Origin of the sequence: Pantoea sp. CFSAN033090, assembly GCF_001264395.1 — a bacterium.
GTDB lineage: Bacteria > Pseudomonadota > Gammaproteobacteria > Enterobacterales > Enterobacteriaceae > Pantoea > Pantoea agglomerans.
The window spans coordinates 57672-171840 of sequence record NZ_LGYX01000013.1 but is presented as its reverse complement, the minus strand read 5'-3'; the positions used below and the strand labels follow the sequence as shown (position 1 = coordinate 171840).

Below are 114169 nucleotides of genomic sequence, written 5' to 3'. Positions count from 1 at the left end.
CACCGCCCCGAAGTGCCGGTCGGATAACCGCCTGTAACAGCTCCGCTTCATATAACGGCACCGACTCTTCGTATTGAACGCCATCACCCGCGTTCACCACCATCACGCGTTTTGCAGAGAGCTGGGTACGTTCGCCATTACTGTCCTGATGCTGCATCGAACCACGCCACAGGTAGGTGAAAACTTCTTCATCCTGATGCTGCTGCATCGGAATACGGGCATCGAGTTTTAGCGACATCAGATCAACACTGATCAGCGGGCTTAACGCCTCGCCAGGACGCTGGCGACGGACGGTAAAAGGACCGTACTCAAACAGTTGTTCAGGATTAGCTCGCACAATGTTCATGATTTGCTCTCAAATAAAGTGACTCATAACAACGATCATAGACCTCAGGCGGAGAATGAGAAGCCGGGAGTTTTGCCCGGCTTCGTCAGTTATTTTGAATAATAGAATGTTCGGCGTCTTGCCAGCTTACTTGCCCTGTTCGTCGCTCTCACCGAGGAAGAAATACCAGAGTGGAATCGACAACAGCCCGGTAAAGACCGTGGAGTAGAGCAGGATCATCATCGCCTGGGTGATATACATGGTCAGCGACCAGTGACTGAAGGGGATCTGATACTGATCAATCACTCCGCCAATCATCGCATTCGCCATCACCGTAATGACAATCAGCGCCAGCACCGTCACGCTGCGCAGAAAATAGCGCATCTCTTTGCGCTTCCCGGCAAAACGCGACTGGACGATGGCCAGCGGTGACTGCTTGTCCGGAGCGACATCCACGCGGACGACCGCGGCGCGCTGTGCGCTGCGCCAGCGCTGAATATCCAGCAGCACCAGCACCACCAGGCTGATTCCCATAACGGGCAGGGCATATCCCAGCGCCAGCATCACTATCAGGCTGGTGCCCTGCGCATAGCGCGGCAGCGCCAGCCAGGCGGATAACAGCGTCTGTGAGGGGTTGAGCTGCGGAACAGCCGGGCGACGAATCCACCACATGCGGTAGCCCAGCACAATCATTGTGCAGAGTCCAAAGCCAGACAGCGCCAGAATTAGCTGATTAGGCAGGCCAAACAGCACGCCCATATGCGCATCCACGCCCCAGCGGGTCAGTTTCGCCACCAGCGGGAAGCTGGCAAACTCAACGCGGTCGACCACGCTAAAATCAGTCGGATTAATTGAAACCGCATCGACCTGGCTTGGCCAGCTGCGGTCAATCTCCGAAACCGTCCACGCCTGTTCAGCGTTCTTAGGCTGACGTAGTTCCAGTTTCGCCGCGTGCAGTCCGGCCTGACGCGCCGCTGCCAGCGCCTGATCCCAGCTGGCATCCGGCTGATTGAGAATCACAGGCGCAGCGGTTTTGGCCGGCATGGTCATTCCGGACATCGTCATCCCTTCCATCGCACCGCGATGGTCAGCATGGGGATCGGCGGCTTCAGCGGGCGCGTTACCGTTTAGCGCGGTATTAACCTGCGGCGTTTTCCAGCCAAAGTCGCTGCGCATCTTTTCAATATTATTGCCCGCCCACTGTGACCAGGTCAGCCCGGTTACTGAAAAGAACACCAGTCCGATTGCCAGAAGCAGCCCCAGAGTGACATGCCAGTGACGGGTTGCCGCGAAGCCGCTCCGTGCTTTACTGCGGGTGCGCGGCGGCCGGGTGCCGGACCATAAGACAATCCCACCCAGCGCAGCGACCCACAGCCAGGAGGCTGCCAGTTCACTGTAGTTTCGGCCAAAATCACCCAGCAACAGGCCGCGATGCAGCTGATCCAGCCACATGCGCAGCGGCAGCACACCGCTGGTGCCATACACCGTCATATCGCCTTTCACCTGCAGGGTGTAGGGATCAATAAACAGCGATCGTGATTCCGATGGGCCAAGCTGTGGCTCGGCAAACTGCACGCGGGTCGTATCCTGCCGGCCGGGTGCCGGACGCACAGCGTAAATGCGTGCTGATTCACCGGCACGGGCTCGCGCAGCGGCAATCTGGGCGGACAACGGTTGGGCCTCACCCTGGGCATCGGTGGTCAGGGCATCATGGTAGATAGCCTGTTCCAGTTGCGGCGTCAGAACGTAGAGCGTGCCGGTGAGTGCCGCGACAAAAATAAACGGCGCAATAAACAGGCCGATATAAAAATGCAGGCGGCGAAAGAGATTAAACACCGTGCCGCGCGGTGCAGGGGACATTTCCTGAGAAGAGGACATAGCATTCCACACTTTTCAAAAGACAAAGACGATCAGGTGACGTTGTCACGCAATCGGATTAGTAAGCAGTGAGTGTGACGCGATAAAGGGTGGCGCGCGCGGTCGATGAAGACGCAACAGCCGTTGCCATTGGGGTGGATTGATAGCCGCTGGCGGCGGGGCGCGGCTGATCAGGCACATCCACCAGATAAACGGGATAAAAACCCAGAGCATCAGCGGAACATGCACCAGCAGATCGCAGTAGCCACAGGCAAAGCCCGGGCCCATCATCATCCCGTGATCAGCCATCGACATCTCGCTGTGATGATCCATCATCGGCATCTCTGCGCTCATGATCGAAGCGCCTTGCATCCTGGCATGATGTTCAGCGAGATTCTTTGAGATCATCGGTGCAACAAACAACAGCAGCACGGCCAGTATCGCAATACCGGCGGTGAGTCGTTGTCTGAGTGAAGATCCCGGCATGATTTCAACGGTCGTATGAGGTCAGAATTCAGGGCGGCAGTGTAACGCGAAGGGAATAAAAGAGTTAAATAAAGTGGCATTTGTTCCGAAAAATTTCGCACTCTTTGAACATTTTCACTTTAATTTCAGCATCATTTAACTTAGTTGTTACTCGCGGTGCACATACAAATAACATTAATCATTCGCCTGCGGTTTAACCAAACCTGATGAAGGAATAAAAAATGAAAATTGTAATGCTGGATGGTGACACGCTGCCGGTACCCCTGCCGACCGGTCAACAGCAGGCTGACTGGGAGATGCGCGTGCAGACTCCGGCTGAAGGCATTGTGTCTTCGCTGGCGGGCGCAACGGTCGCTATAACCAATAAGGTGCCGTTGCGGGCTGACACACTGCAACAACTGCCTGAACTGCGTTTTATCTGTGTCGCAGCGACGGGCTATGACTGTATCGATCTTGATGCCTGCCGCGCACGCGGCATCGTGGTCAGTAATGTTCCAGGCTATTCAACTCAGAGCGTTTCAGAGGCGGTGATAGCCGCGATTTTTGCCCTGCGCCGTCAGCTGATGGCTTATGCCAGCAATACCCGCATCGACTGGCCCCAGGCTAAGCACTTTTGTGTGCATCATCAGCCGATAGGGGATATTGGCGGTGCCACGCTGGGCATCGCGGGTAAAGGCGACATCGGCCAGGCGGTCGGCAGGCTGGCCCAGGCGCTGGGAATGCAGGTGCAGTACGCCGAGCGAAAAGGCAGTGAAAGGGTGCGTGACGGTTATGTCAGCTTTGAGCAGATGCTGGCGACCAGCGACATCATTTCGCTGCACTGCCCGCTGAGTGACAGCACCCGCCAGATGATTGATCGCGAGGCGCTGGATAAAATGCAGCCACAGGCGCTGCTGATAAACACGGCTCGTGGCGGACTGATTAACGAAGCCGATCTTGCTGCCGCGTTAAAGCAGGGGCAGATTGGTGGTGCGGCGCTGGATGTGCTGAGCAGCGAGCCGCCCGCTCCGGATAATCCGCTGCTGGCGGATCTGCCAACGCTGCTGCTGACACCGCACATCGCCTGGGCAAGTCGCAGCGGCGTGGAGAATCTGGTGGCTGGCATGATGGCCAATATCGCGGCCTTTATTCAGGGCGAGCCAATTAATGTGGTGAGCTGAGTCAGATGGAATAGTTTTTAATGCCCGACAGGGGTTGATATTCAGAGCAACCTCGTAGATTTCAGGAAAAGCCTTTTACGCGGTTTAGTCATCAGGGTATTAATTTCGTTATTTCCATCAGGACTTTAAACGTTCGTGCGCTACAGGAATTAGCGCCTTTTACTGGCTGAATCAGCCGATGTAAGCGCTTCAGGAACAGAAAGGATTCTGGCCAGTGAAAAAGAAGAACAGCACGCCTGTGCCTCATGATGCCACATTCCGGCTATTTCTGACTCAGCCGGATATTGCCCGGGATTTCATGGAGCTGCATTTGCCGCCAGAGCTGCGCATATGCTGTGATCTCAGCACGCTGAAACTGGAGTCGGGGTCGTTTGTCGAGGATGACCTCCGGCAGTACTTCAGCGACGTGCTTTACAGTCTTAAAACAACCGCTGGCGATGGATATATCCATGTACTCATTGAGCATCAGTCTGTGCCAGACAAACATATGGCATTTCGGCTGATGCGTTATGCAGTGGCTGCCATGCAACGCCATCTTGAAGCAGGGCATAAGCGGTTGCCGCTGGTAATTCCCGTACTGTTTTACACTGGCAGACGCACTCCCTATCCCTATTCGACCCGGTGGCTGGATGAGTTCGACGACCCGGCGCTGGCGGACAGGCTTTACAGCCGCAGTTTTCCGCTGGTCGATGTCACGGTGATTCCTGACGATGAGATCATGCAACATCGCAGCATGGCGGCTCTGACCCTGTTGCAGAAGCATATCCGGCAGCGTGATCTGGCTGAAATGATGGACCGGCTGGTAACCATTTTGCAGGCTGGTTATCACTCTTCATCACAGGTGATAACGCTGGTACACTACATTGTACAGGCGGGTGAAACATCGGACGCCAAAGCCTTTGTACGGGAGCTGGCACAGCGTGTGCCCCAACACGAGAACGCACTTATGACTATCGCACAACAGCTTGAGCAGATAGGGCTTGAGAAAGGCATTGAACAGGGTATTGAACAGGGACGGACAGAAGGTAGTCGTGGAGCAAGCCTCAGAATTGCCCGAACCATGCTGAAGAGTGGCATGGATCGCAATACCGTTATGCGGATGACTGGTCTGAATGAAGACGATCTGGCGCAGATTTCGCACTAATTAGTTTTTTGAGTTCTGATTATCGCTGACGACTCAAATCGCCAGCGGACTACACGGAAAATGCAAAATCAGCTTCCCGAAATCATGGGAATCCCGCCGCATTTCACCACAGCGAGCCTGTCACTTGCGCGCTCAGACTCAGAATATCGATCGCCCCAGCTTCTCGGTCAGCAATTCCAGCACAGCGGTACCGGCCAGAGAATTGCCCGCGCTATCCAGCCCAGGCGACCAGACGGCAATGCTCATCTCACCTGGGATGATGGCAATAATCCCGCCACCCACGCCCGATTTTGCGGGCATCCCGACTCTCCACGCGAATTCGCCAGCGCCGTCGTACATCCCGCTGGTGATCATCAGTGCGTTAATTTGCCGCGCCTGACGTGGAGTAATCATCTGGCTGCCATCCAGCGTTTTGCCCTGATTCGCCAGATAGATAAACGTGCGGGCCAGCTCAACGCAGTTCATCGACAGGGAACAGTAGTGGAAATAGGTCTGCATCACGCTGGTGACATCGTTGTCGAAATTTCCAAACGACTTCATCAGCCAGGCGATCGCTGCATTGCGGGCCGAATGTTCGAACTCAGAGCGGGCAACGTGGCGATCATAATTGATATCGGACTGCTGACTCAGCTGGCGCACAATTTCCAGCATTCGCTGACGCGGGGCGGTCAGTCGGGTTTCCAGCAGATCGCAAATCACCAGCGCACCGGCATTAATAAACGGATTACGCGGCTTGCCCTGTTCCAGCTCCAGCTGAACCAATGAATTAAATGGCTGGCCAGAAGGCTCTTTGCCGACCCGCTGCCAGATTTCGCTGTCCTCATAGCGGGTCAGTGCTACGGTCAGAGAAAGCGCCTTGGAGATCGACTGAATCGAAAAGCGCGTCTCAGCATCGCCCGCCTGAAAGAGGGTGCCATCACGCAGGCAAACCGCTATTGCCAGATGATCGGCAGCCACATCCGCCAGCGCAGGGATATAGTCAGCCACCTTTCCCTGATGGATCAGCGGACGCACCTGATCCAGGATCTCCTGCAGCAGAGCATTATTCAGTTCAGACACGCACATTCTCCCGTCGATTCCCGCCGACCCGTGATGCTAAGCATCCGCGATCGGCGAGTCATTTATTGTTAACGGCTCCGCCGCATTTTCAGCTAATGGGTTTTGACTGCGCTGCCAGCGGAGCCAGCAGCATCTGTAACAGGCTCAGCATTGCCAGCAGGCTGAAGGGCAGCGTCCAGTTACCGCTCTGCTCATGGAGCACGCCAAAGAACAAAGGGCCGAGTGCCGCCAGCGCATATCCGACACACTGTGCCATGCCCGACAGCTGTGAAGCCTGACGGTGATGAGTGGCTCGCAGATTAAACAGTGAGAGGCAGAGCACCAGTGATGCGCCTGCGCCCAGTCCGGCCAGTGTCAGCCAGATGACGGCCCACTGCGGATTGAGCAATAGGCCCAGCATGCCGAGGAAAATGCCTGATGAAGCAATAAACGCGGTAAGCCGGGCATCTTTTACCCGCTTCAGCGCCACCATGCAGCCCAGGTTAGCGACGATCGCAATTGCCTGATACCAGAACAGCAGCCAGCCTGCGTGGGCCTGACTGAAGCCGTTATCCTGGGCAAACAGCGTAAACCAGTCAATCAGGGTATAAAACGCCAGCGATTGCAGCGCCATAAACAGTGCAATTTGCCAGCCGCCTGCCGTTCGCCACGGATGGCGATATGCAACGGGCGCATCTGCGGGCGCTACGGTTGAACGCCGTTGACGTAACAGCGGCAGCCAGACGAGTAGCGCAATCAGCCCCGGTAGCGCCCAGACAACCAGCGAGAGTCGCCAGCCTGCCGCTGAAAGCTGGCTCAGCGGAACGGCAATGCCAGATGCCAGGCTGGCAGTAATCGACATGGTGGCGGCATAAAGGCCAATATATTTAGCGGTGTGGGCGGTGAAATCGCGTTTAATCAGTGGCGGCAGCAGCACGTTGGCGGCGGCAATACCTGCGCTGAGCAACAGCGTTCCGCTCCACAACGCCGCTTCAGCAGGCAGCCAGCGCAACAGCGAACCGGCAGTGATCAGGCATAGCGCGCCCCATAAACTGCGCTCAAGCCCGACGCGATTTCCCAGCCAGGCGGCCAGTGGGGCGAGCAGGGCAAACAGCATCAGTGGAATAAAGTTAAACAGACCTGCTTCACCGACACTCAGGCCAAAGGTCTGGCGGATATCCTGTAGTACCGGGCCGATGACAGTAATGGGCGCACGAAGATTAGCCGCGGTCAGCAGCAGGACGAACAAAAAAAATGTGGCGCTGGAATACGCAGCGAGAGGTTTAGCTGGGTGTTGTACAGGCATCATGGCAGGGATCATCACATGCAGCAGTGCTGCGGGGGCGTTGGTTGACGTTAACGCTTACGCATCAGAATTGATGTCTGGGCGCTACTTTACTGACCGGTTAGCAGCGTGTAAAGCCTTGTTATGCGATGAAATAGCGTAATTGAGATCTCACAGCAGCGATCGCCTTGTGACAGGATCAATGGAATTCAGGTTCAGGGAAATGACCGCAGTCGTTCTGGCTGGGATTGGAGCCTGGCTGGCAGGTCTGCTGGCGGGTTTCGGCCGCCGGAACCGGTTTTTCAGCGTGCCATGGGGCACTACAGGCACTGAGAAGAGAAACCAGAATCATCACACTGATAACGCGCATATCCGCTCCTTATTAACCGTCATGAACAAGGCCACGTCGGTGATCGGCGGTTTGCAGGTCAGGGACGTCTTACCTGAGTGTGGTATCTAAGGGGATAATGTCAATTAAAACAGAGCAAACATCAGCGCGACAGGAAAACTCATCGGCCAGGTGGCCCCCACCAGAAAGGCGCTCAGCAGTTTGATGCTCAGCTTATCTTTGGCGATGAAGAACGTGATCAGCGTAGCGATCAATGCAACAACGGCATAGAAAATTAGCATACCCTGGTACAGTGTCATTGATATCTCCGCAGCGTCATTAAGGTTTTCGCTGCGCATGATGCGGATTTTTGTGATCCAGATCAAGTGAATCAGGGTTTAGCATCTAAAGAAATCATGGGTAGGGGCAGTTGGTTCGCTCGCTGAACTTCATCGTAACAGCGGGCGATTTCAGGCTGAAACCAGGCGGGAAAAACGCAGCTAAAACCTTGGCTGATGCCGTAAGCCAGACTGAACAACCTCTGGCGAAGGCTCCCGGATTAACCGTTGCCATGACGCAAAAAAAGCCCGCCAGCGAGGACGGGCCTGTTATCGGCACTGCATCACTACAGGATATGCGCTTTAACTCTGGCGGTATAACGCCATCACGTCCTCCAGGTCCGGCGTACGTGGATTGCCGCCGGTACAGACATCATCCAGCGCGGCCTGTGCCAGTGCAGGGATATCCGCCTCTTTTAAGCCCACTTCACGCAGCGAGCGGGGAATACCCACATCGCGACAGAGCTGACGCACCGCGGCGACCGCCGCTTCCCGCGCCTGATCCAGCGACAATGACTCAACCTGTTTCACACCCATTGCGCGGGCAATGTCGCGATATTTTTCGCCAGTGCTTGAGGCATTCCACGCCATCACCTGCGGCAGCAAAATGGCATTGGCTACGCCGTGCGGGACATTGTAAAAGGCGCCCAGCGGGTGTGCCATGCCATGCACCAGACCAAGGCCGACATTAGAGAAACCCATACCGGCCACATATTGTCCCAGCGCCATCTGCTCAACTGCCTCAATATTTCCTGCCACCGATTCACGCAGTGACTGGCTGATAATCTCAATGGCTTTGAGGTGTAGCATATCGGTCAGGGTCCAGGCTCCGCGCGTGATGTAGCCTTCAATGGCATGAGTAAGGGCATCAATACCGGTCGCAGCCTTCAGCGACGCTGGCATGCTCGCCATCATCTCCGCATCAATGATCGCCACTTTCGGTATGTCATGGGGATCGACACAGACAAACTTACGGCGATTCTCTTCATCGGTAATGACGTAATTAATCGTCACTTCTGCGGCGGTGCCTGCCGTGGTCGGGATAGCGATGATCGGCACGCACGGATGACGGGTGGGGCTGACGCCTTCCAGGCTGCGGACATCTTCAAACTCAGGGTTATTAATAATAATGCCGATCGCCTTGCTGGTATCCTGTGGTGAGCCCCCGCCAATGGCGATCAGGTAGTCGGCACCTGACTCTCTGAACACCGCAACACCCTGCTGCACAACCCGAATGGTAGGATTCGGCACCACCTCATCATACACCGCCCAGTCAAGCTGATGTTGCGCCAGCAGATCGGTCACCCGCTTCAGCGCACCCGCCGCGACCAGCGCTTTGTCAGTGACGATCAGTGCTTTTCGCATCCCGCGACGTTGTACCTCTTCCGGCAAATGGCGCAAAGCACCAGCACCAAACCAGGCGGTTTCATTGAGAATCATACGTTGGGTCATTAAAACATCCTCTGTTAACAAATGAATTTTTACCATCCGTGATCCCCGGTTCATGTTCTGCGCAGAACCTCTCACTTTCAGGTAAAGACATTTGATAAAAATCAATCAATTAGTAAAAATCACTGCGCCTGTGTCAGCTGGTTTTCGTGCGGTATGTCTGAAATCAGGCTACAGACCTGTTGATGGATTTCTCACTGTCGTCAGTGATATGTAACACTGGGTCATCAGCAAACCCGCATGCCTATGAGGAAAGAAGACATGACCCGATTCGTAATGAATAAAAAGGATGATCTCGTCGACAGCGCGTTAGATGGCATGATTTACGCCAGCCCGTGGCGCAATCTGGTCCGGTTGCAGGTCGATCCGCGCATTCGCATCGTGATGCGTAATGACTGGCAAAAACAGCAGGTCGCGCTGATTTCCGGTGGCGGTTCAGGCCATGAACCGGCCCATGTCGGCTTTATCGGCAAAGGGATGCTGACGGCTGCCGTCTGTGGCGATGTTTTTGCTTCCCCCAGCGTTGACGCGGTTTACAACGCCATCATCAATATTACCGGTGAGGCGGGGTGTCTGCTGATTGTGAAAAACTACACCGGAGATCGACTCAACTTCGGTCTGGCGGCAGAAAAAGCGCGCAAAGCGGGATTCAGCGTCAATATGGTGATTGTCGGTGATGATGTTGCGTTGCCCGATAACCCTCAGCCACGCGGCGTCGCGGGCACGTTGCTGGTGCATAAAGTGGCGGGCTTCGTCGCAGAGCGGGGTGATGACCTGACGGCGGTGACCGAGGCAGCAGAGGCAGCCAGTCGTGCTATCGCCACCATGGGCGTTGCGCTCTCAAGCTGCCATCTGCCGGATGAACAGACCGGCCAGCGAGTGCCAGACGGCAGCGTTGAAATGGGGCTGGGGATTCACGGCGAACCGGGTGTTGACGTCATGCAGACGCAAAACAGTCAGCAGATTGTGCAGCATCTGCTGGAGAAAGTGATGCCGGACAACGATCAGCCACGCGCGCTGTTAGTCAATAATCTTGGCGGCATGTCCGCGCTGGAGATGAGTCTGGTCACGCGGGATCTGATTGAGTCGCCGCTCAGCCGGGGTAGTGATTATCTGATTGGTCCGGCTCCGCTAATGACCGCGCTGGACATGAAGGGCTTTTCCGTCACCTCCATGACGCTGACGCCGTTGTTCGAAGAGGCGATCTGCGCGCCGGTTGAGGTCACCGGCTGGGTTCAGGCGGTTAAAATCGCGCCGCTGCAGCCGGTAAACGCGACAAAAGAGGCAACATCGCATCCGGCGCAACCCTCAGATAACCCGACCGTCGCTGCGTTTGTTAACAGCATCTGTGAAACCCTGATCGCCAGCGAAAGCGAGCTGAACAAACTGGATGCGCAGGTCGGTGATGGCGATACCGGTTCGACCTTTGCTGCTGGCGCACGCCAGATCCAGCGCGAATGTGCAGATAATCAGCTGCCGTTAAATGCCTTGCCCGATCTGCTCGCGGTGACGGGTGAGCGACTGGCGACCGTGATGGGCGGCTCCAGCGGCGTACTGATGGCGATCTTTTTCACCGCTGCTGCGCAGCAGCTGGCCGAAGGGGATGCGCTGCCCGCGGCCCTGCAGCAGGGTCTGGAGAAGATGAAGCAGTATGGCGGGGCACAACCAGGAGATCGCACGCTGATTGATGCGCTGCAACCGGCAATCGAGGCGTTGGTGGCGGGTAAATCGCTGGCAGAGGCGGCTGATGCGGCACAGCAGGGCAGTGATGCAACCGCCAGCATGGGGAAAGCAAAAGCGGGCCGATCATCTTATCTCAACAGTGCTAACCTCAACGGCGTGTCTGATCCGGGTGCCGTTGCTGTCGCCAGGGTCTTTGCGGCATTAAAAAAACTTTAATCCTGTCACGACGCTAAACGCGCCTGGAGAAAGGCCAGTAACTGGCGGTTTACTTCGCTGCGCTGACGGTGCTGCGGGTAAACCGCATTCAGAGAGAGTGCGGGCGGCAGATAGTCGTCCAGCACGGTCACCAGCTCACCGCGTTGCAGGGCTGTCTCAACGATAAAGGCGGGTAACAATACCAGTCCTAAGCCTGCCAGTGCGGCATCACGCAGGACCTCGCCATTGTTACTCACCATCGGTCCCTGAACCGCCAGCCACTTGGGTTTACCATTGACCTGCAGTTCCCAGCCATTCTGACCTTCACGTCCGTAGCGCAGACAGGCATGTTGCAGCAAGGCTTCTGGCTGCTGCGGCACGCCTGCCCGTTCCAGATAGCGGGGGCTGCAGCAGATAACCCGCTTCAGCTCGCCGAGCGGACGGGCAATCAGTGTGGAATCAGCCAGCGTACCGATGCGAATCGCCATATCAACGCCTTCGCCAATCACATCGGCATAGCGGTCAGCCAGCTCAATATGAAACTGCAATGACGGATGGTGGCTCAGAAATTCGGCAATCAGGGGGGAGAGGTGGCTCATGCCAAAGGACATCGGCAGATTGATTCGGAAGGTGCCGCGCAGCGCCTGCTGCTGCTCTGACACCGCCAGTTGCGCTTCCTGAATCTCATCCAGAATGCGCTGAGCATGTTGCGCGAACAGTAAACCTGCATCCGTTACAGACAGCTTACGGGTGTTACGGATCAGCAGTCGTACCCCTAATGATGCCTCCAGCGCAGCCATGCGGCGGCTGACATACTGTTTCGATAGCATCAGATGCTCAGCTGCTGCAGTAAAGTTGCCAGCATGCATTACCGCAACGTAAATCCGGAGATCTTCAATCTGCATAGTGTCCACTTATCGGTGACAATGACGATGATTCAGGCGAAACTTCAGCCAGACGCGTTAACTTATATCGGGTAATGCGTCACAGGGCAACGCGTCAGCTCTCTCAGCCAGCGCGACGGAGATCATAGATTTGCCGTTTCCTTACCCCTGAACAGGCGGTCAGTCGGGTCAATCGCGTTAAAGCCGTTATAGTAATCAGGCAGTGACGCAATCCATACGGAACATAATCTCTTGAGTAATCTGATAAGGAGTGGCTGGTGAAAAAATTACTCTGCGCGACGGTGCTGGCCGTTTTGCCAATGACCACGCTGGCGGCGTCGGTATTTACGCTGCAATCACAAGACTTCAGCGATAATGCGCTACTGGATAAAAAGTTTGCCGGTGCCAATAAAAGTAATCCTGCCTGTACAGGTGAGAATATCTCTCCCGAATTGAACTGGTCTGCGATTCCGGCGGGCACCCGCAGTCTGGCTCTTCTGATGACCGATCCGGTCGGGGCCAAAGGGCTCGGCGTTACCCACATGGTGGCCTATAACATTCCCGCCAGCCGCTCGTCATTTGCGCAGGGTGCTCTGACAAAAGGCAAGGACTACACCGGCGGAAAAAATACCCCAGGGACGCTGCACTATTATGGCCCTTGCCCGTCTGCAGGCAGTGGTCTGCATCACTATAACTTTGTGCTGATCGCCACCGATTTGCCGGTAGGTCAGTTGAAAGCGGGGTTAACCCAGGCAGAGCTGGTTGCACAGCTGAAAGGCCATGCGCTGGGCGCGGCCAGCACCGTTGGCCGCTTTAGCAATGAGTGACCTGCACGCTTGCAGAGGCAGCGCTGAACAGCCTGCCTCTGCGCGCAGCGGGTCAGTCGCCACTGAACATCTCGCGGATGCGCGACGCAATGTGATGCGTGTGCGTCTCCAGCGCGAAGTGGCCGCTATCCAGCATCTCGACCACCGCCTGTGGATTATCCCGCTGCCAGGCCACTGCGCCCGGTGGAATAAAGAACGGATCGTGCTTGCCCCAGATCACCAGCGTTGGCACCTGCTGCTGGCGAAAGAACGCCTGAAATTCCGGATAACGTTTCAGATTACTGGCGTAATTGAGAAACAGGGCCTGCTGAATATCTTTGTTACCGGGGCGCTCCATCAGCAGAGTATCCAGGGTATAGGTTTCCGGGGCGATCTGCTGCGGATCGCTCACCCCATGCAGATACTGCCACTTCACCCCTTCCAGCGTCAGGATGGCGTCACGGATAACCTGACCATTTGCTTCGCTGGGATCGTCCCAGTAGGCGCGGACCGGCGCCCAGGCCTCTCCTAATCCCTCCAGATAGGCGTTACCGTTTTGTGATATCAGTCCGCTGACGCGATCGGGGTAAGCCAGTGCCAGTCGCAGACCGGCAGGTGCGCCATAGTCGAAAACATACATCGCATAACGTTCCAGCCCCAGTGCATCGACAAAGGCGGTCAGCGTCTGGCCAAGCGCGTCGAAGGTCCAGGAATAGTTGCGCTCAGCAGGCACTTCAGTGAAGCCAAAGCCCGGCATATCGGGTGCGATGAGATGAAATTTATCGGCCAGAAGCGGGATCAGATTGCGGAACTGATGTGAAGAGGTGGGAAAGCCATGCAACAGCAGCAGTACCGGCAGGGAAGGATCGCCCGCTTCGCGATAGAAAATATTGACGCCATCGGCCTGCTGGTAACGATACGAAATGGATTGATCACGCATGCTGAACTCCTGTAACTGGTTAAATGATGTTTATGGGGTTACTAAGAGTCATTATGCAGCCAGAATGTAACCTGTCAAATCAATTTATAATGGTTACAAAAGGTGCGGTGTAACTATTCAAATAGTACTTTGTCGGTTACAGTGGCATCAGCAGAGTTAACAAGGGAGGCAATATCATGGCGGAAACGCAATCACACACCGCCCAGGGACCGTGGTTTCTGGCTGATCATCCGGCGCTGGATTTCATCAATACCCTGGCCATCGTGGAAGGCCAGCCGCACGACTTCTGGCAAACCGATCAGGATGTTGAAGCCTGGCTACACCAGGCAGGACTGACACCAGATGCCCCGGCTCCGCAGCATGAACCGGGTGCACTGTTGGAAGCAGCGCGTCACTTACGTCAGATCATTCGTGATAACGTGCAGCAGCACAAAGCGGGAGAGGGCGTTGATATTCAGGCGCTGAACGCCTGGCTGGGTGAAGCGACCAGCCATCTGCAAATGACCGGGGAGCCGGGTGCCTTAAAAATCAGGCGGGTCTATGCGGGCCAGAGTGTGATGCAGCGGCTGGGACAGGTTGCGGAACAGGCTGCGATGTTGCTGGCGCAGGAGGATTTCAGCAGAGTCCGTGGCTGTGAACATCCCGCCTGTACACTGTGGTTTTACGATCGCACCAAAGCGCATCGCCGCCGCTGGTGCAGCATGGCGCTGTGTGGCAATCGGGCGAAAGTGGCGCGTTTCAGGGCAGTTAAATCAGCTGGGTAAACAGATCGGATGGCAGATAAAAAAACACCCTGCAGAGCAGGGTGTCAGAACAGTTATTTCGCAGTGGTCGCTGATGGCTTGTGCCGCTTGCGCAGCTTGTCGATCAGGCGATGCGCTTCCGCTTTGGTCGCTACCGCAGGGGATGAACCGGTCAGCGGTTGACGGGCTGTTTCACGTACCGTCAGAATGGTGAGCAGGCCAATCACGCCCGCGCCCATCATGTAGTAAGCTGGCATCATATTGTTTTTAGTGGTATCCACCAGCCACGCAGTAATCAGCGGTGTCGTACCCCCAAACAGCGAAACCGACAGGTTGAAGCCGATGGCCAGCGCACTGTAACGGATATCGGTAGTAAACAGCGCAGGTAGCGTCGAAGGCATAGTGCCGCTGAAGCAGGTGTGCAGTACACCCAGAATCATCAGGCCGCCAAATACCGCCCACATATTACCCGACCCGATCAGCATAAAGCTCGGGATGGCGAGCAGGATCAGACCCACCGCACCAAAGGCAATCACCGGACGACGACCAATGCGGTCGGTCCAGCGACCCCACAGCAGCGTCAGCGGCATCATCACGAACATCGCCACCATCACCAGCAGCAGGCCACTTAACTCTGGCAGACCCAGCACGCCGGTCAGATAGCTCGGCATGTACGAGGTCAGCATGTAGTTAGAGACGTTAAACAGCAGTACCAGACCGATACATTTCATCATCGGTGCGCGGTATTTGCTCAGCATCTGCATCAGCGTCAGACGCGGCTTGCTTTGCTCCAGCGCTTCCTGTTTTTCCATGTGCTGCTGGAAGGCCGGAGTCTCTTCCAGCTTCAGTCGCACATAGAGACCAAACAGGCCCAGCGGCGCGGCGATAAAGAACGGCACGCGCCAGCCCCAGGACATCATCGCCTCATTCGACATCACGGTGGTCATCACCGTGACCAGGCTGGCACCCAGCAGGTAACCACCGATGGTGCCGAATTCCAGGAAGCTGCCCATAAAGCCCCGGCGTTTATCGGTAGAGTACTCCGCGATAAAGGTCGCTGCGCCACCATATTCACCGCCGGTTGAGAAGCCCTGGATCAGACGTGCCACCAGCAGCAGAATCGGTGCCATGATGCCTATTGAAGAGTAAGCCGGGATCAGACCGATACAGAACGTACCAATCGACATCATGATCATCGTCATCGCCAGCACTTTCTGCCGTCCGATGCGGTCACCAAGCGGGCCAAACACCAGGCCGCCAATCGGACGGACCAGGAAGGCCGCGGCAAACGTACCAAAGGTGGCGATTAGCTGCACCGCGTTGTTGGCATCCGGGAAGAAGACTTTGCCGATGATCACGGCGAGATAGCTGTATACGCCAAAGTCGAACCATTCCATCGCATTACCTAACGCAGCTGCGCCAACTGCACGCTTCAGCATGTCGTTGTCGATTACGGTAATGTCGTCAACAGTCAGCTCTTTTGGCTTCCTGTTCCAGAAATGTTTCTTTGGGTGTTCAGACGATGAGTTTCTGGTGTCCATATTCTCCTCAGGTGCATCAATGAAGGAGTCTTATAGCTTTCGCAGCCGCAAACAATGTTCAGAAGAAACCGTGGAAATGAAAGCTATAAGAAGCCGAATAAGTTTTAAGTGAAGCGGCAGAAACCGCAGCCGGTAAACTCTAGACTACGATTGTAAGTTTTTGCAAGTTTTCAGCCGAAATAACTGCATTTACTGACAAACCCAGCATAGTGAACTTATTCACGCCTGCTTACGGGTCTGAACATTTGGTAATAGCTTGCGGCTGGTGCTCTGGTTATATCTGGAACTGATTTTCCCGATACTGATGCGCTACTTAAACAGTTTCAGTTCGTCGATGCGATCCAGCGCCTGCAGTAATTGCTCCGTCCCGGTTGTCAGGCTGATGCGAATATAATCACGGCCCGCTGCGCCAAACCCGTTACCCGGTGCCACCAGCAGATGACACTGGGCCAGTAGCAGGGCGGCGAACTGCTCCCCGGTGAAACCAGCTGGCGCTGCCAGCCAGAGGAAAAAGGTGCCCTGACGGGCGCGAACCGGCCAGTGCATCGCTGCCAGCCTGGCTAAAATCACTCTGCGGCGCTGATGGTAATGCTCTGCCAGCAAGCTGAGTTGTTCAGCGGGCAGCGACAACGCGGTGATAGCGGCATCCTGCACCGCGCCATACACCGTGCTGTAGCTATGAGTATGAAGTTTTTTAAATGCCGCAATCATCGAGGCGTTTCCCACCGCAAATCCCACCCGCCAGCCTGCCATGAGTGCGCTTTTTGACAGCGTGTAGATTTCCACGCCCCAGGCTTTGCCATCGGGCTGTGCCAGCAGACTCAGCGGCTGTTCGCCCGACTCACTGCCCAGCGTGGCATAGGCGAAGTCATGAATCAGCGGAACATGATGCTGGCGGGCGAAGGCCAGCGCGTCGGCGAACAGCGCGGCTGTCGCCAGTGCGCCGGTGGGGTTATGGGGATAATTGAGCAGCAGCAGACCGGCACGCGCCGCGATCTCGTCTGGCACCTGGGTGAAATCGGGCAGGAAATCATTGCGCGCCTCCAGCGGAATGCCATAAAAATCGGCACCTGCCTGACGGGCCGCTGAGCGGTAGAGCGGATAGCAGGGATCGGTAGAGATCAACACCTGACCCGGATTGAGCAGGGCGCGGGGAAAACCATTGACGCCAATGTGTGCGCCCTGGAACAGCGCCACTTCAGTTTCAGGATCAAGCGTAACGCCGTAGTGACGCTGGTAAAAGGCTGCGATAGCACGGCGCAGCGCGGGTTTGCCCCAGAACGAGGGATACTCATGGTTCTCCGGTTTCGCTGCCGCAGCCTGTAATGAAGCGATTACCGCGGGCGGCGTCGGCTGACGCGGACTGCCGGAAGAGAGATCGATCAGCGGTAACAGCGCATCATTCAGTTGTGCTGCCTGCTTTTCCAGCATGCTGAAGAGGTTCTCTTCGAGCCCTGCGACCATCTCTGAAGCTGCAAACTCCTCCATATCTCTCCCGCAATAAACAGTGTTAAGCGAGGAAGAATGACACAGCTGACATTAAAATCTTTAGCAGAAATAACGCTGTTCTTTGCAAGGATTCGAATATCCAGCATGTGACTATCGTTAGCATAAATAAGCCAAAGTCGGGGCTGGGTTTTGCCTGTTCCTCTCCGCGATGGCTGTGATTAAATCGATCGCTCTCACAATAATGAATCAGGGCAAACAATGCAGATCACATCCCGGGGAATTATTCTGGCACTGACCACCGCCAGCCTTTTTATTTCTGCCGCTCAGGCAGCCGACCAGAAGAAAATACGGATTGGATTTAATCCAGGGCCTTATAAAGAGCAGTTTGAAAAAGGCGTTGCGCCCTTATTAATCAGGCAGGGGTATACTCTGGAGTATAAAGATTTCAGTGATGGAATTCAGGTTAATGATGCTGTTCATCGCGGGACGATTGACGCCAATATCATGCAGCATCCCGTCTATCTTAAGTCGGTTAATGAGCGGCTTGGCATTGATAACGTTGGGATTGTGCAGGTGCCGACCCCGCCAATGGGGCTCTACTCTGGGCGCGTGAAAACGCTGACTCAACCCGCGCCGGGCAGCACGGTCTCTGTGCCCAATCAGCCCTCAAATGAGTACCGGGCGGCGCTGTTACTCCAGAGCATCGGCTGGCTCAAAATCAGCCCCGATAGCGATGCTGCCACTTTTTCGCAGAAAAATATCACGGAAAATCCCTACAAAATCGTGCTTAAAGAGATGGATAACGCTCAGCAGGTGCGTGCACTCCCCGATGTTGACTATGGAGTCATTCAGGGCAACTTCGCGGTATCCAGTGGCATGAAACTCAATTCGGCACTGAAACTGGAAGCGGCAACCAGCCAGTTTATTAACGTGGTGACGGTAGCCGATAAAAATAAGCAGGCTCAGTTTGCCCGTGACATTATTGCCGGCTACCACTCAGCAGAATTTAAAACCTATATCACCGGTAATGCGCAGTATGCGGGCTATCTGCTGCCAGATTATTTCAAATGAGTCAGGTAGCCATTGCGTTTCGCCATGTCAGCAAAACGTTTGCGCGTAACGGTGCAGAAGTGCAGGCGCTGAAGGAGATTAATCTGCGTATCAACCAGGGTGACATCTTTGGCGTCATCGGCACCAGTGGAGCCGGAAAAAGTACGCTGCTGCGCCTGATTAATCACCTGGAGACCCCCACAACCGGCTCGGTTGAGGTGCAGGGTGAAGCGTTACAAGGGATCAGCAAAAAGCGCTTAATTCAGGTCAAAAAGCAGATTGGCATGATCTTCCAGCACTTCAATCTGCTCAATGCCAGAACGGTGTTTCACAACGTCGCCATCCCACTGATTTTACAGGGCCGGGATAAAGATTTTATCGCCACCCGTGTAGCGGAGCTGCTGGCGTTTGTTAACCTCAGCGACAAAGCCCACAGCTACCCGGATGAACTCTCCGGCGGACAAAAACAGCGCGTCGGAATTGCCCGCGCGCTGGCAACCAATCCCGCGATTCTGTTGTGTGATGAGGCGACCTCCGCGCTGGATCCCCAGACCACGGTACAGATTCTGCTGCTGTTACAGGAGATTAATCAGCGTTACGGCATCACCATTGTCCTGATCACCCATGAGATGTCGGTGGTCCAGAAGATCTGCAACCGGATGGCGGTGATGGAGCAGGGCCGTATCGTTGAACAGGGCGATGTCCTGTCGCTGTTTGCTGAACCGCAACAGTCGGTGAGCGCCAGCTTTGTGCAGTCCGTCATCCACGATCGTCTGCCACAGCAGACCCTTGCGCTGTTAAGCCAGCATCCGGCTGTCGACGTGTTGCGGCTGGAGTTTGTCGGCAGCACGGCACAACAGCCGATCATCAATCGCCTGATCCGTGAACATGAGGTTGAAGTGAATATCCTGTTCGCCAGCATGACGGAAGTACAGCGTACCATTCTGGGTTTCATGATTGTGCAGATCAAAGGCGAGCCCGCAAGACGCGAGGCGGCCATCCAGTTTCTCATCGCGACCGGAGTGAAAATCAGTGATGTCAGAACTCTTTGAAACCGCCGTTACCGGCGATCAGTTCCTGACGGCGATGCAGGACACGCTGATTATGGTGGCGATGTCGCTGGGCTTTGGTTCGCTGCTGGGCCTGCCGCTTGGCATTGTGCTGGTGATCTGTCGTCCGGGTGGGATACAGCCGAATCGACTGGTACATCAGTTGCTGAACCCGATCGTGAATATCATCCGTTCACTGCCGTTTATTATTCTGCTGATCTCTATTCTGCCGCTGACGCGCCTGCTGGTGAACACCACCATCGGTACGGCGGGGGCCATTGTGCCACTGGTGATATTTATCGCGCCCTATATTTCACGGCTGGTGGAGAATGCCCTGCTGGAGGTGGATGAGGGCATTCTGGAGTCAGCCAATGCGATGGGTGCCACCACGCTGCAGACCATCTGGTATTTCATGATACCGGAAGCCGCCTCGTCGCTGGTGTTAGCCCTGACCACCGCCACTATCGGCCTGCTGGGTGCGACGGCGATGGCGGGCACGGTGGGCGGCGGCGGCATTGGCGACCTCGCCATCACTTACGGCTATCAGCGCTTTGATGCCTTTGCCACGATTTCGACTGCGCTGGTGCTGATTGTCATTGTCCAGCTACTGCAAACCCTGGGTACGCGTCTCTCGCGCCGTATCCGACGCGAGTGAGCCATGAAAAAGAATGATTTAGCTGTTATGCACTGGGGCACGTATCACGTCACCACCGAAGGGGACACGCTGACGTCGGTCAGGCCGGTGGCGTGGGACCGTAATCCCTCTGCGATCGGGCAGTCGTTACCGGGCGCGGTGCAAAGCGAAACCCGGGTCAAAAATCCGGCCGTCAGGCTCGGTTATCTCCAGAACAGAAGCGCATCCCGCAACGGGCGCGGCAAAGAGCCGTTTGTGGAAGTGAGTTGGGATGTTGCGTTGCAACTGGTGGCGGAGGAGCTGGGGCGTGTCAAAACAGAGCACGGCAATCAGGCGATCTACGCCGGCTCTTACGGCTGGTCGAGTGCCGGACGTTTCCATCATGCCCAGAGCCAGCTTCATCGTTTCTTTAACCACTATGGCGGCTATATCGCCAGCACCAACACCTACAGCATTGCGGCCGGTGAACGCACGCTGCCGCACATCATCGGCAACCTCGATGAGTTACAACGTCACCATACCCACTGGCCGGTTCTTGCAGAGCATTGCGAACTGTTTGTGGCTATCGGGGGTTTGCCGCTGCGCAATGCGCAGGTCAATGGCGGCGGGGCTAACGACCATGCGCTTTCCCATTGGTTAACCACGCTACGGCAGAATGGCACCCGGTTTATCAACATCAGTCCGGTCAGAAACGATCTTGCTGGGGTGGCGGATGCGGAGTGGCTGGCGATACAGCCCGGCTCCGATACGGCGCTGTTACTGGCAATCGGGCAGGTGTTAATTACTGAATCTCTCTATGACGCGCCATTCACAGAACGTTACACGGTGGGCTTTGACCACTATGCCGCCTACCTGCTGGGTGAACGCGACGGGATAGCTAAAACGCCAGAATGGGCCGCTCCGCTGACCGGGCTGGCGGCCGCGGAGATCCGTGCGTTGGCACGGCAGATGGCGGCGCATAAAACGATGGTGAATATTGCCTGGTCAGTGCAGCGGGCGCGGCAGGGCGAGCAGGCTTTCTGGGCCACCGTTGCGACCACCGCTCTGCTGGGTCAGATTGGCACACCCGGCGGCGGGCTGGGCTTTGGTTACGCCTCAACCAATCTGGCCGGTGCCGCCCGGCGACAGTTTTCCGGGCCTCGTCTGCCCGCCGGTCATAATCCGGTGCAGCAGACGATTCCGGTGGCACGCATCGCCGACATGTTGCTCAATCCCGGAGGGCACTATGAGTTTGATGGACAACAGCGGGTCTATCCCGACATCCGGCTGGTCTACTGGGCGGGCGGCAATGTCTTTCATCATCATCAGGATATCAACAAGCTGATACGCGCCTGGCAGCGGCCGGACACCGTAATTGTGCATGAGCAGTTCTGGACGGCGCAGGCAAAATTTGCCGACATCGTGCTGCCTGCGACCACGTCGCTGGAGCGTGAGGATATCGGCAGCGCCAGCAACGACGGTTTTATCATCGCCATGCCGCAGCATCTGCCGCCGTTTGGCGAGGCAAAATCGGATTACGCAATTTTTGCCGCCCTGGCGCAGCGGCTCGGTTTTGCTGACGCCTTTACGCAGGGGCGTGATGAGCGCCAGTGGCTTCAGACACTCTATGAAGATTCCCGGCCGCGCGCGGCAGCGCAGGGCATCGAACTGCCGCCATTTGAGGCGTTCTGGTCACAGGGAGTGGTGGAGTATCCCGCGCCGGAGACGCCGCAGATTCTGCTAAAAGCGTTTCGTGATAACCCGGAGTCAGCCCCGCTCAGCACGCCGTCGGGGAAAATCGAGCTTTTTTCTCAGCAGGTGGCCGATTTCGGGTATGACGAAGCGCCCGGATTTGCCTGCTGGTATGCGCCGGAATACCAGGCGCAACAGCAGGAAAAGCAGCAGTGGCCGTTGCATCTGCTCTCCAGCCAGCCACGGACCCGGTTGCATAGTCAGTACGATCATGGACGGGTCAGCCGGGCCACCAAAATTGCCGGGCGTGAGCCACTCTGGATGCATCCTGAAGATGCTGCTGCGCGCGGCATTGAGGAGAACAGCATCGTAAAAGTCTTTAACGGACGCGGCGCGCTGCTGGCGGGCGTGCATCTGACGCAGGATATCCTGCCGGGTGTCGTACAGATGTCGACCGGCGCCTGGTATGACCCGCTCGATCAGCAGGAGGGCCAGCCGCTGGATAAACACGGCAATCCCAATGTGCTGACCCAGGATAGCGGCAGTTCGCGACTCGGCCAGGGGTGCAGCGCGCAGACCTGTTTTGTCGAGATTACGCTTTTTCAGCAGCCTTTGCCTGAGATTACGGCATGGTTACCGCCGGCATTCGTGGCGTGGAGCGCAGAGTAATCTGCGGGTTTAAAGCCCGCGGCGTGGTGGGATATTCCCATCCGTCGCATATACATAGCAGGATTAGTTGGTAGTTAACGCATAAATGAAATGGCAGTGTAAAGCGATTCCATGCCAACAGAGTGTCAATCATGAGCGCGTTAACCACAGCAGAATTGCCGGTAATTGATTTCGCATTATTGTCAGGTAATCAACAGCAGCAGCAACAGGTCCTGGAAAAATTAAGCCAGGCCGCGCGTGATGTCGGTTTCTTCTATTTAATCAATCACGGCATCGACCGTGAATTATTAGATGAGGTTCAGCACGTCGCGCGGAAATTTTTTGCCCTGCCACAGGCGGATAAATCCGCAGTGGCGATGGCGAACTCGCCGCATTTTCGCGGCTATAACCTGGCGGGGGTTGAAATAACCCGCAGCCAGCCTGACTATCGCGAGCAGTTTGATATTGGTGCGGAACGGGAAGCGCTGCCCGTTACCGCCGATTCACCCACCTGGCAACGGATGCAGGGGCCGAATCAGTGGCCTGAAGCTTTACCTGAACTGCAAACGGTGGTCACCCGCTGGCAGCAGCAGATGACAGCGGTGGCGCTGGAGCTGCTGCGCGCCTTTGCCGGGGCACTGAATCTGCCGCGCAACGCCTTCGATAACCTCTATGGCGACTATCCCAACGAACATATCAAACTGATCCGTTATCCGGGCCGCACGGAGGGCGAATCACGCCAGGGTGTTGGTGCGCACAAAGATTCAGGCTTCCTGACGATGTTACTGCAGGACGATCAGCCGGGCTTACAGGTGGAAGTGACGCCGGACAACTGGATCGATGCCTCACCACTGCCGGGCGCGTTTGTGGTGAACATTGGCGAGCTGCTGGAGCTGGCAACCAACGGTTATCTTCGCGCAACGGTGCACCGTGTGGTGTCGCCACCGCAAAGCAGCGAGCGCTTATCCATCGCCTTTTTCCTTGGCGCGCAACTCGACGCCGTGGTGCCGATCTATCAACTGCCTCCTCAGCTGGCTGAACTGGCACAGGGACCGAGCAGCGATCCGCTTAATCCGCTGCTGCGCGAAGTGGGCTGGAACTACCTTAAAGGCCGGCTGCGTTCGCATCCGGAAGTTGCCCAGCGTTTCTACCCCGAACACAACACCCACTGATAACGATAAGAGATAAATGATGATGATTAAAAAGCGCTTTCTGGCCCTTGCCGGTCTTTCACTGCTGATTGCCCAGAGTTTACAGGCCGCGCCGCTGCGCGTAGCGGCCGATCCGCTGCCACATGCGGAAATCCTGGAGTATGTCAAAACCCTGGATCCGAAACTGGATCTCAAAATTGTTGAGCTGAGCGGGGGCGTGAATGCCAATGAGCTGCTGGCCGCCGGGGATGTGGATGCCAACTACTTCCAGCATCTGCCTTACCTGAAAGATCAGGAGAAGGCGCTGGGGAAAACCTTTGCCGTGGCCGCCAGTGTTCACATCGAGCCGCTGGGTATCTATTCGCGGAAAGTGAAAAGTTTAGCGGCGCTACCTGAAGGGGCCAGCATTGCGGTACCGAACAATACCACTAACCTGAGCCGCGCACTCTGGCTGTTGCAGGACAAAGGGGTGATAAAACTCAACGCGCAGGGTGAAACGGGTTCGACGCTGGTGACGCCAAAAGATATCAGTGATAACCCGAAGAAAATTAAGATCGTTGAGATTGAGTCGCCGCAACTGCCACGCTCGCTGGATGATGTGGATGCCGCAATTATCAACGGCAACTACGCGCTGGAAGCAGGTCTGACCCCATCGAAAGATGCGCTGGGACTGGAGTCTGCAGCACATAATCCCTACGCCAACCTGCTGGTAACGACGCCAGAACTGGCGAAAGATCCCCGCGTGTTACAGCTGGCGAAAGATCTGCGCTCGCCGCAGGTAGCGGAGTTTATCCGTAAAAATTATCAGGGCTCAGTGATTCCGGTTGCGGACCAGCAGCATGATTAAACTCAGTCATCTCAGCAAACAGTATCCTGGCGCATCTGCGCCAGCGTTAGACGACATCTCACTCACCATCGAAGAAGGGACCATCTTTGGCATCCTCGGTCGGAGCGGAGCGGGAAAAAGTACACTATTGCGCTGCCTCAATCGGCTGGAGAGTCCCACCAGCGGCCTGATTGAAATTGACGGGCAGGATCTCGCCGCGATGAGCCTGGCGCAACTGCGTCAGCAGCGACAGCAGATGGGGATGATCTTCCAGCACTTCAATCTGCTGCATTCGCGCAACGTGCAGGACAACGTCGATCTGGCGCTGGAGATTGCCGGTGTGCCTGCGGCTGAACGTCGCGAGCGGGTCGCATCGCTGCTGAAACTGGTGGGGCTGGCCTCCTTTGCGGCGGCCTGGCCGTCGCAGCTCTCCGGTGGACAGAAACAGCGCGTCGGCATCGCCCGCGCGCTGGCCGCCCGACCCCGTTATCTGTTGTGCGATGAGGCGACCAGCGCGCTGGATCCCGAAACCACCACTTCGATTCTCGATCTGCTGGCCGATATTCAGCAGCAGCTCAATATCACCATTGTATTGATCACCCATGAAATGGCGGTGGTGAAGCGGATTTGTGACGGGGCGGCGCTGCTTGAGAATGGCCAGCTGGTTGAGAGCGGCAGCCTGAGCCAGATCATGGGACGTGAAGAGGGACGCCTGCGCAAAATGCTGCTGAAGGATGGCGAAGCAGACCGGGCGTTTATCGAAAAATATCAGCGTGAGGCGTTAACCCGATGCGTAGCATGAGTAGTGAGCGGTTTCAGGAACTGCTGCTGAACGCCACTGGCGAAACACTGTATATGGTGTTGCTGGCGGCCCTTTTCACGGTCGCGATAGGGCTGCCGGTAGGCGTGCTGCTATTTCTGACCCGGCCAAAAGGCATTCTGCCCAATCGCGCGATTTCACTGCTGCTGAATACGCTGGTAAATACCGGACGCGCCTTGCCATTTGTGGTGCTGCTGATTGCGCTGATCCCCTTTACCCGTCTGCTGGTCGGCACCACGCTGGGCAGCACTGCCGCCATTGTGCCGATTACGCTGGGGGCATTTCCCTTCTTTGCCCGCATCGTGGAGAACGCGCTGGATGAGGTCGACCGCGGCCGCATAGAAGCGGTGGTATCAATGGGCGGTACCCTGTGGCATATCGTCAGCCGTGTGCTGCTGCCGGAAGCGCTTCCCGCGCTGGTGGCGGGCGTTACCCTGACGATTGTGATGCTGATTGGCTTCTCGGCGATGGCGGGCGTGGTTGGCGGTGGCGGGCTGGGCGATCTGGCGATTCGCTACGGTTATCAGCGTTTCGATAACCAAATCATGGCGGCCACCATTGTGGTGCTGCTGGCGCTTGTGATGCTTATTCAGAAACTCGGCGACCGGCTGGTACGCTCGCTGGCTTATCGTCGATAAGGAGCAACCATGTTTCGCGTGATGTCGCCGAAAGGCTATCTGCAACGGCCAGGGCTGCGGGCCGGGGTGGGAGAAATTATCCGGCCGCTTGCCTCGCATATTCACATCTTCACCTCGCCGCGGGCCTGGCAGGCGGTGAATCCTGACATGAGCATAAGTCTGGAACAGGCGGGGATCCGCTGGCAGCTCGATACGCTGACCGGTGAGTGTACCGATGCGGCGATTGCTGCGCTGCAACAGCAGTTGCAGACGCATGGCGCTACCCTGATTCTGGCTGTGGGTGGCGGGCGGGTGCTGGACTGTGCCAAAGCGGTCAACGACGCGTTGCCGGATATCCGGCTGGTTAACTTCGCCACGCTGGCCGCCACCTGTGCCGCCTGGTCTCCGCTGGCGATTATCTATGATGAGCGCGGCGGCCATCTGCGCAGCCAGCCACTGAATGCCATGCCTGAGCGGATTCTGGTGGACAGCGAGGTCATCGCCCGCAGCGAGGTACGCTATCTGCGGGCCGGAATCGTCGATGCGCTGGCCAAATGGTTTGAATTTGAGCCTTATCAGCGACAGATGCCGCACCAGCTGGCGCTGGATCTTAAAGTCGCAGCCGCCTGGCAGGCGGTAACGGTGCTGAAACGCTGGGGAGACACGGCGGTGGCCGATAACATCAGGCAGCAGGTCACCCCGGCGCTGGAGAAAGTGATTGAAGCCAACATTGTGCTGGCGGGGCTGGCTAACAGTATTCAGGATGAGATGGCAACCCCCGGCTTTGCCCACATCATCCACGATCGCCTGACTCACCAGCCGGAGCTGCATCACTGGCTGCATGGTGAAAAGGTCGGTTTCAGCTTGCTGGTACAATCCTGGATTGAACAGCAGGGTAAGCAGGTGGAGCCAGAACTGCTGGCGCTGCTGCGCCGTTTCCACTCGCCTCTGACGCTGCCTGCGGCGATTAACGCGGACAGGGTAAGAGAGATTGCGCAGCAGATCCATTTCCCCTCCGCCAGCCTGGCGCACCTTCCCTTTACGTTCGATCACCCTCTGCTGGAGCAGGCCTTGCTGGCGACATCTGCGTTTAAACAGTAAGTGCGGTCAGCGAATCGATCAACGGTCGCCGCTTGCTAACCTACCAATAGTAACATACCTTTAGTAGCTTAATGACTAATCAGGTAAGGTGACGACGATGCATGCATTAATAGTGACTTCCCATCCCAATCAGGACGCTCACACCCACCGCGTGGCGGACCAGCTGGCGCAGGGCATTATCGCGACAGGCCACCATACGGCTGAAAAGGCCGATCTGGCGGCAGAAGGGTTTGATCCACGTTTTACGCTCAGCGATCACAGACATTTCAACGGTCTGGCGCCGACGCCGCCCGATGTGCTGACAGAACAGCAGCGGCTGGATCGTGCCGATGCGCTGGTGCTGGTCTATCCGGTCTACTGGTGGTCATTTCCGGCACAGCTTAAAGGCTGGATAGACCGCGTCTTCATCGCGGGCTGGGCCTTTGATGAGCAGGATGGCCATATCGTAAAACGCCTCGGCCATCTTCCCGTGCATCTGGTTGCGCTTGGCGCGGCGGATACCCGAACCTTTCTGCGGCGCGGCTATTTCGCCAGCATGCGGAATCAGATTGATCACGGCATCTTTGACTATTGCGGTGCGCCGGTGGTGACCAGTGAACTGTTGCTGAGCGGCGATGAAGGTTATCCTGAGTCACACTATCAGCTGGCGCATCAACTGGGCCAGCGTCTGTTCGCCCATCAGGAAAAACATGACCGTTGAAAAAACACCCCGTAAGCGTCTGTCACGCGAAGCACGACGCAGGCAGTTGTCAGACGTCGCGTGGCAGATAATGCAAACCGAAGGCAGCGAGGCACTGACGCTGGCCAGAGTCGGCGACGCGGCGGGGGTCAGTAAACCGGTGGTTTATGACCACTTCACCACCCGTCATGGATTGCTGGCGGCATTGTATGACGATTTTGATCGTCGCCAGACCGAAAAGATGGAAGCGGCGATGAATGCCGCACCGATGGTGATGCAACAAAAAGCGGAAGTGCTTGCGGCCTGTTATGTGGATTGTGTGATGACGGAGGGGCGTGAGATTCCGGAGTTGCTGTCAGCGCTCAGCACCTCACCGGAACTGGCTGCCGTCAAACGCCACTATCAGCTCGACTTTATCGCCCGCTGTCAGCGCTGGTTTGCCCCTCTGGCAGGCAGCAGCGGTATTCCGGAAGCAGGCATGTGGGGCTTGCTGGGGGGCGCGGATGCCATCGCAGGCGCGGTGGCACGCGGCGATGTCAGCAAACGGGAAGGAGAACAGGCGATCACTGCCATGGTCGTGGCGCTGGTGGCAGGCAGCCGTGCGTCGGAATCGGATTAGCATAAAAAAGGCGGCCCGCAGGCCGCCGAATCCTTCAACCACAACAGGCGTTGTGTAAGTAGTGGCAACGTACAATGATGATCGTTTTAGCCTTTCACCCCGCCTGCGGTTAAACCGCTCACCAGCCAGCGCTGCGCCAGCAGGAAAACCAGGGTGATCGGAATCGCGGAGAGCACCGCCGCGGCGGCGAAATCGCCCCACAGATAGTTCTGCGGATTGAGGTACTGCTGCATTCCGACCGCCAGGGTGTAGCTGTTTACATCGCGCAGCAGCAGCGAGGCGACCGGCACTTCAGTCACCGCGGCGATAAACGCCAGAATAAACACCACCGCCAGAATCGGCACCGACAGCGGCAGCAGCACCAGCCGGAACGCCTGCCACGGCGTTGCGCCATCCAGCGCGGCGGCCTCTTCCAGTGACCCGTCGATAGTTTCGAAATAGCCTTTGATAGTCCAGACATGCAGCGCGATACCGCCCAGATAGGCGAAGATCACCCCACCGTGGGTGTTCAGCCCGATAAAGGGCAGATACTGGCCGAGACGATCAAACAGGGCATAGAGCGCCACCAGCGACAGCACCGCCGGGAACATCTGGAATATCAGCATCCCTTTCAGCAGGCTGGCACGGCCGGTAAAGCGCATACGGGCAAAGGCATAGGCGCAGGTGGTAGAGAGCGCCACGATGCCCAGCGCACTGATTGCCGCAATCTTGATCGAGTTCCATAACCAGAGCAGCACCGGGAAGGGCGGCGGTGTCACCCGGCCATCCGCATGTTCCACGCTGAAACCCAGCGCCAGACGCCAGTGCTCCCACGAGATCTGCTCCGGGATCAGGCTGCCGGTGGCGAAGTTCCCGGCACGCAGCGAAATCGCAATCACCATCAGCAGGGGAAAGAGAATCGCCGCGATAAATAACAGCAGCAGCAGATGCGTGGTGAACAGACGCAGCCGTTGCGATTTCGGTTGTACCATAGCCATAACAACTCCTCAGAGCCTGGTCCATCAGGCTATTTTATTTGTCAGTCTGACCCCGGGCAGTGCTCACAATCCTCACCTCCCAGGTTCCGGTTGTTCCACGCTCTTCGCGTCCGGACTGCCTGCAACCATGACGCCTGTCGGGCCAGACGCTTAGTCGAATTTCATCCGCGAGGCTTTCAGGTTAATCACCGCCAGCGCACCCACCAGCAGGAAGATCAGCGTGGCGATAGCGGCGGCCAGCCCAAAGTCCTGCCCGCCGCCGCCTTCAAAGGCGATGCGCCAGGTGTAGTTCACCAGCAAATCGGTGTAACCGGCTGGCGTGGTGGTGCCGAGGCGATCCGGCCCGCCGTTGGTGAGTAACTGCACCAGCACAAAGTTATTAAAGTTAAAGGCAAAGCTGGCGATCATCAGCGGCATCAGTGGTTTCAGCAGCAGCGGCAGAGTTATCAGGAAGAAGTTCTGCAGCGGTCCTGCACCGTCCATCGCCGAGGCTTCATAGAGATCGTCCGGAATCGCCTTCAGCAGGCCCATGCAGAGGATCATCATGTACGGGTAGCCGAGCCAGGTATTGACGATAATTAGCATGGTGCGCGCCAGCGTCGGGTCACTGAACCAGGCGGGCTTCACGCCAAACAGCGCGCTGAGCATCACGTTGATTTCACCAAAGCTCTGGTTGAACAACCCCTTGAAAATCAGGATCGAGATAAACGCCGGCACGGCATAGGGCAGAATCAGCATCACCCGATAGACCGCTTTGCCGCGCAACGCCTCCCACTGCACCAGACACGCCAGCACCATACCCACCGCGACGGTCAGCACCACGGTGATCAGCGAGAAGAGTAGCGTCCAGCCAAATATCGCCAGGAACGGCTTCTGAATCCCTTCGTCAGTAAACACCCGCACGAAGTTTTTCCAGCCGGTATTCACGGTAAAGCCGGGACTCAGGGTTTCGTTCGCCCAACTGCCGTCGGCGTTAATCGCCTGATAGAAACCAGTCTGCGGATTAGCGCGATAGCGCGCGTTGCTCTGCTGGTTGATCAGCTCATCCTGCACACCTACCCGATAGAGCGGCTGGGTGCCGGAGAACTGGCGCAGCGAACTCATCCGCAACTGACGACCATCCGGCATTTCCGCCCGGATCTGGCTCAGTGCCTGACGATGGGTCGTGATCGCTCTGAAGTTCGCCCGTTCACCTGACGGTGGTGCGGCAGGGGCCATTTTCAGTATCTGTTCAGCGCCAAACTGAAACGGCGGCGAAACATAGTCTTTGCCATCATTCAGCACCAGCTGCCAGCGATCGCCGGCCGGGAACAGAGAAAAACTGACTGCTTCACCCGACTGGAAGGTGCGGCCCAGCAAAACCTGCTGCGCCCGTTCAAAGGTGAGCTGGTTGCTGCTGCTGTAGTTGGTAAAGGCAATGGCAATCGTGCAGGCCAGAGGGAACAGCACAAACAGCGCCATTCCCGCTACGCCGGGATAGACATAACGCCACGCATAGGCGCGACGGTTAGCAAAAATCCACAGTCCGGTCGCACTGAGGATCAGCGTCAGCAGCGCAAACAGATATTCGCCCTGCGCGTACATCAGCACCAGCAGATAGCCGACCAGCAGACAGCAGATCCCGATGAGAACGCTTTTCAACAGCACACTGCGCGTTTTCGGTTTTCCTGACATGATGCGGTTTTCCTTAACGGTCACTCAAGCCGGGTTGCCCCGGCTGCAAGGGGATAATTACTTCTTCAGACGGGCCTGAGCATCTTTCAGTGCGGCGTCGACGCTCTGACGACCGCCCAGCGCGTTCAGGGTAGCGGTGCGCATCGCATACCAGAATGCCGCCATCTGCGGGATATTCGGCATGATGTCACCCTGACGGGCATTGTTCATGGTGGCGGCGATACGCGAATCTTTTTCCAGCGTCTGCTGGAAAGATTTCAGCGCCACAGCACCCAGCGGCTTATCTTTGTTGACCGCATCCAGACCGGTGTCAGTCAGCAGATAATTCTCCAGGAACTCTTTCGCCAGCTCTTTGTTAGGACTGGCGGCGTTGATCCCGGCACTCAGCACGCCGACAAAAGCTTTTGACGGTTTACCGTTCAGGGTTGGCAATTCGGTGACGCCATAGTCGATGCCGCTTTTGTCGAGGTTGCCCCACGCCCACGGACCATTAATGGTCATGGCGGTTTCGCCCTTGTTAAAGGCGGCCTCAGCAATCGAATAATCGGTGTCCGCATTCAGGGTTTTGGCTTTAACCTGATCGACCAGGAACTGCATGCCCGCTTTAGCACCGGCGTTATCGACGCCGACATCCTTCACGTCATAATGTCCGTCGGTGAGCTTAAAGGCGTAAGCACCGCCTGCGGCCAGCAGCGGCCAGGTGAAGTAGGGCTCCTGCAGGTTAAACATGATGGCGCTTTTGCCTTTGGCGCGCAGTTGCTTGTCGAGACCGGCGATCTCTTCCCAGGTTTTTGGCGGGTTCGGCAGCAGCTTCTTGTTGTAGATCAGTGACAGCGACTCAACGGAAATCGGGTAGCCAATCAGCTTGCCGTCAAAGCGCACCGCGTCCCAGGTGAACGGGAAAATCTTCTCGCGGAAGCTGGCATCCGGCGTGATCTCAGCCAGCAGGCCGGACTGCGCGTAGCCGCCGAAACGGTCATGTGCCCAGAAGATAATATCCGGGCCATCGCCGGTCGCCGCGACCTGCGGATACTTCTCTTCCATTTTGTCAGGATGTTCGACCGTGACTTTGATGCCGGTCTCCTGCTCAAATTTCTTACCCACTTCGGCAAGGCCGTTGTAGCCCTTGTCACCGTTGATCCAGATGACCAGTTTACCTTCCTCAATTTTTGCCATCGCGCTGGCCGAAAAGAGCACGGCAGAGAGGGCAGAAAGGGCCAGAATTCTTGCTCCGGTTTTCATCGTCATAAATCCATCCTGTTAGCGGAAGTGGTGAATGCTTTACCGGCATCATTGTGCTTATCCGCCACGGCTTCTCATCCTCCTCTGCTCTACGCCCCTCGGCCTGCCGCTGTGATCGCGCTGGCAAAAAGCCCCTTAAGCGGGCGCTTACGCGACAAAAATTCCTGCGGGTCTGCGTTAGCGATCACAAAAAAGCGCGGCAGCGTGCGGGCGGCGGCGTCAGCCCGCGTTTCTCCTCCTCCCGCCTCCTCCCCCAGCGGATTGCATTGCGGTGGAGGATGTTACCGCCAGTTTCCTCTCGCATAGTGAGCCCCGGAACCCGTCTGCCGCTGGGCAGACACGACTATGCAGCTAAGAGGGAAGGGATCATGGCGAGCGTTGTGTTACGCAATGTCACGAAAGCCTGGGGCGATACGGTGGTGTCGAAAGATATCGATCTCACTATTCGTGAAGGGGAATTTGTTGTTTTCGTCGGCCCATCAGGCTGTGGCAAATCGACGCTGCTGCGCATGATTGCCGGACTGGAGACTATCACCAGCGGCGAGCTGTTAATCGGCGACCGGCGCATGAATGAAGTGCCACCCGCCGAACGCGGCATCGGCATGGTGTTTCAGTCCTATGCGCTCTATCCCCATCTGTCGGTGGCGGAAAACATGTCTTTTGGCCTCAAACTGGCCGGGGTGAAAAAAGCGGAGATCCAGCAGCGGGTTAATCAGGTGGCGGAGATTCTGCAACTGGCGCATCTGCTCGATCGCCGTCCTAAAGCCCTCTCTGGCGGGCAGCGTCAGCGCGTGGCGATTGGCCGCACGCTGGTGGCGGAACCGCGCGTCTTCCTGCTGGATGAACCGCTGTCGAACCTTGACGCCGCGCTGCGCGTTCAGATGCGCATTGAGATCTCCCGTCTGCATAAGCGCCTGAAGCGCACCATGATTTACGTGACCCACGATCAGATCGAAGCGATGACGCTGGCCGACAAAATCGTGGTGCTGGATGCCGGACGCATTGCGCAGGTCGGTAAGCCGCTTGAGCTCTACCACTACCCCGCCAACCGTTTTGTCGCCGGATTTATCGGCTCACCAAAAATGAATTTCCTGCCGGTCAAAGTGACCGCCACCGCCATCGATCAGGTTCAGGTGCGGCTGCCGAATCAGCAGCTGGTCTGGCTGCCGGTTGACAGCGCCGGTGTGCAGGTCGGCAGCAACATGTCACTGGGTATTCGCCCGGAACATCTGCTCTCCAGCGATATCGCCGACGTCACCCTGGAAGGGGAAGTGCAGGTGGTGGAACAGCTGGGGCATGAAACACAGATCCACATTGAGATTCCCGCTATCCGTCAGAACCTGGTTTACCGCCAGGAGGACGTCGTGCTGGTAAAAGAGGGCGCCATCCTCGGTATTGGCCTGCCGCCCGAGCGTTGTCACCTGTTCCGCGAGGACGGGAGCGCGTGCCGCAGGCTGTATCAGGAGCCGGGTGTATAGCCCTGCCAAAAACAATAAAAGCAATGACCTCAGGAGATAGAAAATGTTAACTCTGCGCAAACTTCCCATCGCCGTTGCCGTCGCGGTGGGAACCCTCTCCGCCCCGACGATGGCGGTTGATTTTACCGGTTACGCCCGTTCCGGCATTGGCTGGACCGGCAGCGGTGGTGAACAGCAATGTTTCCAGGCCACCGGTGCCCAAAGTAAATACCGTCTGGGCAACGAATGTGAAACCTATGCCGAACTGAAATTAGGCCAGGAAGTGTGGAAAGAGGGCGACAAAAGCTTCTATTTCGACACCAACGTGGCTTACTCCGTGGCACAGCAGAATGACTGGGAAGCCACATCGCCCGCCTTCCGTGAAGCCAACGTAAAAGGTAAAAACCTGATCGACGCGCTGCCAGGATCTACCATCTGGGCCGGTAAGCGTTTCTATCAGCGTCATGACGTCCATATGATCGACTTCTACTACTGGGATATTTCCGGTCCGGGTGCCGGTCTGGAAGATGTCGATCTCGGCTTCGGTAAACTCTCTTTCGCCGCAACCCGTTCGTCTGAAGCAGGCGGCTCTTACACCTTCTCCAGCGATCGTATCCGTGACTTCGCCACCAGCACTGCCAACGACGTGTTTGATGTGCGTCTGGCCGGCCTGGAAACCAACACCAACGGCGTGCTGGAGCTGGGTGTCGACTACGGTCGCGCTAATGCCCGTGACGACTACCGTCTGGAAGAGGGGGCCTCTAAAGATGGCTGGATGTTCACTGCTGAACATACCCAGAGCATGCTGAAGGGCTATAACAAATTCGTACTGCAGTATGCCACCGATGCGCTGACCTCTCAGGGCAAAGGCGTGCCGCAGGGCACCAGCCTCAACAACAATGGTGACATGTACCGCATCCTCGACCACGGTGCGATCTCACTGGCCGAACGCTGGGATCTGATGTACGTCGCCATGTACCAGAATATCGATCTGGACAATAACCGCGGCACCGAGTGGTACACCGTGGGTGTGCGCCCGATGTACAAATGGACGCCGATTATGAGCACGTTGCTGGAACTGGGCTACGACAACGTCAAATCGCAGCAGGCTAACGAACGCAACGGCCAGTACAAAGTGACGCTGGCGCAGCAGTGGCAGGCGGGCGACAGCATCTGGTCACGTCCGGCTCTGCGTCTGTTCGCGACCTACGCCAAATGGGATGAAAAATGGGGCTACAACAAAGATAACTCAGGCGATCTCACCACCTTCGCCTCTGCGGACACCAGCGGCAACGGCATCCTGACTAACAGCCGTGGTAAAGACGATGAAGTGACCTTCGGCGCGCAGATGGAAATCTGGTGGTAAGCCAGCACCTTTTCTGACAGGTGCGCCTGCGCCTGATGGATCTCTTTGGTCGCGGTGTGCCATTGCCTGGTTCACGCCGCGACCTGCAATAAGGTAGACATAATGAAAATGAAAAAACTGGCTGCACTCTGCCTGAGTGCCGCGTTACTGACAGGACACGTGCTTCCCGCCCTGGCGGATGTCAATCTGGTGCCGCAGGATCTCTCGTCCGCACCAGTCGTGGCACCCGAAACACTGCAACGCCTGAGCTGGCAACCGCTGGCTGCTTCTCAGACACAGACCACAAAAATCGCTAACAGCGGACAGACGCTGAATGCGCCACACATTGCCGGTCCGGTCGCGGCCTATAGTCTGCCCGCCAATATCGGCGAACTGACGCTGACGCTGAGCAGTGAAGTGGCGAACGGTCAGGTTTTCGCACCGAACGTGCTGGTGCTGGATGAAAACCTGCGTCCCGCGGCCTGGTTTCCCAGCCGCTACTTTACCTATCAGAAGCCGGGCGTGATGGCGGCAGATCGACTGGAAGGGGTGATGAAATTAACCCCGGCGCTGGGTCAGCAAAAAATCTACCTGCTGGTGTTCACCACCGACAGCGATCTGACACAAACCACCACGCTGCTTGACCCGGCCAAGGCCTACGCCCAGGGCACCGGTCATGCGGTACCGGATATTCCCGATCCCGTCGCCCGCCACAGCCGGGAAGGGACAATCAAGCTGAAGATGCAGACCAGTTCCGGCTCATCCATTCTGGTCGGGCCGCTGTTTGGTTCATCCGGCCCGAGCGCGGTGACCGTCGGCAATACCGCACCTGCGGCAGCGTACAGCGCAGCACCGGCGCCTGCACCCGCCGCAGCGCCCGCGCCAAAAGCCCGTGCGGAACCGATCATGAGCGACACCGAGAGTTACTTTAACCAGAAGATCAGACAGGCGGTGAACAGCGGCCATATCGATAAGGCGCTGAAACTGCTGGATGAAGCCGAGCGGCTGGGTTCCACCTCTGCACGGCAGACCTTTATCAGTAGTGTTAAAGGCAAGGGGTGAAGCTGCCCCGACAATACTGATGTTGTTCCATCTGGTGCGCTGCGGCGCACCTTTTTTTGTTGCAGAGATCCTGATTGCATGATTTTTTTGCGTGGTTTTACGCATTGCGTAAGTCATGCTGTGGGCAATAGCGTTTGATGAATATAGGCTAACTAAGCTGTTTCAGGGATGACTTTTCTGGAGGCTATATGCGAAGTTACACGACAACACAGGCCCGAAAATATCTTGCTGAAATCATGGATATCGTGATGGCGGGTGAGCCTGTGATTATCACCCGCCGGGGCGGCTCTGCTGCTGTGCTTATTAGTCGCGAAGAGTTTGATATCTGGCAGGAAATAAAACAGGGCGCCAATTTTTCAGGCGATACGGAAAAGCATAATCAGAAACTTTTAATGAAGACTTAGTAACAAAACATTCGCTCTTATCGCGATCAATGCATTTGCATTACCAATGCACTTGCATTACTGTTGCGCTATCTTGTTTTTTCTAGTGAGAATCCGCAATGGGAACTCTGACTCATGCAAACATCTCTCTGCGTGCTTCATCAAAACTGACAGCCCGCAGCCAGACCACTATCCCTGCCGCAGTTCGTGATGCGATGAATCTGCAACCTGGTGAGAATATCGAATACGCTGTTCTGCCGGGCGGCAAAGTCCTTATTACCCGTCAGGAAACGGCGACTGATGATGATCCAGTGATGGCGAGCTTTCTGAGTTTTCTTGCTGCTGACATACGCAACACACCTGCAAATATTAAAACGCTGGATCGAGGATTATTAACTCGCATTACATCGTTGACCGAAGGTATGGACGTTGATTTGGATGCTCCACTCATGGACGATGAGTAATTAAGTATGGAAGACAGCACGGTTATAAATGGATGGCACGTTTATGTTCATCCCTGTTTTGAATCGCAGCTGATTGCGCTGACCAATGAAGTGGAGTTACTCAGGGCTAAATATCCTGAAAGTTACCAGCGAAAAGCGACGACTAAGCTTTTAGCCGCTGTGTTTAAAGTTATCAATAGTGAGATTTGCGCCGATCCACATCAGGCAAAGTTTCGCCAGGGCGATACGCTGGGAGAACAAAATAAGCATTGGTTCCGTGCAAAGTTTTTGATGCAGTATCGTTTGTTCTTTAGATTCAGCGAGCAACATAAAACCATCATCCTTGCATGGATGAATGACGCTGAGACCAAACGTGCTTATGGCAGTAAGCGTGACGCCTATAAAGTATTTTCAGGAATGTTGCATAACGGCTATCCACCTGACGACTGGGCATTGCTGTTAAAGCAATCTCAGGATTGGGCGAATACAAATTCTTAAGTTCATTAAATCCTGAACAGAATCTGGTTTGTTTTTCAGACGCTCGTGCTCAGGGTGATCTTATCACTGTTGAGAGGCGCTGATTACAGTAGCAGCGTGCGAGCCGTTGCCGTCCCGCACGCTGTAATAACTGAAAATTATGTAAAACAGGCTGCGTCAGACACGAGTCTGAGTCGCGTGTTAACCTTCAGTCGCGCAGTAGTCGCTTCCGGCGTGCCGTCAGATCACGCAGCAGCGTGTCAGTGGCAGGATCGCTGAACAGCGTTTCCAGCGTGGCGCTGAGCTTGCGTCGCCAGTTCGGATATTCATCGCTGGTGCCCGGAATATTGACCGGCGCCGCCATATCCAGCCAGTCCTCCGGTTGCAGTCCCAGCAGGGCGCTGTGGCTATCAGCCAGATAGCGCTGCATCGCCCGGTTTAATGCCTTGCTCATGCCGGTGCGACGTGCATCGCGTCCGGCACGTTTCGGCAGGGCACCAACGCGATGCAGACTCTGCAGCAGCGCCTGCTTTGCCCGCAACCGATCCTGATATAGCCCGGCCAGCACCACCTTGTCGGGATAGAGGCCGAGTTGTGCGCCGGTGGTCAAATCATCGCTCTGCCACCAGCCACGCAGCGTCGGAAGATCGTGAGTAGTCGCGACCGCCATTGCCTGCCGTGGCCATTCGGCGGGCGGACGGAAACGCTGGGCTGACTCCTGCTCAAAATAGAGCACCTTATAGGAGTAGACCCCGCCATCACGCAGCTTATGGACAATCGCTTCCGGCACCGTACCGAGATCTTCGCCAATTACCATGCAGCGATGACGCTGACTTTCCAGCGCCAGAATCGCCAGCAGATCGTCGATGGGATAGTGCACGTAGGCACCGTGCATCGCGCTATCACCGGCCGGAATCCACCACAGCCGCATTAGCGCCATCACATGGTCAATGCGCAGTGCGCCGCAGTGGCGCATGTTGGCGCGCAGCAGGGCGATCCACGGCTCCCAGGCGCGCTGACGCATCACCTGCGGATCCATGGGCGGCAATCCCCAGTCCTGGCCGCGCGGGCCGAGAATATCGGGCGGCGCACCGATGCTGGCCTCCATGCAGTAGAGATCGCGCTCGCTCCAGGTCTCTGCGCCACCCTGCGCAACACCCACCGCCAGATCGCGGTAAAGTCCAATCGGCATCTGCTGCTGCTGGCAGATGTCCCAGCAGTCGGCAAACTGCTTCGCGGCCAGCCACTGCAGCCAGAGCCAGAAGCGCACCTGATCGGCGTGCTGTTGCAGGAAGGTCTGCACGGCCGGACTGCCGGGATCCTGCAACGCCTCCGGCCACACCGGCCAGCCCCAGCGATCACTATCCTGTGCTATCTGATCGGCGTGCAGCGCGTCAAACAGCGCCTGATGCTGAAGACTCTCGCCTCCTTCACGTATAAATCCATTAAACGCCTGCACCTCGGGATCGCTGGCGTCACGCTGAGTAAACTGCGGCCACGCCAGTCTCAGCGCGTCAATTTTCAGCCGGGTCACCGCCGCATAATCCACCCAATCTGCTGCACGAGCCTGTTCCAGCGCCTGTTCTGTTTCCGGACGTTGCCACCAGGCCTGAGCGGCAGTGCTCTGCCGGAAATCAGCGACTGCGCCCACATCGATGTAGAGCACATTGAGCCAGCGCCGGGACGAGGGGCTGTAAGGGCTGGCACTCTCCGGGCTGGAGGGAAACAGCGCATGGATAGGGTTAAGACCGATAAACGCGCCGCCGCGTGCGGCTACCTCCGGCAGCATCCGGCGCAGATCGCCAAAGTCGCCGATTCCCCAGTTCTCCGCCGAGCGCAGGGTATAGAGCTGCACGCAGGCGCCCCATATTGACTCACCTGCCAGCAGGGCCGGGGGTTCATAACAGCGGGCCGGGGCAATTATTATCCGGCACGACCACTGCTGCGCACCCTGTTGCAGCGTCAGCTCATGATAGCCTTCAGGCAGCGGCGGCAGATGCAGCGGCTGAGAGGGCTGGCAGCGACCTGAGCTGATTTCACCCGCTTCACTGGTGAGATGCCAGTGGGCATCGTCAGCGAGCTGTGGCGACAGGCTCAGAAGATCGCCGCTGCGAAAAATCACCACCGGTGGCAGCGGCGTGCTCAGCGGATGGGAAGGCTGCATCACCGCCAGCAAACGCTGGCGGGTCAGGGGCGGGATCGCCTGTGGCTTGCCGTGAGCATTGATATACTCAGCGGCGATGCCCGCCCGGGAGAAATCGTCTATAACCGGATCTGTTTTCATGGCGTTCCTTAGCGTTTCGCTTGCCAGATGCGCTGCTGGTAATCGCGGATAGCGCGATCGGAGCTGAACATGCCACAGCGTGCGGTATTGAGGATGGTGGCACGTGTCCAGGCCTCCTGATCGCTCCACAGCGCTTCTACCTGCGCCTGTGCGTCAAGGTAGGGCTGGAAGTCAGCCAGTACCAGATAAGGATCACCGCCTTCCGGGCCGAGACTCTGCAACATCGCATCAAAGGCGTGGCAGTCGCCCTGGCTGAAGGTGCCATCTTCCAGCGCCTGTAAGACCTGATGGAGCTGCGGATCTTTCTTGCGCCACTGCGCCGGGGCATAACCGTCTGCTTTTAAAGCCACCACCTGTTCCACGGTATGCCCGAAGATAAAGATGTTCTCGCTGCCAACCTGCTCAGCGATCTCAACGTTCGCTCCATCCAGTGTGCCGATGGTCAGAGCGCCATTCAGCGCCAGTTTCATATTTCCGGTGCCGGACGCTTCTTTACCGGCGGTGGAGATCTGCTCAGAAAGGTCGGCAGCCGGAATCAGCCGCTCGGCGACGGAGACGTTGTAATCGGGAATAAACACGACTTTCAGACGGTCACCAATGCGGGGATCCTGATTGATCACCTCGGCCACTTTGTTGATGGCATAGATGATGTTTTTCGCCAGTGCATAGCCGGGCGCGGCTTTGGCACCAAACAGCACCACGCGCGGCGTCCGGTTAGCCTGCGGATCGGTGACCAGCGTCTGCCACAGTGCAATGATGTGCAGCAGGCTCAGATGCTGGCGTTTGTACTCATGCAGTCGTTTGATCTGTACGTCAAACAGCGCAGTGGGGTTAATCTCAATGCCGGTCCGCTGTTTCACCCAGTGCGCCAGCGAGACTTTGTTCTGCTGCTTGATGGCGCGATATTCCGCGCAGAAGGCGGCGTCATCCGCAAAGGCTTCCAGCCCCTGCAAGGCATCGAGATCGTTCAGCCAGGGTTTTTGCAATGTCCGGGTGATCAGGGCACTCAGCGCCGGGTTGCACTGATTGATCCAGCGGCGCGGCGTAATGCCGTTGGTCACGTTGTGAAATTTCTCTGGCCACATCTGGTGATATTCCGGGAAGAGATCCTGCACCACCAGTTTCGAGTGCAGCGCCGCCACACCGTTGACCGCGAACCCGCTGGTCACGCAGAGGTTCGCCATCCGCAGCTGGTTATTATGCACCAGTGCCAGTCTGGCCCACTTCGCTTCATCGTCCGGCCAGCGCGCGGTGACAGCCGTTTTTAGCTGCGCGTTCAGGGTATTGATGATCATCATATGGCGCGGCAGCAGACTGCGCACCAGACGCACATCCCAGCACTCCAGCGCTTCCGGCATCAGGGTGTGGTTGGTGTAGGCAAAAGTGTGCTGTGTGATCTGCCAGGCGCGATCCCAGCTTAGCTGATGCTCATCCAGCAGCAGACGCATTAGCTCCGGGATGGCCAGCGTCGGATGGGTGTCATTAAGCTGGATCACTTCATGATCGGCCAGGGTTTCGATGCTGCGGCCGGCCCGATGATGGCGACGCAGAATGTCAGCCAGCGCGCAGGCGCACTGAAAATATTGCTGCATCAGACGCAGTTTTTTACCGTTCTGATGATTGTCATTGGGGTAGAGGACCTTGGTCAGTTTTTCAGCATCAATACCCTGTTGCTCCGCGCGCAGAAAGTCGCCGTCGTTGAAGCGACTCAGGTTAAACGGCTGGGCATGTTTCGCCTGCCATAGACGCAGTGGCTGGCTGATACCATTCTGATAACCCACCACCGGCAGATCCCAGGCTTCGCCGAGCAGTTCAAACGCCGGTTGCCACTGTGGCTGACCCGCAACCGTCACCACTTTACCGCCCAGCCCGACCCGCACGTTAAGCGCGGCGTTGTGGTTAAACCACGGATAGCGGTCGCGCTGCCAGTCATCCGGGCCTTCAATCTGCGCGCCCTGTTCGAAGCGCTGCCGGAACAGACCGTACTGGTAGTTCAGACCGTAGCCCGTAGCGGGCTGACCCACATTCGCCATGGAATCCAGGAAACAGGCTGCCAGACGACCCAGGCCGCCATTACCCAGCGCCGGATCCGTTTCGGTTTCCAGCACATCAGTGAGTGAGATATTCCAGGCGGCCAGGGCCTCGTTGACCGCGTCATACCAGCCCAGGTTCAGCAGGTTGTTGCCGGTCAGGCGACCGATCAAAAACTCCATCGACAGATAGTTAACATGGCGCAGTTCTGTCGGGGCCGGGGGAGCAGGCTGCGCGGCCAGCATATCGGCCAGCGCACCGCTGAGTGCCTGCCACCACTGTGTCGTGGTCATCTCCTGCGCATCGCGCAGGCCAAAACGCTGCCACTGACGGGTCAGGGCAGCATTGAACTGAATCGGGTTGAAATCAGGCTGTGTCATGGTTGATGTCCTGTGAAAACGGAAAATGGATCAATGTGGCGACAGTCTGCCCGCGCGGAAACCCTCGCTCATCCTCCTGCAAAGAATTAGCGGAGGAGGATGGGGAGGGTGGAGAGGATGAGGCTAATCTGAAATCGTTGAAGGAGTGTGATTGCGCACGCTTTTGTAAAGTTTAATTAATGGGTTTGCTTGCATTCATCTGACGAAATGCTGAACCTGTGTAAGGAATAATTACGAAGCGTAAAATAATGATGCGCTCGACAAATGGAGAAACGCGCGCCCATGTTAATACCCGCTAAACTCAGCCGCCCGGTGCGTCTTGAAGGCACTGTGATTCGGGAGAGATTGCTGCAAAAACTCACCGCTGCCGGTAACTATCGGCTGGTGCTGGTCACCAGTCCGGCGGGCTACGGTAAAACCACACTGGTGTCGCAGTGGGCGGCAGGGAAAAGCGATCTGGGGTGGGTTTCTTTAGATGAGGGCGATAATCAGCCGGAGCGCTTTGCCGATTACCTGATTGCTGCACTGCAACAGGCCACTCACGGTGGCTGTCCGCGCAGTGAACTGCTGGCGCAGAAGCGGCAGTATGTGAATCTCAACGCCCTGTTTTCTCAGCTCTTTATCGAGCTGGTGGAGTGGCAGCAGCCGCTATGGCTGATTGTTGATGACTACCATCTGATTACCAATCCGGTGATCCACGACGCGATGCGCTTTTTCCTGCGCCATCAGCCTGAAAATCTGACGCTGATTCTGATGTCACGTAATCTGCCGCAGCTCGGTATCGCCAACCTTCGGGTGCGTGAGCAACTGATTGAGCTGGGCAGCCAGCAGCTGGCTTTTACTCACCAGGAGGCACGACAGTTTTTTGACTGCCGACTGGCGGCCCCGCTGGAAAGCGAAGAGAGCAGCCGACTCTGTGATGATGTAGCGGGCTGGGCTACGGCGCTGCAACTGATCGTACTGTCGGCGCGACAGGGGGCCAGTTCGGCTCAGCATTCCGCCCGGCGTCTCTCTGGCATTAATGCCAGCCACCTCTCCGATTATCTGGTTGAAGAAGTCCTGGATAACGTCGATCTGCCTACCCGCCATTTCTTACTGAAAACCGCGTTGCTGCGTTCAATGAACGATGAACTGATCGCCTGTGTCACCCGCGAAGAGAACGGCCAGATGCGGCTGGAAGAGATTGAGCGTCAGGGTCTGTTTCTGCAGCGCATGGACGATTCCGGCTGCTGGTTCAGCTACCATCCGCTGTTTGGTAACTTCCTGCGTCAGCGCTGCCAGTGGGAACTGGCGGCGGAACTGCCTGCGCTGCATCGGGCTGCGGCAGAGAGCTGGATGGCGCAGGGCTTTCCCGGCGAGGCGATTCATCATGCGCTCGCCTCTGGCGACGCCACCATGCTGCGGGACGTGCTGCTGAAGCACGCCTGGACGCTGTTTAATCAGAGCGAGCTGCCACTGCTGGAGAACTCCCTGAAAGCACTGCCGTGGGAGATGATGCTGGAAAATCCAATGCTGGTGCTGCTGCAGGCGTGGCTGATGCAGAGTCAGCATCGTTTCTCCGAAGTCGACAGTCTGCTGGCGCGTTTTGAACAGGCCAGCCGCTGCGAGATCGACGCAGCACTGCGCGGTGAATTTAATGCATTGCGCGCCCAGGTGGCGATTAACGATGGCAATACCGATGAAGCGGAGCGGCTGGCGAAAGTGGCGCTCGACACTCTGCCAGCCAGCCGTCACTACAGCCGCATTGTGGCAACCTCGGTACATGGTGAAGTGATGCACTGCAAAGGTGAGCTGGATGATTCACTCAAACTGATGCGGCAGACCGAACAGATGGCGCGGCGCGATGAAGTGTGGCACTACGCCCTCTGGAGCCTGATTCAGCAGAGCGAGATTCTGTTTGCTCAGGGCTTTTTGCAGGCAGCCTATGAGATCCAGAGCCGCGCCTTTGTGCTGGTCGACGAACAGCACCTGGCGCAGTTCCCGCTGCACGAGTTTCTGCTGCGCATCCGCGCTCAGTTGCTGTGGGCCTGGGGACGACTGGAAGAGGCGGAGCAGGCGGCCCGGGAAGGCATCAAAGTACTGAACGGTTTCCAGCCGCAGCAGCAGATTCAGTGTCTGGGATTGCTGGTGCAGTGCTCACTGGCACGTGGCAATCTGGATAACGCCCGCAGCTATCTGAACCGGCTGGAAAACCTGCTGAACAATGGCAACTGGCACAGCGACTGGATAGCCAATGCCGACAAAGTCCGGGTCATTTACTGGCAGTTGACCGGCGACAGCCAGAACGCCCGCGACTGGATGCGGCAGACGCCTAAACCTGCCTTTGCCAATAACCATTTTCTGCAGGGACAATGGCGGAACATCGCCCGCGCGCAGATCCTGCTGGGTGATGTGAGCCAGGCGGAAGTGGTGCTGGAGGAGCTGAATGAGAATGCCCGTGCCCTGCGCCTGATGAGCGATTTAAACCGCAATCTGTTGCTGCTGAATCAGATCTACTGGCAGACCGACCGCAAAGCGGAGGCGCAGCGTGTCCTGATTGAGGCGCTGAAACTGGCGCGCAGCACCGGTTTTATCAGCCATTTTGTGATTGAAGGCGAGATGATGGCGCAGCAGTTGCGGCAATTGATTCAGCTGAATACCCTGAATGAACTGGACAGCCACCGTGCCCGGCGCATCCTGCTGGAGATCAACAAATATCACCGTCACAAATTCGCCCATTTCGATGAAGGCTTTGTCAGCCGGTTGCTTAACCATCCTGACGTGCCGGAGCTGATCCGAACCAGTCCGCTGACGCAGCGTGAATGGCAGGTGCTGGGATTGATCTATTCGGGCTACAGCAACGATCAAATCGCCGGTGAGCTGGCGGTGGCCTCCACCACCATCAAAACTCATATCCGCAATCTCTATCAGAAGCTGGGCGTCACCCATCGCAGCGAAGCGATGAATCAGGTGCAGTCGCTGCTGAAAATGATGGGCTATGTCTGACGACAGGCGTATTCAGGGGCGGGCTTCAGCCCGCTCTGCCGCATGTCAGCACACCATCGAAACAGGCGGTCTTTATCAATGGGAAGCGGGGCAGTTACTTTACTGCGCAACATGCAGCTCTGATTTGCCGGATTTCGGGCCCTGATTTCTTCCAGCCGGTGCATAAATATCGCATGCATCAGCGCGTTACGGGCTTCACCTTTATTCAGCCCCGCGAGGTCCCGCCTGCAGCAGTTAGGGTAGTGCTTCCTGAAATTACGGATTTCTGAGGTTCAGGAAAATTAATTCTGAGTGGTTAAACAGTGTCCCCTTACCATACCTCTTAAAAGTCAGATGAATTATAGAAAATGATATATGCTTTTGCTTTTTTTTGAGTTCAGGATTGTCATTCCCTGCTTATGAAAAAAGTGCCTTAATAAAAATGCAATATGTATTATTTCATGAAAAGAGTAAATTGTTAGCAGGGTAATTATTAGCCTTTAATGTCATTAGCTATTAACTAGTTAGTTAAAAAATAGCATCCCCAAAAATTTTTTTTAAAATTAAACGAAAACATTATAAAACAACGAAAAACGTTTCATTACACTCCATAGTTTTTATTTTTTAGATAATTTACTTTTAATGAAATAGCTCATTAGCTATGGGGTGGGCCAGCGATTATCTCATGTATTTATTATCTTTAAGGATGGATTATGAGACATAAAAAATTAACGCTTGCTTTGGCTGTTTTTGTCCTCTCTGCGGCGCGACTTGCAGTCGCTGCACCGTTACATAACCAACCGTTTACGAATCACTCCCCACAGACCTTCTTACTTGTCGGCGATGCTAATGGAGGTGACGGCGGCAACGGGGGTTCTGGTTCTAATTCTCCTGGTGGCCCTGGCGGCGATGGAGGAAATAACAGCGCCAGCGGTAACGGGAATGGCAGCGGTAATGATAACGGCACTGGCAACGGCTCCGCTAACGGTAATGGTTCCGGAGACGGTGACGGCGGCGGTGATGGTGGTGACAGCGGTGGCGATGGTGGTGGTGGTGATGGCGGCGGTGCGTAATCAGGCTGCAGAATCTAACTAAAAATGGTCGCCTCATGAAGGCGGCCATTAATTAAAGGATGAAACTTCTATGTCAAAGCTACACAACAAGCTGATTTTTTTTCCACTATCTGCAGGGCTGCTCCTTTCCCTGCCGGTATTCAGTCAGACACTCCCGCAGGACACTATTCAGCTGTCTGCCTGTGAGAGCCTGAACGGACAAGATGGGAACGGCAGTTCGCCTGATGGAGAAAGTGGTAAAGACGGCGTGCCCGGTACAGGCTGTCTGAACGGAGGTAACGGCGGTAACGGTTCTGCTACAGGTGGTAACGGCGGAAATGGGGGAAATGGGGCAGGCGCCGCGACTGAACCCTACCATAAACACCACAAACATCATAAAAATGGACAGGGTAGCGCCAATGGTGGCAACGGGGGTGATGGTGGTTCAACTGACAATGCGCCCGGAGGTGCTGGCGGTGATGGAGGTAACAATGACCAGTCAGAACATCTGTAAACGATACCGTACCCTACTAAGGTGCTCCACTCTGATACTGGTGATTTTTACACACTGCGGTTATGCCTCTCCGGCCTCCCCGATTCCTTTTCCTGATTCCTTATCACTGATTTCTGATGGTGGAAACGGCGGGGACGGTGGTCCGGGCGAAAACGGAGGGGATGGCGGTAACGGCGGTAATGCTGGTACAGGCTCCAACTCAAATGGCGGAGATGGCGGAAATGGCGGCACTAACGGAGCCGATGGAGGGGATGGTGGCAACGGAGGAAGCGGGAACAACTCATCCGGTGGTGATGGTGGTGATGGTGGTGATGGCGGTGATAGCGGCGGCGGCATATAAGTCATAGCGCAGAGGATGATATGAAAAACCTTCTCATGAAAGCTGTATATCTCATTATTCTCACCTCAGCATTACTGAGACCTTTCATGGTCGTACTCACGGTAACCTCTTCTCTGGCGGCCGGAATATTCAGCACTGCGGCATGGGCAGACGGCGACGGTGGCGACGGTGGTGACGGTGGCGGTGACGGAAACGGGGGCGACGGAGGGAATGCTGGTTCTGGCAGCAACGGAAATGGCGGCGACGGCGGTAATGGTGGTGAAAACGGAGGAAATGGAGGGAACGGCGGTAATGGTGACGGATCAGGTAATGGCGGAAACGGAGGCGATGCGGGTCCTGGCGGCGTCGGCGGGCAGGGTGGCAGTGGCGGGAATGATGGAGGACATGATGGTTCTCCCGGGATGAGTGGAGCTAAATAGTTATCCCTATGCCGTTAACGTGGTCTGCCGGAGGTTAATTACCCCGGCGACTTCATGCATACAGACTAAGCAGACAGCAAGGCAATGCGGAGACACCGAGTTGCCAGGCCTGAACTGCGAAAGCCGGTAAAGTCATATCAGTCGTTTTTACCGGCACCAGTAAATCCCGATCTTCCTTAAAAGATATCGCATAGTGTCAGCCTGAGTGATGGCAGCTTATCCGGCACCACCCAACGATCCAGTTCCCGCCCGGCCTCTGCCGACTCCTGTGACATAACCCCAGCCTCTTCTGCAGGGGAACGGGTTGAATCGCGGCATGCTGGTCACAGATGTTATGTTGCATTAGATCTGAAAGCCGTTCTTATCAGGCCAGGATATTAAGGATCGCAACATAAAAGAAGATACATGTGGTGAGTGTCCGCTATGAGCGAGGAGCGGACGTTCCGTTCTTAATGACTGACTGTTACCATTGCATCCAACATAGCACCCGGCTCATCTAACCTTACCCAAAACAAAAATTAATATCCATAAATCAGCTCTATACACGTATGACATCACCAACTCCTCAAGTCACAAAATATTTTGCCGATAACGATTTTTTAACGATCCAAAGTCCTGGAAGACAGATATGAATAAATTTGTTTATTGTATGATTGCTTTGTGTTTTTCCGGTTTATGTTCCGCAGCTGAAGATTTAGGCTTGGGGACATATTTATGTGATGTCCGTATAACCAGCTCTCATACAGAGACGCAGCTTTTGCCAAAAGCTGCTGTCGTTGAAGACAATGGAAGTAACTACAAAGTGAAAATGCTGGGTAATGAGGTAACATCCCCAGCGCTTGAAAGTGTCATGGGTGGTATTAAACAGCAGGCTACTGTTAACGGAATAACCTTCGTAAGACGTCCTAATTACGATGATCGTTTTATCGTCGAAAATGCGCATTCCGGCTTCTTTTATAAAATGAGAAACTGCAAAAAAAACTAATATTTTTTCCGCTGATGCTTTAAGCATTAGTATAGGATGGCTTTTAAATTAATTGTGTTTTAAAAGTCCCTGTTTACTATATTAACTTGATTGTGAACCTCATATCTTTGCAGCCATGTTATGATTAAAATGCTTCGACAAATTGCTGTCACCTATCCGGCCGATGAGCAATTTAAACTGCTATCATGTCCGTATGCCTTCCAGTTTAACGTTCAAACTGTATTACCTTTGTATTAATTTCTGGCAGCTGCAATGAGGCGGGCCAGACTAAGTTCAGATTTATGTCCGCTATGAGTGAGGAGCAACCATGACCCCAGGGATGGTTTAAATAGGTGATATCCCTTTACCCGTTTTGAGCTGATGCTTTTCTTAGCAGGATGCTTTATGTTGGTCACACTCATCCTGCAGGGTATAACCATGATAAAAGTAGAAAAATCTGATCCATTCTCTTCAGAAACCCATCGTTTAATCGAAATGCTATCAGCAGAACTTGCCGCTATTACTGGTGATAACGGCAAAAGCAATTTCACCACCCAAGCAATGAGTGATGACAAAGCTTTATGGGCATTAGCAAAGAATTCTCAAGGCAGAGCTGTGGGATGCGGTGCTATACGGCCTTTTACCCAAAATATAGCCGAGCTTAAAAGAATGTTTTCAGACCGAAGTGAGTCAGGGATTGGTGGTGCTTTACTCACTTTCCTTGAAAAATCAGCAAAAGAGATGGGATATATCGAGGTTAGACTGGAAACCCGCCACATCAACTATCGTGCTGTAAATTTCTACATGAAAAATGGTTATGTCCCTATTGAGAATTACGGCCTATATATAGGCAGGACAGAAGCTATCTGTTTCTCAAAGGCATTGAGCTGACTATATTAATTGGAACTGACGTCCGCTCCTGTCACAAAGCAAACTGTCATCGGGCTGATGACCGCTATATGCCATTAGCTGACACTGTTTTTAATGTGATTTATTTATTTGATGCTGCCTTTGCTGGAGCACAAAGGAAGTAAAACTACGTAGCGATTATTGCTATTCCCGCTAAGGATAAAACCCATTAGCTAAGCAAACGAACCGCGCCTGGAGACTTACCCGTTACACGCTTAAAAGCCCGGCTGAAAGCAGCCTGAGAGGAGTATCCCAACCGTTGCGATGCGGTGTCGACGGTGATGTTTTCTGACGACAGCCAGCGGACAGCGAGATGCATCTTTACTTCCGTTACATACCGTAGCGGTGGGACGCCGATAGTGGTCTGAAACCTTTCGGCGAATGCGGAGCGGGATATATGCGATTCGGCGGCGAGTTCTGCCACGCTCCAGTCCCGGCCCGGTTCGCGATGAATCGCCAGGATGGCCTGAGCCAGACGCGGATCGCGCAGTGCTGCAGCCAGGCCAGGGCTATTGCCGCAACCGTCTTCCACCCATCCTCTGATAAACATCGCTCCAGCCACATCGGCAAGCCTGGCGAGAATACCTGCATAGCCCACGCGTCCGGAGCATATCTCACGCTTCATCGCATCAAGTATATGCATGAGTCCCGGCCACTGAATCCCCTTTGCATCGGCATGCATAATTTCAGGCAGCACATCAGCCAGCCGTTGCATGCCTCCCAGATCAATTTTCATGCAACCAAAAAACAGCACTGCGCCTGGCGTTTCCTGAGTTCTCGGGCAGGTATCAATCCCACTCACTTTTTCATCCAGTGGTGCCGTTTCAATATTGTCGATATCCAGCACGTCGGCGGCTGTTGCCGACAAAAGCTGATGCCGTTCGCCGTGGGGAAGAAATACAGCCTCTCCGGCTGAAAGCGTAAGAACTTCGCCGTTTGCACTATGGAGCACCATCTCACCTACAGCGACGTAGTGCAGATAAGCATGACCGGGCCTGCTTGCGAAGTTCAGGCCAAACGTATCTCCCGTCTGGATACGCTGATATCGCACGCCGTATAGCCGCAGGCCGGAAAGCAGCTCGCTGATGAGTTCTGATGACAGAGCGAAGGATGAAGTCATATGCCTTTCCGGGTTTTGGGTAAAAAAGTGAGGGTTTTAGAGCATAGATCATCCAGCTGCGCCTGAATAGACTTCTTCTCCTGAAACGACTTTCCAGGAGACTTAGAAATGACGGATGAAACTTCTATCAGGGTTCACAAAGAAAGAGTGCAAAGAGATGAGAAAATCCAGCCAGCCTGGCTTGCGGTTTTTTCGTTAACCATGGGTGTTTTTGGCCTGCTCACCGCAGAGTACCTGCCAGCCAGCTTATTAACGCCTATTGCACGGGATTTGGGTGTGTCAGAGTCTCTTGCAGGACAGGCCGTAACAGTGACGGCGGTGATTGCGTTATTTGCCGGATTACTGATGCCGCGATTAACGCGTGCGCTGGACCGGCGCATCGTGTTGTTGAGCTTTACTGCCCTTATGATCTTCTCAAATCTGCTCGTGGCGCTCTCTTCAGGTATTGTCATGCTGCTGGCAATGCGAATTCTGCTGGGTATCGCGTTGGGTGGATTCTGGAGTATGGCAGCGGCGGTAGCGATGAGGTTAGTGCCGGAGAGGCTGGTACCGCGGGCGCTGTCGATCATTTTCAGTGGAATTGCGGTAGGTACTGTTGTTGCCGTACCGCTGGGAAGTTATCTGGGCGAGATGTCTGGCTGGCGTAGCGCGTTTATTGCCGCTGCTGCGGTTGGCGCACTCTCTTTCATTTTTCAGTGGCTGACGCTGCCCGGAATGCCGCCGGTAGTCAGGACCAGGACGGCATCCGTATTTTCTCTGCTCCAGAGGCCGGGCGTGAGCGTGGGCATGCTGGGGTGCGTGCTTGCACACACCGGCCAGTATGCGCTGTTTACCTATATACGGCCTGCGCTGGAAGGACTCGCACACATAGACGCAAAAGGGCTGGCGTTAATACTTCTGGTGTTTGGCGTTGCTAACTTCATTGGGACACTGTCGGCAGGGTGGCTGATGGAACGCAGCCTGCGTTTTACGCTGATTATTATGCCTGCTCTGGTGGGAGCTGCGGCACTGGGTATGATCACTCTGCCGTTATCAATCGCCGGGCTTACGGCGCTGGTCATGCTGTGGGGGCTGGCATTTGGTGGCATACCGGTGGCGTGGTCAGGTTGGGTCGCCCGGACTCTTCCCGATGAGGCCGAGAGCGCAGGGGGTATGGTGGTCGCCGCCGTCCAATCCTCCATTGCCGCGGGTGCAGCAATAGGTGGCCTGATATATGGCCTCAACGGGGTGACGGGGGTATTCATTACAGCTGCCTGTATCATGCTTACTGCCGCGCTGGTTATTGCATTCCGGGTCAGGGTCTCGCCATCAGCTGAAGGAACGCAAAGCATATAATTTCAGTGACATTTTAAGATGTCGGGACACCTCAATCGAACAGCTTAAGATCCCCGGACCGCACAGCGTTCCGGGCCTGCTGGCTGAGTCTGTTGGCAAAGGGGCGGGTTAACTGCAGAAGCTGGTTAAAATGCGTTTTGAGCGAGAAACGGGACATAAATAGCCGTCATCTCATTGAAGGTTCTGTGGCTCCTTTGAGGATCCGAATTCATTATCATCAGGATTTAGCTTTGTCATACATGGAGTAAGTCTTATGAGTATAGGTATAAGGCCAGCACAACTTTCTGATGTTGATGGAATTTTCTCAGTCCGAACATCTGTTACGGAGAATCATCTGAGCCGCGAAGAAATGCGAAGAATGGGGATCACCGAAAGCGTCGTGGGCGATATGATCAAAAATGACCATTGCGCATGGGTTGCCTGTGATAACGAAAAACTATTGGTTTTTCAATGATTTTAACGGATAAAGGCTGCCTTTATGGTCTTTTTGTTCTTCCTGAATACGAAAGCAGAGGTATAGGTCGCAGACTCACTATGCTTGCGGAACAGGAGTTATTCAGACATCACGAAATTGCCTGGCTGGAAACCGATGAAAACAGCCGTGCGGCAAAATTTTACATGTAACTCGGCTGGGGTAATAAAGCAAATTTGGATGGCACTTTCATCCGGTTAGAAAAGCAACGTGATAGTTGATCTTCTTCATCTCTCATCGAGTTCCGCTTTTGCACGCAGCAGATCTGCGCTCTGGAAGGGCCGCTATGAGCGAGAAGCGGACGCCCGGTGTCCGCTAATGTGAACTCGCCAGGTTACTTAAACCGTCTCCCTGCCTCATCAGTCACCTTTTCTCCATCCTCTTTGGTGAAAGAACCTTTCTGACCTTCAGGGAGAATATCCAGCACAATTTCTGAGGGACGGCAAAGTCGTGTCCCTAACGGTGACACTACTACCGGCCTGTTAATCAGGATCGGGTGCTGAAGCATAAAATCGATCAACTGCGCATCAGAAAATTTATCTTCATCCAGACCCAATCGCTCATAAGGCTCAACATTCTTACGCAGCAATGCACGTACAGAAATCCCCATTTCTGAAATCAGCCTGGTAAGCTCTTCTCGTGTCGGTGGCGTATCGAGATAATAAATAATTGTTGGTTCGTTGCCGCTGTTACGGATCATCTCCAGCGTGTTACGTGAGGTGCCACAGGCCGGGTTATGATAGATGGTAATATTGCTCATATCAGTATCTCATTACAAAGTGACAGAGAGCCGCCATACCAGCGCGGCCAGAGTAACGAACAGCACGGGCAGGGTCATAATTATGCCTGTCCGGAAGTAATATCCCCAGGTAATGCTCATGTTTTTCTGTGCCAGTACATGCAGCCACAGCAGGGTTGCCAGACTCCCGATTGGGGTAATTTTGGGACCTAAATCGCATCCAATCACATTGGCGTAAATCATTGCTTCTCTGACGACGCCAGTCGCAGTACTCCCGTCAATGGACAGCGCACCAATCAGCACCGTCGGCATATTGTTCATCACCGACGACATGAAGGCAGTCAGGAAGCCGGTGCCGAACGTGGCAGCCCATAAACCGTTGTCTGCCAGCATATTGAGTACGGCAGAAAGATACTCAGTGAGTCCGGCATTACGCAGGCCATAGACGACCAGATACATACCCAGCGAGAAAATCACGATCTGCCAGGGCGCACCACGAAGCACTTTCCCGGTATTAATGGCCTGGCACCTCTTTGCCACCACGAACAGCACCGCTGCGCCAACTGCTGCTATAGCGCTGACAGGGATCCCCAGCGGCTCAAGAACAAAGAAACCGACCAGCAGGAACAGCAGAACAATCCAGCCAGCCCTGAACGTCGCAGGATCCTTAATCGCACTGCCAGGAATCTTCAGCAGTGAGACGTCATATCTGACAGGGATATCGCGGCGGAAGAAGAGATGCAGCATGACCAGCGTGGCAGCAATGGCTGCCAGATTCACAGGAACCATCACGGAGGCGTACTGCGTAAAGCGCAGGCCAAAGAAATCCGCCGAGACAATATTTACCAGGTTAGAGACAATCAGCGGCAGGCTGGCGGTATCAGCGATGAATCCTGCAGCCATGACAAATGCCAGTGTCGTTCCCTGGCTGAACCCCAGAGCGAGCAGCATCGCAATCACAATCGGTGTCAGTATCAGTGCTGCACCGTCGTTAGCAAACAGCGCAGCAACAGCAGCGCCAAGCAGTACTATCCACGTAAACAACAGGCGACCGCGCCCGTTACCCCAGCGGGAAACATGCAGTGCGGCCCATTCAAAGAAACCAGACTCATCGAGCAGCAGGCTGATGACGATTACCGCAATGAACGCCGCTGTTGCATTCCAGACGACAGGGATATCTTCAAAGTGGATGACTCCCGTTCCCAGCGCCAGCACGGCTCCGATACTTGCGCTCCAGCCAATGCTGAGGCCTCTGGGCTGCCAGATGACCAGGACAAGCGTGAGTATAAAGATACTTCCTGCCAGAAACATGCTCAGACTCCTTTATATATGCGTATGTGTATGTGATTAAGCTTGTCAGCAGGAAGTACATGCGGATTTTTCCAGTCGTTCACGCACATCATCGCGCAGGCAGTGCCATGCCGTCGTTATCGTCTCGCCGGCCCATGCGGGCATGTGGGGTGAGAGACGGTAGTGAATCCATTTCCCTTCCCGACGGTCCAGTACCAGTTCAGCCTCACGCAGGATAGCCATGTGACGGGAAATTTTAGGCTGTGATTCAGTGGTAGCCGCACATATATCGCATACGCACAGTTCGCCCGATTCCCGGAGAAGCATGACAATTGCGAGCCGGGTTTCATCCGACAGGATCTTAAAAAGCTGAACAGGCTGTAGCATTTATTACTCCATTCCCTTTAGAATACACATATGTTAAATCATATGTGTATATTTTGAAATCACCAGAGCCACCCGAAGGAGAAAAAATGGAGCACTTTCCTGCCCTGAACGCTGATTGCTTCGATCAGCATATTGCTGAACGTCTGCAGCTCCATGAGCCGCCACGCATTCTGATTCTGTATGGCTCGGTAAGAGAGCGTTCTTACAGTCGTTTTACAGCAGAGGAAGCAGGTCGCCTGCTGGAGGCGATGGGAGCGGAGGTCAGACTGTTTAACCCTTCAGGTTTACCCCTGCCGGACGACGCCCCGGATACGCACCCAAAAGTCACCGAGTTGCGCGGGTTGGTCAGGTGGTGTGACGGGATGGTGTGGAGTTCCCCGGAGCGGCATGGGGCAATGAGTGCCGTGATGAAGGCACAAATCGACTGGATTCCCTTAAGCGAAGGGGCCGTTCGCCCATCCCAGGGAAAAACTCTGGCGGTCATGCAGGTATGCGGCGGTTCGCAATCTTTCAATGCCGTGAACCAGATGCGAATTCTGGGACGCTGGATGCGGATGTTTACGATCCCCAACCAGTCTTCAGTGGCCAAAGCATGGCAGGAATTTGATGAGAACGGGAGAATGAAACCCTCGTCCTGGTATGATCGTATCGTCGATGTCGCCGAAGAGTTGTTTAAAATCACCCTTATACTCAAGGGACAGACCGGTTACCTTGCCGATCGCTACAGTGAACGAAAAGAGAGCCATGAGGAGCTTTCATCCCGCGTTAATCAAGACAAAATATGACGTTCCTGTTTTCATGAATTCATGCTGTGTGAACTCAACAACGTCCGCTCCTGGCATAGAGTGGTCTGACATCGGATAATGCGCGCTATGAGCGAAAAGCGGATGCGATGAAATGAACGCTTACGACCTTATTCGATCACGATTTTTCACTCATCTCTGGCCAGCGTATTGCCTGCAGCACAGCCCTGCCTCTGCCGACCCAGGGTGATCCAGACCATTAGCGCGCAAATCAGCGTGACAGCAGCCAGAACTCTAAAAAGAAACGTATACGCAGTGTCATAACTGTCCTGAAGCAATAATCGTGAAATACCGGGTAACATCGCAGCGGCCTGCTCAGTACTGCCGCCACCCAGCCATGCAGCAGCCTGGTGAATGACCTCTGGCGCATACCCGTGAACGGTGTTTTTCAGATTCAAATCATTCATTTCTGTTAAAAATGCTGACGCCATCGCCAGAGCGATCCCTTCTCCGGCAACGCGAACGGTATTAAAGAGGCCTGCGGCCATGCCCGCTTTCTCCACAGATACAGCTGAAAGTGCCAGACCATCCATCAGTCCCCATGGAAGCGCAGCGCCGGTACCCGTCATAATCAGTGAAAGCACAAGAAAATTACTGCTGTTACCCGGTAGTGCGTATCCGAGGAAAAGCAGCCCGACTGATGCAATAATAAGTCCCGCAGCTGAAACGGTTCCCGGAGAAAACCACCTTGTCAGCAGTGCGGCAATGGACGGGAAAACCAGCATTGGAGACGTCAGCGCCATAAGATAAAAAGCGCTCCGGGACTCACTCATCCCATCACCGCCCATAAAATGCAGCGGAATAATAATCAGCAGCACAACATAGCAATAGCATGTTGCTATCGGCAGTAGCAGAACGCCAGCAAAGCGCGGGCGCAGCAGCAGAGAGATATCCAGAACAGGATTTTCAACCCCCAGGCAACGCACTACAAACCCGCTGAAAAGCAGCATGGCGGAAATGAAAAGGGCGAGTGTGGGAAACGATAATAACCCCAAGGCAGGTATAAGCATCACCGCTGATGTAAATAACATCAGGGCTGCAGTAAAGATGATTAATCCTGTGCCGTCTGGTTTCTGATGTCCGCTCTCTTCTGATGCTGGCAGAAACGCAGCACCGGTCAAAATTACAATGCCTGAAAGCAGAGCTAACATGGCATACAACCATCTCCAGCCCAAAGCATCCGTAATGAAACCCATCAACACAGGGCCGAACGCCAGGCCCACGCCAAACATAGTGCCAAGTATGCTGAAGGCCCGTGTCCTGTCCGTACCTTCATAGAGACGGGCCAGTGCAGCGCTGCCGCTGGCCAATATCAAGGCCGCCGCAAGACCCTGCAGTGACCTGAACAACCCAGCCATAAAGATATCCTGTGTCAGGCAGATCATAACGCTGCTCAGGCAAAACAGGGCTGAGCCTGCGGTAAAAATGCGCTTTCTGCCAGTAACATCCGCAGCAACACCGGCTGACAACAAGAAACTGCCGAAAGTCAGCATAAATCCATTCGTCAGCCATGACAGCGCGGCAGGCGAGCCGCCAAGAGCCTGTTGTATTGCCGGCGTGGAGATTACACCACCGGTAAAGCTTAACGGCAGCAATACAGCCGCCAGATAGACAGAAAAGGCTGCCATATCCCTGGCATATGGACTGGGTGTTCTGGCTGAAGTTGCCATTGGGTGACCTTATGTTTCCGAAAAGCGGATGGGTTAACAAACTTCAGCAATGTTATTGCAGACATCAGAGTGAATAAATACACTGAAAATCTCTTCTTAACGGACATTAAGTTTATAATCAATGGACAGTCTGACCTCTCTTACTTCGTTTGTCCGGACAGCGGAGACGCTAAGTTTTGTACAGGCCGCAAGGTTGCTTGGGATTTCTGCCTCAGCGGTCGGGAAGAATGTCGCCAGACTTGAGCATAAACTGGGCGTACGTCTCTTATACCGCAGTACAAGAAACGTGAGTCTGACAGCGGAGGGGGCTGCTTTATTAATCCGCTGCCAGCATATCCTTGAGCAATTACAGGAGGCGGAGTCAGAACTGACGAGCAGCTTAGCGCAGCCTGCCGGGAGGCTCAGGGTTTCACTTCCTGTCATTGGCTACAGGTTGATCCTTCCTCTTCTGCCGGACTTTTCCCGCCGTTATCCTCATGTAGAACTCGATCTCGATTTCAGCGACCGGCTGGTAAACATCATTGATGAAGGATTTGATGTAGCCATACGAAGCGGTGAACTGACGGACTCCCGACTGAAATCTAAAAAGGTTGGTGATTTTCGTTTTGTGCTCTGCGCCAGCCCTGCTTATTTGAATGAGTATGGCGTACCCAGCTCGCCAGCGGATTTAACGATGCACAGGTGCATTTCTTTTCGTTTTCCCTCAACGGGGCTGCTCCAGCCCTGGGAACTGCGCGGTATGTGCCCGGGTGCTGACTTGAGGACAGCCTCTGTACTGACCGTAAATAATATAGAGGCTTCTGTTCGCCTGAGCCTGTCAGGTATGGGGATTTGCTATGTGCCCGGTTTTGTCGTTCGCGAATCTTTGAACACGGGGCAACTGAAAGAGGTATTGCCAGGTAGCTGTACCAGGCAGGGGGTTTTCTCGGCACTCTGGCCAGCCAGCCGGTATCTCTCACCGAGAATACGCTGCTTTGTCGATTTTATTGGTGAGTCCGGCCTGTCTCTGTAATCTGTACCAGGCAGTTAATGCTTTCTGAAATCGTATGCACTTTTATGCTTATTTTAAAATCATGAACGTCCGCTCCTGGCATAAAAGGGACTGGTAACAGTCAGATGTCCGCTAAGAACGAGAAGCGGTCGTTGATTACGCGTAATACAGCGACCTGCTACAAGGCTTCAAATGGTTGAATCCTATAACAGAAGTAGATAATAAAGGTTTATGCTCAAGCAATATGTTACTGGTCTACGAGATGGCAGCTTTCTTTATTAAGGGGTACATATGAAAACACCTGCATTGGAAACATCGCGCCTTTATCTTCGTCCACTTCAAGCCGAAGATGCTCTTCAAATCCAGAAGATTTTTCCGCAGTGGGAAATTGTTCGCCATCTTGCCGCAGGATTTCCCTGGCCTTTCCCTGACGATGGAGCCAGTCGTTATGTCAACATGCTCGCGCTACCTGCATCAGCCAAAGGATTAGCCTGGTTCTGGACCATAAGACGTAAAGAAGAACCATCAGCTATGATTGGGCTGATAAGCCTTTCAGATGAAAAGGATAACAACCGTGGATTCTGGATTGTGCCTGAGTGGCAGCGTAAAGGGTATATGTCTGAAGCATGTTACGTAGTTACTGATTTTTGGTTTAATACTCTTCATCGGGAAGTTTTGCGAGCGCCAAAAGCAAGCGCAAATAGCGCATCAAAAAAAATATCATTGAATAACGGAATGCGGCTTGTTCAGAATTGCAAGAAACAATATATCGAAGGCGAACTGGATTCTGAGTTATGGGAAATAACCAGGCAAGAGTGGAACAGTCAAAAAATCTGACCAGAGGCATAGTGTAAAAGGAAAATCTTAACCTTTGTTACTCTGAGTCCGTTCCTGGCACAAAGCAGCCGTTCTTTCGGCGACTTATTTAAACAACACGGGGAACAGTTTATTCCCCGTGTCTGGCAGGAATAATACCCGCCGCGCGTTCATCATGATTACGGTTGCTTGCTGTTACCCAGCACTTTGTTAATCGCTTCGGTCCCACATTGATCGTCGGATTCCGCGCCGCCGGTGCCCGCCATGCCGATAGCGCCGATCCACTGGCCGCGATATTGCACCGGCACGCCGCCGCCAAGCAGCAATAGCTCATTAACCGTATTCAGATTGACGCTTTCCGGTGAGGATTGCGCCTTTATGGTCAATAGTCTGGTCGGCGTTTTGGTGGAGAGCGCAGTAAACGCTTTACGCCATGCCGCCTGGGTGTTGTGCGGCCCCACGTTGTCATCCCGCATTAGCGTGACCAGGTTTCCACCCCGATCCACCACGGCGACTACGCCCTGACGATTCATGTTATGGCAGGCGGACAAAGCCTCCGTCGCCAGTTGATTACTCAGCGCCTGCGTCATGTCATAGACAGAGGCTGGCTCAGCAGCGAGCGCCACGGCAGGTCCGGTAGTCATCATCAATGCCAGCAGTAAACGTTTCATTTATTTCAGCTCCCGCGATAGGTGGAATATCCGTACTGGCTCAGCAGCAACGGAATGTGATAGGTGGTCGTGGTATTGGTGATATGGAACTCCACCGGGATTTCGGGGAAGAAACTCTGCTGTTGATGTGCCGCAAAATAGTGACCGGTTTTAAAAATCACCCGATAGTCACCCGCCTCAAAGGGCTTTGCTGGCCACAGGGCATCTATCCGACCCTGCTGGTTAGTATTGGCGGTATTCAGTACTTTCCAGCTTTCTCCCTGTTTCTGCTCAAGCATTACCTCAACCTCTGAGGCCGGCAGCCCGGTCTGCTGGTTCAGCACGTGAACGCTCAGCGGATTTTTACTGGCCGCGAAGGTGACCGTGGGAACGGCAAGCAGCGTGGTGAGGGCCAGGGCAGTGAGACTCTTTTTCATTTTTTAATACTCCGGTGTTAATCACCCCGCTGTTATACCTGTACGGTTGTTCGTTCTGCCTGTCAGAAAGATGACCATATTGTCATCTGGCGCTGAAACGCTGGGGCGGTCATAAATTTCATGGCAAACTGCGCCGATGAAACTATTACTGATCGAAGATAACCAGAAGGCTAGCGCCTGGGTGCGTAAGGGGCTGGAAGAAGCGGGCTATATCGTGGATTACGCCGCAGACGGCCGGGATGGCCTGCATCTGGGGCTGTCACATCCCTACAGCCTGGTGATACTGGATATTATGCTGCCGGGGATGGATGGGTGGCAGGTGCTGAAAACCCTGCGTACCGCCAGTCAGATTCCGGTAATTTGCCTGACTGCCAGAGACTCGGTGAATGATCGGGTGAAAGGGCTGGAACTGGGGGCCAATGATTACCTGGTTAAGCCGTTCTCTTTTGCGGAGTTGCTGGCTCGGGTAAGAAATCAGCTCCGGCAGCAGCAGCCGCACAGTAGCGTCCTGCGGGTAGGCGATCTGGTGCTGGACTCAGCGCGCTTTCAGGTTCTGCGTGACGGTGTCACTCTTGCACTGACGCGCAAAGAGTTCATGCTGTTATGGCTGCTCGCCAGCCGTCACGGTGAGATTCTGCCGCGGACGCTGCTGGCCAGCGAAATATGGGGCGTTAATTTCGACAGTGAAACCAACATCGTCGATGTTGCTATCCGTCGCCTGCGCCGTAAAGTCGACGATCCCTTTCCTCAAAAGCTCATCACTACGGTAAGGGGCATGGGGTATTGCCTGTCAGAAAAAGGAGGCGAGGGTGACTAGCCCTTCTCTGACGCTGCGGCTGACGGCGATTTTTACGCTAATCATGGCGATGGCCTGTGGCGGCATCAGCCTGATTCTGTATAAAGCGTTACGCAGCGAACTGGTCTGGCGGGACGATCAAACGCTGATTAATCGGGCGGCGCAGTTAAGACAACTGCTTGAAGATGGTGCCCATCCCAGCTCGCTGCCGCTCTACTTCAACCGGATGGTCGATATCCATCAGGACATTCTCAGCATCCGCTCGCAGCATGAGCAAAACGTCAGTATTAATCATACCGGGATAACGTTGCCTGCGATCTCCCCCACGCCGGTCAGTACGCCACCCAGTGAGATACAGCTGCACCGCTGGATCAATGCGGATAAGACGGAAGCGTCGGCGTTAAGCCTGCAGGCAAACTCCTCGCTCGGGCCGGTAACCATTACGCTTGCCCGGGTCGCGCGGGAGCGGGCATTGATGCTGGAGCGTTATCGCCAGCAAAGCATTCTGGTTTCACTGGCGGCCATTTTGCTGTGCGCCGCTGTCAGTCCGCTGTTGATTCGCAGAGGGCTAAGGGCGATCGGCCGGTTAAGTAAGATCGTGGCAGAAACGGCCAGTGACCGGTTAAATCAGCCCGTGCCGCTTCAGGCTATCCCGCAGGAGCTGCTACCGATTGGCAATGCGCTTAACGCTATGCGTCAGCGCTTATCCACGGACTTTATCCGTCTGACCCAGTTTGCCGACGATCTGGCGCACGAAATCCGCACGCCCATTAATGTGTTACTGGGCCAGAATCAGGTCGCGCTGGGTCATGAACGCTCAGCCGCTGAATATCAGACGCTGCTCGAAGGCAACATTGAAGAGCTTGAGAGTCTGTCGCGTCTCACTGAAAACATTCTCTTCCTGGCTCGCGCCACGCACCACAATATCAGACTCAATAAACAGGACTTCCTGCTGCAGGACGCGCTGGAATCGCTGATCGACTTTCTTGAACCGGTTGCGGAAGAGCAGGAGAAGGCCATTGAGCTGAGCGCCGCAGGCAGCCTCACCGCGGATAAAATGCTGTTCCAGCGTGCGATGAGTAACCTGCTGATCAACGCCATTCGTTATTCGCCAGAAAAAGGCACGATTCAGGTCAGTACCTGTCATCACGCTGACTATGTTGAGATTGAGGTGTCGAACGCGGGCGAAGCGCTGGAGGAGCCTGAAAAATTATTTGAACGCTTCTGGCGGGGCGATAACGTCCGTCATACGGCCGGAAGCGGGCTGGGACTGTCGCTGGTGCGCGCAATCGCCGCTTTACATGGCGGAAGCGCTTACTACCGGCATGAGAACGAGCACAATATCTTTGGCCTGCGCCTGCCCCGAAAGTGAGTGTCTGTACGAAAACATTATCTGTGTTGCTTTAATGAAAGCAGAGGGGGATGGAAGCGATCTGCGGAAGTCATAAAGTCAGACACCGCCACCCCCTTGCCTGTTACACGCTACCTAACCGGCACGGTGGTCAGGTAGCGTCAATTACCAGAATATCCCTCGTCACTTTCTCAGGTAAATTCTGGCACCACTGAACATACTGGTGACATCCTGCGGGCCCCATGTTCGCTGGAGTCTGCATCGGCACATGATGGTGATGAGTCTAAAGGCTTGCCCCTTCTACCAGCACAAACGTCCCGTGCGCAGCCCCTGCACGCAACAGCCTGGCAGCCTGATACGCAGGGCTTTCATAAAAACCTTTGGCTTCGGCAAAAGATTCGAACTCAAATACCACATGCCGTTCATGCGCCTCTCCCTCCAGATTTTCATACTGCCCTGACCAGGCAACGATCTTCGGATTAAACGCCTGCATGGCTTCGCCTGCAGCTCTGGCATAGTCAGCGTATGCGACAGGGTCCGATACGGTCACGTGAGCGATTAAATAACCTTTGTTCATTTCTCTTTTCCTTCCTGACAGGGGGTAAAATCCAGCGTAAGGCAGCGCGACTGGCGTGCACCAAATCCGGAATGGGGGCTAAGTTTTCAAATCTTCCTTCGGGTTAACGGATTGAGTGGTGAGTAACAACCTTTTCACTGAGTGCTTCCCGATACCCTGAGCAATGTTTGTCGCGGAACCGGCAGTGTTCTGAGACAGTGCTTATGTACACAAATCTGCATGGCAGTTCGCAACAGCGTTAAGCCTTTCAGAGAGACGATTCACCCTCATAACGTTCAGATCGCGTTCTGCAATATCCGCGGTGTGAAAGCAGTCTATTACCCATTAATATGGTGATAAATAACGTAAGAAATAACGCACTGTTACTCTGAAGGGGAACAATGAATGAAAAACCTTGAGGTGCTGATTATTTTTGCACGCGTGGCGGAAATGAAGAGTTTTACTCAGGCAGCTGAAAGCCTGGGAATTCAGAAAGGACGCGCCTCATTAGTGGTGCGCGAACTCGAAAGGGAGACAGGCGCCACGCTTCTGCATCGCACCACGCGAACAGTGCAGTTAACGGAAGATGGACGGGCTTTTTACTCACGCGCCCGCGATCTGCTATCGGAAGCCGAAGAGTTACAGTCCATGTTCTCTCACGATGGGATGTCACTGCGGGGCAGGATACGCGTTGATATGCCTGCCGTGCTGGCACAATGCGTGGTGATCCCCGCGCTGCCTCAGTTGCTGGAGGCACACCCTGAACTGGAGATCGAGCTTTCAAGTACCGATCGGCGCGTTGATTTAGTTCATGAAGGGTTTGATTGTGTTATTCGTCTGGGGCCAATCGTTGATGACACGCTTATTGCTCGCCCGCTGGGGAAACTACGCATGATTAATGCCGCCAGTCCCAGCTATCTGGCGCGCTTTGGGATACCGCAGACGATTGATGACCTTCTCAGTCAGGGACACCAGATGGTCCATTACCAGCGGAGCTTTGGTTCGAAGCCAGATGGCTGGGAGTATCCGGTGGATGGCGGCTATCAATTGCTGATGTTACCCGGCGCCATAAGGGTAAATAGCGTACCGGCCTATCATGAGGCGGGACTGGCCGGGCTGGGCTTGATTCAGGGCGGTTACTCCACGCTGGCGCCCTATATTGAGCGCGGTGCGCTGGTTGAAGTCCTTACCGATCTGTGTCCTGAGCCGCTCAGTGCCTCTTTTGTTGTCGCACACCGACGAAATCTGTCGCGGCGTGTCAGAGCCTTTATGCACTGGACAGAAGAAATTTTAAAACCTTATTTTGACAGATAGCACAGTGATTCTTACGCCAGATAAAAGTACACCAACAGGGTATGTGGCGAACCAAACCAGAAGTACAAATTTAATCACCGCTATGCTAATATTTCCGCGCTTATTAAGGCGTCCTGCCATGCGTAGAATTTTTGGGAACGCAGTATGATCGATAAATATCAAATTCATCATGACGTCGATGTGCTGCTTTTCATACGCCACATCTGCAAACTCGTTTATACGGGACTTATTTTGCTGCTGCTTATTCCTCATATTGCCAGTGCCGAAATAAAAGATGGCAAAGCCAATGATATCGTCAGTGGTATTATCAGCTTCACCCAGTGGACCGGCTTAAAACAACCGCCTCAATTATGTATTTTTTCTTCAGCCCGGCATCTCTCCTTGCCGGACAATGCCTCCTCGGCGGCAGCCACATTCACCGTTGTTTATCTTGCCAGCGCAGGCGACCTGCCGTCGCACAGATGCGACGCCGTCTATTTCGGCGATCAGACGTCACAACAGCAGGTGGACCTTATTCAGCAGTTTAAGGGCAGAGACGTTCTTACACTCGCGGAGAACAATGCGGATTGCACGCGGGGCGCCGCGTTTTGCCTGATTTTTCATTCGGGCCACACGCTTTTTTCCGTTAACCTTGATTCGCTTGCCAGAAGCGGTGTCAGGGTGAGTCCGGACGTGCTTTTGCTGTCCCGCGAGAGAAGCGAATAAAATGAAATTCGATAAATTAAGAAATGACAAATCATCGATACGCAATAAACTGCGAAAAATAAGCACCATCAACGCTGCGGTGATATTACTGTTGTGCTGGCTGTTGCTCTCCTCGACGTCGCTGCTATTCATTAAAAATTACGAGAAGCGAAACCTTGAATTAATCGGCGCAACCCTCAGCACCACGCTAACCGCTGCGACCGTTTTTTCCGACAGTTACGATGCGCACAATAAAATTGCACGGCTCGGCAATGAAGGGATGTACGCATCTGCGAAACTGGTCACTAAAGATCAAATTGTTCTGGTCAACTGGCATGCTCAGCAGGAGCAGACGGGCTGGTATTCGCGGTTATTACGTGAGTGGATTTATCTTAAACCGCTTAACGTCAGTATCATTCACTCTGACGTTGCTGTCGGTACATTAACGCTGGAAGGCACCGTGACCGGCGCGGTGAGTTTCATTCGATACTCCTTCATGATTCTGACTAGCGGTATGCTATGTGTCCTGATTATCTCCCTTTTGCTGAGTGAATTTCTGCATCGGGGTATGCTCGCTACGCTGCGCAACATTACCAGTTCGATTCACTATGTGATTCATTCCGGTGATTTTTCCTTGCGTATACCGGAGAGCACGACGAGTGAGTTTCAGCTATTTTCAGATGATCTGAATTCGTTGCTGAGGGAAATGCAATCGCTGAAGGCTTCGCTTATGCGGGATAATCGCTCGCTGGCAGCCAAAGCGCTGGAGGACCCGTTAACCGGTCTTGCAAACCGCAGCGCGTTTGCTGCTCACCTTTCCCGGCTTCTCGACCAGCAATATGCTGAGGAGCGTTTTGCCTTACTCTTTCTTGATGGCGATCGCTTTAAAAGCATCAACGATAACTGGGGCCATGCCGCCGGGGATGAGGTATTAAAAGCGATAGCGGCGCGCCTGTTATCACTGGCATCTGAACAGGATTTAGTCGCCCGGTTAGGTGGGGATGAATTTGCCATGCTGGTGAGCAGTCAGGTCAGTGAGGAGCAATTACAACAACTCATGCAGGACATCCATGACCTCATCATGGAAAAAATCATTCTTGCAGAAGGTACGCCGATAAATACCTCGGTTACCATTGGCTACGCCTGGTCACAACACGGCGATACGGTTGAGTCTATTCTCGAACGCGCTGACATGAATATGTACAAAAATAAGCGAACAAATAAGGCTTAAAGATGAAAAAAAATATTTCCCTGATGCTGCTTATTTTGGCGCTGGTCGGTTGTCAGTCTAAAGAACGTTTTAATGAGGCGCAGATCGCAGCGATGAAGCGTGCGGGATTCACTCAAAATAGGGAAGGCTGGGGATTAGGCTTATCAGACAAGATCCTGTTTGGTGTAAACGAATCAGAACTTACACCCTCCAGCAAAAGAAATATTCAGGGGATGGCAAAAAACCTGGCGTCGACCGGTATTAAGCATGTGCGAATTGACGGGCACACCGATAATTACGGCAAACCAGATTATAACCAACAGCTGTCGCTAAAAAGAGCTAACGCAGTCGCGGCACAGTGGGCGGAAGGGGCTGCTGTACCGCGCGAAAATATTATCACACGTGGATTAGGCATGAGTGCACCCGTTACCAGCAACATTAGCGCGCAGGGACGCGCGCAAAATCGGCGTGTGGCAATTGTGATTACTGCGCCGTGATAATGAGTTAACAGTGAGCAGTGCTGCGCGCTCAGGCCGGTATGACTCAATGTCCTGCCTGGCGGCTTTATCCGGTTACCGATGATGCGTGAAGAGCCGCTGGAAAAGATGAAACGGAGGGGAAAATGCACGGCGGAACCCGCCGTGCAGCGTTGCTATCAGCGATAAAACGCCGGTCTTGCTGGCATAGTGACCGGCACAATTTCACCGGAAGTCTGGGCCGCGACGCAGGCATCAGCGGCCACCGCGGCGGCGTAACCATCCCAGGCGGAGGGACCGGTCATTTCACCGCTGATGACGTTGTTGATAAATGCCTGCAACTCCACGTCATACGCATCGATAAAACGCTTTTTCCAGTCAGTCAGAATGGTGGTGGAGAGCTTAGCCGCGCTGCGTAGCTGCACAGAGACCGGCTCCGGCAGACGAGCAATGCCGCTTTCACCCACCACTTCACACTGAATATCGTAACCATATTCACAGTTCACGAAGATTTCGACATCAATGCGCGCCCCTTTGGTGGTCTCAAGCAGCACGATTTGCGGATCGCGCAGATGTGACGACGCCTTACGGGTTTTACGCGGGAAGATTACCTGCACGCTGGCATAGTCATCATCCAGCAGCCAGCGCAGCACATCGAGTTCGTGGATCAGCGTGTCGGTGATCGCCATGTCGGTGGTGTAGCTGTCGCCCACTTCCGGGTTGCGGTGTGCGCAGTGCAGCATCAAAGGCTCACCAATTTCGCCGCTGTCGATCACCGCTTTTAGTGCGCGATAGCCGCTGTCATAAGGGCGCATAAACCCGACCTGCACCAGCTGACGTCCTGCCTTAATTTCTGCTTCCACAATGTTCATGCAGCCCTGCGCGGTAACCGCCAGCGGTTTTTCGCAGAACACCGCTTTACCCGCCTCAATGCAGGCCAGCACAAAGGCTTCATGCGTCGGGCCCCAGGAGGTGACCAGCACCGCATTGACCTGCGGATCGTTAATCAGATCGATAGCATTGTCATAAATACGCGCTTCCGGCGTCAGCTCGTTAACGATTTGCTGGCAGTTTTCACGGTTGATATCGTTAAGCGCCACCACGCGCGCATTCTGTAACACGGTGCTGCAACGGCGGATGTGTTCGCGACCGATTGCGCCGGTGCCGATGACGCCAATATTAATAGTCATGATAATTCCTTAAGCTGAGTGGTTTAACAGCTGGATGCTGTCGCGGATTTCGCGGGCAATGTCCGCTTCCTGCCAGCTGTTCATCACTGAGGAGAACGGCTCAAAGGCGTAAAGGCCGGTGTAACCCATCTTCTCCAGTCGCTCGACCTGCTGCTTACTGCGCAAGCGGTCTTCCGCGCTGAGCATGATGCGCTCTTCGTCGGTTAGCTGATTAACCGGGCGCGGGTCGGTGACGCCGGAAAGGTGAACCAGACCGATCTGCTGAATATCGATCTCCTGTTCGAAAGTCTGTTCCGCATCTTCAAACAGATGATGATGGAAGGTATCGATCAGCAATCTGAATGGCACACCCGCTTCATGGATCAGCGTCTGAGCCTGAGTAGCCGAACGCAGCGAGCTTTGCGGAAAGCCCAGCGGCTCCACCAGCCCCTGAATACCTGCCTCAGCGAACAGCGGGGCCAGGGTTTTCAGCGCAGTGACAGTGTCGGCAGCGCTGATCGGCGTGCCGTCATTAAGCGGGCAGAGCACCAGCGATTCAGCGCCGACCGCCTGCGCATCACTTAACAGCTGGCGGGTGCGTTGCAGCACCTCTTCATTCAGCTGATTAAAGGGATAGAGCGCATTGATGGTCACAATCCGGATGCCTGACTCACGCGCCAGAGCTTTTACCTCGTCGCCGCTGAGATCGTCGGTGACGCGGCCGCTGGGCATATCATTACGCAGTTCGACATTATGGATACCGAGCTGGCTGACCAGTTTAAAAAACTGCGGAAGGGTGAGGCTGGGCGCAATTTTACGGTTGATGCAAAAGCGCGCGTTGGGAATATTCAGGCTCATAACAATTTCCTTGAATGTAGGGGTACAGTGTTAATAGCAATCGGGTAGTCAGCGTAATGACGCGGGCCGTGAGTTTTTCAATACGGACGTTTCAGGCACTATTTTTTGCCGTTGCCGTTATAAAGCGCATAGAAATAGTGCTCGACCTGCTCAAGACTTCTTCCCCGGGTCTCGGGAATAAACTTCACAACAAAAACAGAACCGCCGATGCCGATAGCCGCGAATATAAAGAAGGCTCCGGACAGACCAAATGCGGCTAATAACAGCGGGAAGGCCATGGAGATGGCGAAATTGGCGATCCACAGCGAGAAGACTGCGCCACCCATACAGATGCCACGCATCCGTGCGGGAAAGATTTCCGACAGCAGCAGCCAGGTAACAGGAGACAATGCGCCCTGCTGGAAGCAGAGGAACATCAGCATGCCCGCCAGCACCAGATAAGCCCGCAGCAGGTTGACCGTGCCGTTGAGGTATTCCGGCATCAGCCAGCAGACCAGCCCGATAAAGAACAGGCAGCAGGTGCAGCCCATCTGTCCGATTAACACCAGCGGACGGCGCCCCACTTTGCCGATTAACCAGATGCCCGCCAGCGTCATCACCACTGAAATCACGCCATTGGCGATGGTGGCGAACAGCGCGGCATCGTTGCTCAGTCCGGCGGCGGTCAGCATGGTGGGGGCGTAATACATAATGGTATTCACCCCGGTCAGCTGCTGGATGGCGGCAATACCCACGCCCAGCAGGAAGATTTTCATCAGCCAGGGTGTGGCGAGATCGCGCAGGCGGCCTTTACCTCGCTGACGGTTCTCTTCAATGGTTTCCTCAATCTCTTCCAGCTCCCACTCGACATCTTCGGCGGCACGGGTTTTTTCCAGGACCTCGCGCGCTGCCTGACTGCGGCCTTTCATTACGTGCCAGCGCGGGGTTTCAGGCATAAAAATCATGCCGATCCAGAGCAGAACAGCGGGGACAATCGACAGCGCCAGCATCCAGCGCCAGGTATTTTCGCCGCCCCAGATATCGTTAAAGGTGGCGTTGGAGATGTACGCCAGCAACTGACCGCTGACGATCATCAGCTCCTGCAGGGTGACCAGCTGGCCACGTTTATTGGCGGGGGCGATTTCTGCGATGTAGACCGGCACGGTCGCGGCAGCACCCCCCACGGCAAAGCCCAGGAACAGGCGAGAAGCGATCATCCAGGTGACATCAGGCGCCAGCGCCGAGCCGACAGCGCCAAAAGCGAAGATAAGCGCCAGCGCAATGATAATGCGTCGTCTGCCGAGGCCATCCGCCAGATGACCGGCTGCCAGCGCGCCGAAGGCTGCACCAAACAGCAGGGAGCTTGTGACCAGCCCGGTAGTAAATGGGGTGAGATGCAAATCGCCGCGCATAAACAGTAATGCGCCTGAGACTACACCGGTGTCATAACCAAACAGCAATCCACCCAGGGTGGCGACCAGCGCAATAATCTTCACAAAAGGCTCGGTGCGGGTGGTGCTATTTGGACCGGATGCCGGGTTCGACGAGATATAAAGTTCTTTTTCCATGAATACTCCTGGTAATAACGGCAAAGACAAAACGTCAGAACATGAAGAAGACATCACCCTACTGATATTTTTATTTCGGGTTAAATTATATTTGAAACTTAGTTTTCATTATGTGAGCTCAACCCTTCCGCCATTTTTATTTTGATGGGATTCCATCAGGGCGAAAATAAAAACATTAAATTTAAGCGGGTTATAGGGTCGATTGATAAGTTACCGGCGGTTCAGGCAGGGCAGAACAGGGGGGAAATCAGCGTCTGGAAAGAGTAAATGATCGCAGTCAGGATGAAACATCCCAACCGCGATAAACAGATAGCAGGGTGGGTTAGCGGATTTCCAGCGCGGTGAGCGCCGATAACAGTGCATCGACCTTAGGCAGGAACTGTTTACGGCGTGGCCACACCACGCTCAGCGTCAGCCCCTCGGGCTGCAACTGCGGCAAAATTATCTCCAGATCGCCCTGTTTCACGGCATGCTGAATCAGCCACGAGGGCATTTGTGCCACACCCAGCCCGGCGATGACAGCCTGCAGCTGGGCATCGACGTCGCCCAGTGCCAGCCGGTACGGCACCTCGCGCCAGTGCGGCTGACCATCTTCGGTGGTGAACAGCCAGGGTTTGGTGCTGCCATCTACACGCTCATAAAGGATGGCGCGGTGGTTCAGCAGCGCCGCCTCATCTTCAGGTCGTCCTTCACGTGCCAGATAAGCGGGTGAGGCACAGAACTGCATCTGCTCGCGGCCCATATTACGCCAGCCAAGCGAAGCAGGCAGGTCGGGCGCGCCGCCGATCCGTACCGCCACATCCACGCCCTCTTCAAACAGGTCAACAAAGCGGTCAGAGAAACTCAGGCTCAGAGCCAGTTCCGGGTGTTGCTGACAAAAGGGCATCAGCAGCGGCATCACATTGAGGCGGCCATAGGTGGTGGGCACTGCCAGGCGCAGGCGACCGGAAGGAATCGTTCGCTGTGCCGCCAGCACCGCTTCGGCTTCGGCCAGATCCTCCAGAATGCGCAGGCAGGTCTGGTAATAGGCGCTGCCCGCGTCGGTGAGGTGCAGGCTCCGTGTGGTGCGCTCCAGCAGTCGCGAGCCTAATCGTGTCTCCAGGCGGCTGACGCTTTTACTGATCGCCGATCCGGTCACGTGCAGACGCTCCGCAGCGGCGGTAAAACTGCCACACTCTACGCTGGCAACAAACGGCAGAATATCTTTGAGGCGATGATCGTGCATCGATTAATGAACTCAGGTTGAGAATGCTGTGAATAAATGCCAGAGATAAGAACTGAATTCTCTATTAGGCTTAGCATTACGCAAAACGAGGAGAAATCAAATGAAAAAGCATGCTTTGATTGTGGGCATCAGTGGCGTTATTGGTCGCGGACTGGCAGATAAATTACAGAAGGAAGGCTGGCAGGTCAGCGGTCTGTCACGCGGACGTGGCGCGGTACCTGAAGGTGTCACCAGCCTGACGGCCGATCTGACCGATGCGGATGCCGTCCGTGACGCGCTGAAAACAGTGAAACCGGATGCACTGTTCTTTAGCGTCTGGGCGCGTCAGGAAAATGAAAAAGAGAATATCCGCGTTAACGGCGGCATGGTGCGGAATGTGATTGAAGCACTCGGCGACCGCTTACAGGGTTCGCACGTGGCGCTGGTGACCGGGCTGAAGCACTACCTGGGTCCGTTTGAAGCTTACGGCAAAGGTGCTGTGCCAGTCACGCCGTTCCGTGAAGAGCAGGGCCGTCAGCCGGTCGATAACTTCTACTACGCGCAGGAAGATGAAGTGTTCGCTGGTGCAGAGAAGTATGACTACCGCTGGAGTGTGCATCGCCCACACACCATCATCGGTTATGCCGTGGGCAATGCGATGAATATGGGTCAGACGCTGGCGGTCTACGCAACGCTGTGTAAAGAGAAAGGCTGGCCGTTTATCTTCCCTGGCTCACCTGAGCAGTGGAACGGTGTCGTTGATATGACCGATGCGGGCCTGCTGGCTGAGCAGCTGCACTGGGCGGCGACCTCACCTAATGCCGCTAATCAGGATTTCAATGCGGTAAACGGCGATGTGTTCCGCTGGAACTGGATGTGGCCAAAACTGGCTGACTATTTCGGCATTGAAGCAGCGGAATACCCGGCGCAGATGATGCCGCTGGAAGATCGCATGCAGGAAGCCGCCAGTGCGTGGCAGGCGATTGCAGAGCAGCATCAGTTGCGTGAATCGGATGTCACCAGACTGGCTTCCTGGTGGCATACCGATGCCGACCTGGGACGTCCGATGGAAGCCTTTACCGATATGAGTAAGAGCCGCAAAGCGGGCTTCACCGGCTATCGCAGCACGCTCGACTCCTTTATTCAGCTGTTTGATAAGCTGAAAGCGGAAAAAGTGATCCCGCAATAACCCAGCAGGCGCCGCATCAGGCGCCTGTTTTGTTTCTGACTGATAGCTATACTCTGGCACTCAATCAGTAAATAGAGGATTGGATCCTATGGCGACATGTTTCATTATCGGCGCAGCGGGCAAAGTGGGCCAAAAGCTGACTCGTCAGCTGAGCAGTAAAGGCCATACAGTGACGGCGCTGCACCGCAAACCGGAACAGGCAGAGACGCTGCAGTCCGCAGGTGCTAAACCGGTGGCTGGCGATATTCAGCAGCTGAGCGTGACGGCACTGGCAGATCTGATGACCGGTCACGATGTGGCTGTCTTCACGGCGGGTGCGGGCGGTGCCGGGATCGAGCTGACCAATGCCATTGACGGAGAAGGGCTGAAGCTGGCGGTTGCCGCAGCAGAGCAGGCGGGGGTATCACGCTTTATGCTGGTTTCCGCTTTCCCGGATGCGGGCCGCGGTAAAACTCCCTCAGAGGGATTTGAGAATTACATGCGGGTGAAGCGTCTGGCGGATGCGGAGCTGGTAGCGAGTAAGCTGGAGTGGGTGATCCTGCGACCGGGTACGCTGACCGATGAAGCCGGTACCGGCCGGGTTCATGCCGATCTGGCGATTCCGTATGGTGAGATCCCGCGCGAAGATGTGGCGGCGACACTGGTCGGCCTGATTGAAAATCCGGCGATTAAGTATCAGATCATCGAACTCACCAAAGGTGATGTGCAGATTGATGTGGCGTTGCAGCGGTTGCAGCGGGGCTAAGTAAGGCTCGTTATCACAGCCAATACGCCTGAATGCGTAACAAATTAAAGCCCCGGAGTCGGGGCTTTTTGATTTGTTAACGCAGGATTTTACTAACGCATGTGCTACTTAACGCATTTCGCGCAGTGCGCGCGCTCAATGTGCTGGAAGAAGTCGTTACCTTTGTCATCGACCAGGATAAAGGCAGGGAAGTTCTCCACCTCGATTTTCCAGATCGCTTCCATTCCCAGCTCGGGATACTCCACGCATTCCAGACTTTTAATGCTCTGCTGCGCCAGCACCGCTGCCGGTCCACCAATGCTACCGAGATAGAAGCCGCCATGTTTATGACAGGCATCCGTCACCTGCTGGCTGCGATTGCCCTTGGCCAGCATGATCTTACTTCCGCCGTGTGCCTGAAGCAGATCCACGTAGGAATCCATACGACCGGCAGTGGTCGGGCCGAGTGAACCAGAAGCATAACCGTCAGGCGTCTTCGCCGGGCCAGCGTAATAGACCGGATGATCTTTGATGTACTGTGGTAATCCTTCGCCGTTATCGATGCGCTCTTTGAGTTTTGCATGTGCAATATCGCGCGCCACGATAATAGTGCCGGTCAGTGACAGGCGGGTTGAAACCGGATAAGAGGACAGTTGCGCCAGAATCTCTTCCATTGGGCGGTTGAGATCAACCTGCAACGCTTCACCTTCGCCCTGCTGGCGCAGTGCTTCCGGGATCAGGCGGCCTGGGTTGGCTTCCAGTTTCTCAATCCAGATACCTTCACGGTTAATCTTCGCTTTGATGTTACGGTCAGCCGAGCAGGAGACGCCCATACCGATCGGGCAGGAGGCGCCGTGACGTGGCAGACGCACCACGCGGATATCGTGCGCAAAATATTTGCCGCCAAACTGCGCACCCAGACCGAGCTGTTGCGCCGCTTCCAGCAGTTCCTGCTCCAGCTGAACGTCGCGGAACGCCTGACCGTGCTCGTTGCCTTCAGTGGGCAGCCCGTCGTAATAGTGAGTTGAGGCGAGCTTCACGGTTTTCAGGGTGCTTTCTGCCGAGGTGCCGCCGATGACAAACGCAATATGGTAGGGCGGACAGGCTGCGGTGCCGAGGGTACGCATCTTATCCACCAGGTAATTTTTCAGCTTGCCCGGACTCAGCAGCGCTTTGGTTTCCTGATAGAGATAGGTTTTATTGGCGGAACCGCCACCTTTGGCGATACAGAGGAACTTGTACTCATCGCCATCCACGCTGTAGAGGTCGATTTGCGCTGGCAAGTTAGTGCCGGTATTCACCTCTTTATACATATCCAGAGCGGCATTCTGCGAATAGCGCAGGTTATCTTCGATATAGGTGTTGTAGATACCCTGTGACAGCGCAGCTTCATCACCGCCGCCGGTCCAGACGCGCTGGCCCTTTTTGCCCATGATGATCGCGGTGCCGGTATCCTGACAGGTTGGCAGCACGCCTTTAGCGGCAATTTCAGAGTTCCTTAAAAACTGCAGGGCGACATATTTATCATTGTCGCTGGCTTCCGGGTCATCAAGGATGGAGGCGACCTGCTGCTGGTGGGCTGGACGCAGCATAAAAGAGGCGTCGTGGAACGCCTGCTGGCTCAGTAACGTCAGTGCCTGTGGATCGACTTTAAGGATCTCCTGACCCTCAAACTCGGAGACGGAGACATGCTCACGACTCAGCAGATAGTATTCGGTATCTTCGTGGGACAGCGGGAAAGGGTTCTGATAGATAAAAGGCTTGTTCGACATTTTTTCTCACTTAATGACCGGCTGAACCTCCGCGGACAGGCTGCGGGGCGCAACATCATAGGCGAATTAATTGTTTATTATGCTTCCCCACCGCGGGTGCGGTGGGGAAGTGCAGGAATGGTATCTTATAACGCGTTGATCTGCATGTTGTATCCGTCAGAACAACCACACCATCCACGGATAGGCAATCAGCATCATGGAGCCTAAGAAGATGGCACCGAAGATGGTTCCCAGACGCCAGTAGTCTTTGGTAGGCAGATAACCGCTGCCGTAGTAAATCGGGCTTGGGCCGGTGCCGTATGGCGTGATGATGCCCATCACACCCAGAGAGGTACACAACATCAGGCAGAAGACCGGCATATTGATACCCGGAATGGAGGCTGCAATGGTCAGCATGGCCGGTAACAGCGCGGTGGTGTGTGCGGTGGTACTGGCAAACAGGTAGTGCAGCAGGAAGAAGGCGATTAACAGCACCACGGCCGAAACCTGTGGGTCATAACCCTGCAGCAGCATGCCACCCTCTTTACCTAACCAGGTAATAAAGCCAACGCGGGCCAGACCATCGGCCAGTGCCACCAGGGTGGCGAACCAGGCAAAGGTGTTCCAGGCCGGTTTATTACTGGTGATGTCATTCCAGGTCAGTACGCCGGTCCACAACATCAGAACGACCACCAACAGCGCCGCCATGGCAGGTTCGATCCACGAGGTGGCGAAAATCCACATCAGCAGTGCACAGACTACAAACACCAGCAGCAGGATTTCATTGCGGGTCAGTCTGCCCAGTTTTTCCAGTTCAGCGATGGCCCATTTCGGCACTTCATCATTGATTTTAACTTCAGGTGGGTAGAACCAGTAAGCCAGCAGCGGCATGGTCAGAATCAGCAGCACACCCAGCGGCAGGAAGGCCAGGAACCACATGCCCCATGAGATATCAAAACCGACGATGCTTTTTACCAGTGCCAGTGCCAGCAGGTTGGGTGCCAGCGCAGAGAGGAACATGGAGCTGGTAATACAGGCCGCAGTAATCGCTACCCACATCAGATAGGAACCGATTTTACGGGCGCTCGGGTCGTTAGGTTTAGAGCCGTAAAGCGGCGGCAGGTTGGCAATAATCGGGTAGATGGTACCGCCACTGCGCGCGGTGTTTGACGGCGTAAAGGGCGCAAGAAGCAGGTCAGCAAAGGTAATGGCATAACCCAGCGTCAGACTGCGGCGACCCAGATACTTCACCAGAATCAGGGCCAGGCGGCGACCAAACTGCGTTTTGTCATAACCTGCGGCGAACATAAAGGCACCGAAGATCAGCCAGACCGTGGAGTTGCCGAACCCACTTACCGCCCATTTGAACGACTCACTGGCGACTTTGAATTTCGGGTTAGCCAGTTCAGCCGGGCTGAAGAGCAGAAACTGGCTGAACAGCGCGATGACTACCACGCCGGTCAGGCCGATCACCGCGCCTGGCAGGGGTTCAAAGATCAATCCGACAATCACGCCGACGAAGATGGCGAAGAAGTGCCAGGCGTAGGGTTCGAGTCCGGCTGGTGTGGGCACCAGCAACAGCAACACGGCAACGAGCACCGGCAGAGCAAGCATGATAGCTTTCTTTTTACCCGGCGCCGCAGGTGCGACTTTTGGGGGTTCAGTTACAGCTGAGAGTGGTTTCATAGTATTTTATCTGCAAGTTAAGAAGAATGCGATTTGCGCCCCGGACCTTCACTGATGACTTTCTTTCTTATTCTTAATAGTGTGAATAAACCGCGATGCACTGATTTTTTAATCGACTGCTTAGCTATTGAGCTGCATTTTTAAATCCATGTAAATATGATGCGATTTTTGCAAATATAGATTTTGATCCAGATCAAAGAAATTAATTCATTATTCCCCATTTTTAACATTTATTTTTTATTTATATTTACGGCATCGACATTTTGACAGTTCTGTGAAGCTGGTCGACAAATCACCAGCTCACGCAAACTGAATGCCTTGCTTTAACTGCTTGATGATAAACGATTTATTTTTTATGTAAACGAATGGTTGATTTTTGGTTACCCATGGTTAACAATTAATATAACTTCACTTTATGCATTCGGCAAATAAAAACTCTAAATCATTTAAAAGTTAAAAAAGTAAATTTATCGCTTATGAAAGCAAAGAAAAGGGTATATTAGTCTCATGACATCGGACCACTTAATTAAGCGATAATTTGCGTCCGCTAAAAAATTTCCAGACTTTTAAATCTTGGAGTTTATCGCAATGAAATCTCTCACCCCCATCCTTAATCCACTGACCCTGCCTAATGGCGCTGTGTTGAAAAACCGACTGGTAATGGCGCCGATGACCACCTGTACCGGTTTTTATGACGGTACGGTCACCAGTGAGCTGGTCGAGTACTACCGCGCACGTGCAGGCAGCATCGGAACCGTAATCGTTGAATGCTGCTTTATTGACAACCGTGGCCCGGCATTTCCGGGTGCCATTGCTATCGACAGCGACAACAAAATTCCTGGTCTGAAACGCATCGCGGACGCGATTAAATCTGAAGGCTCTACGGCCATTTTGCAGATCTATCACGGCGGCCGTATGGTCGAACCGGAGCTGATTGGCGGCAAAACGCCGGTTGCGCCAAGCGCCATCGCGGCACCGCGTGAAGGGGCAACCAAACCCCTGGCGCTGAGCGCCGAAGAAGTCGAAACCATGATCACCAAATTTGGTGATGCGGTGAACCGCGCCATCAAGGCCGGTTTCGATGGCGTCGAAATTCATGGTGCTAACACCTACCTGATTCAGCAGTTCTATTCGCCGAACTCTAACCAGCGCGATGACAAGTGGGGCGGCAGCCGCGATAACCGCGCACGCTTCCCGCTGGAAGTGCTGGAAATCACCCACAAGATGGCTGAGCGCTTCGCCCATAACTCTTTCATCATCGGCTATCGCTTCTCGCCGGAAGAGATCGAAGTGCCCGGCATTCGCTTTGACGACACGCTCTATCTGCTGGAAAAACTGGCGGCGCGCGGCCTCGATTACGTCCATTTCTCGGTAGGTCAGCTGCTGCGTCCGTCAATTGTCGATACCCAGGACCCGACGCCGCTGATTGAGAAATTCGTCGCGATGCGTTCGCCTGTGCTGGCAAAAGTGCCGGTGATTGGTGTTGGCGGCGTCGTCAATAAAGCCGATGCCGAGCTGGCGCTGGAGAAAGGCTACGATCTGGTGGCGATTGGTAAAGCCTGTATCGCTTATCCGAACTGGGCTGACCGAATCATCAATAACGAACACCTCGATCTCTACATCGACAGCAACAAACGTGAAGAGCTGCAGATCCCGGAACCGCTGTGGCGCTTCTCCCTGGTCGATGCGATGATCCGCGACATGAGTGAATCGGGCCGTAAATACAAAGCGGGCGTCTATCAGGAAAAAGTCGAAGCCGAAGCGCTGAAACTGAAAATCAACGTCACGCTGGATACTGACCGTATCACTGACATCTCGCTGGTGCCGGATGACACCCTGGATGTGGACTTCACTACTACCTTTGAAAGCCTGCGTAGCCGCATCCTGGTGGCCAACAGCCCGCACGTCGATGCGATTACCGGTGCGACGACCCAGAGTGAGGCGCTGAAAAAAGCGGTTTCACGCGCGCTGACCACCTCCAGCAAAGAGCATGTGATTGAAGAGGGCGGCAACCCTAACGCACCGCAGAATTACGATGTGGTGATTGTGGGCAGCGGCGGTGCCGGCCTTGCGGCGGCGATTCAGGCGCACGATGAAGGAGCGCGCGTGGTCATCATCGAGAAGATGCCGACCATTGGCGGTAACACCATTAAAGCCTCAGTGGGCATGAACGCCGCGGAAACCCGTTTCCAGAAACTCAAAGGCATCGAAGACAGCAAAGAGCTGTTCTACGAGGAGACGCTGAAAGGCGGTCAGTTTAAAAATAATCCGGTGCTGCTGCGTGAGTTTGTAGAGCTGGCGCCGGAGGCGATTGAGTGGCTGGCGAATCACGGCATTGAGCTTAACGACATCACCATTACCGGCGGGATGAGCATCGATCGTACCCACCGTCCGGCGGATCGTTCAGCGGTGGGTGGTTTCCTGATCAGCGGTCTGGTTAAAAACATCAACAGCCGCAACATCGAAGTCCTGCTTGAAACCTCAGTCTCAGAAATCCTCTATGAGAACGGCGCGGTAGCGGGTGTGAGAGTGGTCGATGAGTACAACGACAGCCGTATCCTGAACGCGAAAAGCGTGATTGTGGCGACCGGCGGATTCAGTGCGAACCGTGAACTGGTAGTGAAATATCGCCCTGAACTCGATGGCTTTGTCACCACCAACCAAAAAGGTGCCACCGGCAGCGGTATTGCCATGCTGGAAAAAATTGGTGCCGGTACCGTGGATATGGGCGAAATACAGATTCACCCAACGGTTGAACAGACCACCTCTTATCTGGTCTCCGAATCCATTCGTGGCGGCGGTGCTATCCTGGTCAGTCAGGCGGGTGAGCGCTTCTACAACGAAATGGAAACCCGCGATAAAGTCTCGGCGCAGATTATCGCCTTGCCAGAGAAGAGTGCCTGGATTGTGTTTGACGAGCAGGTGCGGATGAATAACAAAGCGGCTGACGAATATATCGCCAAAGGCTTTGTGGTCAGCGCGCCAACCGTGGCAGAACTGGCGGTGAAACTCAACATGAGTGAGCATCATACGCTGGAAGCCACGCTGGCCCGTTACAACAACTTCGTTATCATGCAGAAAGATGAAGACTTCGGTCGTCAGACCGCGCTGCGTCATCCTCTGAGTGAAGCACCGTTCTACGCGATTCGTGTTGCACCGGGCGTACACCACACCATGGGCGGCGTCACCATCGACACCACCACCGCGGTGCTGGACAGCCAGAAACAGGTGATTAACGGCGCCTGGGCCTGTGGCGAAGTGGTTGGCGGCATTCACGGCGCGAACCGCATCGGCGGTAACGCAGTCGCCGATATCATTATCTTCGGCATTCTGGCCGGTGGTAACGCCGCCGCTTACGCCCGACGTTAAGGGTCGTCTCCGGCATCCGCGCTCTGCGGATGCCGCTCTTTTCTCTCTAAAGCAGAGTCGCCTATGTTAACTGATGCGCGTGTCTATGCTTACTCCGCTGTCTTAATGGGTTCACCCATCCTGCTCAAACTCTTCAACGATAATCAGACCCTGGCCGGACAGGTCTTCCGCCTGATTAAACAGCAGGAGAATCTCTTCACGGTTAACCGCGCGGCGTCGGAAGTGATGGCGATTAATCACGCGGCAGGGCAGCATCCGGTGGTCGTCAGTCAGCCGGTGTTTGACCTGATCGCCTGCGCGCATGAGGTGAGCCTGCTGCCCGACAGCCTGTTTAATCTGGCAATCGGCCCGCTGGTGAAGTGCTGGAAAATCGGCTTTCAGGGTCACAGTGTTCCATCAGAGACAGAACTTCAGGCGCGTATGGCGCTGACGAATCCGCATGACGTTATTCTTGATAACGCAAGCCGCAGTGTCATGCTGGCCCGGCCGGGGATGGAGATCGACCTGGGCGCCATCGCCAAAGGCTATATCGCCGATGTTGTGCAGGCTTTTTTGCGCCAGCAGCAGGTCAGCAGTGCGCTGATTAATCTGGGCGGAAACGTGCAGACGGTGGGTGCGCCGCCAGAAGAGGCGGGCTGGGCAATCGGCCTGAAAAAACCGTTTGGTGAGGCCGATGAGCTGATCGGGGTGATCGGGGTGAATAATCGCTCGGTGGTGACATCCGGTATCTATGAGCGTTATTTCGAGCTGGATGGCGTCTGTTATCACCATATCCTCGACCCGCGTAGCGGTTATCCGCTGGATAACGACCTGCTGAGCGTCACCGTGATCTCTGACCGTTCACTGGATGGCGACATCTACACCACGCTGCTTTACGGCCTCGGCGTTGAAAAGGGCATTGCCTGCCTGGCGGAGCAACCGGGCATTGAAGCGATATTTGTGACCCGTGACAGGCAGGTGATCTGCTCGTCACAACGTCACTTTTCTTTTCAGTTACTGGACACCGATTACCGGCTGGTTCACTGACAATATTGTTTGAGTAAAGTGTGATACTCCGGCTGCAGGCGATAGCGATAAACCGGACGGCCCGTGACCCCATAATGAATGCTGGTGAACAGAATATTAATCTGCGCCAGCCAGATCAGATACTTGCGGCAGGAGACGCGGGAGATATTCACCTCGGTTGCCAGTTCGTCGGTGGAGAACTCGGTACCCGGGTGGGCGTCGATCCACAGACACAGGGTGCGCAGGGTCTGCGGTGTTAATCCTTTCGGCAGTCGCTTCTGCTCGCTGGCCCCCGGCGGATTGCCATGCAACAACTGATCAACGTCCGACTGCTGATAGAACTGGTGATTATCCATCAGCGATTTTTTCTGTCGCCAGCCAGTCAGCGCCTCTTCAAAGCGGGCAAACTGGAAAGGCTTGATCAGATAATCCACCACACCGTAGTTGAGTGAGGTTTTGATGGTGGCGGCATCTGCTGCTGACGAGATAATAATCACGTCAACCGGACGTCCTGCGCTGCGCAGTTCCGGCAACAGGTCGAGACCGTTCTCCTGCTGCATATAGATATCCAGCAGGATCAGATCAACCTGAGGTTCGGCCTGCGCCAGCCGCTCTTTGGCCTGCTGTAAGGTTGAGGCGGTGCCGCAGCAGGTAAAGCCTGGGATCTGCCCGATATAACAGCGATTCAGCTCGGCTACCATGGCGTCATCATCGACAACTAACACATTGATCATTGGGTAATCATTCCTCTCTCCCACGGAAGTTGTACTAAGAATTGGGTGAATACACCCGGTTCCGACTCGACACTGACACTGCCGCCCAGGCTTTCGGTCTGCTGCTTAACCAGAAACAATCCGACACCGCGATCTTCGCCTTTTGACGAGACGCCACGCTCAAAAATGGCGCTGAGCTGCGTACCGCCGATCCCGGGTCCGTCATCACTCACTTCACAGGCTAACCAGCCATTCTGATAATGCAGCATGAGGTGGATCTCCCCTTCGGTTTCCGGGTCCAGCGCCTCAAGCGCATTTTCAATTAAATTGCCCAGCACCGTAATCAGTACCGCGCTCTGCTCCTCGCTGCCGCAGTCGGGCAGAAAACTCGCCTCATCGATAATCAGCTGATGGCCTTCATCGGTCACCCGGTTGATTTTGCTGAGCAGGAAACCCGCAATGATGGGCGATTTGATCTTTTGCAGCAGCGAACCAATCTCCGTCTGATAGGCGTTGGCGGTTTTCAGGATGTACTCTTCCATCTGCGCATAGTTTTTCATATGCAGCAGGCCCAGAATGACATGCAGCTTATTCATGAACTCATGGGACCGTTCACGTAACGCGTCTACATAGTTTACCATGCCGTCCAGACGCTGCATCAGCTGGCTGATCTCGGTCTTGTCCCTGAAGGTGGTCACCGCGCCGATAATGCGGTCACGACTGCGAACCGGCACGGTATTGCTGATCAGGATGCGATTACCCAGCGTCAGCTCCTGATCGTGCCAGGCTTTACCCGCATGCAGCGCATCCTGCTGATGGCGGTGCATCACGCTCTCTTCAGCAATCAGATCGCCGCTTAACGGCATCTTGCGGGTAGTCTCATGCAGTAGCTGCTGCGCCGCGTGGTTAATCAGGCTGACGCGCGACTCATCGTCGACCGCAATCACACCCTCTTTAATTGAATTGAGGATCGCCTGACGCTGCTCGAACAGGCTGGAGATTTCATGCGGCTCCAGCCCGAGCAATATGCTCTTCAGGCGCCTGACCAGAATAAGAATCCCCAGCAGGCCAACCAGGCCGCCAAATAAAACAGTCCAGACGATGTTCCAGCGGCTTTTGGCAATCTGCGCCGCCACATCATTCAGCGCGATGCCGATCGCCACCACACCAATCTGCTGATGCTCTGCGTTATAAACCGGGGTAAATACCCGCAGTGCCTCTACCAGCACGCCGTGATTTACCGCCACATTTTCCCGCCCGCTGAGTGCCGGATAGATATCGTTGCCGACAAAATGTTTGCCAATCACCGCCGCGTTTGGGTGTGAAAAGCGAATGCCACGCATATCCGTCACCACCACAAACAGCAGGCCGTTGCGTTTGCGCGCGGCTTCAGCCAGTGGCTGAATCTGGCTGCTGCCATCCGGTAACAGCAACCCACGCTGGACTTCAGGGCTGTCTGCCAGAGTGCGTGCCACCGCCATCGCCTTATCTTTAAGATGCGACTGAGCAAAGTTATCGATCTGCACAAAATAGAGCAGATGGACAGCAAGCAGCACGGTGACGATAACTGCAGTCATCATCAGGGTGGTCAGGGTACTGAGTTTCATGGGTCGTTTAGTCACGGCATGTCGGTTCTGTGGTTGGCTTGTCATTGGCGTTCAGCACGGGTGGAAGATCGCCCGGAAACATACGCTAACTGACCGCATCAGTACAGTTTTAGCGGTCTGCGCGCGGGCAATCGCCGGAGAACAATATTTGTGTTAGGGGATTGTATAATTCAAAGGACACCCTTAAGGTGTGGTTAAAATATGTGAGCAATTCGGTAAGCCTTTTGTAATTAAACTAAGGCTAAATTGCTATTTTTAATTTTATAACTATTTTCACATTAACTCACAAATAACATTATTTTAAACTTTAAGGACTTTTTTTAACCAATACCGTCTGAGCTGTAGATTAAAATGATGAATTCAAAGAAAGTTATCCCCACTCTTTCCCTCGCGGCCTTGTTAGTTTCTTCAGCACTGCATGCTGAAACTTCACCAGAAAAAACCGACGTCCTGTTAATTGGTGGCGGCATCATGAGCGCCTCAATGGGCACCATGCTGGAAGAGCTGCAGCCTGGCTGGAAACAGATCATGGTTGAGAAGCTGGATGGTGTGGCACTGGAATCCTCTAACGGCTGGAACAACGCCGGTACCGGTCACTCTGCCAATATGGAGCTGAACTATACGCCAGAGCGTAAAGACGGCTCGATCGACGTGACGAAAGCGCTGGAAATTAACGAAGCCTTCATGGTTTCACGCCAGTTCTGGAGTTCGCAGGTCAAAGAGGGTGTGATGCACGATCCACGCTCTTTCATCAACTCAACGCCACACATGAGCTTCGTCTGGGGCGACAACGTCGACTTCCTGACTAAACGCTATGCGGCGTTACAGAAAACCGCGCTGTTCCAGGGCATGAAGTTCTCTACCGATCACAAGCAGATCGAGCAGTGGGCACCGCTGGTGATGGAAGGTCGTGATCCTCAGCAGAAAGTGGCCGCAACCTGGACGCCAGTTGGCACCGACGTAAACTACGGTGAAATTACCCGTCAGCTAATCGGCAGCCTGAAGAAGAATGACAACTTCCGTCTGGAAACCTCGTCTGAAGTCACCGATTTCAAACGTAACGGTGATAACTCGTGGCACGTCACCATTAAAGATGCCAAAAATGGCAACGAGCGTGCGGTTGACGCGAAATATGTCTTTATTGGTGCTGGCGGCGGCGCGCTGAAATTACTGCAGAAAACCGGCATCCCGGAAGCGGAAAACTATGCAGGCTTCCCGGTCGGCGGTTCATTCCTGGTAACGGAAAACAAGGCGATTGCCGCTCGTCACCTGGCGAAAGTCTACGGTCAGGCGTCTACCGGTGCACCACCGATGTCCGTTCCGCATCTGGATACCCGTTATCTGGATGGCAAACGCGTCGTACTGTTTGGACCGTTTGCGACCTTCTCAACCAAGTTCCTGAAAAATGGTTCACTGTTTGACCTGCTGAGCACCACCACTACTCATAACATCGTGCCAATGACCGATGTGGGTATGGATAACTTCGACCTGGTGAAATACCTGGTTGGCCAGGTGATGCTGACAGAAGAAGATCGCTTTGAAGCGCTGAAAGAGTACTACCCGGACGCGAAGAAAGAGGACTGGAAACTGATTCAGGCCGGTCAGCGCGTACAGATCATCAAGAAAGATGCTGACAAAGGTGGCGTGCTGAAACTGGGTACAGAAATTGTGACCGATCAGCAGAAAACCGTGGCGGCACTGCTGGGTGCTTCTCCTGGTGCATCGACCGCTGCGCCTATCGCGTTAAGCGTGATGCAGAAACTGTTCCCGGAAGAGTTTAAGTCAGCGGAATGGCAGGCTAAGATCCACAAGATGATCCCAGGTTACGGTCAGAAACTGAATGACAACGTGCCGATGCTGCAGCAGGTATGGAATGACACCGCTGCGACTCTGCAACTGACCACGCCGCCGGTTATCAACATGGATGGCAAAGCAGCCGAGGCGCCAGCAGCACAGCCTGAGCAGGCAGCGCCTTCAGCGAAGCACGACATGGCGCTGTAACAGCGACCTGACGTAAAAAAAGCCCGCACAGGTTATCCTGCGCGGGCTTTTTTATTGCCGCGTTGTCTGCCCGTTACTCCGGCTGGTTACCGCGCCAGTTGCCCCAGGGATCTTCTGCGGGTGCTTGATCCGCCTCTTCAGACGGTGCTTCGCGGGAGGCCGGTTTCTCTTTTAACGAGGCGAGATAAATCGCTTCGACTTCAGCCCGCGCCCAGGGCGTGCGCCGCAAAAACTTCAGGCTTGATTTAACACTCGGATCGCTTTTAAAGCAGTTAATGTTGATCCGTTTTCCCAGCTCCGCCCAGCCATACTGCGCGACTAAACTGTTTATCTGCATCTCCAGCGTTACGCCATGCAGAGGATCTTTTGAGGTTTGTGCGTTCATCATCTATCCGCCTGATTCATTCAATGCCGCACATCCTGACAATCGTAAAGCCGTTGTGCAAGGCGTGAAGGTGAAAAAGGGCATGCCGTGGCGCGTTAAGCGCAGATTTATGTGTCTGAGTTAACGTGACAGGCAGAAGAGTGCGCAGGCGTGCGGCGATTGTGCTAATCATAAGCGACTGATGATGCTCAAAAAGGATCCCCTGCCATGTCTGTGCCCGTCGATAATCTGCTCAGCTCCGCCAGCCGTAAACGTGCTCTGATTGCCGGTTCGGTAGGTAATTTCATTGAATGGTATGAGTTTGCCGTCTATGGCTTTCTTGCCACCGTGATAGCGCAGAACTTTTTCCGGCTGGAAGGGGAGTCAGCGCTGACCGGGCTTCTGCTGACCTATGCGTCATTCGCCATCGCCTTTTTCTTCCGTCCACTCGGTGCAATCATTTTCGGCCGGATGGGTGATCGCATCGGGCGCAAACCCACGCTGATATTTGTGTTGATCATGATGACGCTGGCGACGGCGGCTATCGGCCTGGTGCCCACCTATGCCCAGTTGGGAATCCTGGCGCCACTGATCGTGACCGGTCTGCGCATTCTGCAGGGCCTGTTCGCGGGGGGTGAGTATGGCGGGGCGGTATCGCTGATGACCGAGTTTGCACCGCGTGGTAAGCGGGGCCTTTATGGATCGTGGCAATCTTTTACTGTGGCGCTGGGATTGCTGGCAGGCGCGGGCATCGTGGCGCTGCTCTCGCTGCTGCTGTCGCCTGAGCAGATGCTGAGCTGGGGCTGGCGCATCCCGTTCTTCATTGCCCTGCCGCTGGGTGTTATCGCGCTCTGGCTGCGGGTTCAGATGGAGGAGACCCCGGCGTTTATTCAGCAGCAGGCAAAACCCGTTGCAAAAGTTGACGCCAGCCTTGGCGATACGCTGAAAACGATCCTGCTCGGTATCTGTCGGCTGATGGTCTGGTCGGCGGCCGGTTACACCTGGCTGGTGATTATGCCGACGTACCTGCAGGCATCGCTGCACACCGGTTTTAACCAGGCGTTGCTGATTGCGGTGATATCGAACCTGGGCTTTGCTGCCACCATCATCCCGGCCGGGATGCTGAGTGACAGGATTGGCCGCCGTGCGGTGATGGTGACGGCGGCGGTATTGCTGCTGGTGCTCTCTCTGCCGCTGCTTAACATACTTCAGGCAGAGAGCACCGGACTGCTGCTGAAAGCGCTGGTGGTGTTTATCGCGGGCGGAGTAGTCGGGTTGCTGGCCGGACCGGGGCCTGCAATGCTGGCAGAGATGTTCCCGACGCGGGTGCGTTATACCGGACTGGGTCTGGCCTATTCGCTTTCTAACGCGGTGTTTTCCGGCTGTGCCGGATTAATCATCACCGGGTTGATTAAACAGACCAGTAATCCCGATATCCCCGCCTGGTATGTGATGGCGACTGCGCTGGTCAGTATTGTTGCGTTGATGACCCTGAACAAAGATGACCATCTGCGGCTGCTGGATGAGCCACCGTCGCGCTAGGTTGGGGCAAGCGAGCCGAGCGGGAAATTCAGGCTGTTGAAGTACCATGCAGCCTTTTTTGGCAGGTCTGCCGGGAATGGCAACAAACCAGCCTGCTTATCAGGAATGCAGCTGTAATATCACCGGCGTAACGTGCCGCTCTGTTCAGGCCGATGTAACAGGGTTTTATCCCGTAAGCGATTCAGCCGGATCAAAGTTTCTGGTCTTCACGCTTCATCAACACCGTCAACAGGTCTGAAACCATAGCGGATGCTGGGGAGAAGGATTCAGACAAGGTCATTCACTTTGCGATGATGGCAAACTGAAAACCTGATCGCGGCAATTAACTTTATGAGCATGGTTGTCGGCAATAATGATGACAGCAGCCATAATCATACCGAGAAGAATGATAACTATTTTACGCAGGAGCATAAGCGTTAATTCCTGTGAAATTAAACTATTCTTATCTGTAATATGTTATTCACTGTTATCAGTGACTTAACTTAAGTGTTGATTAATTATGGCTGAAGTAAAATCTTTATTTATTGATCGCGATGCGGTTTTCCAGACTCTGCTGAAATAAAGGCGTCATGCAAATTATAAAATAAACGAAATCTAAATGAGGGAATAAAAGCTGTTAATTTATCTTGTGTCTGTTTGACTGAAAAGGGTTGAACCTGTATGGCTTCAGGCTGTGAAGAGGAAAAGCTGAATAACGGCCCACAGTTGAACACTGCGGGCAGCACGCTGGACCCGGTCGGGACTCATCCGACAACCGGATCCCGCTGGTGGCGGTCACATCACTAACTTTAAACAGATTACAGACTGAGAACGGTGTCGTCAGATTTCTGTTTCTCCGGCTGAGTGATGAAATCTTGTGCCAGATCGGCGACGATGGCTGCAACGGTTCGCACCGATTTGATCATCGAGATGCCGGTGCCTGTCGAAACAACGCCTTTGTCAAGATTGCCCAGTCGCATCGCCTGCCATAAAGAGTGGTAGCCATTCATTGCAGTGAACAGGGTTTCACGGTCAGCGCCGTGCGCATCAAGTTCTGCCAGCCTGGGGCTGAGCGGCGTTGGCAATGTCCGGTAATAAGCGGGCAGGGTGCGGAAAAGTAGCAAATCTTCTGCGCTCGATGAAACAATCAGCTGCTTAACCTTCTCATCCGCCGGGTTCTCCTGCGCGGTTAAAAACAGGCTGCCTATCCAGACGCCTTCTGCACCTAACGCCATGGCTGCACGCACGCCACGCACATCCCCAATGCCGCCTGCCGCCAGCACCGGAATTTTCACACTGTCAGCGATCATAGGCACGATGCTGAACGTTCCGATAATGCGTGATGGCACGGTGCCGCCTTCATCAAATCCGGTGGCGACAATGATATCGGCGCCAAGCTTTTCAGCCTGCTGAGAATTCGCTACGTCAGGCGTCAGCGCACGATAAAGGATTTTGATGCGATGTTGTTTCAGAAAATCGAATATTTCGGCATCAAGCACTTCATTAACTAAAACGACATCTACCTTCTCTTCAACAAACATTTCAGCGGTGGGCCGCCAGAAACTCATATCCGGCCCATTGATCAGGGTTGCCCCAAAAGGTTTATCGGTCAGCTGTTTGGTTTTTCTGATTTGCTCACGCATGCGCTCCAGCGCCATGAAACGAGAGTCTGGCAATGTATCCTGCCCGGCGTTGGGGCCAATTATGCCTAATCCGCCTGCGTTTGATACTGCGGCAACAAACGTTGCATTGGTCAGAAAGTACATGGGTGCCTGAATAATGGGATAGCGAATATTCAGAATTTCTGTCACACGGTTTTTCATCGCTTTTTCCTTATCCGGATACGGTGTAGCCAGACTTATTCGTTAGAAATAAGAATTTTTTACGGCCCGTTTTATTTTTATTCTCTTAGCCAAAACAGGGAGTTTAATAGTTGAAAATAAGAAGTAAACGGTCAGAATTGGGTACATGTTTGCCAGATATGGAAAGATAATGGATCTCAACGCGACAAAACTCTTTATTGCAGTCGTTCAGGCAGGCAGCTTTTCAGCGGCAAGCGAGAGAACGGCTATCCCCATCTCTACGCTGGTGCGGAAAGTGAACGAGCTGGAGCAGGCACTGGGTGTGCAGTTACTGGAGCGATCAAAGAAAGGGGTCAGGCCGACCTACAAAGGACAACAGTTCTTTGAGCAATCGCGACCTGGCCTGGAATTGCTGGAAGAGGCCACCAAAACGGTCAGGTCTGCGCACAAACTGGCGGGCAAACTGCGAATATCGGTGCCGCCTGACTTCACCATCTGGTGGGAATTGCTGCATGCGTTTCAGCAACGCTATCCTGATATCAAAGTGTTTTGCCACTCAGGGGAAAGAGTGGTGGATCTGTTTGAAGATGGCATTGACGTGGCACTCAGGCTGGGCGAGTTGCATACCGAGGATGTAATTGCGAAACCGGTTATGAATGTCGAGGCATGGTTTGTTGCCACGCCTGAACTGGCTGAACGCTTTGGACATCCGCAGACGCTGGCGGCGCTGGCGACGTGTCCGATAGCCAGCTGGGAAGGGCTTAACAGTGGTTCCTTTGAGTGGGTATCCGGAGACGAGAAGGTAAAGTTTGAGCCGTTTTTTTCCTCTAACAACACGCAGGGCCTGCGCCACTATGCACTGAGCGGTGCCGGGGTATCGCTGTTGTTTGATTTTTTAGTTAAACCTGATGTGGAGAGCGGGAAGCTGGTGCGGCTGCTGCCCAGTTATCCGACTCACTCGATGCCCTTACATCTGGTCTATGTCCGGCACAAACATCCTTCAGCCATCACACTCGCGTATCTGGATTTTTGTGCTGAATGGGTAAGTCAGTACAAGATCGGCTAGGGGCTACACAAAAGGGGCAGAGGCGGAGGTGTCCGGCAAACCAGCGCACAGGCGCTGTGGCCTCACCGATGAATGAAAGGGATAAACACATAAAAAGAAAAGGCGCCCTGAGGCGCCTCTGATAGTGACCCTGATGCCAATATTTACACCAGCTGCTGTGCCGTGGTTTCCACCAATGTCAGCAACACTTTGATATCTTCCAGAGTCACTGTCGGATTCAGCAGGGTCATCTTCAGGCAGGTCACGCCATCGAACTCGGTTACACCAACGTTGGCGCGGCCCGATTCCAGCAGGGCATCACCGATGCGCTGATTCAGCAACGCAATATCCGCACTGCTGAAGTGCGCCAGATGCGCCGGACGATAGCGGAACAGCACGCTGGCCAGCTGCGGTTTCATCACCAGCTCCAGCGCAGGCTGCTCATCAACGTACTGTGCAACCTGCTGTGCCAGCGTCACACCGTGATCGATGATTTCGGCATACTGTTTCTGACCCAGCGCTTCCAAGCCCATCCACAGTTTCAGTGCATCGAAACGGCGGGTGGTCTGAAGGGATTTGGATACCAGATTCGGTACACCCTGCGCTTCATCAAACTCAGAGTTCAGATAGGCCGCCTGGTAGCGCATCAGCTCATAGTGGCGCGCTTCCTTCAGCAGGAAAGCACCACAGCTGATGGTCTGGAAGAACTGCTTGTGGAAGTCCAGGGTAATGGAATCGACCAGCTCAATGCCATCCAGATAGTCACGATACTTTTCTGAGAGCAGCAGCGCGCCGCCCCAGGCCGCATCGACGTGCACCCAGATGTTCTCTTCGGCCGCCAGCGCCGCGATTTCGCGCAGGGGATCGATCGCACCAGCATCGGTAGTACCCGCCGTGGCAACAATCGCCAGAATGTTTTCACCGTTGGCTTTGGAGGCTGCCAGCTTGTGGCGCAGGTCATCCATATCCATGCGGGCAAAGCGATCGCATTTCACCTGCGTTACGGATTGATAGCCCAGACCCAGCAGCGCCATGTTCTTCTGAACCGAGAAGTGCGCATTCTCTGAACAGAAGACTTTAATCTTCTTCAGATCGCCGGTTAAACCATCCTGCTGAACAGAATGACCCTGGCGGGCAAACCAGGCATCACGCGCCAGCATCAGACCCATCAGGTTGCTCTGGGTGCCGCCGCTGGTGAAGACACCCGCGTCGCCGGACTGATAACCGACCTGGGAACGCAGCCACTCAATCAGCTTCATCTCAATCAGAGTGGCTGAAGGTGCCTGGTCCCACGAATCCATACTCTGGTTGGTGGCGTTAATCAGCACTTCCGCCGCCTGGCTGATAACCAGGCTCGGGCAGTGCAGATGCGCCACGCACTGCGGGTGATGAACCGACAGGCTGTCTTTGAGGAAGTACTCAATGGCGCGTTCAATCGCGGCCTGGTTGCCCAGGCCCTGAGGATTGAAGTCCAGCTTAATGCGCTCGCGCAGCTCTGCGACGGTTTTTCCCTGATACATCTCAGGTTGTTCCAGCCACTTCACGACGGCCGCGCTACTCTGGGCAATCGCCTGCTGGTAGGCCTCGGTACTCTGTGCTGAGGCCGCCAGAATCGGGTTTAACCGGGACATTGCATTCACTCCACTCAAACTGGTTTCACGCCAGCTGACAGCAGGGCGTTTTCAAATTTATCCATAAACACGTCCAGTTCTGCATCTGTGATCAGCAGGGAAGGCAGCAGACGTAATACGCTGCCGTGACGTCCGCCACGCTCCAGAATCAGGCCGTTCTCAAAACATTTTTTCTGTACCAGCGCGGAGAGCTCGCCGTCTGCCGGGAAGCTGCCCATGTGATCAACGGCTTCGTCAGGTTTCACCAGCTCAATGCCGATCATCAGGCCCAGACCACGCACGTTGCCGATTACCGGGTAGCGCTGCTGCAGCTCGCCCAGTTTGCCTTTCAGCCATTCGCCCTGTGCAGCGACTTTGTCAGCGATGTTGTTATCTTTCAGCAGTTTCAGCGTAGTCAGGCCGGTCGCCATTGCGAGCTGGTTGCCACGGAAGGTGCCGGTGTGGTGGCCAGGAGACCAGGCGTCGAACTCTTTCTTAATGCCCAGTACCGCCAGTGGCAGACCGCCGCCGACCGCTTTTGACATCACGATGATGTCCGGCTCAATACCGGCGTGCTCAAAGGCGAAGAATTTACCGGTACGGGCAATGCCCGCCTGCACTTCGTCGATGATCAGCAGAATGCCATGCTCTTTGGTTACTTTACGGATGCGCTGCAGCCACTCAGCCGGAGCCGGGTTAACACCGCCTTCGCCCTGAACTGCTTCCAGAATGACGGCTGCCGGTTTGCGAACGCCGCTCTCAACGTCGTTGATCAGGTTTTCGAAGTAGTAGGTCAGCGCTTTCACGCCCGCTTCACCGCCAATGCCCAGCGGGCAGCGGTAGAGGTGCGGATAAGGCATGAACTGCACTTCCGGCATCAAGCCGTCGACGGCTTCTTTCGGTGACAGGTTGCCGGTAACAGACAGCGCGCCGTGGGTCATGCCGTGATACGCACCAGAGAAGCTGATGATGCCGGAACGACCGGTGTGTTTTTTCGCCAGTTTCAGCGCCGCTTCAACGGCATCCGCGCCCGACGGGCCGGTAAACTGCAGGCAGTACTCTTTGCCCTGACCCGGTAATAACGAGAGCAGATACTCAGAGAACGCATCTTTTAACGGCGTGGTTAAATCAAGAGTATGTAACGGCAAGCCGCTGGTAATGACATTTTGAATGCTCTGCAGAACGTCTGGATGGTTATGACCCAATGCCAGCGTTCCGGCACCTGCAAGACAGTCGAGATACTGATTATTCTCGACGTCTGTGATCCAGACACCCTGTGCTTTCGCAATCGCGAACGGCAATTTGCGAGGATAACTTCGAACGTTTGATTCAAATTCAGCCTGACGGGCTAAATAGGTTTCATTGGTTGCGTTTAAGTTCTGTGCATTCAAACTATCAATACGGACTTTATCCGTCATCATATCTCTCCTACAACCGGGACGGGCGTAGCGTCGCAGTTGAATAAATGTATTTAAATGGGGGTATGTGTTTTAAGCGCGGCCAATATAGGTGTTTTTAAGGTCCGACTCAATGTTTAATTTTATCGGCAGATAACATATTCTTTGCTATAGGAATCAATCATTTGGTGAGATTATGAACGCATACATTATTGCCGCTTCGCTAGTCCTTTGTTAATAAGTGGCGTAAAAACACCAGCTTACCCGGCGCGGGGCGTGCTAAGTCAATGATAATAATCTGTGTAAATAGCTGTTTACGGGGCAAAACGCTATCAAAAAGGAGCCTTTTCAGATGGAAAAAGCATAAGTCAGTTTGACTGAAGAAGCCGCATTTATAGCGGGTTAAAAGCGCAGACCAATTAAAATAATAAACCTTTTATTAACATTTAATTAAAATCTGGCGTTGTTAAAGCCTTTATAACGCGTCAGATCCACATTACGACAGGAGATGATCAATAAACTGCGTTAAGTCAGCCATCCCTTCGCTTGCCTTTTTCTCCGACGGATTGATGGTCAGCAAATCGGCATAGCCGTTAAGCATCGCACTGATTTGCCGGGCGGTGCGCGGTATATCGGCACAACGCAGCGTTCCATCTGTGACGCCGTCACGAATTATCCCCTCCACCAGCGCCTGCCACGCTGCCGTCATTTGTTCTGCCAGCGCGGCATAGGCTTCGTGATGCGCAGCCATCTGCCAGAATGAAGCATAAAGTTGCCAGGTTGCATCCGGTGCGCTCGGCAGATGACTTTCGAACAGCGTCAGCAACCTCTGGCGGGGTGTGAGTAGAGTCAGGGAGTCAGCAAAATTTTCTAAATCCACGTGCATAAAGCGTTCAAGCGCTGCCAGGCAGAGCGTCTGCCAGTTGCTGAAATAGTGATAAATATGACTGCGTGAAATGCCCACCGACTCAGTGAGTTCCCGAGTGGTCACTTTTTCGATCCCTTTCTCGATAAATAACACTATCGCGGCATCCAGGATTTTGGTTCTCAGTGCTTCAGCTGACTCTTTCATCTCTCTCTCAATGAGTGTCACGTTGACTTTGAGCAACTGCTCAAATAGACTGCTTTTCGTTCTTGAGCAACCGCTCAAGACTCATGATATCAGAAACAGAAACTATGCATTCCTCAAAAACGATCCTGCCGGTAGCAAAACCCCGCAGCGCTATTCTGACATTAAAAATGCTCGGCCGTCGCCATAGCCGCAAGCTGTTCCTCACGCTGCTGCTGGTGGTGGCGGAAAATGTCATGTATCTCCTCTATCCGCTGCTGGCGGGCTTCGCTATTAATTCGATTCTCTCCGGCAGGACCTGGCATGCGGTGCTCTATGCGGTGATGGTGTTTACCATGTGGGCCATCGGAGCGGCACGACGCAGCGTCGATACCCGCACCTTTGCCCGTATTTACGCCGGGCTGGCCGTGCCGGTGATTGTGGCACAGCGTAGCGAAAACCAGAGCGCGTCAACCATTGCCGCGCGGGTGGCCTTGTCACGCGAGTTTGTCGACTTTTTTGAGAAACATCTGCCGGTGCTGATTACCTCGCTGGCCTCTATGACCGGTGCCGCGGTGATGCTGCTGGCTATCGAGTTCTGGACCGGCGCGAGCTGTCTGGCGATCCTGTTGTTCTTCGCCTGTTTCCTGCCGGGATTTACCCGCAAAAACGATATGCTGTTTGGTCGTCTGAATAACCGGCTGGAGAAAGAGGTGAGCTTTGTCAGCAACGCTAACGCTGCGTCACTGGACCGTCATTATGGCGTGCTGGCCAGCCTGCGGATCCGTCTCTCCGATCGGGAAGCCTGGGGTTATCTGGCCATCGGTAGCGTGGCAGCGCTGCTATTTGCTGTCACCATTGCGGTAATGTCGAACCGTGGCGGGACCAATGCGGGTCACATCTATTCGGTGATGACCTATATGTGGATGTTTGCCATGAGCCTGGATGATGGCCCACAGCTGCTGGAAAAATATTCCCAGCTGAAAGACATAGGTCGCCGGGTGAATACCGGCACACACTGATTTGGCCGATTCAGCCGCTGCCTTCTTTTCGGCGTTGTCTCAGTTGAGGGCTGAAGCAGCCGCCGGACCAGCCGGCGGCAAGGGAGGTGAAGAATAACGAGCCGACTCGGGACTGGAAGCGGTTACGGCTCAGGGAGGGGCTTAATAATCCAGCTCACCTGGCGCAAATGCTCTGAAAGCGTTATCAGACGGCGTATAGCCCAGCACTTCTCGCGTCTGTGTCAGATCAAAGCGTTTAAAACGGTTATCGGAAATGCCGTAGCCAATAAAGAAGGTGATCTTCTCTGCCTCTACCGCGCCAGTCAGCAATCTGACGGCATCTTCCGGACTCAGCCATGCGCTGTAATCCCGTGCATTATGCAGGCTGTTATCCAGTGCAGGTTCAAACGCCCCGATTCTTAATGCCACACAGCTCAACCCGTGCTGGCTGGCATAGAAGGCGCAAAGTGCTTCACCATAACATTTGGTGACGCCATACAGATTCGCGGGAGAGACGGCCATGCCGGGATGTATCTGGACATCCGCCGGGTAGCCCTCAATGGTCTGCGCACTGCTGGCAAAGACCAGACGACGACAGCGGTGCTCAGCTGCTGCCTTGAGTATCCAGGTCGTAGAGAGAATATTGGCGGGCAGCAGATCGTCGAAACTGGCCTGCGCATCCGGGATACCGGCGAGGTGGATGACGGTATCGACAGGCTCTTCAGCCAGTAATTTCTCCGCCGCACCAGGTTGTGACAGATCCGCCACAATAAAACGATGGGGTGCGGGTATCGTGTAATCCGGCTCACGTAAATCGGTCAGGATAAAACGGTAGTTGTTCTGGCTGGCCGCAAAGAAAGTGCGCCCGATGCGCCCGCTGGCACCGGTAAGAAGGATAACTCTGGTCGTCATCTGCTGATCCTGTTATGCAAAAGAAGCGCTGAGAGATCAGTTAAACAGAGATTCACGACTCAGGCCTGCGTAGCTTTCCGGATTGTGATCTTAAACAGGTCGCTATGCGCCAGAGTGGCACGGATAAAGACCTACGTTACCGCAGCCTTCACTGTGCGCCAGATCACATAAATGGGTTGCTAAGCGCAGCCTGACTTTTTATAGTCTGCCCGCTTCACCCGGACGGGAACACGCTCTGCTTTCTCTCTCCGGCTCACTTCAGTTTTTTCAGTTCTGGCCATTGGGAATCAATTTTGTTAAGAAAAAATCATAAAACCGACGATGCCGGTTTTGTCCGCTGGGCATTACTGGCCCTCGCGCTGGGCGGCTTTGGCATCGGTACCGGTGAGTTCATCATGATGGGCCTGCTGCCAGATGTTTCACGCTCCCTTGCGATTACCGAGCCGCAGGCGGGCAACGCCATTGCCAGTTACGCGATGGGCGTGGTGGTCGGTGCGCCGTTTATTGCGGTGCTGGCGGCGCGAATGGCACGTAAATCGCTGCTGCTGATCCTGATGGCGCTGTTCAGCATCGGTAATGTTGCCAGCGCGATGGCCGACAGCTATCACGGCCTGCTCGTGGCGCGTTTTCTGACCGGGCTGCCTCACGGCGCCTACTTTGGTGTGGCATCGCTGGTAGCCGCCTCGCTGGTGCCGATTGAACGTCGTGGCCGCGCGCTGGCGTCACTGATGCTGGGACTGACGGTGGCGACCCTGATTGGTGTGCCGCTGGGCTCCTGGATAGGGCAGTTATTTAGCTGGCACGTGGTGTTCACCTTTGTGGGCGCAATTGGACTGCTGACCTGCCTGCTGATTGGCCGCTATGTTCCTTACACGCCTGGCGATGTGGATGCGCATCCGCTGCGGGAACTGGGCGCGCTGAAAAACGCGCAGGTGCTGCTGACCCTGCTGGTAGGGGCGGTAGGATTTGGCGGGATGTTCGCTATCTTCAGTTATATCGCGCCGACGCTGATTAACATTGCTGGCATCTCCCCCTCGCTGATCCCCTGGGCGATGGTGGCGTTTGGGCTGGGAATGATTATCGGTAATCTGGTGGGTGGCCGTCTGGCTGATGGCCCGGTGCTGAATATTATTGGCTGGACGCTGTTATGGAACGTGCTGGTGATGCTGGCCTTCCCGATGCTGGTTCAGCATGTGGCAACTGGCCTGCTGGCTACGTTCCTGATCGGCACCTGCTCAGTGCTGCTGCCGTCATTGCAGATTCGCCTGATGGATGTCGCCAATGAGTCGCAAACCCTGGCGGCTGCGATGAATCACTCGGCGTTGAACATTGCCAATGCGATGGGCGCGTATCTTGGGGGCCTGACGGTGTCGCTGGGCTATGGCTGGATCTCCACCGCGTGGGTGGGTGTTGCGCTGGGCGTGGCCGGTCTGATGGTCTTTGTGCTCACGGCGCGTCATGCTGCCCGTCAGCAGACTCAACTGGCCTGATATGAGTAAAGGAGGGCGCAGCGATACTGTTTATCGCTGCGCTTTATTAGTACAGGGCCGCCGTATTATCTTTCAGCAATGATTAACCGCATTATTATTGACTCTATGACCGTTCAGCGAAAATTATCATTCTGTCAGCCCTGATATTTCAAAATGCTCGGAAAATCAACAAGGGCGCTCCGGACGTCTGGATGTTAAAAGTAAATTAAAATAATGTTTGCTAATGTCGGCGAGGCGTGGCTTAATAGCGTCATCGGTTTGGAACACAGACCTTATCAAAGCAGTTTTAGTAAAGCAGTCCTCAGTGCAAGCGATATCACAAGATACCCTTATTCATGAGTCTCCTCCTAAAAGCCTGGTAAGTTACCTTCTGAAAGACAGGCCATCTTCGCCACTTTGTGGCTCATAAATTAAGGAATTATCGATGTCTAATAAAATGACTGGTTTAGTAAAATGGTTTGACGCTGGTAAAGGTTTCGGTTTTATCTCTCCTCAGGATGGCAGCAAAGATGTATTCGTACATTTCTCTGCAATTCAGAGCAACGATTATAAAACTCTGGACGAAGGTCAGCAGGTCGAATTCACTATTGAAAACGGCGCTAAAGGTCCTTCAGCGGCAAACGTTGTCCCTATGTAAGCCTTAACTATCAATAGTGCTTATCAACGCGTGATGGCAATAGCCTGAGCAGATAAGCCTGATATTGATAATTAATTAAAACCCGCCTTGTGCGGGTTTTTTGCGTTTATGATTTGCCTGATGCTTACGCGATATTTTTTGCCCGCGCCAGATATCGGCGCAGGCCAGTAAAAAAATGTTCAGCGCACGCTGGCGACCAGCCACTGCTGCAATTCTGTCAGCTCCGCGCGTTGCTCAGGGAAATCCGCAATAAGCTGATTCAGCACCGGTTCAAGGGCATCGGGCCGATAGGTCACACCCTGCAACCGCTGCGCCAGCGCTTCCAGCGGCGCGGGGTTGAGGCTGTCGCTGAAAATCTGACAGCGGCTGATCACGCCGCGTTCTACATCGAAATGAATCTCCACACCGCCCCAGACAAAACGCTGGTCCAGCAGATGCGAGAAATCGGGTGCCTGACCGAAATTCCACTCCCAGCTACTCTGCTTTGCGAACTGCTCTCTGAAACCCGGCAGATCGGGCAGGGCGTCGGGAGAGATCCTCTCTGGCTCACAGCGCTCACCGTAATAGTTGAAAAATGCGTCCGTCACCGCAGAGCAGATCGCCTGATAGCTGATACCCGGCGTTAATTCCGCCAGATTGGTCACTCTGGCGCGCACTGAGGTTATCCCTTTCGCCTGCAATTTCTTCACATCCGGATTAAGGTAATCCGCCAGGCGAGAGAGGTCGGCATCCATCAGAATAGTGCCGTGATGGAAACCGCGATCCGGCGTTTCACGGTAGGCTGAACCGGATATTTTGCGCAGCCCGTCAGCGGTGTTCACCACTAAGTCATTACGGCCAGAAGCCTCCGCGGGTACGCCTAGCGAAGTCAGTGCGCGCAGGATGATCTCAGTCGAGACGCTTTTATCATACTCCGGCTTGCCGGCCATAAAGGTAAAACAGCAATTGCCGAGATCGTGAAATACCGCGCCACCGCCGCTGCTGCGACGTGCCAGCCGGATGCCATCTTCCGCCATGCGTCGGGTGTTGCACTCTTTCCACGGATTCTGTGCCCGCCCGATCACCACCGTTTCCGCATTACGCCACAAAAACAGCACCCGCTGGGTGGCCGGCATCTGGCGGAAAATGCACTCTTCTACCGCCAGGTTAAACCAGGGATCGTTGGATTCAGATAACAGTAAACGCAGCGTGGACATCGGTGACTCCCGTTCCTTAAGAGAAGAGGCCCATAAAGCAGGGCAGAAGGCAGAGTGTACCAGCCGGGAAACGGGACTACATGCCTCTTCATGCCGTGATGCTGCGGCAAAAAAAGATAAAATGCCGTCTGAAGGGTAATCGCGGCAGATTGGAGTAGGACATTATGACAAAATGGATGACGAGTGTGCTGATTCCCCTGCTTATTTTCCCTTTTGAGAGATCAAAAACCGTATGAACGCTTCCGCTGGCATAGCGATGAAGATCACCGCTGCATTAAGTAGCACGCTGATGCTGGCCTGTGTAAAAGAACTCGATGGGGCGATACCGGTCGGCGAAGTGATATTTTTTCGCTCGCTGCTGGCACTGGTGCCGCTGTTAATCTGGTTGCGCTTGCAGGGCAGCGTGCTGGATGGCATTCGCACCCGCAATATCCGCGGGCATTTTGTGCGCGGTCTGGCCGGAACCGGTGGTCTCTATTTCAGTTATCTGTCGCTGCTCTACATTTCTCTGACCGATGCCACGGCTATCAACTATGCCGCGCCGCTGTTTACCGTGCTACTGGCGGCGCTATTTCTGCGCGAAAAAGTGCGTCACCATCGCTGGGTCGCGGTCTTTACCGGTTTCAGTGGCATTCTGGTGATGTTCTCCGGGCATCTCACACTGACACGTCAGGCAACATTTTCCCTTTCTGCATCGGCGGGTATTCTGCTGGCGTTGATGGCGGCCTTCTGTACCGCCTGTGCGCTGGTGCAGATCCGCTTTCTTAACGGCAAAGAGAAGCCGGGCGCCATCGCTTTCTGGTTCGCTATCACCACGGCCTTAACATCGCTGGTCACGCTGCCAGGCGGCTGGAAAGTGCCGCATGGCAATCAGCTGGCATTACTGGTGGGATGTGGGCTGCTGGGCGGTATTACTCAGATTCTGATGACTCTGAGCCTGCGCTATGCCGAAGCGTCGTTGCTGGCCCCGTTCGACTACACCACCTTAATCTGGTCAGTGGCGGTGGGTTATCTGCTGCTCGGCAATCTGCCAACCTCCACCACGGTGATGGGTGCGATTCTGGTGGTGACAGGCGGCCTTTATTCGCTGCTGTATGAGCGTTACCGCTTCCGTAAAGCGCGGGTAGTTAATGCCAGTCGTTGATCGGCCCGTCCGGCATCGCCTTGTTATTTCCAGAGTGATAACGCAGAGTTAATAATTTGTGATCGCGGCGAAGGAACAGTCGGCTGCATTCGTTTACGTTGTGAGCAATCAAAATGTAATCGATTACTTATTCGTGAGGTTCCCATGATTGCTACAGTGCAGGAGAGAGCAGGCCAGCAGGTGCAGCATAAGCTGCTGGTGCCGCGCCTCTCTCTGATGATGTTTATGCAGTTCTTTATCTGGGGCAGCTGGTCGGTGACGCTGGGGCTGGTAATGACCCGTCACAACATGCCGTTGCTGATTGGGGATGCGTTTTCGGCCGGGCCCATCGCCTCAATTCTCTCGCCGTTTGTGCTCGGCATGTTGGTGGATCGCTTTTTTCCCTCACAGAAAGTGATGGCGGTGATGAACCTGGCGGGCGCAGCGATTCTCTGGTTCGTGCCCCAGGCGCTAATCGCGGAGAATGGGGCGCAGCTGATCGCACTGTTGTTTGGCTATACGCTCTGCTTTATGCCGACGCTGGCGCTTTCAAATAACATCGCCTTTCACAGCCTCGCCAGCAGCGAGAAAAGCTTTCCCATCGTCAGAGTCTTCGGCACCATCGGCTGGATCGTGGCGGGGATCTTTATCGGCGTAACGGGCATTGCTGACAGCGTGGCAGTGTTCCAGCTGGCGGCGCTCTGTTCGGTACTGCTGGCGATCTACAGCCTGACGCTGCCACATACGCCGGCACCAGCCAAAGGATTGCCGTTAAAAGTCCGCGATCTCTTCTGCGCCGATGCCTTCGCACTGCTGCGATTGCGTCATTTCCTGGTCTTTGCTGTATGTGCCACCCTGATCTCTATTCCGCTCGGCACCTACTACGCCTTTACCGCCTCCTGGCTGGCGGATGCCGGCATTCGGGAAGTCAGCACCCTGATGTCACTGGGTCAGATGTCTGAAATTGTTTTCATGCTGATCATTCCACTGCTGTTCCGCCGTCTTGGCGTGAAAGTCATGCTGCTGATTGGCATGACAGCGTGGTTTGTCCGCTATGCACTGTTTGCGCTGGGCATGAATGATGAGACGCGCACGCTGATTTACATTGGCATTCTGCTGCATGGCGTCTGCTATGACTTCTTCTTTGTGGTGGGATTCATCTACACCGATCGGATCGCCGGTGAAAAGGTCAAGGGGCAGGCGCAGAGCATGGTGGTGATGTTCACCTACGGCATCGGCATGCTGCTGGGATCGCAAATCTCCGGTGCGCTCTACAATCAGCTGGTGGCGGGTAACGCCAGCGCAGAGAGCTGGGCGATATTCTGGTGGATCCCTGCCGTGGCGGCTGCGGTGATTGCGATTATTTTCTTCTTCTCATTCAAATACCGTGATTAAGCGGTAACTGAACTCAGGAGTCACAGATGAAAACAGTTAAGGGACCCGGCATCTTCCTGTCTCAATTCATTACCACCCAGCCGCCTTTTAACTCGCTGACGGGGCTGGCGGAGTGGGCCGCCGGGCTGGGATACCGGGCACTGCAGATCCCCTGCCACCAGCCCGCTATTTTCGACCTTGAGCAGGCAGCGGTCAGCCAGACTTACTGCGACGAGGTGAGGGGAACACTGGCCGGTTTCGGACTGGAGATCAGTGAGCTTTCAACGCATCTGGAAGGGCAGCTGGTTGCCGTGAACCCCGCATACGATCTCGCTTTTGATAATTTTGCGCCTGCCGCGCTGCGAGGCGATCCCGCCCGGCGCACCGACTGGGCCATCGCTACGCTAAAGCGTGCGGCTGCTGCTTCTGAAAAACTCGGCCTGCGCGCACATGCCACCTTTTCCGGCTCGCTCGCCTGGCCCTGGTTCTATCCCTGGCCGCCACACCACGAAGCGCTGTTTGATGAGGCGTTTGCTGAGCTGGCGCGCCGCTGGCTGCCGGTGCTGGATAGTTTTGACCATCACGGTGTGGACCTCTGTTATGAGATACATCCCGGCGAAGACCTGCATGACGGTGTCACGTTTGAGCGATTTCTGACGCAAGTGAATCACCACCCGCGCTGCAATATCCTGTTCGATCCCAGCCATCTTCTTCTGCAACACATCGACTATCTGCAGTTCATCGACCTCTATCATCCGCGTATTAAAGCTTTTCACGTTAAGGATGCGGAGTACCAGTTAAATGGACGCAGCGGAGTGTATGGCGGCTATCAACCGTGGCTGGCGCGCGCCGGACGCTTTCGCTCGCCGGGCGATGGCCAGATCGACTTCAGCCGCATTTTCAGCAAACTGGCCCAGTACGACTATGACGGCTGGGCGGTGCTGGAGTGGGAGTGCTGTCTGAAGGATGGCGAGACCGGGGCGCGTGAAGGGGCAGAATTCATCCGCCGGCATATCATCCCGGTGGCTGACCGCGCTTTTGATGATTTTGCTTTATCAGAGAACGCCCCTTCGGTGCGCCATCAGCTGGGTCTGGATCGCGACGTCTGAGGCGGCATGGATTCAAAGGTTTACTGTGGGTGAGTTTTAAAACAGAGGGATCGCTATGTCTATTCAGAAAATCGCCCGGATGGCGGGTGTGTCGGTCGCCACCGTTTCCCGTGTGTTGAATAACAGCGACAGCGTAAAACCGGCTAACCGGCAGAAAGTCCTTGAGGCAATCGAAGAGAGCAACTATCAGCCTAATCTGCTGGCGCGCCAGCTGCGTACGGCGCGCAGCTCGATGATTCTGGTACTGGTTTCCGATATCTCTAACCCGTTTTGCGCAGAGGTGGTCAAAGGCATTGAGGAGCAGGCGGAGAAAAATGGCTATCGCATCCTGTTGTGTAACTCGGGCGCGGATATTGCCCGTTCGCGATCCAGCCTGCAACTGCTCTCCGGCAAGATGGTGGATGGCATTATCACCATGGATGCTTTCAGCAAGCTGCCGGAGCTGAGCCAGCTGATAGGCAAGGCACCCTGGGTTCAGTGCGCCGAACATGATGATAATGGCCAGATCTCCTGCGTCGGGATTGATGATGACGTCGCTGCGCAGTCAGTGGTGCACTATCTGGCCGGACAGGGACGTCAGCGCATTGCGCTGATCAATCACGACCTCCGCTACCGATATGCCCGCCTGCGTCAGCAGGGCTACGCACATCAACTCAAAGAGCAACAACTGGCATGGCAGGCCATCGCTTACGCCAGTGAGTTAAGCTTCAGCGCCGGAAAAGCCGCGATGAATCAGCTGCTGGCGGGCGAGACACGACCTGACGCCGTGTTTGCGGTTTCAGATACGCTGGCAGCGGGTGCCATGGCGGCGATACAGCAGGCGGGTCTGCGGATACCTCAGGACATTGCCGTGGTGGGTTTTGACGGCAGTGAACTGGCCGACATGGTATCGCCGCCGCTGACGACTCTGGCTCAGCCCTCCCGAGAGATTGGCCGTCGTGCCTGTGAGCTGGTGCTGCAAAAAATCATCCGGCCAGACTCTCCGCCACAATGTGTGATCATGCAGGGTGAGCTGGTGGTGCGAGCCAGTAGCTGAAGGATTAATCCGCAAAACCTGGCCCCGCCATAACCTCGTCTTTATTGTCTACTAAAACGCGACAGTCATTGCTAATTCACGCCATTGTGTGACTACCTGGTTTACTTATATGCTGTTTCCATCGAAGGGCATTCGCACTTCCCGAATCAACGAAGGGGCAGAATATGATTGAGCAAAGATTGTCAGAGCAACGCGGCGTGGGCGATCACGGCTGGCTGAATTCACGTCACACCTTCTCTTTTGCAAATTACTGGGATCCAAAGCAGGCGGGCTTCTCAGATCTGCTGGTGATCAACGATGACAGGGTAGCCAAAGGTCGCGGTTTTGGCGCCCATCCTCACAGCAACATGGAGATTATCTCCTATGTCCTGGAGGGCGCGCTGGAGCATAAAGACTCCATGGGCACCGGCTCTGTGATTGTTCCCGGGGATGTGCAGCTGATGAGTGCCGGTAGCGGTGTGACTCACAGTGAGTTCAACCACTCGGGTACCGAGGGTGTTCACTTTCTGCAAATCTGGGTGGTGCCGGCAGAGAAAAATAGTCCGCCAGGCTACCAGCAGGTCTCCGTTAGCGAAGCGGATAAACGCGGTAATCTGCGACTGATTATTTCGCCGGAAGGTGAAAACGGGGCATTGCGGGTGCGCCAGGATATTCGCATCTATGCGGGACTGTTCCAGGGGGATGAGCAGCAGACAATCACTCTGCCGGACGACCGCTATGCGTATATTCATGTGGCGCGCGGCAGTGTCAGGGTAAATGGCCTGCAATTTAATGCCGGTGACGGTGCGCGGGTTCGCAATGAGAAAACCCTGTCGTTCAGTCACGGTGACGGAGCGGAGGTGTTGTTATTCGATCTGCGTCCCAACGAAGTGAATCATCCAACCCGTTAAAATGAAAACTGCGCGGCTGTCACCGCGCAGTTTAAGATTGTTGACTAAATCTGCCAATGCCAGCTTTGAGATCGAGTCTGCGCAGAAAACACGGCCAGATCGGAAAGACGCAAAAGCTGTCATCCATGACTGCTCGACCCGCGCCGTCCCTGGCGCGGGACGCTTTCCTCTTCTGGCCGTGTTATCTGCGCGTTGAGCTTATTTGTTGCGGTCAGATGCAGTCTGAAACTGCGCGGCTTCCACCGCGCAGTTTTTTTGCATCACTGCGCGTTAAGAAACGCCAGCAGATCCTGATTCAGTTGATCCTGATGCGTCACCGCAAAACCGTGCGGCGCATTGTCATAAACCTTGAGTTCAGCACCCTCAATCATCTCCGCCGCCACTTTGCCGGTGGATTCAAACGGAACGATCTGGTCGTTGCTGCCATGAATCACCAGCGTCGGCACATTCACTTTCGCTACGTCAGCACGAAAATCGGTCTCAGCAAAAGCGGTGACGCAATCAACGGTGCTCTTCAGCGAAGCGAGCAGCGCGATGTTCAGCGTCTGCGTCATGACGCCATCAGAAACGGTCTGTCCGGCATTGGTACCATAAAACGGCGTAGCGAACTCTTTGATAAACTGCGCGCGATCCTTAAGCAGACCATCACGAATCCCTTCAAACACCGACATATCGACACCCTGCGGGTAGTCTGCCGTTTTGCCAAAGATTGGCGTGACGGCACCGAGCAGCACCAGTGCCGCGACGCGATCGCTACCATAGCTGCCGATATAGCGCGTGACGTCGCCGCCACCCATTGAGAAACCCACCAGCGTCACATTCTGCAGGTCGAGATGGGTGATTAAATCGTTGATGTCAGAAGCAAAGGTATCGTAGTTATTACCGGTCCAGGGCTGATCAGAACGACCAAAACCACGACGGTCAAAGGCGATAACCCGATAACCGTGCTCCGCCAGGAAGTTCATCTGGCTGTCCCACATATCGGCATCCAGCGGCCAGCCGTGGCTGAACAGAACCGGCTTACCGGTGCCCCAGTCTTTAAAGTAGATCTGTGTGCCGTCGGTCGTTTTAAAGGTGCTCATGGTATTGCCCTCTGTATGACGTGATGGATGAAAAGATGGTGTGCCAGTCACGCTGGCGCCACCAGATAGCGAACCTCGGGTGAATGTTCACCCTGATGAAAAGCGAAAACCCGTCGCTCTATCTTTTTGTCGTTGATGGTGTAGCGCTCTTTCTGACGCAGATGCTCGACCCAGGAGCCGACGACAAACGTCTCAACGAAAATGCCGGGCTGCAGAATATCTTCATACAGTGACCAGTTGATGGCGCCACCGCGACGCCTGACCCGCCGCATATCCTGCATGCAGACGGTAAAGGCATGTGCATCATCAATAGTAATCCGGTATTCGTAATTCACCATCACCGGGCCGCGTTCGTGACGAATATCCAGTGCGGGCGCGTTAACGCCATCACCAATCATATCGAGATTGAGGTCGGGATCCTGGTCGAGACGCCAGCGCCAGACGGTGCTGCTGGCCAGCACCATGCCCAGTGCGGCGATGCAGAGCGACAGCGGAATGCTGAAGTGCGAGGCGAGCTGTCCCCAGAGTGCGCTGCCAGCGGTCATGGAGCCGAAGAACACCGTCAGATAGACCGCCAGCGCGCGGGCTTTCACCCATTTCGCGGCGCTGCGCTGTGCGCCGAGATTCAACGTCGAGAGCACGGCAATCCAGGCAAATCCGGTAAAAAATTCAAACGCATTCAGTAGCCAGAAGTGGCGTACAAAAGCCAGCGCCAGCATGGTCAGGGCGAAAACAAGACTGGCGAGTACCATCAGGCGATCGGCGCTCAGGCGACGACGCAGGCGTGGCAACAGCACCGCGCCGGTAATCGCGCCAACACCGATACAGGCCAGCATGATGCCGTAGCCGCCAGGGCCCAGGCCGAGTTCACGACGCGCCACCAGCGGCAGCAATGCCCAGACCGCACTGCCAAACAGGAAGAAGGCAAAGGTTCGCACCAGCACATTACGCAACACCGGTGCCGCGTGAACGTAGCGCAGTCCGGCACGCACCGCCGGAAAGAAGTGTTCGGGCGGGAGGCGCTGCACGCTCGGCTCCGCCTTCCAGCGCCAGAGCACCCAGGCGACGCCCAGCACTGAGAGCGCATTCAGCAGGAAGACCATCCAGGGACCAGTGAACGAGAGGATCAGGCCACCCAGCGCCGGGCCGATGGCACGACTGATATTAATACCGAGTGAGTTAAGGGCAATGGCCGCACCCAGCTCCGGTTTCGACACCAGATCCGGCACTACCGCCTGAAAGGGCGGTGAACTCATGGCGGCACCGGCGCTCAGCAAGAAGGCTGCCACCAGCAGCACCTCGGGAGTGACATGGCCGGTCCAGGCGAGCACCGTCAGTCCACAGGCGGCGATAAAGGTCCATAGCTGGGAAAACAGCAGATATTTGCGGCGGTCAACGATATCCGCCATCACGCCTGATGGCAGCGCGAACAGGAACATTGGCAGGCTGCTGGCCGCCTGCACCAGCGCCACGGCCAGCGGATCGGCACTCAGCGTCAGCATGCTCCAGTTCACACCCACATCGTTCATCCATGAACCGATATTGGAGACGACGGTGGCGATCCACAGCATGCGGAACACCGGCCTGCGTAGCGGCTGTAACGGCGAAATCTCGCCAGCGGCCTGGACCTCAGGCTGCTCCTGCTCCAGCTGGTGGATATCATTAACCTGCGCCATGACGAACCCCCTGATGTTTCACCGCGCCGATTCGCCAGCCGCCAGGCCCGGTCAGCGCCAGCGTGGTAAAGATAATCAGCAGCAGCCAGCCGAACTGGCCTTCCGCCACTGACCAGCCAGGGTGTACCACCAGCATCGCGACCAGCAGCACCGCGATGATCGGCAGGCAGGCAATCCGGGTACCCCAGCCGAGAATAATAAAGATCGGGCAGATGACTTCTGCCACTATCGCTGGCAGCAGGCTCATCATCGGTCCCAGACCAAACGGGTCTTCTATACGCGTCAGTTCTTCGCTGAAATGCAGAATTTTCGGCAGTCCATGCACCTGTAACAGCAGCAGGCTGCCGGTCAGGCGCAGGAAGAACAGCCCCGCGTTGATGCGGGGCGATTGAGTGATAGCGTTATTCATGATTAAAACGCGAAGCAGCTGCAGCCGAGCGCGCCCCAGAAGGCGTTATCTTCGGCAACCGGAACGCTGGAACCACGGGCGATCTCATGCGAGTGGCGATGAACACCGCAGGGGCCGCTGCAGTGGTGCACAGCGGGCATCATACCCGCACGGCTCTGCGCAACCGGTGGAGCGCTGCGATAGTGACCTGGCACATTCACCACCGGTGACCACTCAGGCAGAACCGGAATAGCGGGCGGCGCATCCGCGCTGAACGATCCGGCGGCATAGACAATATTGCCATCCACCACTGTCAGCACTGACTCAATGCCTTTAATTTCCTCTTCCGGCACGCTGAAGAAATCTTTGCTCAGCACGGCCAGATCCGCCAGAAGACCTACCTGAATCCGACCTTTTTTATTTTGTTCGCTGGAGAACCATGCGCTGCCCTGTGTCCAGAGCATCAGCGCCGTTTCACGGTCAAGGCGGGCATTGACGTCATACATCTGCATGCCGCCTACGGTGCGACCGGAAACCAGCCAGTAGAGCGCGGTCCAGGGGTTATAACTGGCGACGCGGGTTGCATCGGTGCCGAGTCCGACCGGGACGCCGGTTTCCAGCATTTTCTGAACCGGTGGGGTATGGCGGGTGGCTTCAATGCCGTAGCGTTCGGCAAAGTATTCGCCCTGGAATGCCATGCGATGCTGCACCGCAATGCCACCGCCCAGCTCTTTGATACGATCGATATTGCGCTGAGTGACGGTTTCCGCGTGGTCAAAGAACCAGTGCAGACCATTAAACGGGATATCGCGGTTGACCTTCTCAAAGACATCCAGCATCCGGCTGATCGACTCGTCATAGGTTGCATGCAGACGGAAAGGCCAGCGATGTTCCACCAGATGACGCACCACGCGCTCCAGTTCATCCTCCATGCCAGGCGCTAAGTCCGGACGTGGCTCCAGAAAATCTTCGAAGTCGGCGGCCGAGAACACCAGCATTTCGCCTGCGCCGTTGTGACGGAAATAGTCGCTGCCCTGGCCTGGCGTCAGCATATCCGTCCACTTCTCAAAATCTTCCAGTTCATGCCCCGGACGCTGAGTGAAGAGGTTGTAGGCGATACGCAGCGTCATCTGCTTTTTCTGATGCAGTTCAGCGATCACTTCGTAATCTTCGGGATAGTTCTGGAAGCCGCCGCCCGCATCAATGGCGCTGGTCAGACCCAGTCGATTCAGCTCGCGCATAAACTGACGGGTCGAGTTGATCTGCTGTTCCAGCGGCAGTTTCGGTCCTTTGGCCAGGGTGGCGTAGAGGATCATCGCATTGGGACGGGCGATCAGCAGGCCGGTGGGATTGCCGTTGCTGTCGCGCTGGATTTCGCCACCCGGCGGGTTCGGTGTCTCTTTGGTGTAGCCGACGACTTTCAGCGCTGCGCGGTTGAGCAGGGCGCGGTCATAAAGATGCAGCACGAAAACTGGCGTGTCGGGGGCCGCTTCGTTGATCTCATCCAGCGTCGGCATCCGTCGCTCGGCAAACTGGAACTCGGTCCAGCCGCCTACCACACGCACCCACTGCGGTGACGGCGTGCGCAGCGCCTGCTCTTTCAGCATTCGCAGCGCATCGGCAACCGACGGCACCCCTTCCCAGCGCAGCTCAAGGTTGTAGTTCAGACCACCACGTATCAGGTGCAGGTGGGAATCGTTCAGGCCCGGTACGGCGGTGTGACCTTTCAGATCGATCACTTTGGTGCCGTCGCAGTGATACTCCATCGCCTCTGCCAGTGTGCCTACCGCAACGAATTTGCCATCACGAATCGCAACCGCTTCTGCCACCGGATTGCTGCGGTCAACAGTATGAAATTTGCCATGGGTCAGTATCAGTTCTGCTTTACCCAGCGTAACCATAGATCCTCCTCAACGGGGTTGTCCGACGTAGTGCGGGACAGGAAGTGCCGCAGATAACAGGGCACGAATAAGCCGGATTATGGTGAGCGGGTTAATGCGTCGTCTAGTTATACAGAGGGATACCTATACCTTCGTATAGTTATACGCAGAGATAATAGTTTGCCTTCGCCCGTCGCCCTACACTGCGACCAGACAGCCAGCAGCAGGACGTTAAACCTGCACTGACCGTCCTTTTGCTCCGCGCCAATTGGCGAAAATTCCGTTACATAACCTCTATGGGTGAACGCATGTCCAACGCTAAGCTTGAAGTCCTCACGCCACATAACAGCCAGATTATTTTCATCGACCAGCAGCCGCAGATGGCCTTTGGCGTGCAGTCGATTGACCGCCAGGTGCTGAAAAACAACACCGTTGCGCTGGCGAAGGCGGCGAAAGTCTTCAATATCCCCACCATCATTACCACCGTCGAAACCGAAAGCTTCTCGGGCCACACCTATCCTGAACTGCTGGATGTGTTTCCGGGTCAGGACATTCTGGAGCGCAGCTCAATGAACTCCTGGGATGACCAGAAAGTGCGTGATGCGCTGGCCGCGAACGGCAAGAAAAAAGTGGTGGTGTCCGGTCTCTGGACGGAAGTGTGTAACAACAGCTTTGCGCTGTGCGCAATGCTGGAAGGGGATTACGAGATCTATATGGTGGCGGATGCGTCAGGCGGTACCACCAAAGAAGCGCACGACTACGCGATGCAGCGCATGATTCAGGCGGGTGTGGTGCCGGTCACCTGGCAGCAGGTCATGCTGGAGTGGCAGCGTGACTGGGCCAACCGTGACACTTACGATGCGGTGATGAACATCGCCAAAGAGCATTCAGGTGCCTATGGCATTGGTGTGGATTATGCCTACACCATGGTACACAAAGCGCCGTCACGTCAGAAAAGTGAACACCGTACCCTGGCACCGGTTCACGCACCGGTCCGCTAAGGGACGTCCTGCTGATCGGCTTTCTTCTGCCGGTCAGCAGGCATAACAGGAGTCCGGTTATGAATCCTTTACTGCTTTCTCTGGCTGCAGGGATATTGATTGGCCTGTTTTACGGCCTGCTAAAAGTGCGTTCACCGGCCCCGCCCGCGATTGCGCTGGTGGGGCTGCTGGGGATGTTGCTGGGTGGGGCGCTGGTGCACGCAGTCTTGCCCGCAGAGCATACGACCACCCTGCAGCGATCGGATGCGCCGTTTGTTACACCTGTTTCGCGGGTTAGCTGAACATGTTGAAATCCTACATTATTTCTCTCACGGTGGGGCTGCTTGCCGGGGTAATCTATGCCCTGATCAACGTGAACTCTCCGGCACCTCCGGTTATTGCTTTAGTGGGGCTGTTTGGCATGCTGGTGGGTGAGCAGTTGATTCCGCTGGGTACGCGTCTGTTCCGCCGTCAGCCGGTGACGCTGAAGTGGTTTCGCCATGAGTGTGTGCCAAAAATCAGTGGGACACCGCCACCCGATGGCGATGACCACCCTTAAGTCCTCGCGTGCCGTACGATGAGGCGTTTCAGAGGATAACTGCATGGCGCTGTCACAGCGTATTGTCATTGTGGACGATGAACGCGCGGTCCGCAGTGGACTCAGCAATCTGTTGCATTCAGACGGCTATTCGACCCGACTATTTGAGTCAGGTGAGGCGCTGCTGAGCGATGACGATGCGCTTTCAGAGGTGGGCATGCTGATCATCGATGTCGGACTCAAGGGCATGTCCGGCTTTGAGCTGTTCACTATTTTGAAACAGCGGGCAGGTCTGCCACCGGTGATTTTTATCTCAGCAGATCTGGAAGAGACTACCCTGTGGTATGCCATTGCCTTGGGTGCCGTGACTTTTTTGCGAAAGCCGATTGATGTTGATACGCTGCTGACACTGATCCGTTGCGAGTTATCTCAGGGAAAGGTGCGCTGATGAGCATGCTTTCGGTTAATTTTCAGGAGAGTGACGATGCAGGGAACGCGATTGAAGATTTCGACACGCTGACGCCGCTGGCGCAGGATGGCTGCCTGCTCTGGATGCTGGCGCGCCGTCACTCAGGTGAGTCGCTGATAATCGCCACCGGACAGAGTGACGACGTCACGTTTCAGGCGACGCAGCGGCTGAAAAATGAACGAGCGCTGGCCGCTTATCTTTCGCCCCGCTGGGCCATCACCGCGACGGGCACCACCCGTTACCTCAACCGCTATGCGCTGATCTACCCCACATTTCCGTTTCGCAGCCTGGCGAATAACCTCGCGACCCCTCCCGATAAAATCGCTGACTTCCTGCAGGTTGCATTGCAGCTTTGCTACACGCTCGGCCAGGCGCATCATCAGGGCATTGTGCATGGGGATATCAAGCCGGGCCATTTTTTTATCAGTGATGATGGCCGGTTCCGGCTGGGCGGGTTTGGTCTCGCCTCGCTGGCGGCGCAGTCGGCGGAAAAAAACAGCCTGCGCGTCTCAGGCGGTACGCTGGCCTATATGTCACCTGAACATACCGGCCGCACGCCGCATCCGGTCAGCAGCCTCAGCGATCTCTACAGTCTGGGGGTCGTGCTGTATGAGTATCTCACCGGTAAGTTGCCGTTTGGCTCACCGGATGCGGGGGAGGCGGAGTGGATTCATCATCACATCGCCAGCGCACCCCGGCCAGCCGGACAGGTCAGAGAGGATGTGCCGCCGATGCTCTCTGTGATTCTGCTGCGTCTGCTGGCAAAGTCACCTGCTGACGGGTATCAGACCGTGCAGGGGCTGATGGCTGATTTACGCCGCTGTCAGGCGACGCTGACCGCAGAAAACACCATTGCGCCGTTCACGCCCGGTCTGCAGGAGCGGTTCAGCACCAGTTTCCGGCCCGAGACACTGTTCACGCAACATCCGCAGGCTCGCGTGCTGCTGACGACGCTGGATGCGGTCAACCGTACCGGCACGCAGAGCCTGGTGATGCTGAGCGGTGCGCCCGGCTCGGGTAAGTCCGCCATTATCGCTTCCGCCCTGAAAACCCTGCAGCACCGACAGATTCTGCTGGCCGCCAGCAAGGCCGATCAACATTCGCCTGCCGCACCTTATGCCGCAGTCGCCTCAGCGTTTCGCACAGTCACGCTTTATCTGCTGGGATTGTCAGCCCTGGAGCTAAGCAAATGGCGGGTTCGCCTGTTGCGCTTGCTGGGTGGCTATACCGATTTAGCCATTGAACTGGTGCCTGAACTAAAACAGCTGCTGAATATCCGGACAGTGCAGCCGGTGGTGCGCCATGCCCCGGACGCCCGCGAGCAGTTTAATCAGATGGCGTCTGCGCTTATCCAGGCATTTGCCACGCCGGGCCGTCCGCTGGTGATGCTGATTGATGATGTTCACTGGGCAGACAATGCCACGCTGCAACTGCTGGAAAATCTGATTACCCGTAATGAGCATCTGCCTTTTATGCTGGTGCTCGCCTTCCGGGAGGGTGAGTCGATGCCCTGTCCGATGATTGCCGGGTTTCTGCTGCGCCTCAGAGCATCAGCGGCACGTGTCGTGGCGCTGACGCCGCAGCCGCTCAGTGTTAAAAGCATCACCCGCTGGCTGGCGGGAATGCTGCATACCCGTCCCGGCGGCAATCGTGAGCTGGCACAGATTATCTTTGAGAAAACCGGCGGTAATCCGCTCTCGATGCAGGAGTTCTTCCGTCAGGCGGTGGATGATGGGGTGATTGTCTATCGTCAGAACCCGCTGAAGTGGCATTACGACAGCCAGGCGCTGATTGCGCGTCAGTACACCGACAATGTGGCGATGCTGGTATTAAATCAGCTGGCGCGGATGCCGGAGGCAACACGTCAGCTGCTGGGTTCGCTGGCCTGCCTGGGGGCCAGCGGCGAGCTGTCTTTATTAAGTCATATCAACGCGACGTCCGTATCGCGGATTCAGCAGCAGCTTGAGCCTGCCGTCAGCGGCCGCTTTATAACCCTGACTGGCGGGAACTACGCCTTTACCCACGACCGGGTGCATAACGCGGCGTTTTTACTGCTCGACCTCCGGCAGCAACACTCTCTTCATCAACAGGCGGCGGCATGGCTGTCGGCCGCGGTGGCGAATGCCGATCACAGTGAGACGCTGTTCCGCGCGGCTTATCACATCGGCATGATTGCTGAACTGCCGCTTAGTGTCGCAGATCGTGAACGCTATTATCCCCTCTGTTTACATGCTGCGCAGGGAGCGAA

106 protein-coding genes (2 of these 106 only partly in view) are annotated in these 114169 nt (G+C 55.0%); 61 read left to right on the top strand and 45 right to left on the bottom strand.

Features of this window, described 5'->3' with window-relative positions:
• From AFL22_RS13770 to AFL22_RS13760, 3 genes are all read right to left on the bottom strand, one after another.
• Positions 1–346 carry the 5' portion of a pirin family protein gene (locus tag AFL22_RS13770; protein WP_052271623.1) on the bottom strand. 332 nt of this gene lie to the left of the window's left edge, so 346 of the gene's 678 nt are visible here — the first part of the coding sequence; its start codon is at positions 344–346; the stop codon falls past the left edge of the window.
• Between the two features lie 126 nt (positions 347–472).
• Positions 473–2203 (bottom strand): DUF2534 family protein, encoded by a 1731-nt coding sequence (locus tag AFL22_RS13765; RefSeq protein ID WP_052271622.1) that lies wholly within the window; start codon positions 2201–2203, stop codon positions 473–475.
• Between the two features lie 45 nt (positions 2204–2248).
• Positions 2249–2668, bottom strand: coding sequence for a DUF2946 domain-containing protein (locus tag AFL22_RS13760; RefSeq protein ID WP_010247431.1), 420 nt, complete (start codon positions 2666–2668; stop codon positions 2249–2251).
• Positions 2669–2889: 221 nt separating this feature from the next.
• Here AFL22_RS13760 and AFL22_RS13755 point away from each other — a divergent pair, with 221 nt between their 5' ends.
• Positions 2890–3828: a D-2-hydroxyacid dehydrogenase gene (locus AFL22_RS13755; RefSeq protein ID WP_052271621.1), complete on the top strand. Its 939-nt coding sequence runs from the start codon at positions 2890–2892 to the stop codon at positions 3826–3828.
• 214 nt (positions 3829–4042) lie between these two features.
• Positions 4043–4972, top strand: a complete 930-nt coding sequence (locus tag AFL22_RS13750) for an Rpn family recombination-promoting nuclease/putative transposase (RefSeq protein WP_052271620.1) — start codon at positions 4043–4045, stop codon at positions 4970–4972.
• Between the two features lie 138 nt (positions 4973–5110).
• Here AFL22_RS13750 and glsB read toward each other — a convergent pair whose 3' ends face one another.
• From glsB to fucO, 5 genes are all read right to left on the bottom strand, one after another.
• On the bottom strand, positions 5111–6031 hold the full coding sequence (gene glsB, locus AFL22_RS13745) for a glutaminase B (RefSeq protein WP_029519319.1): 921 nt from the start codon (positions 6029–6031) through the stop codon (positions 5111–5113).
• Between the two features lie 88 nt (positions 6032–6119).
• Entirely contained in the window at positions 6120–7319 is a 1200-nt protein-coding gene (locus AFL22_RS13740; protein ID WP_052271633.1) for an MFS transporter, read from the bottom strand.
• 175 nt (positions 7320–7494) lie between these two features.
• Entirely contained in the window at positions 7495–7665 is a 171-nt protein-coding gene (locus tag AFL22_RS24275; protein WP_010247418.1) for a hypothetical protein, read from the bottom strand.
• Between the two features lie 104 nt (positions 7666–7769).
• Positions 7770–7943: a GhoT/OrtT family toxin gene (locus tag AFL22_RS13730; RefSeq protein ID WP_010247416.1), complete on the bottom strand. Its 174-nt coding sequence runs from the start codon at positions 7941–7943 to the stop codon at positions 7770–7772.
• A gap of 321 nt (positions 7944–8264) precedes the next feature.
• Positions 8265–9413 carry a lactaldehyde reductase gene (gene fucO, locus AFL22_RS13725; protein WP_052271619.1) on the bottom strand — a complete coding sequence of 383 codons (1149 nt, stop codon included), beginning with the start codon at positions 9411–9413 and terminating at the stop codon, positions 8265–8267.
• A 258-nt stretch (positions 9414–9671) separates the two neighbouring features.
• Between fucO and AFL22_RS13720 the strand changes: the two genes are divergently transcribed.
• On the top strand, positions 9672–11309 hold the full coding sequence (locus tag AFL22_RS13720) for a dihydroxyacetone kinase subunit DhaK (protein ID WP_052271618.1): 1638 nt from the start codon (positions 9672–9674) through the stop codon (positions 11307–11309).
• Between the two features lie 5 nt (positions 11310–11314).
• On the opposite strand, the gene AFL22_RS13715 is transcribed toward AFL22_RS13720, so the two are convergent.
• Positions 11315–12193 (bottom strand): LysR family transcriptional regulator, encoded by an 879-nt coding sequence (locus AFL22_RS13715; RefSeq protein ID WP_033768559.1) that lies wholly within the window; start codon positions 12191–12193, stop codon positions 11315–11317.
• Positions 12194–12450: 257 nt separating this feature from the next.
• Here AFL22_RS13715 and AFL22_RS13710 point away from each other — a divergent pair, with 257 nt between their 5' ends.
• Positions 12451–12999 carry a YbhB/YbcL family Raf kinase inhibitor-like protein gene (locus AFL22_RS13710; protein WP_052271617.1) on the top strand — a complete coding sequence of 183 codons (549 nt, stop codon included), beginning with the start codon at positions 12451–12453 and terminating at the stop codon, positions 12997–12999.
• Between the two features lie 52 nt (positions 13000–13051).
• Here AFL22_RS13710 and AFL22_RS13705 read toward each other — a convergent pair whose 3' ends face one another.
• Positions 13052–13918 (bottom strand): alpha/beta hydrolase, encoded by an 867-nt coding sequence (locus AFL22_RS13705; protein WP_010247407.1) that lies wholly within the window; start codon positions 13916–13918, stop codon positions 13052–13054.
• 176 nt (positions 13919–14094) lie between these two features.
• On the opposite strand from AFL22_RS13705, the gene AFL22_RS13700 reads away from it, so the two are divergent.
• On the top strand, positions 14095–14682 hold the full coding sequence (locus tag AFL22_RS13700) for an ABATE domain-containing protein (RefSeq protein ID WP_052271616.1): 588 nt from the start codon (positions 14095–14097) through the stop codon (positions 14680–14682).
• A 53-nt stretch (positions 14683–14735) separates the two neighbouring features.
• Here AFL22_RS13700 and proP read toward each other — a convergent pair whose 3' ends face one another.
• Together proP and AFL22_RS13690 are read right to left on the bottom strand one after the other, a co-directional pair.
• The gene (gene proP / locus AFL22_RS13695; RefSeq protein ID WP_010670739.1) at positions 14736–16202 is read right to left on the bottom strand and encodes a glycine betaine/L-proline transporter ProP; all 1467 of its coding nucleotides are present in this window, start codon (positions 16200–16202) and stop codon (positions 14736–14738) included.
• A gap of 309 nt (positions 16203–16511) precedes the next feature.
• A complete protein-coding gene (locus AFL22_RS13690) occupies positions 16512–17690 on the bottom strand; it encodes an aminotransferase class I/II-fold pyridoxal phosphate-dependent enzyme (protein WP_052271615.1) in 1179 nt (392 codons plus the stop codon).
• A 219-nt stretch (positions 17691–17909) separates the two neighbouring features.
• Between AFL22_RS13690 and AFL22_RS13685 the strand changes: the two genes are divergently transcribed.
• The 11 genes from AFL22_RS13685 to AFL22_RS13635 all read left to right on the top strand — a co-directional run bounded on the left by AFL22_RS13685 (position 17910) and on the right by AFL22_RS13635 (position 28516).
• Positions 17910–18722 (top strand): MetQ/NlpA family ABC transporter substrate-binding protein, encoded by an 813-nt coding sequence (locus AFL22_RS13685; protein ID WP_052271614.1) that lies wholly within the window; start codon positions 17910–17912, stop codon positions 18720–18722.
• Entirely contained in the window at positions 18719–19753 is a 1035-nt protein-coding gene (locus AFL22_RS13680) for an ATP-binding cassette domain-containing protein (RefSeq protein WP_010670742.1), read from the top strand. The genes AFL22_RS13685 and AFL22_RS13680 overlap by 4 nt, the downstream gene beginning before the upstream one ends.
• A complete protein-coding gene (locus AFL22_RS13675; RefSeq protein WP_052271613.1) occupies positions 19737–20405 on the top strand; it encodes a methionine ABC transporter permease in 669 nt (222 codons plus the stop codon). The genes AFL22_RS13680 and AFL22_RS13675 overlap by 17 nt, the downstream gene beginning before the upstream one ends.
• 3 nt (positions 20406–20408) lie before the next feature.
• Positions 20409–22724 (top strand): molybdopterin-dependent oxidoreductase, encoded by a 2316-nt coding sequence (locus tag AFL22_RS13670; RefSeq protein ID WP_052271612.1) that lies wholly within the window; start codon positions 20409–20411, stop codon positions 22722–22724.
• Positions 22725–22855: 131 nt separating this feature from the next.
• Positions 22856–23875 (top strand): isopenicillin N synthase family oxygenase, encoded by a 1020-nt coding sequence (locus tag AFL22_RS13665; protein WP_010670745.1) that lies wholly within the window; start codon positions 22856–22858, stop codon positions 23873–23875.
• Between the two features lie 22 nt (positions 23876–23897).
• Positions 23898–24701: a MetQ/NlpA family ABC transporter substrate-binding protein gene (locus AFL22_RS13660; protein ID WP_033780393.1), complete on the top strand. Its 804-nt coding sequence runs from the start codon at positions 23898–23900 to the stop codon at positions 24699–24701.
• Positions 24694–25482 (top strand): ATP-binding cassette domain-containing protein, encoded by a 789-nt coding sequence (locus AFL22_RS13655; RefSeq protein WP_010670747.1) that lies wholly within the window; start codon positions 24694–24696, stop codon positions 25480–25482. The genes AFL22_RS13660 and AFL22_RS13655 overlap by 8 nt, the downstream gene beginning before the upstream one ends.
• Entirely contained in the window at positions 25470–26138 is a 669-nt protein-coding gene (locus tag AFL22_RS13650) for a methionine ABC transporter permease (protein WP_022624728.1), read from the top strand. Before AFL22_RS13655 ends, AFL22_RS13650 begins: the two co-directional genes overlap by 13 nt.
• Before the next feature lie 9 nt (positions 26139–26147).
• Positions 26148–27218, top strand: coding sequence for an iron-containing alcohol dehydrogenase family protein (locus tag AFL22_RS13645; protein WP_052271611.1), 1071 nt, complete (start codon positions 26148–26150; stop codon positions 27216–27218).
• 97 nt (positions 27219–27315) lie between these two features.
• Positions 27316–27918, top strand: coding sequence for an NAD(P)H-dependent oxidoreductase (locus tag AFL22_RS13640; RefSeq protein WP_052271610.1), 603 nt, complete (start codon positions 27316–27318; stop codon positions 27916–27918).
• Positions 27908–28516, top strand: a complete 609-nt coding sequence (locus AFL22_RS13635; RefSeq protein ID WP_033760229.1) for a TetR/AcrR family transcriptional regulator — start codon at positions 27908–27910, stop codon at positions 28514–28516. The genes AFL22_RS13640 and AFL22_RS13635 overlap by 11 nt, the downstream gene beginning before the upstream one ends.
• An 86-nt stretch (positions 28517–28602) precedes the next feature.
• Here the strand turns inward: AFL22_RS13635 and malG are convergent, their stop codons facing one another.
• The 3 genes from malG to malE form a co-directional block, all read right to left on the bottom strand.
• Positions 28603–29493 (bottom strand): maltose ABC transporter permease MalG, encoded by an 891-nt coding sequence (gene malG / locus AFL22_RS13630; protein ID WP_010247369.1) that lies wholly within the window; start codon positions 29491–29493, stop codon positions 28603–28605.
• A gap of 150 nt (positions 29494–29643) precedes the next feature.
• Positions 29644–31167: a maltose ABC transporter permease MalF gene (malF, locus tag AFL22_RS13625; RefSeq protein ID WP_052271609.1), complete on the bottom strand. Its 1524-nt coding sequence runs from the start codon at positions 31165–31167 to the stop codon at positions 29644–29646.
• A 57-nt stretch (positions 31168–31224) separates the two neighbouring features.
• On the bottom strand, positions 31225–32415 hold the full coding sequence (gene malE / locus AFL22_RS13620) for a maltose/maltodextrin ABC transporter substrate-binding protein MalE (protein ID WP_010247363.1): 1191 nt from the start codon (positions 32413–32415) through the stop codon (positions 31225–31227).
• A gap of 362 nt (positions 32416–32777) precedes the next feature.
• On the opposite strand from malE, the gene malK reads away from it, so the two are divergent.
• The 6 genes from malK (at position 32778) to AFL22_RS24035 (ending at position 37597) form a co-directional block, all read left to right on the top strand.
• Complete coding sequence (gene malK, locus AFL22_RS13615; protein WP_010247360.1) at positions 32778–33887, top strand: maltose/maltodextrin ABC transporter ATP-binding protein MalK; 1110 nt, start codon at positions 32778–32780, stop codon at positions 33885–33887.
• Between the two features lie 43 nt (positions 33888–33930).
• Positions 33931–35232, top strand: coding sequence for a maltoporin (locus tag AFL22_RS13610; protein ID WP_033760237.1), 1302 nt, complete (start codon positions 33931–33933; stop codon positions 35230–35232).
• A gap of 102 nt (positions 35233–35334) precedes the next feature.
• A complete protein-coding gene (gene malM / locus AFL22_RS13605; RefSeq protein WP_052271608.1) occupies positions 35335–36273 on the top strand; it encodes a maltose operon protein MalM in 939 nt (312 codons plus the stop codon).
• A 188-nt stretch (positions 36274–36461) separates the two neighbouring features.
• Positions 36462–36677 carry a type II toxin-antitoxin system Phd/YefM family antitoxin gene (locus AFL22_RS13600; protein WP_033780170.1) on the top strand — a complete coding sequence of 72 codons (216 nt, stop codon included), beginning with the start codon at positions 36462–36464 and terminating at the stop codon, positions 36675–36677.
• Between the two features lie 98 nt (positions 36678–36775).
• Positions 36776–37120: a type II toxin-antitoxin system PrlF family antitoxin gene (locus AFL22_RS24040; protein ID WP_052271607.1), complete on the top strand. Its 345-nt coding sequence runs from the start codon at positions 36776–36778 to the stop codon at positions 37118–37120.
• 6 nt (positions 37121–37126) lie between these two features.
• Positions 37127–37597, top strand: coding sequence for a type II toxin-antitoxin system YhaV family toxin (locus AFL22_RS24035; protein ID WP_010247344.1), 471 nt, complete (start codon positions 37127–37129; stop codon positions 37595–37597).
• Positions 37598–37784: 187 nt separating this feature from the next.
• Here the strand turns inward: AFL22_RS24035 and malQ are convergent, their stop codons facing one another.
• Both malQ and malP read right to left on the bottom strand, forming a co-directional pair.
• Positions 37785–39860: a 4-alpha-glucanotransferase gene (gene malQ, locus AFL22_RS13585; RefSeq protein ID WP_052271606.1), complete on the bottom strand. Its 2076-nt coding sequence runs from the start codon at positions 39858–39860 to the stop codon at positions 37785–37787.
• An 8-nt stretch (positions 39861–39868) separates the two neighbouring features.
• Positions 39869–42271, bottom strand: coding sequence for a maltodextrin phosphorylase (gene malP, locus AFL22_RS13580; protein ID WP_052271605.1), 2403 nt, complete (start codon positions 42269–42271; stop codon positions 39869–39871).
• A 282-nt stretch (positions 42272–42553) separates the two neighbouring features.
• Between malP and malT the strand changes: the two genes are divergently transcribed.
• The 7 genes from malT (at position 42554) to AFL22_RS13545 (ending at position 49415) form a co-directional block, all read left to right on the top strand.
• The gene (malT, locus tag AFL22_RS13575; protein WP_033760251.1) at positions 42554–45256 is read left to right on the top strand and encodes an HTH-type transcriptional regulator MalT; all 2703 of its coding nucleotides are present in this window, start codon (positions 42554–42556) and stop codon (positions 45254–45256) included.
• A gap of 921 nt (positions 45257–46177) precedes the next feature.
• Positions 46178–46330: a hypothetical protein gene (locus AFL22_RS24520; protein WP_223564369.1), complete on the top strand. Its 153-nt coding sequence runs from the start codon at positions 46178–46180 to the stop codon at positions 46328–46330.
• Between the two features lie 48 nt (positions 46331–46378).
• Positions 46379–46801 (top strand): hypothetical protein, encoded by a 423-nt coding sequence (locus AFL22_RS13565; RefSeq protein ID WP_052271604.1) that lies wholly within the window; start codon positions 46379–46381, stop codon positions 46799–46801.
• 116 nt (positions 46802–46917) lie between these two features.
• Positions 46918–47148, top strand: coding sequence for a hypothetical protein (locus AFL22_RS13560; protein ID WP_033760254.1), 231 nt, complete (start codon positions 46918–46920; stop codon positions 47146–47148).
• A gap of 152 nt (positions 47149–47300) precedes the next feature.
• Entirely contained in the window at positions 47301–47546 is a 246-nt protein-coding gene (locus AFL22_RS13555) for a hypothetical protein (protein WP_241773187.1), read from the top strand.
• 642 nt (positions 47547–48188) lie between these two features.
• Positions 48189–48545, top strand: a complete 357-nt coding sequence (locus tag AFL22_RS23460; protein ID WP_072123922.1) for a hypothetical protein — start codon at positions 48189–48191, stop codon at positions 48543–48545.
• A 384-nt stretch (positions 48546–48929) separates the two neighbouring features.
• Positions 48930–49415 carry a GNAT family N-acetyltransferase gene (locus tag AFL22_RS13545; protein ID WP_033780181.1) on the top strand — a complete coding sequence of 162 codons (486 nt, stop codon included), beginning with the start codon at positions 48930–48932 and terminating at the stop codon, positions 49413–49415.
• Between the two features lie 187 nt (positions 49416–49602).
• Here AFL22_RS13545 and AFL22_RS13540 read toward each other — a convergent pair whose 3' ends face one another.
• Positions 49603–50553: an AraC family transcriptional regulator gene (locus AFL22_RS13540; protein WP_052271602.1), complete on the bottom strand. Its 951-nt coding sequence runs from the start codon at positions 50551–50553 to the stop codon at positions 49603–49605.
• A gap of 108 nt (positions 50554–50661) precedes the next feature.
• Here AFL22_RS13540 and AFL22_RS13535 point away from each other — a divergent pair, with 108 nt between their 5' ends.
• The 3 genes from AFL22_RS13535 to AFL22_RS24510 all read left to right on the top strand — a co-directional run bounded on the left by AFL22_RS13535 (position 50662) and on the right by AFL22_RS24510 (position 52512).
• On the top strand, positions 50662–51888 hold the full coding sequence (locus tag AFL22_RS13535; RefSeq protein ID WP_052271601.1) for an MFS transporter: 1227 nt from the start codon (positions 50662–50664) through the stop codon (positions 51886–51888).
• Positions 51889–52141: 253 nt separating this feature from the next.
• The gene (locus tag AFL22_RS24515) at positions 52142–52342 is read left to right on the top strand and encodes a hypothetical protein (protein WP_241773186.1); all 201 of its coding nucleotides are present in this window, start codon (positions 52142–52144) and stop codon (positions 52340–52342) included.
• Positions 52339–52512: a GNAT family N-acetyltransferase gene (locus tag AFL22_RS24510; RefSeq protein WP_241773185.1), complete on the top strand. Its 174-nt coding sequence runs from the start codon at positions 52339–52341 to the stop codon at positions 52510–52512. The genes AFL22_RS24515 and AFL22_RS24510 overlap by 4 nt, the downstream gene beginning before the upstream one ends.
• Positions 52513–52694: 182 nt before the next feature.
• Here the strand turns inward: AFL22_RS24510 and arsC are convergent, their stop codons facing one another.
• From arsC to AFL22_RS13515, 3 genes are read right to left on the bottom strand one after another with little or no spacing between them, the layout of a single operon-like run.
• Entirely contained in the window at positions 52695–53120 is a 426-nt protein-coding gene (gene arsC / locus AFL22_RS13525) for a glutaredoxin-dependent arsenate reductase (protein ID WP_022624490.1), read from the bottom strand.
• A 12-nt stretch (positions 53121–53132) separates the two neighbouring features.
• Positions 53133–54410, bottom strand: coding sequence for an arsenic transporter (locus tag AFL22_RS13520; RefSeq protein ID WP_052271600.1), 1278 nt, complete (start codon positions 54408–54410; stop codon positions 53133–53135).
• 45 nt (positions 54411–54455) lie between these two features.
• Complete coding sequence (locus AFL22_RS13515) at positions 54456–54776, bottom strand: transcriptional regulator (protein WP_022624488.1); 321 nt, start codon at positions 54774–54776, stop codon at positions 54456–54458.
• Positions 54777–54862: 86 nt separating this feature from the next.
• On the opposite strand from AFL22_RS13515, the gene arsH reads away from it, so the two are divergent.
• On the top strand, positions 54863–55561 hold the full coding sequence (arsH, locus tag AFL22_RS13510) for an arsenical resistance protein ArsH (protein ID WP_031592440.1): 699 nt from the start codon (positions 54863–54865) through the stop codon (positions 55559–55561).
• 146 nt (positions 55562–55707) lie between these two features.
• Here arsH and AFL22_RS13505 read toward each other — a convergent pair whose 3' ends face one another.
• On the bottom strand, positions 55708–57249 hold the full coding sequence (locus AFL22_RS13505) for an MFS transporter (RefSeq protein WP_052271599.1): 1542 nt from the start codon (positions 57247–57249) through the stop codon (positions 55708–55710).
• Positions 57250–57370: 121 nt separating this feature from the next.
• On the opposite strand from AFL22_RS13505, the gene AFL22_RS13500 reads away from it, so the two are divergent.
• Together AFL22_RS13500 and AFL22_RS13495 are read left to right on the top strand one after the other, a co-directional pair.
• On the top strand, positions 57371–58261 hold the full coding sequence (locus AFL22_RS13500; protein ID WP_033768515.1) for a LysR family transcriptional regulator: 891 nt from the start codon (positions 57371–57373) through the stop codon (positions 58259–58261).
• 270 nt (positions 58262–58531) lie between these two features.
• Entirely contained in the window at positions 58532–59077 is a 546-nt protein-coding gene (locus AFL22_RS13495) for a GNAT family N-acetyltransferase (RefSeq protein ID WP_052271598.1), read from the top strand.
• A gap of 158 nt (positions 59078–59235) precedes the next feature.
• Here AFL22_RS13495 and AFL22_RS13490 read toward each other — a convergent pair whose 3' ends face one another.
• Both AFL22_RS13490 and uraH read right to left on the bottom strand, forming a co-directional pair.
• Positions 59236–59727: a heme-binding protein gene (locus AFL22_RS13490; protein ID WP_052271597.1), complete on the bottom strand. Its 492-nt coding sequence runs from the start codon at positions 59725–59727 to the stop codon at positions 59236–59238.
• Positions 59728–59732: 5 nt separating this feature from the next.
• Positions 59733–60143 (bottom strand): hydroxyisourate hydrolase, encoded by a 411-nt coding sequence (gene uraH, locus AFL22_RS13485; protein ID WP_052271596.1) that lies wholly within the window; start codon positions 60141–60143, stop codon positions 59733–59735.
• A 136-nt stretch (positions 60144–60279) separates the two neighbouring features.
• On the opposite strand from uraH, the gene hprR reads away from it, so the two are divergent.
• Together hprR and AFL22_RS13475 are read left to right on the top strand one after the other, a co-directional pair.
• Positions 60280–60960: a response regulator transcription factor HprR gene (gene hprR, locus AFL22_RS13480; protein ID WP_052271595.1), complete on the top strand. Its 681-nt coding sequence runs from the start codon at positions 60280–60282 to the stop codon at positions 60958–60960.
• Positions 60953–62311 carry a heavy metal sensor histidine kinase gene (locus AFL22_RS13475; protein ID WP_072123920.1) on the top strand — a complete coding sequence of 453 codons (1359 nt, stop codon included), beginning with the start codon at positions 60953–60955 and terminating at the stop codon, positions 62309–62311. Before hprR ends, AFL22_RS13475 begins: the two co-directional genes overlap by 8 nt.
• Positions 62312–62573: 262 nt before the next feature.
• Here the strand turns inward: AFL22_RS13475 and AFL22_RS13470 are convergent, their stop codons facing one another.
• On the bottom strand, positions 62574–62867 hold the full coding sequence (locus AFL22_RS13470) for a DUF1330 domain-containing protein (protein WP_010670299.1): 294 nt from the start codon (positions 62865–62867) through the stop codon (positions 62574–62576).
• Between the two features lie 384 nt (positions 62868–63251).
• On the opposite strand from AFL22_RS13470, the gene AFL22_RS13465 reads away from it, so the two are divergent.
• From AFL22_RS13465 to AFL22_RS13450, 4 genes are all read left to right on the top strand, one after another.
• The gene (locus AFL22_RS13465) at positions 63252–64160 is read left to right on the top strand and encodes a LysR family transcriptional regulator (RefSeq protein ID WP_052271594.1); all 909 of its coding nucleotides are present in this window, start codon (positions 63252–63254) and stop codon (positions 64158–64160) included.
• Between the two features lie 144 nt (positions 64161–64304).
• Positions 64305–64865 carry a YfiR family protein gene (locus tag AFL22_RS13460; RefSeq protein ID WP_052271593.1) on the top strand — a complete coding sequence of 187 codons (561 nt, stop codon included), beginning with the start codon at positions 64305–64307 and terminating at the stop codon, positions 64863–64865.
• Position 64866: 1 nt separating this feature from the next.
• On the top strand, positions 64867–66075 hold the full coding sequence (locus tag AFL22_RS13455; protein ID WP_010670302.1) for a diguanylate cyclase: 1209 nt from the start codon (positions 64867–64869) through the stop codon (positions 66073–66075).
• Between the two features lie 2 nt (positions 66076–66077).
• Positions 66078–66551, top strand: coding sequence for an OmpA family protein (locus AFL22_RS13450; protein WP_052271592.1), 474 nt, complete (start codon positions 66078–66080; stop codon positions 66549–66551).
• 158 nt (positions 66552–66709) lie between these two features.
• On the opposite strand, the gene AFL22_RS13445 is transcribed toward AFL22_RS13450, so the two are convergent.
• The 4 genes from AFL22_RS13445 to AFL22_RS13430 form a co-directional block, all read right to left on the bottom strand.
• Positions 66710–67720, bottom strand: coding sequence for a Gfo/Idh/MocA family oxidoreductase (locus AFL22_RS13445; protein ID WP_010670304.1), 1011 nt, complete (start codon positions 67718–67720; stop codon positions 66710–66712).
• A 9-nt stretch (positions 67721–67729) separates the two neighbouring features.
• On the bottom strand, positions 67730–68557 hold the full coding sequence (locus AFL22_RS13440; protein ID WP_022624757.1) for a TIM barrel protein: 828 nt from the start codon (positions 68555–68557) through the stop codon (positions 67730–67732).
• Positions 68558–68655: 98 nt separating this feature from the next.
• A complete protein-coding gene (locus AFL22_RS13435) occupies positions 68656–70104 on the bottom strand; it encodes a sugar porter family MFS transporter (protein WP_010247279.1) in 1449 nt (482 codons plus the stop codon).
• 322 nt (positions 70105–70426) lie between these two features.
• Complete coding sequence (locus AFL22_RS13430; RefSeq protein ID WP_010247278.1) at positions 70427–71329, bottom strand: LysR family transcriptional regulator; 903 nt, start codon at positions 71327–71329, stop codon at positions 70427–70429.
• Positions 71330–71429: 100 nt separating this feature from the next.
• Between AFL22_RS13430 and AFL22_RS13425 the strand changes: the two genes are divergently transcribed.
• Together AFL22_RS13425 and AFL22_RS13420 are read left to right on the top strand one after the other, a co-directional pair.
• Positions 71430–72497, top strand: a complete 1068-nt coding sequence (locus AFL22_RS13425; protein WP_052271591.1) for an SDR family oxidoreductase — start codon at positions 71430–71432, stop codon at positions 72495–72497.
• A gap of 88 nt (positions 72498–72585) precedes the next feature.
• Positions 72586–73242 (top strand): SDR family oxidoreductase, encoded by a 657-nt coding sequence (locus AFL22_RS13420; protein ID WP_033786953.1) that lies wholly within the window; start codon positions 72586–72588, stop codon positions 73240–73242.
• Positions 73243–73346: 104 nt separating this feature from the next.
• Here AFL22_RS13420 and fumA read toward each other — a convergent pair whose 3' ends face one another.
• Complete coding sequence (gene fumA, locus AFL22_RS13415) at positions 73347–74993, bottom strand: class I fumarate hydratase FumA (RefSeq protein ID WP_052271590.1); 1647 nt, start codon at positions 74991–74993, stop codon at positions 73347–73349.
• A 156-nt stretch (positions 74994–75149) separates the two neighbouring features.
• Positions 75150–76658: an anion permease gene (locus AFL22_RS13410; protein ID WP_010247273.1), complete on the bottom strand. Its 1509-nt coding sequence runs from the start codon at positions 76656–76658 to the stop codon at positions 75150–75152.
• A 588-nt stretch (positions 76659–77246) separates the two neighbouring features.
• On the opposite strand from AFL22_RS13410, the gene AFL22_RS13405 reads away from it, so the two are divergent.
• Together AFL22_RS13405 and AFL22_RS13400 are read left to right on the top strand one after the other, a co-directional pair.
• Positions 77247–80027: a flavocytochrome c gene (locus AFL22_RS13405; protein ID WP_052271630.1), complete on the top strand. Its 2781-nt coding sequence runs from the start codon at positions 77247–77249 to the stop codon at positions 80025–80027.
• Between the two features lie 63 nt (positions 80028–80090).
• Complete coding sequence (locus tag AFL22_RS13400) at positions 80091–81053, top strand: FAD:protein FMN transferase (protein WP_052271589.1); 963 nt, start codon at positions 80091–80093, stop codon at positions 81051–81053.
• Here the strand turns inward: AFL22_RS13400 and dcuR are convergent.
• Positions 81047–81766, bottom strand: a complete 720-nt coding sequence (gene dcuR / locus AFL22_RS13395) for a two-component system response regulator DcuR (protein ID WP_009093030.1) — start codon at positions 81764–81766, stop codon at positions 81047–81049. The two genes, AFL22_RS13400 and dcuR, sit on opposite strands and share 7 nt — an antisense overlap.
• Positions 81763–83352 (bottom strand): DcuS/MalK family sensor histidine kinase, encoded by a 1590-nt coding sequence (dcuS, locus tag AFL22_RS13390; RefSeq protein WP_052271588.1) that lies wholly within the window; start codon positions 83350–83352, stop codon positions 81763–81765. The genes dcuR and dcuS overlap by 4 nt, the downstream gene beginning before the upstream one ends.
• 351 nt (positions 83353–83703) lie before the next feature.
• Here dcuS and mqo point away from each other — a divergent pair, with 351 nt between their 5' ends.
• Complete coding sequence (gene mqo / locus AFL22_RS13385; RefSeq protein WP_052271587.1) at positions 83704–85353, top strand: malate dehydrogenase (quinone); 1650 nt, start codon at positions 83704–83706, stop codon at positions 85351–85353.
• Between the two features lie 73 nt (positions 85354–85426).
• Here mqo and AFL22_RS13380 read toward each other — a convergent pair whose 3' ends face one another.
• Positions 85427–85738 carry a VF530 family protein gene (locus tag AFL22_RS13380; RefSeq protein ID WP_052271629.1) on the bottom strand — a complete coding sequence of 104 codons (312 nt, stop codon included), beginning with the start codon at positions 85736–85738 and terminating at the stop codon, positions 85427–85429.
• Positions 85739–85945: 207 nt separating this feature from the next.
• Between AFL22_RS13380 and AFL22_RS13375 the strand changes: the two genes are divergently transcribed.
• Positions 85946–87259: an MFS transporter gene (locus tag AFL22_RS13375; RefSeq protein ID WP_052271586.1), complete on the top strand. Its 1314-nt coding sequence runs from the start codon at positions 85946–85948 to the stop codon at positions 87257–87259.
• A gap of 276 nt (positions 87260–87535) precedes the next feature.
• Here AFL22_RS13375 and AFL22_RS24655 read toward each other — a convergent pair whose 3' ends face one another.
• Both AFL22_RS24655 and AFL22_RS13370 read right to left on the bottom strand, forming a co-directional pair.
• Complete coding sequence (locus tag AFL22_RS24655) at positions 87536–87670, bottom strand: hypothetical protein (RefSeq protein WP_254920067.1); 135 nt, start codon at positions 87668–87670, stop codon at positions 87536–87538.
• 386 nt (positions 87671–88056) lie between these two features.
• The gene (locus AFL22_RS13370) at positions 88057–89061 is read right to left on the bottom strand and encodes a nitronate monooxygenase (protein WP_052271585.1); all 1005 of its coding nucleotides are present in this window, start codon (positions 89059–89061) and stop codon (positions 88057–88059) included.
• 169 nt (positions 89062–89230) lie between these two features.
• Between AFL22_RS13370 and AFL22_RS13365 the strand changes: the two genes are divergently transcribed.
• A complete protein-coding gene (locus AFL22_RS13365; protein ID WP_052271584.1) occupies positions 89231–90106 on the top strand; it encodes a LysR family transcriptional regulator in 876 nt (291 codons plus the stop codon).
• Positions 90107–90249: 143 nt separating this feature from the next.
• Here the strand turns inward: AFL22_RS13365 and AFL22_RS13360 are convergent, their stop codons facing one another.
• The 3 genes from AFL22_RS13360 to AFL22_RS13350 form a co-directional block, all read right to left on the bottom strand.
• Entirely contained in the window at positions 90250–91716 is a 1467-nt protein-coding gene (locus tag AFL22_RS13360; RefSeq protein WP_010247242.1) for an aspartate aminotransferase family protein, read from the bottom strand.
• A gap of 14 nt (positions 91717–91730) precedes the next feature.
• Complete coding sequence (locus tag AFL22_RS13355; protein ID WP_010670319.1) at positions 91731–93116, bottom strand: diaminobutyrate--2-oxoglutarate transaminase; 1386 nt, start codon at positions 93114–93116, stop codon at positions 91731–91733.
• 472 nt (positions 93117–93588) lie between these two features.
• Positions 93589–94164 carry a TetR/AcrR family transcriptional regulator gene (locus tag AFL22_RS13350; protein WP_052271583.1) on the bottom strand — a complete coding sequence of 192 codons (576 nt, stop codon included), beginning with the start codon at positions 94162–94164 and terminating at the stop codon, positions 93589–93591.
• A 104-nt stretch (positions 94165–94268) separates the two neighbouring features.
• On the opposite strand from AFL22_RS13350, the gene AFL22_RS13345 reads away from it, so the two are divergent.
• A complete protein-coding gene (locus AFL22_RS13345) occupies positions 94269–95162 on the top strand; it encodes an ABC transporter six-transmembrane domain-containing protein (protein ID WP_052271582.1) in 894 nt (297 codons plus the stop codon).
• Between the two features lie 141 nt (positions 95163–95303).
• Here the strand turns inward: AFL22_RS13345 and AFL22_RS13340 are convergent, their stop codons facing one another.
• On the bottom strand, positions 95304–96053 hold the full coding sequence (locus AFL22_RS13340; RefSeq protein ID WP_052271581.1) for an NAD(P)-dependent oxidoreductase: 750 nt from the start codon (positions 96051–96053) through the stop codon (positions 95304–95306).
• Positions 96054–96346: 293 nt separating this feature from the next.
• Between AFL22_RS13340 and AFL22_RS13335 the strand changes: the two genes are divergently transcribed.
• Positions 96347–97543: an MFS transporter gene (locus AFL22_RS13335; protein ID WP_052271580.1), complete on the top strand. Its 1197-nt coding sequence runs from the start codon at positions 96347–96349 to the stop codon at positions 97541–97543.
• Between the two features lie 424 nt (positions 97544–97967).
• Positions 97968–98180 carry an RNA chaperone/antiterminator CspA gene (gene cspA, locus AFL22_RS13330; protein ID WP_003855207.1) on the top strand — a complete coding sequence of 71 codons (213 nt, stop codon included), beginning with the start codon at positions 97968–97970 and terminating at the stop codon, positions 98178–98180.
• A gap of 179 nt (positions 98181–98359) precedes the next feature.
• Here cspA and AFL22_RS13325 read toward each other — a convergent pair whose 3' ends face one another.
• Positions 98360–99376, bottom strand: a complete 1017-nt coding sequence (locus AFL22_RS13325) for a lipoate--protein ligase A (protein WP_010247208.1) — start codon at positions 99374–99376, stop codon at positions 98360–98362.
• A 232-nt stretch (positions 99377–99608) separates the two neighbouring features.
• Between AFL22_RS13325 and AFL22_RS13320 the strand changes: the two genes are divergently transcribed.
• The 5 genes from AFL22_RS13320 (at position 99609) to AFL22_RS13300 (ending at position 104908) form a co-directional block, all read left to right on the top strand.
• A complete protein-coding gene (locus AFL22_RS13320; protein ID WP_052271579.1) occupies positions 99609–100520 on the top strand; it encodes a DMT family transporter in 912 nt (303 codons plus the stop codon).
• Positions 100521–100664: 144 nt separating this feature from the next.
• Positions 100665–101894 carry an MFS transporter gene (locus AFL22_RS13315; RefSeq protein WP_052271578.1) on the top strand — a complete coding sequence of 410 codons (1230 nt, stop codon included), beginning with the start codon at positions 100665–100667 and terminating at the stop codon, positions 101892–101894.
• Between the two features lie 26 nt (positions 101895–101920).
• Positions 101921–102982 (top strand): sugar phosphate isomerase/epimerase, encoded by a 1062-nt coding sequence (locus tag AFL22_RS13310; protein WP_052271577.1) that lies wholly within the window; start codon positions 101921–101923, stop codon positions 102980–102982.
• Positions 102983–103037: 55 nt separating this feature from the next.
• On the top strand, positions 103038–104018 hold the full coding sequence (locus tag AFL22_RS13305) for a LacI family DNA-binding transcriptional regulator (protein WP_052271576.1): 981 nt from the start codon (positions 103038–103040) through the stop codon (positions 104016–104018).
• Positions 104019–104182: 164 nt separating this feature from the next.
• Positions 104183–104908, top strand: a complete 726-nt coding sequence (locus AFL22_RS13300) for a pirin family protein (RefSeq protein WP_052271575.1) — start codon at positions 104183–104185, stop codon at positions 104906–104908.
• 260 nt (positions 104909–105168) lie between these two features.
• Here AFL22_RS13300 and AFL22_RS13295 read toward each other — a convergent pair whose 3' ends face one another.
• From AFL22_RS13295 to AFL22_RS13280, 4 genes are read right to left on the bottom strand one after another with little or no spacing between them, the layout of a single operon-like run.
• Entirely contained in the window at positions 105169–105990 is an 822-nt protein-coding gene (locus AFL22_RS13295; RefSeq protein WP_010247190.1) for an alpha/beta hydrolase, read from the bottom strand.
• Between the two features lie 47 nt (positions 105991–106037).
• Positions 106038–107666, bottom strand: a complete 1629-nt coding sequence (locus AFL22_RS13290; protein WP_052271574.1) for an MFS transporter — start codon at positions 107664–107666, stop codon at positions 106038–106040.
• Positions 107653–108075 carry a DoxX family protein gene (locus tag AFL22_RS13285; protein ID WP_052271573.1) on the bottom strand — a complete coding sequence of 141 codons (423 nt, stop codon included), beginning with the start codon at positions 108073–108075 and terminating at the stop codon, positions 107653–107655. The genes AFL22_RS13290 and AFL22_RS13285 overlap by 14 nt, the downstream gene beginning before the upstream one ends.
• 2 nt (positions 108076–108077) lie before the next feature.
• Complete coding sequence (locus AFL22_RS13280; RefSeq protein ID WP_022624300.1) at positions 108078–109955, bottom strand: amidohydrolase; 1878 nt, start codon at positions 109953–109955, stop codon at positions 108078–108080.
• A 287-nt stretch (positions 109956–110242) separates the two neighbouring features.
• Here AFL22_RS13280 and AFL22_RS13275 point away from each other — a divergent pair, with 287 nt between their 5' ends.
• The 5 genes in view from AFL22_RS13275 to AFL22_RS13255 are tightly spaced (at most 59 nt apart) and all read left to right on the top strand, a layout consistent with a single transcriptional unit that may run on beyond the window.
• Positions 110243–110935, top strand: a complete 693-nt coding sequence (locus AFL22_RS13275; RefSeq protein WP_010670331.1) for a hydrolase — start codon at positions 110243–110245, stop codon at positions 110933–110935.
• Between the two features lie 59 nt (positions 110936–110994).
• The gene (locus AFL22_RS13270; RefSeq protein WP_052271572.1) at positions 110995–111216 is read left to right on the top strand and encodes a DUF1427 family protein; all 222 of its coding nucleotides are present in this window, start codon (positions 110995–110997) and stop codon (positions 111214–111216) included.
• A 2-nt stretch (positions 111217–111218) separates the two neighbouring features.
• Positions 111219–111473, top strand: coding sequence for a XapX domain-containing protein (locus AFL22_RS13265; RefSeq protein ID WP_010247172.1), 255 nt, complete (start codon positions 111219–111221; stop codon positions 111471–111473).
• Positions 111474–111516: 43 nt separating this feature from the next.
• Entirely contained in the window at positions 111517–111900 is a 384-nt protein-coding gene (locus AFL22_RS13260; protein WP_010670332.1) for a response regulator, read from the top strand.
• Positions 111900–114169 carry the beginning of an AAA family ATPase gene (locus AFL22_RS13255; protein WP_052271571.1) on the top strand. It continues 3271 nt past the right edge of the window, so the window shows 2270 of its 5541 coding nt (coding positions 1–2270); its start codon is at positions 111900–111902; its stop codon lies off the right edge, out of view. The genes AFL22_RS13260 and AFL22_RS13255 overlap by 1 nt, the downstream gene beginning before the upstream one ends.

What these genes read in the sequence shown, in the direction of transcription:
- AFL22_RS13765 (WP_052271622.1), bottom strand. Translation starts at nt 2,203, where the DNA reads ATGTCCTCTTCTCAGGAAATGTCCCCTGCACCGCGCGGCACGGTGTTT.
- AFL22_RS13760 (WP_010247431.1), bottom strand. Translation starts at nt 2,668, where the DNA reads ATGCCGGGATCTTCACTCAGACAACGACTCACCGCCGGTATTGCGATA.
- AFL22_RS13755 (WP_052271621.1), top strand. Translation starts at nt 2,890, where the DNA reads ATGAAAATTGTAATGCTGGATGGTGACACGCTGCCGGTACCCCTGCCG.
- AFL22_RS13740 (WP_052271633.1), bottom strand. Translation starts at nt 7,319, where the DNA reads ATGATGCCTGTACAACACCCAGCTAAACCTCTCGCTGCGTATTCCAGC.
- AFL22_RS24275 (WP_010247418.1), bottom strand. Translation starts at nt 7,665, where the DNA reads ATGCGCGTTATCAGTGTGATGATTCTGGTTTCTCTTCTCAGTGCCTGT.
- AFL22_RS13730 (WP_010247416.1), bottom strand. Translation starts at nt 7,943, where the DNA reads ATGACACTGTACCAGGGTATGCTAATTTTCTATGCCGTTGTTGCATTG.
- fucO (WP_052271619.1), bottom strand. Translation starts at nt 9,413, where the DNA reads ATGACCCAACGTATGATTCTCAATGAAACCGCCTGGTTTGGTGCTGGT.
- AFL22_RS13720 (WP_052271618.1), top strand. Translation starts at nt 9,672, where the DNA reads ATGACCCGATTCGTAATGAATAAAAAGGATGATCTCGTCGACAGCGCG.
- AFL22_RS13715 (WP_033768559.1), bottom strand. Translation starts at nt 12,193, where the DNA reads ATGCAGATTGAAGATCTCCGGATTTACGTTGCGGTAATGCATGCTGGC.
- AFL22_RS13705 (WP_010247407.1), bottom strand. Translation starts at nt 13,918, where the DNA reads ATGCGTGATCAATCCATTTCGTATCGTTACCAGCAGGCCGATGGCGTC.
- AFL22_RS13700 (WP_052271616.1), top strand. Translation starts at nt 14,095, where the DNA reads ATGGCGGAAACGCAATCACACACCGCCCAGGGACCGTGGTTTCTGGCT.
- proP (WP_010670739.1), bottom strand. Translation starts at nt 16,202, where the DNA reads ATGGACACCAGAAACTCATCGTCTGAACACCCAAAGAAACATTTCTGG.
- AFL22_RS13690 (WP_052271615.1), bottom strand. Translation starts at nt 17,690, where the DNA reads ATGGAGGAGTTTGCAGCTTCAGAGATGGTCGCAGGGCTCGAAGAGAAC.
- AFL22_RS13685 (WP_052271614.1), top strand. Translation starts at nt 17,910, where the DNA reads ATGCAGATCACATCCCGGGGAATTATTCTGGCACTGACCACCGCCAGC.
- AFL22_RS13680 (WP_010670742.1), top strand. Translation starts at nt 18,719, where the DNA reads ATGAGTCAGGTAGCCATTGCGTTTCGCCATGTCAGCAAAACGTTTGCG.
- AFL22_RS13675 (WP_052271613.1), top strand. Translation starts at nt 19,737, where the DNA reads ATGTCAGAACTCTTTGAAACCGCCGTTACCGGCGATCAGTTCCTGACG.
- AFL22_RS13670 (WP_052271612.1), top strand. Translation starts at nt 20,409, where the DNA reads ATGAAAAAGAATGATTTAGCTGTTATGCACTGGGGCACGTATCACGTC.
- AFL22_RS13665 (WP_010670745.1), top strand. Translation starts at nt 22,856, where the DNA reads ATGAGCGCGTTAACCACAGCAGAATTGCCGGTAATTGATTTCGCATTA.
- AFL22_RS13660 (WP_033780393.1), top strand. Translation starts at nt 23,898, where the DNA reads ATGATTAAAAAGCGCTTTCTGGCCCTTGCCGGTCTTTCACTGCTGATT.
- AFL22_RS13655 (WP_010670747.1), top strand. Translation starts at nt 24,694, where the DNA reads ATGATTAAACTCAGTCATCTCAGCAAACAGTATCCTGGCGCATCTGCG.
- AFL22_RS13650 (WP_022624728.1), top strand. Translation starts at nt 25,470, where the DNA reads ATGCGTAGCATGAGTAGTGAGCGGTTTCAGGAACTGCTGCTGAACGCC.
- AFL22_RS13645 (WP_052271611.1), top strand. Translation starts at nt 26,148, where the DNA reads ATGTTTCGCGTGATGTCGCCGAAAGGCTATCTGCAACGGCCAGGGCTG.
- AFL22_RS13640 (WP_052271610.1), top strand. Translation starts at nt 27,316, where the DNA reads ATGCATGCATTAATAGTGACTTCCCATCCCAATCAGGACGCTCACACC.
- AFL22_RS13635 (WP_033760229.1), top strand. Translation starts at nt 27,908, where the DNA reads ATGACCGTTGAAAAAACACCCCGTAAGCGTCTGTCACGCGAAGCACGA.
- malG (WP_010247369.1), bottom strand. Translation starts at nt 29,493, where the DNA reads ATGGCTATGGTACAACCGAAATCGCAACGGCTGCGTCTGTTCACCACG.
- malF (WP_052271609.1), bottom strand. Translation starts at nt 31,167, where the DNA reads ATGTCAGGAAAACCGAAAACGCGCAGTGTGCTGTTGAAAAGCGTTCTC.
- malE (WP_010247363.1), bottom strand. Translation starts at nt 32,415, where the DNA reads ATGACGATGAAAACCGGAGCAAGAATTCTGGCCCTTTCTGCCCTCTCT.
- malK (WP_010247360.1), top strand. Translation starts at nt 32,778, where the DNA reads ATGGCGAGCGTTGTGTTACGCAATGTCACGAAAGCCTGGGGCGATACG.
- AFL22_RS13610 (WP_033760237.1), top strand. Translation starts at nt 33,931, where the DNA reads ATGTTAACTCTGCGCAAACTTCCCATCGCCGTTGCCGTCGCGGTGGGA.
- malM (WP_052271608.1), top strand. Translation starts at nt 35,335, where the DNA reads ATGAAAATGAAAAAACTGGCTGCACTCTGCCTGAGTGCCGCGTTACTG.
- AFL22_RS13600 (WP_033780170.1), top strand. Translation starts at nt 36,462, where the DNA reads ATGCGAAGTTACACGACAACACAGGCCCGAAAATATCTTGCTGAAATC.
- AFL22_RS24040 (WP_052271607.1), top strand. Translation starts at nt 36,776, where the DNA reads ATGGGAACTCTGACTCATGCAAACATCTCTCTGCGTGCTTCATCAAAA.
- AFL22_RS24035 (WP_010247344.1), top strand. Translation starts at nt 37,127, where the DNA reads ATGGAAGACAGCACGGTTATAAATGGATGGCACGTTTATGTTCATCCC.
- malQ (WP_052271606.1), bottom strand. Translation starts at nt 39,860, where the DNA reads ATGAAAACAGATCCGGTTATAGACGATTTCTCCCGGGCGGGCATCGCC.
- malP (WP_052271605.1), bottom strand. Translation starts at nt 42,271, where the DNA reads ATGACACAGCCTGATTTCAACCCGATTCAGTTCAATGCTGCCCTGACC.
- malT (WP_033760251.1), top strand. Translation starts at nt 42,554, where the DNA reads ATGTTAATACCCGCTAAACTCAGCCGCCCGGTGCGTCTTGAAGGCACT.
- AFL22_RS24520 (WP_223564369.1), top strand. Translation starts at nt 46,178, where the DNA reads ATGGCAGCGGTAATGATAACGGCACTGGCAACGGCTCCGCTAACGGTA.
- AFL22_RS13565 (WP_052271604.1), top strand. Translation starts at nt 46,379, where the DNA reads ATGTCAAAGCTACACAACAAGCTGATTTTTTTTCCACTATCTGCAGGG.
- AFL22_RS13560 (WP_033760254.1), top strand. Translation starts at nt 46,918, where the DNA reads ATGGTGGAAACGGCGGGGACGGTGGTCCGGGCGAAAACGGAGGGGATG.
- AFL22_RS23460 (WP_072123922.1), top strand. Translation starts at nt 48,189, where the DNA reads ATGAATAAATTTGTTTATTGTATGATTGCTTTGTGTTTTTCCGGTTTA.
- AFL22_RS13545 (WP_033780181.1), top strand. Translation starts at nt 48,930, where the DNA reads ATGTTGGTCACACTCATCCTGCAGGGTATAACCATGATAAAAGTAGAA.
- AFL22_RS13540 (WP_052271602.1), bottom strand. Translation starts at nt 50,553, where the DNA reads ATGACTTCATCCTTCGCTCTGTCATCAGAACTCATCAGCGAGCTGCTT.
- AFL22_RS13535 (WP_052271601.1), top strand. Translation starts at nt 50,662, where the DNA reads ATGACGGATGAAACTTCTATCAGGGTTCACAAAGAAAGAGTGCAAAGA.
- AFL22_RS24515 (WP_241773186.1), top strand. Translation starts at nt 52,142, where the DNA reads ATGAGTATAGGTATAAGGCCAGCACAACTTTCTGATGTTGATGGAATT.
- AFL22_RS24510 (WP_241773185.1), top strand. Translation starts at nt 52,339, where the DNA reads ATGATTTTAACGGATAAAGGCTGCCTTTATGGTCTTTTTGTTCTTCCT.
- arsC (WP_022624490.1), bottom strand. Translation starts at nt 53,120, where the DNA reads ATGAGCAATATTACCATCTATCATAACCCGGCCTGTGGCACCTCACGT.
- AFL22_RS13520 (WP_052271600.1), bottom strand. Translation starts at nt 54,410, where the DNA reads ATGTTTCTGGCAGGAAGTATCTTTATACTCACGCTTGTCCTGGTCATC.
- AFL22_RS13515 (WP_022624488.1), bottom strand. Translation starts at nt 54,776, where the DNA reads ATGCTACAGCCTGTTCAGCTTTTTAAGATCCTGTCGGATGAAACCCGG.
- arsH (WP_031592440.1), top strand. Translation starts at nt 54,863, where the DNA reads ATGGAGCACTTTCCTGCCCTGAACGCTGATTGCTTCGATCAGCATATT.
- AFL22_RS13505 (WP_052271599.1), bottom strand. Translation starts at nt 57,249, where the DNA reads ATGGCAACTTCAGCCAGAACACCCAGTCCATATGCCAGGGATATGGCA.
- AFL22_RS13500 (WP_033768515.1), top strand. Translation starts at nt 57,371, where the DNA reads ATGGACAGTCTGACCTCTCTTACTTCGTTTGTCCGGACAGCGGAGACG.
- AFL22_RS13495 (WP_052271598.1), top strand. Translation starts at nt 58,532, where the DNA reads ATGAAAACACCTGCATTGGAAACATCGCGCCTTTATCTTCGTCCACTT.
- AFL22_RS13490 (WP_052271597.1), bottom strand. Translation starts at nt 59,727, where the DNA reads ATGAAACGTTTACTGCTGGCATTGATGATGACTACCGGACCTGCCGTG.
- uraH (WP_052271596.1), bottom strand. Translation starts at nt 60,143, where the DNA reads ATGAAAAAGAGTCTCACTGCCCTGGCCCTCACCACGCTGCTTGCCGTT.
- hprR (WP_052271595.1), top strand. Translation starts at nt 60,280, where the DNA reads ATGAAACTATTACTGATCGAAGATAACCAGAAGGCTAGCGCCTGGGTG.
- AFL22_RS13470 (WP_010670299.1), bottom strand. Translation starts at nt 62,867, where the DNA reads ATGAACAAAGGTTATTTAATCGCTCACGTGACCGTATCGGACCCTGTC.
- AFL22_RS13465 (WP_052271594.1), top strand. Translation starts at nt 63,252, where the DNA reads ATGAAAAACCTTGAGGTGCTGATTATTTTTGCACGCGTGGCGGAAATG.
- AFL22_RS13460 (WP_052271593.1), top strand. Translation starts at nt 64,305, where the DNA reads ATGATCGATAAATATCAAATTCATCATGACGTCGATGTGCTGCTTTTC.
- AFL22_RS13455 (WP_010670302.1), top strand. Translation starts at nt 64,867, where the DNA reads ATGAAATTCGATAAATTAAGAAATGACAAATCATCGATACGCAATAAA.
- AFL22_RS13450 (WP_052271592.1), top strand. Translation starts at nt 66,078, where the DNA reads ATGAAAAAAAATATTTCCCTGATGCTGCTTATTTTGGCGCTGGTCGGT.
- AFL22_RS13445 (WP_010670304.1), bottom strand. Translation starts at nt 67,720, where the DNA reads ATGACTATTAATATTGGCGTCATCGGCACCGGCGCAATCGGTCGCGAA.
- AFL22_RS13440 (WP_022624757.1), bottom strand. Translation starts at nt 68,557, where the DNA reads ATGAGCCTGAATATTCCCAACGCGCGCTTTTGCATCAACCGTAAAATT.
- AFL22_RS13435 (WP_010247279.1), bottom strand. Translation starts at nt 70,104, where the DNA reads ATGGAAAAAGAACTTTATATCTCGTCGAACCCGGCATCCGGTCCAAAT.
- AFL22_RS13430 (WP_010247278.1), bottom strand. Translation starts at nt 71,329, where the DNA reads ATGCACGATCATCGCCTCAAAGATATTCTGCCGTTTGTTGCCAGCGTA.
- AFL22_RS13425 (WP_052271591.1), top strand. Translation starts at nt 71,430, where the DNA reads ATGAAAAAGCATGCTTTGATTGTGGGCATCAGTGGCGTTATTGGTCGC.
- AFL22_RS13420 (WP_033786953.1), top strand. Translation starts at nt 72,586, where the DNA reads ATGGCGACATGTTTCATTATCGGCGCAGCGGGCAAAGTGGGCCAAAAG.
- fumA (WP_052271590.1), bottom strand. Translation starts at nt 74,993, where the DNA reads ATGTCGAACAAGCCTTTTATCTATCAGAACCCTTTCCCGCTGTCCCAC.
- AFL22_RS13410 (WP_010247273.1), bottom strand. Translation starts at nt 76,658, where the DNA reads ATGAAACCACTCTCAGCTGTAACTGAACCCCCAAAAGTCGCACCTGCG.
- AFL22_RS13405 (WP_052271630.1), top strand. Translation starts at nt 77,247, where the DNA reads ATGAAATCTCTCACCCCCATCCTTAATCCACTGACCCTGCCTAATGGC.
- AFL22_RS13400 (WP_052271589.1), top strand. Translation starts at nt 80,091, where the DNA reads ATGTTAACTGATGCGCGTGTCTATGCTTACTCCGCTGTCTTAATGGGT.
- dcuR (WP_009093030.1), bottom strand. Translation starts at nt 81,766, where the DNA reads ATGATCAATGTGTTAGTTGTCGATGATGACGCCATGGTAGCCGAGCTG.
- dcuS (WP_052271588.1), bottom strand. Translation starts at nt 83,352, where the DNA reads ATGAAACTCAGTACCCTGACCACCCTGATGATGACTGCAGTTATCGTC.
- mqo (WP_052271587.1), top strand. Translation starts at nt 83,704, where the DNA reads ATGATGAATTCAAAGAAAGTTATCCCCACTCTTTCCCTCGCGGCCTTG.
- AFL22_RS13380 (WP_052271629.1), bottom strand. Translation starts at nt 85,738, where the DNA reads ATGAACGCACAAACCTCAAAAGATCCTCTGCATGGCGTAACGCTGGAG.
- AFL22_RS13375 (WP_052271586.1), top strand. Translation starts at nt 85,946, where the DNA reads ATGTCTGTGCCCGTCGATAATCTGCTCAGCTCCGCCAGCCGTAAACGT.
- AFL22_RS24655 (WP_254920067.1), bottom strand. Translation starts at nt 87,670, where the DNA reads ATGCTCCTGCGTAAAATAGTTATCATTCTTCTCGGTATGATTATGGCT.
- AFL22_RS13370 (WP_052271585.1), bottom strand. Translation starts at nt 89,061, where the DNA reads ATGAAAAACCGTGTGACAGAAATTCTGAATATTCGCTATCCCATTATT.
- AFL22_RS13365 (WP_052271584.1), top strand. Translation starts at nt 89,231, where the DNA reads ATGGATCTCAACGCGACAAAACTCTTTATTGCAGTCGTTCAGGCAGGC.
- AFL22_RS13360 (WP_010247242.1), bottom strand. Translation starts at nt 91,716, where the DNA reads ATGTCCCGGTTAAACCCGATTCTGGCGGCCTCAGCACAGAGTACCGAG.
- AFL22_RS13355 (WP_010670319.1), bottom strand. Translation starts at nt 93,116, where the DNA reads ATGATGACGGATAAAGTCCGTATTGATAGTTTGAATGCACAGAACTTA.
- AFL22_RS13350 (WP_052271583.1), bottom strand. Translation starts at nt 94,164, where the DNA reads ATGAAAGAGTCAGCTGAAGCACTGAGAACCAAAATCCTGGATGCCGCG.
- AFL22_RS13345 (WP_052271582.1), top strand. Translation starts at nt 94,269, where the DNA reads ATGCATTCCTCAAAAACGATCCTGCCGGTAGCAAAACCCCGCAGCGCT.
- AFL22_RS13340 (WP_052271581.1), bottom strand. Translation starts at nt 96,053, where the DNA reads ATGACGACCAGAGTTATCCTTCTTACCGGTGCCAGCGGGCGCATCGGG.
- cspA (WP_003855207.1), top strand. Translation starts at nt 97,968, where the DNA reads ATGTCTAATAAAATGACTGGTTTAGTAAAATGGTTTGACGCTGGTAAA.
- AFL22_RS13325 (WP_010247208.1), bottom strand. Translation starts at nt 99,376, where the DNA reads ATGTCCACGCTGCGTTTACTGTTATCTGAATCCAACGATCCCTGGTTT.
- AFL22_RS13320 (WP_052271579.1), top strand. Translation starts at nt 99,609, where the DNA reads ATGAACGCTTCCGCTGGCATAGCGATGAAGATCACCGCTGCATTAAGT.
- AFL22_RS13315 (WP_052271578.1), top strand. Translation starts at nt 100,665, where the DNA reads ATGATTGCTACAGTGCAGGAGAGAGCAGGCCAGCAGGTGCAGCATAAG.
- AFL22_RS13310 (WP_052271577.1), top strand. Translation starts at nt 101,921, where the DNA reads ATGAAAACAGTTAAGGGACCCGGCATCTTCCTGTCTCAATTCATTACC.
- AFL22_RS13305 (WP_052271576.1), top strand. Translation starts at nt 103,038, where the DNA reads ATGTCTATTCAGAAAATCGCCCGGATGGCGGGTGTGTCGGTCGCCACC.
- AFL22_RS13300 (WP_052271575.1), top strand. Translation starts at nt 104,183, where the DNA reads ATGATTGAGCAAAGATTGTCAGAGCAACGCGGCGTGGGCGATCACGGC.
- AFL22_RS13295 (WP_010247190.1), bottom strand. Translation starts at nt 105,990, where the DNA reads ATGAGCACCTTTAAAACGACCGACGGCACACAGATCTACTTTAAAGAC.
- AFL22_RS13290 (WP_052271574.1), bottom strand. Translation starts at nt 107,666, where the DNA reads ATGGCGCAGGTTAATGATATCCACCAGCTGGAGCAGGAGCAGCCTGAG.
- AFL22_RS13285 (WP_052271573.1), bottom strand. Translation starts at nt 108,075, where the DNA reads ATGAATAACGCTATCACTCAATCGCCCCGCATCAACGCGGGGCTGTTC.
- AFL22_RS13280 (WP_022624300.1), bottom strand. Translation starts at nt 109,955, where the DNA reads ATGGTTACGCTGGGTAAAGCAGAACTGATACTGACCCATGGCAAATTT.
- AFL22_RS13275 (WP_010670331.1), top strand. Translation starts at nt 110,243, where the DNA reads ATGTCCAACGCTAAGCTTGAAGTCCTCACGCCACATAACAGCCAGATT.
- AFL22_RS13270 (WP_052271572.1), top strand. Translation starts at nt 110,995, where the DNA reads ATGAATCCTTTACTGCTTTCTCTGGCTGCAGGGATATTGATTGGCCTG.
- AFL22_RS13265 (WP_010247172.1), top strand. Translation starts at nt 111,219, where the DNA reads ATGTTGAAATCCTACATTATTTCTCTCACGGTGGGGCTGCTTGCCGGG.
- AFL22_RS13260 (WP_010670332.1), top strand. Translation starts at nt 111,517, where the DNA reads ATGGCGCTGTCACAGCGTATTGTCATTGTGGACGATGAACGCGCGGTC.